We start from the raw sequence: 112,479 nt of genomic DNA, 5'->3' as shown, positions 1-112,479 counted from the left end.
CGAACCGCACGAGCGACATGTTCATCTCGATCAGCGTGTTGCGCGCGTACTGGTACTCGTGCGTGCCCTCTTCCAGCGTGTGCAGGCGCTGGAAGAACTGGCGGGACAGCTCCCGTGCGTCACGGGGAGCCACCGCACGCGGCTCGACGACGGTGGGCAGCGGGTCCTCACCAGTCGCGGTGCCGGTCGTGCTCGCGGCGACCGTCGGCCTGCTCATGGCGGTTTCCATTACTACCTCTCCCACGGAACTCAAACTTTCGGCTCTGGTCGGGCGTGTCCAGAGCGTCGTGTCAGCGCGAATACCCGGGATCCCGGATCGCATGTCCCCCCACGCGAGAATTTTTTTCTGGCGCCCCCCAGCAGCAGGCTACGCGCTCTCCGCAGCCCTGATCACGTGATCCAGCTCCTCCGGCATGACCGCGATGGGAATCTCCCCGTCGGCCGACACGCACGGCACGATCCGGGACCCCGGATCGACACCGACCGCCTCCCGCACCGAGGGCGCGCGAACCCCGGCCCGCCGCAACCCGCCCGGCAACGCGACCTCCCGCCTGCCGAACGCGGGCTTCCGGACAAGACCGGCCACGACGTCCGCCCTCCGCTGCCGCCTCCGACGCACCAGCCACCCGACGAGCACCGCGGCAAGGACACAACGCACGAGTTCGATCACCCGGGCATGCAAGCAGGCGGGCGGAGAACGGGGCGGTGGGCGCACGTCCTGCCGTACGAGCGAGTGCACACCTACCTTGGTGCACCCCGTCGGCGTGACGAACTCGAGCGCGAGTTGCCCGCGGTGCATGCGAGGTGGCCCGGGAGCTTCGTCGTCGATCTCGACGGAGCGATGATCGGCCGGATCCTGCTCGGGAGAGCACCGGAGCACCACCGCCCGGCTGCCCCGGGGAAGGTCGATCTCGGCTACCTGTTCCTGCCGCGGGCCCGGGGTTTCGGCTACGCCGCCGAATCGTGCGCGGCGGCACTCGGCTGGTCCGAGACCGTCCTTCCCGGTGAGCCGGTGGTGCTCGCCACCCAGACCGCCGACGTGGGCTCGATGCGCCTCCCGGCGAAGCCGGGTTCGCCGAGGCGGAGCGGTTTTGCACCCGGGACGCCGATCAGTGGCTCGGCCCGCGGCCTCCGGTACCGCCCGCCGACCGATCTCGCGTTCGGCAGCGCGAAGCAGCCGGCGCTGGAGCCGGTCGACTTCTCCCAGGGCGGAACGCCGTGGGCTTCCCCCGCCGCCGGTCATCCCTAGGCTGGGGGGATGCAGCCGATGAGCCCTCGTGCCGACCGTCAGGTCCGTGTCCTTCCTCTTCGTTCCGTTCCCTCTTCGGTGCCGGACGCCCCGGTGCGGGCGCCGGGTGGGCGGGAGCCGTTGTGGCGGGATCTTGTCGGGGGTGTGCTGCGGCGGGAGCGGCTTGCGCAGGAGCGGACGCTCAAGGACGTGGCGGAGGCGGCGCGGATCTCGATGCCGTATCTGTCCGAGCTGGAGCGCGGCCGCAAGGAGGCCTCCTCGGAGGTGCTCGCGGCCGCCGCGCGGGCCCTCGGGCTCGGGCTCGGTGACCTGCTCTCCCTGGCCCACAGCGAGCTGAACCGGTATCCCCGGTCCGCGGCGGCGCCGACCGCCTCCCACGGCGGTCTCTGCCTGGCCGCCTGAGCGGACGCACGGCAGTGCCCCCGCCCGGACGGCATCCGGCGGCGGGGGCGCTGTCGCGAGGGCCGTGTCAGACGGACACCAGCCTGCGGCTCAGCACCTCGTCGGCCAGCCCGTAGGCGACCGCCTCCTCCGCGGTGAAGATCTTGTCCCGGTCCATGTCCGCCCGCAGCGTCGCCACGTCGTGGTGGGTGTGCCGGGAGAGCACCTCCTCCACCTGGGAACGGATCCGCACCATCTCCTTGGCCCGCACGGCGAGGTCCGAGACCGTGCCCTGCGACCCGCCCGAGGCCGGCTGCCCCAGCAGCACCCGCGCGTGCTCCAGGACGAACCGCCGCCCCGGATCGCCGCCCGCGAGCAGCACCGCCGCCGTCGACGCCGCCTGTCCGACGCAGAACGTGGAGATCGGTGCCCGCACGAACGTCATCGTGTCGTAGATCGCCATGAGGGAGGTGAAGGAGCCGCCGGGGGAGTTGAGGTAGACCGAGATCTCCTGCTCCGGGTTGGCGGACTCCAGGTGCAGCAGCTGCGCGATCACCACATTGGCGACCCCGTCGTCGATCTCCGTGCCCAGGAAGACGATCCGCTCGCTGAGCAGCCGGCTGAAGACGTCGTACGACCGCTCGCCCTGCGCGGTCCGCTCGACGACGTACGGCACCGTGTACGAACCCATGGTCACAACCCCATCTTCCGTCGCGAGGCGGCCGGGCGGACGTCGGCGAGCGACTCCACCACCCGGTCCACGATTCCGTACTCCCTGGCCTGTTCGGCGGTGAACCAGCGGTCCCGGTCGCCGTCGCGGGAGATCGTCTCCTCGCTCTGCCCGGTGTGCTCGGCGGTGATCCGCTCGATGGCCTTCTTGGTGAACTCCAGGTTCTCCGCCTGGATCTCGATGTCCGCCGTGGTCCCGCCGATCCCGGCCGACGGCTGGTGCATCATGATCCGCGCGTTCGGCAGCGCCAGCCGCTTGCCGTGCGTGCCGACGGTGAGCAGGAACTGCCCCATGCTGGCCGCGAATCCCATCACCAGCGTCGAGACGTCGTTCGGGATCAGCCGCATGGTGTCGTAGATGGCGAGCCCGGCCGTGACCGAGCCCCCCGGGCTGTTGATGTAGAGGCCGATGTCGGTGCGCGGGTCCTCCGCGGACAGCAGGAGCAGCTGTGCGCAGATCCGGTTGGCGGAGACCTCGTCGACCTGGGTGCCCAGGAAGACGATCCGCTGGTTGAGCAGCTGCGCGGCGAGCTGGTCGTCGAAGCGGTTCGGCGGGGTGTCGCCCTCCCCGGCACGGGGCGCGAACGTGAGCGGTGGAGCCATGGTTCCTCCTCGGTGCGGCGTGCTCGTACTGCCTTCACTGTCGGCCGCGCGGGGCCCTCGCAGTCGCGTTCTCGGCCGTCGGCGAATTCGCCACGGGCAGAGCGGAGGCCGCCGGCCGCCAGACCCCGGCCCCCTCGTGCGGCGGGCCACCGATGAGTCGCGGCGGGGCACCGATGGCTTGCGGCGGGCCACCGATGAGTTTCCGGGCCAGGATCGGTCGTAGGGGGTGACGGTCCTCGTACACGGCGAGGACGGGACCAGAACCGAAGCGCGACGAAGCGCGACCCGAGGAGGAACCCATGGCCGGCGACGGATTCATCACATGTCTGTGGTTCGACGGCCGGGCGGAGGAGGCGGCCGACTTCTACGTGTCGGTGTTCAAGAACTCCCGGCTCGGCCGCACGGTCACCTGCACCGAGAACGGCCCCGGACCCACCGGCTCGGTCCTGACCGTGGAGTTCACGGCCAACGGCCAGGAGTTCGTGGCGCTCAACGGCGGACCGCAGTTCACCTTCAACGAGGCGGTCTCCTTCCAGGTCATGTGCGACGACCAGGAGGACGTCGACCACTACTGGAACCGGCTCACCGAGGGCGGCGGGGAGCACGGCCCCTGCGGCTGGCTCAAGGACCGGTTCGGCGTCTCCTGGCAGGTCGTCCCGCGCCGGCTCCTCGACATGGCCGCCGACCAGGACCGGGAGAGGGCGGACCGGGTCGTACAGGTGATGCTCTCGATGTCCAAGCTGGACATCGCGCCGCTGGAGAAGGCGTACGCGGGGGAGTAGCGGGCCCGGCCGCCGGGGTTCCGGCGGCCCACGGAGAGCGGTGCGGGCCGCTCGGGGGGCGGCCCGCACCCACCCTGACTAGCGTGAGGAATGAGCGACGGAACCGTCCGCAAGCGAACCGGGAAAGGTGATCGACATGGCCGCACCAGCCGAGGGAACGCCCGTCTGGGCGGACGCGATGTTCAGCGACGTGGAGGGAGCCAAGAGCTTCTACGGCGACGTGCTCGGCTGGACGTTCGGCGAGACGTCCAGCGAGTACGGCAACTACACGCAGGCGTACTCCGACGGCAAGGCGGTCGCCGCCGTCGTACCGCCGATGCCGGGGCAGGAGGGGCACTCCGCGTGGTGCCTGTACCTGGCCTCGTCCGACGCCGCCGCGACCGCCGGCCGGATCCGGGACAACGGCGGCGAGATACTGCTGGAGCCGATGCGGGTCGGCGACTTCGGCACCATGGCGCTCGCCCGCGACCCGAGCGGCGCCGTCTTCGGCGTCTGGCAGGGCGGCACCCACGAGGGCTTCGAGGCCACCGGTGTGCCCGGCGCGTACTGCTGGGCCGAGGTCTTCACCCGCGCACCGGAGAAGTCCGACCCGTTCTTCACCGCCGTCTTCCCCTACCGCGCGCAGCGGATGGCGGACGGCGCCGTCGACTTCCTGGTCTTCCGTCACGGCGAGGGCGGCGATCCGGTGCTCGGCCGGATGCGGATGACCGACGACTTCCCGCCGGAGGTTCCCTCGTACGTCAACGTCTACTTCGCGGTGGACGACTGCGACGAGGCGGTCCGGCGCGCCACGAGCCGCGGGGGCGTGCTGCGGTTCGGCCCGATGGACAGCCCGTTCGGGCGGTTCGCCGCGCTGAGCGATCCGCAGGGGGCGGCGTTCACCGTGATCGACATGACGAAGCGCGAGGGGGAGATGCCGGAGCTGTCGGACGTGTCGTAGCGCCGGGCGCCGTGCCGTAGCACCGCCCGCCGGGGGGAGTGGCCGGCCGTACGGGGCGGCCGGCCGGGCGTGGCATGATCGGGGGCATGCTGGAACGTGTGGTGGCCGCCTGTGACGGGGCGTCGAAGGGAAACCCCGGGCCCGCGGGCTGGGCCTGGGTCGTCGCGGACGACGCCGAGATCCCGGCCCGCTGGGAAGCCGGGCCGCTGGGGAAGGCGACCAACAACGTCGCCGAACTGACCGCGTTGGAGCGGCTGTTGTCGGCGGTGGACCCGGACGTGCCGCTGGAGATCCGGATGGACTCCCAGTACGCGATGAACGCGGTCACGAAGTGGCTGCCGGGGTGGAAGCGCAAGGGCTGGAAGACGGCGGCGGGCAAGCCGGTCGCCAACCAGGAACTGGTCGAGCGGATCGACGCGCTCCTCGACGGCCGCGAGGTCGAGTTCCGGTATGTGCCGGCCCACCAGGTGGACGGCGACCGGCTCAACGACTTCGCGGACCGGGCGGCGAGCCAGGCGGCGGTGGTGCAGGAGCCGGCGGGCAGCGAGCTGGGCTCCCCGGAGCCGGCGCCGTCGTCCGCGCCGGTGGCGGCGCGGGGCGCGGGTACGGCTCCCCGGAAGCGAACGGCTTCCCGGGGCACCGCCCGCACGATCAAGGCGAAGTTCCCCGGCCGGTGCGTGTGCGGCCGCTCCTACGGAGCGGGCGAGGACATCGCCAAGAACGACAAGGGCTGGGGCCACCCGGAGTGTCGCAACGCGACGTGATCCAGGGGCTCCGCCCCGGGGTGGAACGCTCGGACCGGTGACGCGGCCGCGGGTGCGTCGTGGCTTGTCGCGCCCGCGCGGCGGTAGCCGCAGATCGACACAGCCCCGCGCTCCTTCAGGGGCGCGGGGAACTGCGCGGCGCACCCCCACCCACCCGCACCGGACAACGCACCCTCGGGGTCCAAGGGGGCGGAGCCCCCTTGAAAGGACGGGAAGGGTAGGGGCGGCGGGGGCGGAAAAGGGTCTTGACGCGCACCCGTACTGCTACGCTCCGCAACCGATCGCACCCGTACCGCAACCCCAGAAGGACCCGCGTGAAGATCACGTGCATCGGCGGCGGCCCCGCGAACCTCTACTTCGCGATCCTGATGAAACTCCAGGACCCGTCCCACCACGTCACCGTCCACGAACGCGACCCCGCCGGCTCCACCTACGGCTGGGGCGTCACCTACTGGTCCCCCCTCCTCGACCGCCTCCGCACCCACGACCCCGTCTCCGCCGACACCCTCCGCACCCACTCCGTCCGCTGGAGCGACGGCACCGCCCACCTCCGCGGCCGCACCACCGTCCACCACGGCGACGAGGGCTTCGGCATCGGTCGCCACCGTCTCCTCGACCTCCTCGCCGCCCGTGCCACCGCCCTCGGCGTCACGATCGCGTACGAGGACGAGATCCCCGCCGACGGCCCGCTCCCCGACGCCGACCTCGTCGTCGCGGGCGACGGCGTCCACAGCGCCGTCCGCACCCGCCACCCGGACCACTACGGCAGCGACCTCACCCACGGCCGCAACCGCTACATCTGGCTCGGCACCACCAAGGCCTTCGACTCCTTCACCTTCGCCTTCGTCGAGACCGACCACGGCTGGATCTGGTGCTACGGCTACGCCTACGCCGCCGACCGCAGCACCGTCGTCGTCGAGTGCGCCCCCGAGACCTGGGCCGGACTCGGCCTGGACCGGGCGAGCGAGGCCGACGGCCGCGCCCTGCTGGAGAAGCTGTTCGCCGACGTGCTCGACGGCCACCCGCTCCTTGGCCGCCCCCGGCCCGACGGCGCCGCCCCGTGGCTCACCTTCCGCACCCTCACCAACCGCACCTGGCACCGCGGCAACACCGTCCTGCTCGGCGACGCCGCCCACACCACCCACTACTCCATCGGCGCCGGCACCACCCTCGCCCTGGAGGACGCCTGCGCCCTGGCCGAGTCGCTGCACGCGCACGGCGCCGGCGGCGACCGCACCGCGCTGCCCGCCGCGCTCGCCGCGTACGAGCGCCGGCGCCGGAGCGAGCTGCTGCACGTGCAGAGCGCCGCCCGGCACAGCGCCCAGTGGTACGAGAACCTCACGCGCTACATCGACCTGCCGCCCGAGCGGATGTTCGCACTGCTCGGCCAACGGCACTCCCCGCTGCTGCCCTACGTGCCGCCGCAGCTCTACTACCACCTGGACCGGGCGGCGGGACAGGTCGAGGCGCTGCGCCGGCTGAAGCGCTGGCTCGGCCCGCGGCTGGCCCGCACCGTGCACGCCGCCCGAACGCCGCGCTGAGCCGGGCCGGTTGCCGGGTGCCCGATTGGGGTGAATGGCGATTCACTCGGTAAGGTGAATGACCATTCACCCGCTTTCCGCGCGGCCCCGCCGCGCCGCACCGCAGCCTGGAGTGCCCGTGGCCCCGATACCCGTCCCGTCCACCGGCCCCGGCACACCCCCGGAGCCCGGCGGACGGGCGGGGCTGCGGGAGCGGATGACCATTCCGGCGCTGGCCTACGGCGGCATCCTCATGGCGGTGATGCAGACGGTCGTCGTGCCGCTGCTGCCCGACCTGCCCCGGCTCACCGGCTCCTCGCCGGGCGCCGTCTCCTGGACGGTCACCGCGACCCTGCTGTCCGGCGCCGTCCTCACCCCCGTGCTGGGCCGCGCCGGCGACATGTACGGCAAGCGGCGGGTACTGCTCGGCGCCCTCGCGCTGATGACGCTCGGCTCCGTCATGTGCGCCCTGACCTCGACGATCGGCGTCCTCATCGCGGCCCGGGCGTTGCAGGGCGCGGCCGCCGCCGTCGTCCCGCTGTCGATCAGCATCCTGCGGGACGAACTGCCGCCGGAGCGGACCGGCTCGGCGGTGGCGCTCATGAGCTCCACCGTGGGCATCGGCGCCGCGCTCGGGCTGCCGCTCACCGCGCTGATCGTGCAGTACGCCGACTGGCACGTGATGTTCTGGGTGACCAGCGCACTGGGCGCGAGCGGCATCGCGCTGGCCTGGTGGGCGGTGCGCGAGTCGCCGGTGCGCGAACCCGGACGCTTCGACGTCCTCGGCGCGCTCGGCCTGGCCGCGGGGCTCGCCGCGCTGCTCCTCGCGGTGTCGCAGGGCGGCACCTGGGGCTGGACCAGCCCGCGCATCCTCGGCCTGTTCGGCGTCGCCGTGCTGGTGATGACCCTGTGGTGGGTCCAACAGCGGCGTGCCGCAAGGCCGTTGGTCGATCTGCGCCTCGCCGTCCGGCCGCGCGTGGCGCTGCCGCACCTCACCGCGCTCCTGGTCGGTTTCGGCTTCTACGCCAACTCGCTCGTCACCGCCCAGCTCGTCCAGGCGCCGAAGGAAACCGGATACGGGCTCGGGCTGTCCATCGTGGCCAGCGGCCTGTGCCTGCTGCCCAGCGGGGTGATCATGCTGCTGTTCTCGCCGGTCTCGGCCCGTATCTCCACCGCGCGCGGCCCCCGGGTGACACTCGCCCTCGGCGCCGGCGTCATCGTCGTCGGCTATGTCATGCGGATCGCGGACAGCACCGACCTGTGGATGATCATCGTGGGGTCGGCGGTGGTGTCCCTCGGCACCACGCTCTCCTACTCGGCCCTGCCCACGCTGATCCTGCGCGCGGTGCCGGCCGGGCAGACGGCGTCCGCGAACGGCGTCAACGTCCTGATGCGCACGATCGGGCAGGCCACGTGCAGCGCGGCCGTCGCCGCCGTACTCGTCCACCACACCCGTGCCGTCGGCGGCGCCCCGGTGCCCACGCTGCACGGCTATCTGCTGTCGTTCGCGATGGCGGGTACGGTCGCCCTGGTGGCCTGCGCCGTCGCCCTCGCCATCCCCGGCTCGCCCGCCGGCCGCCGCGACGGGGGAGGGGGCAGGGCCGTACGGGAGCAGGCCCCCGAGGACGGGGCGCTGGAAGGAGCGTGACGCCGGTGACCACGCAGCGGACGCCCGCGCCGCCCGCCCGGCGGGACGCCCGGGCCACCCGGGCGGAGATCCTGCGGGCCGCCCGCTACCTGCTGGCCCGGCACGCGCACGCCGACATCACCCTCAAGGCGGTCGCCGACCGGGCCGGGGTCAGCCCGCCGCTGATCCTGAAGTACTTCGGCAACAAGGACACCCTCTTCTCGCAGGTGATGTCCTTCGAGGCCGACGTCGACGCGCTGCTGGACGCGCCGCTCGCCGGACTGGGCCGTCACATGGTCCGCCATCTGCTGGTCAGCCAGTCCGAGCGCGGCGCCGACCCGCTGCTGCGCCTCGTCTTCGCCCCGCTCCAGGGCGCACAGGGCGACATCCTGCGGGCCAACTTCCGCACCCAGGTCGCCGACCGGCTCGCCGCCCGGCTGACCGGCCCCGACGCCGGACTGCGCGCCGAACTGGCCGTCGGCATGCTGCTCGGGCTCGGCGTGGTCTACGGCATCGCGCGCGGGGTGCGGGTGCGTGGCGCCGACGTCGAGGAGATCGTCGACCGGTACGCCCCGGCGGTGCAGGCGCAGCTGGAGCCCCGCTGAGCCGGCGGGGGCGTGGCCTCAGCGCACGCCGCGGGTCCGGAACTGGACGCTGATCCGGGGCCCGGCCGCCCGGCCGGTCTTGGGGATCGCGTGCTCCCAGGTCCGCTGGCAGGAGCCGCCCATCACGATCAGGTCGCCGTGCCCGAGCGGACGGCGCAGGACGGGCCCGCCGCCGCGCGGCCGCAGTGCCAGATCGCGGGGCGCGCCCACCGAGAGGATGGCGATCATCGTGTCCTCGTGCGCGCTCCGCCCGATCCGGTCGCCGTGCCAGGCCACACTGTCCCGGCCGTCGCGGTAGTAGCAGAGCCCCGCCGTGACGAACGGCTCGCCCAGCTCGTCGGCGTAGTGCGCGGACAGCGCCTCGCGTGCCTCGGCGAGCAGCGGATGGGGGAGCGGGGCGCCGGCGCCGTAGAAGCGGAGCAGCCGGGGTACGTCGACGGTCTGGTCGTACATCCGGCGCCGTTCGGCCCGCCACGGCACGTCGACGGCGAGCCGTTCGAACAGGATGTCGGCCCCGGTGAGCCAGCCCGGCAGCAGATCGATCCAGGCCCCGCCGTCCAGCCGGGTACGGCGCAGCCCCTCCAGCGGGCCGAGCCGGAGGTCGTCGGTCTGGTCGAACAGGGAGCCCTGGAGGTGCGTGGACATACGACCAGCCTACCCGGCATTCGAACATATGTGCAGAAGCCGGTATGCGCACCGGCGCGGGTACGACGAGGGGCCCGCCGCACCCGCGCCGGGCCCCTCGTTCCCCGCGAACCGTCAGTGGTCCTGCTGCGGCTTCTGCTCGCTCGGCCGGACCACCACGAACCCCTCGCCGTCCAGCCGCAGTTGGACGGCCTCGCCGGAGCCGCCGCGCAGCATCGAGCCGACCGACTGCGAACGGTGCAGCGAGGTCGCCAGATGGGCGCTCCAGCCGACCACCGCGTCCGTGTCCACGAACACCGGCTGCTGCGAGGAGACCGGGATGACCAGCGGGTTGCCCTCGCACACCAGACCGAGCCTGCCGTGCCCGGAGAAGACGCTGTTGAACAGGCCGCCGCCCGCGATGCCGGAGCCCTTCACGGTCTTGATCTCGTACTGCAGCGTCGAGTCGAAGCAGAGCACATTGCGCCCGTTGACGGTGAACAGATCACCGGGCTCGACGTCCACGACGAAACAGTTCTGCGCCTCGTGCGCGAACCAGGCCTCGCCCTGCCCGCGCACGGTCATCAGCGGCAGCCCCTCCCCGGTGACCGCCCGCTTGAGCATGCCGCCGACACCCTGGCCCTTGCGCTCGAACTGCAGATTGCCGCGGTAGGCCACCATGGCGCCCTGCCGCGCGAGCATGTCGCCGTGCACCACATAGCGCAGGCACTTGGCGTTCTCCACGCTCATCCCGGGCGCGACGGCGGGCTGTACGACGTGGTCACTGGAAAAGAGGTCACCCTTCATGTGCGCATCGTGGCCCGGAACCCATGCTTCCGCCAACATCGCGCATGTCCGCGTACGGCAACAATCCCGCCCGCGCCCACCTGCCGCCTCGTCCCGCCCGGCCCCGGCTCACCCCGCGCCCCGCAGCGCCCGGGCCGCCCCCGCGACCACGGCCTCCGCGACCGCCGCGAGCGCGGGGGAGTCCAGCTTCCACTGCTGCCAGTACAGCGGGACGTCCAGCGGCCGGCCCGGCGCCAGTTCCGTCAGCACACCGGTCCGCAGCAGTTCCCCGGCCTGCGTCACCGGCACCATGCCCCACCCCAGGCCGGCGGCCACCGCGTCGAGGAACCCCTCCGACGTCGGCACGTAGTGCCGCCAGGCACCGGCGCCCCGGCCGCCCAGCCGCCGTACGAACATGTCCTGGAAGTCGTCCCGCCGGTCGAAGACGATCACCGGGGCGGCGGCGAAGGCCGCCGCCGCGGCCCGCCCCGTGCCGGTTTCCCGCGCGTCCCCGTCGCCGTGCCCCCGCCCGTCCGCGTCACCGAACCACCGCGCCGCGCACTCCGGCGCGGCCGCCGCCACGTAGCGCATCCGCCCCAGCGCCCGCACCGAGCACCCCGTCACCGCGTCCGGCGACGACGTCACCGCCGCCATCACCCGTCCCTCCCGCAGCAGCGCGGCGGTGTGGCTCTCGTCCTCCCGGCGCAGTTCGTAGCTCAGCCGCAGCTCCCCGGGTACCTGTTCGAGCGCCGGCAGGAACCAGGTGGCCAGCGAGTCGGCGTTCACCGCGACCGACACCCGGGTCGGCTCGGCGTCGGCGGTCATCCCGAGCTCGTCGCGCGCGTCCTTCTCCAGCCGGGCCAGCTGCCGGGCGAACCGCACCACCACCTCGCCGGACTCGGTGGGCCGCACCGGTTTGGTGCGCATCAGCAGTACCCGCCCGGTGCGCTGCTCCAGCGCCTTCACCCGCTGGCTGACCGCCGACGGCGTCACATGCAGGACGGCGGCGGCCGCGTCGAACGTGCCCTCGTCGACCACCGCGAGCAGCGTCCGCACCTGGTCCAGGGGCAGCTCCGCCAGCCCGCGCCCGCCCGTCTCTCCACCCCCGCTCGTCTTCATATCAGCTAAAGCTACCTAAGAATCATTAGCTGTACTGCTGATCCGATTCTTCTTACGGTCTGCCGTATGAACCACGCACAGGCCCTGACCGCCGCTGCCGCCGGATTCGGCACCGGCCTCTCCCTCATCGTCGCCATCGGCGCCCAGAACGCCTTCGTCCTGCGCCAGGGCATCCGCCGGGAGGCCGTGCTCACCATCGTCGGCATCTGCGCCCTCTCCGACGCGGTGCTCATCGCGCTCGGGGTGGGCGGCATGGGCGCGGTCGTGGTCGCCCGGCCCGGCGTGCTCACCGCGGTCGGCGTGGTCGGCGGACTCTTCCTGCTCGGCTACGGGGCCCTGGCCGCCCGCCGGGTACTGCGCCCCGGGGCGATGGAGGTGGAGGGCGCACCGGAGCGCTCACGGCGGCGCGCGGTCCTCACCTGCCTGGCGATGACCTGGCTCAACCCGCACGTCTACCTCGACACCGTCTTCCTGCTCGGCTCGGTCGCCGCCCACCGCGGCGACCTCCGCTGGAGCTTCGGGGCCGGCGCGGCCCTCGCCAGCCTGTGCTGGTTCGCCGCGCTCGGCTTCGGGGCGCGTCCACTCGGCCGGTTCCTGACCCGGCCGTCCGCCTGGCGGGTGCTCGACGGCCTGGTCGCGGCGACCATGCTCACCATGGGCACCCTGCTCCTCGCCGGCGCGTGACCTTGCTCGCGTTCGGTCACCGTCCGGCGGGGGAATCGCCCGGATGAGCGATAGTGAACCCTGACCAAAAAGATGTACCGAGCATCCAGGGATTCCGTGGACACCAGCGAGAGCAGTACGGCAGAACCGGAGAACGACAGCCCCACGGCGGCCCCCGACCCCGGGACCGCCGCACCGCCCGCCGCCGCACCGCCCGCCGCCGCACCGCCCGCCGCCGAACCGGGCGCGGACGGCACCCGCCGGGGCTGGCGCCGTTTCGCGATGGACACCCGGCCGTTGCGCCACCCCGCGTTCCGCCGGCTGTGGTCCTCCACCATCGTCACGGCGGTCGGCAGCCAGCTCACCGCGGTCGCCGTACCCAAACAGATCTACGACATCACCGGCTCCTCCGCCTGGGTCGGCTACGCCAGCCTCGCCGGACTGCTCCCGCTGATCGTCTTCGCGCTGTGGGGCGGCGCGATCGCCGACAGCATGGACCGCCGCAAGCTGCTGCTGCTCACCAACTCCGGCATCGCCGTCACCTCCGTGCTGTTCTGGGCGCAGGCGGTCACCGGGCTCGACTCGGTGGCCGTGCTGATGGTGCTGCTCGCCCTCCAGCAGGCCTTCTTCGGCCTCAACTCCCCGGCCCGCAACGCCTCCATCGCCCGGCTGGTGCCCGAGGACGAACTCCCCGCGGCCAACGCGCTGGGCTCCACCGTGATGCAGACCGGCCTCGTGGTCGGCCCGCTGCTGGCCGGCGTGCTCATCCCGGTCATCGGCCTCTCGGAGCTGTACCTCATCGACGCGCTCGCCCTGTGCGTCACCGTGTGGGCGGTCGTACGGCTCCCCGCGCTGCCCCCGCTGACGGCGACCGCGAAGGCCGCCGGACGCGCCGGGCTGGGCGCGATAGCGGAGGGCTTCCGCTACATCTCGCTCCACAAGGTCCTGCTGCTGTCGTTCCTCGCGGACATCATCGCCATGGTCTTCGGCATGCCCCGGGCCCTGTTCCCGCAGCTCGCCGCGGAGACCTACGGGGGCTACGGGGAGGGGCTCGCGCTGGGGCTGCTGTTCGCGGCCATCCCCATCGGCGCGGTGCTCGGAGGACTGATGTCCGGCACCTTCTCCCGCGCCCGTCGGCACGGCCTCATGGTGATCGTCGCCGTCGCGGCCTGGGGCGCGGCCGTGACCGGCTTCGGGCTCAGCGGCAATCTGTGGGTCGCGGTGGCCTGCCTCGCCGTGGCCGGCGTCGCCGACATGGTCTCCATGGTCTTCCGCGGCGCGATCCTGCTCTCCGCGGCCACGGACGAGATGCGCGGGCGCATGCAGGGCGTCTTCACGGTGGTCGTCGCGGGCGGCCCCCGCCTGGCCGACGTACTGCACGGCACGGGTGGCTCCCTCTTCGGGGCACGGGCGGCCGTCGCGGGCGGCGGCCTGCTGGTCGTCGCGGGAACGCTGCTGCTGGCGGCGGTGACACCGGCGCTGCGGAACTATCGGGTCTGACGGGTCCGACGGGTCCGACTGGCCGGGGAGGAGAGGGACTTCCTCCCTCGAATTCCGTTTTGTACCGGAGTACGGTCAATGTATGGGTACGGAAAACATCCTTCTGCTGGCCGCATCGAGCCACGCGTTCAATCTCGTCGGCGCCTTCGTCGGCGGTCTCGTCATCGCGGGGCTGCTGATCTGGGCCGTCACCTTCGGCATCACGGTACGCACCCGGGAACCGGGCCCGCCGCGGCCGGACGAACAACCACACCTCCCGGACGGCGGGGCCATCCGTGAGGAGAGCGAGATGAGGGAGGCGGACGAGGTCCACCAATGCGGCGAGGGCGAGGACCGCCTCCTCCCGCACGACATGCACCGCGCCTCGACGCGGCACGCGGAGGACCAGCACCGCCGCCGTTGGGACCCGGGGTCCAGCGGCTCCTTCGGCAGCGGAGGCCTCGGCCACGTGTGAGGGCGGCCTCCCCCGCGCCCCGCGAGGGGCACGGGGGACGCCCTCACGGCAGCCGCGCCGCCGACTCCTCCGGTGTCAGGTCCGGCCGCAGCCGGACCCACGCCGGCTGTCGCAGCATGCCCGCCCGTGTCCGCTCCCCGTACCGCACCTCCCCCACCATCCCCGGCACCACCCACCGCGCCCCCACCACCCGCGGCGCGGGATCGAACGGGCACACCCCCGACGCCCCCGCCGCCATCAACCCCGCCAGCTCCCGCCGCTCCGCCTCGCTCCACCCCGTCCCCACACTCCCCACGTACCGCAGCCGCCCCTCCTCGTCCCACTGCCCCACGAGGACCGCCCCCGGCAGCCCCGCGAGCCGCCCCCGTCCCGGAAGCCATCCGCCGACGATCACATCCACCACCCGCAGATTGCGGATCTTGACCCACGCCCGCGAGCGCACCCCCGGCTCGTACACCGAGTCGAGCCGCTTGCACACCAGGCCCTCCAGCCCGTTCTCCCGGGTCGCGGCCAGCGCCCGCTCCCCGTGGCCCACCAGCGCGGCCGGTGTCGACCAGTGCGTCCCGGACAGCCCGAGCCCCTCCAGCCGGGTCCGCCGCCGCGCGTACGACAGGCCGGTCAGTGACTCGCCGCCGAGGTGCATGACGTCGAACAGCACCAGGTGCGCGGGCGTGAGCGCCGCCCGCCGGGCCGCCTGTGCCGGCGCGTGCGCCAGCCCCATCCGTGACTGCAGCAGCTGGAAGTTCCCCCGCCCCTGCTCGTCCAGGACGACCACCTCTCCGTCGAGCACGGCGGGGGTGCCGCCGAGCGCCGCGCCCAGCGCGGCCAGTTCCGGATAGGCGCCGGTGATGACCTGTCCCGAGCGGGCCCGCAGTTCGATCCGTCCGTCGCCGGGCAGATAGAGCACGACACGCTGGCCGTCCTGCTTGGTCTCGTACGCCCACTGCGCGTCCTGCCGGGCGGGCGGTAGCGAGCCGGGGGTGGCGAGCATCGGGGCGATCAGCGGCAGCTCCACGGCACAGTTGTCGACACCCCCGCCCGCCGCCACGCCCCCGCACCGCCCGAACCCCCCGAACGGCGGACGCGCCTGCGCCCGCCGGGCCGGTACACGCCGGGCACCGGTCCGCCCGCGCTCACCGCCGGAAGAGGGTGATCGAGTGCCCGACCTCGTCCACCTCCCGGCTGCTGCGCAGCAGCAGCGCGAGGCGCCCCCGTGCCTTCGCGACCGACGAGTCGGACATCACCAGCAGCCCTCGCACCCGAGCCGGCCGTACCTTCCGCGGATCGGCGGCGTCGATGCCGTACCAGGACGGCACCCCGCTGCCCTTGTAGACCAGCCACACCCTCTCGCCGGGATACCGCTCCCGCAGCCGGTCGGCCAGCCGCCCCAGGTCCTGCCCCCAGTCGACGTTCGCGTCGTGCAGCCGCAGCCGCGTCTTCGCCGGACCCCCGAACGCCTCGTTGGAGTACGGCAGATAGAAGGGGTACGTCCGCAGCGAGCTGACCGCCACGAAGGCGACCAGCACCGCCACCGCCCCGTACGCCCACCGCCGCCGCGTCGCGAGCACGCACGCCCCCGCGACGGCCAGGAAGAGTGGCATGAACAGCGCGTACCGGGTGCCGAAGTCCCGCGCCCCGTCCATCGCCACCACCAGCAGCACGGCCGGGGGCAGCAGCACGTACGGCGCCGCAGCCCGCAGCCGGGGGACCACGAGCATCGCCGCAGCGCCCAGCAGCCACAGGGCGAGCATGCCGAGCGGGGTCTTCACCAGCAGCGCGGCCGGCAGGTAGTACCAGCGGTTGCCGGTGTAGACGTGCCCGAACAGAAACCCCTGCCAGGGCTTGTCCTCGAAGCCGAACTGGATCCGCATCCCGTCCCGGTACGGCTCCGGGAACGGCAGCGCCCGCACCAGCAGCCCGCGCAGGCCGTGCACCTCCGGCACCCCGTGGGCCGCCGGCCGCCGCAGCCCGGGGTCGACCGCGAGGTAGGCCGCCCAGACGACGGCCACCGCGAGCAGCCCCACCCCCACCGCCGCCCCGGCCGCCCGCAGCAGCGGCCGCAGCCGGGCCCGAGGGCCGGTGACCGGGGGCGCTTGAGCGGAGGGACGCCGGGCCGTGGCGTACGACCACGCGGCCAGGCCCAGCACCACCGGGAGCGCGGGCAGCGTGTTCATCTTCGTCGCCAGCGCCGCGCCCAACGCCGGCCCGGCGAGGGGCAGATACGGCAGCGGACGGTCCCGTGCCCGCCACACCGCCCACACCGACACCAGCACGAAGCCCACCGCCGGCACGTCCAGTGTGGCGAGCGAACCGTGGGCGATCAGGTCCGGCGAGAACGCGTACAGCGCCAGCGCCGCCAGCCCGCCGACGGAGCCGGTGAGATCGCGGGCGAAGGCGAACACGACCAGGCCGAACAGCAGCGTCAGCACGATCACCGGCAGCCGCGCCCAGAACATCACCCGCCACGGGTCGTTCCCCGACTCGTACAGGAGCCGCCGTCCGAGGGCGCCCTGGTCGCCGTCGAAGCCGGGCGTCAGGTGGGGCCGGGCGAACACCTCGCCGCTCGCGACGATCAGCTTGCCCAGGGGCGGGTGTTCGGGGTTGAAGCGCAGGCTGTGCTCGCGCACGTAGACCAGAGCGGTGCCGGCGTAGACGGGCTCGTCGATGGTGGGGGTCTGCTGCGTGGCGGCGGTGAGCATGCCGACGGCCATCTGGGCCAGCAGGGCGAGCACGGCGGCAGCCGTGAGCCACCGGCCGTGGCGGTGCCACGCGAGCGCCGTGCGGCCACGTGGCGCCGGGGGAGGGGCGGCCTCGCGCGGGCGGCGGACGGGCAGGAAGGTGGGCATGTCCTGGCTTACGGCTGTGGCGGGCCGGGCGCTCAACGGGGCGGGGCCCCGCGCCCCTTCACGGCCGCGCGTACTCCTGCCGTACCAGTGCCGCGAGCCGTGCCAGGGCGTCCCGTGCGGCCGGGCGGTCGGCCTCGTCGAGTACGGCGAGCGCGTCGGCGGCGGCCTCGCGGACCGGTTGCGGTACCTCGTCCAGCGCGGCCGTGCGGTAGGCGACGGTCCGGCGGGCCACCCGCTCCTGCGGGGTGACCCCGTCCGGGCCCGTCCACGGGAAGACGGCGGCCTCGTACGCCGTGATGTGCGCGAGGACGCCGTGGGCGATGCCCTCGGCGTACCCCTGGGCGCCTGCCCGGCGTTGGGCGGCGGCGAAGTGGGTGAGGGCACGGCGGCGGGCGAAGAGGGCGGTGGCGAGGCCGGTGGTGCCTGCGCAGGCGGCGGTGACGAGAGTGGTGGCCGGGCCGCCGAAGAGGGCGCCGATCAGGGCGCCGCTCGCTGTCGTCAGGCAGACGAGGCCGGTGACGAGCAGGAGGAGGGCGCGGGCGGGGGTGAGCGGGGCCATGGCGTGCAGTCTGCCAGCGCCGGGGGTGCGCCGGGGTTTTTTCGCCCCGCCGCCCCCACCCTTCCCGTCCCCGGGGGCAAGCCCCCGGACCCCAAAGGATCGCGCAGTTCCCCGCGCCCCTATACAGCCCTCCCGCACGTGATGTGTGACACGTGTGAAGGGCGTGTCGTGGCCGCTCGGGGACCGATCGTGGCTGCGCACGGCTTGATCGGTGATCAAGTGGGGCAAACGGGCAGGCCGTGACGGGTTCCGTGCATTTGACACTCTGTTCCGCGCGCGGATAGGAAGCATCGCGGAAGTGGAGAGGTGAAACGTGCGCGAGCCCAATGTGATCGGGGACTGGCAGGAGTACGACCAGGACCGGAGCGGTCTGCGCGTGCGCGTCCACGGTCTGGAGAAGGCGGAACCCCCACGGGGCCGTGAGGACGCCGCCGAGGGGCTCACCTACTTCCGGTTCCGGGTGACCGTCGAGAACCGTGGCGGCGCCCCGGTCGGCGTCCACCTCGAGGACGGGCAACTCGACGTGCGTACCGGTGCCGACGGCGAGAGCGCCTTCCTGGACTGGCGGAACTCGCAGTTCATCGAGGGGTACGACGTCTATCCGCTGCGGCGGGCCACGGCCGTGCTCTACGCGGCCGCCGCGGACGCCTCCCTGAACCGGGTCGACATCCAGGTGCATGTGCGGATGGACGAGGAATGGACCGACCGGCACCTGTGGTCGGCCGACCTGACCCTCCCCGCGGGCCCGGCCGACTCCGCCGCCGCCCGCGCCGACGCCGGCGCGGCCGACCTCGCCGGACAGGTCAGCAACTATCTGCGCCAGGAGGCGGAGCGGGGTCAGGGCTGAGCCCGGAGGCCTTCGCGGGTCACGCCGGTCCGCTCACCAGCGGCCCGGTTCCGTGCCCGTGAGCGGCGTCGACGGGCGGCCGTCGACGCCGACCGGTACCTCGCCCGCCAGCATCACCCGGTGCATCACGCGCGGATGCCCGAGGTGGGCGGTGTCGCCGGGGGCGAGGTGAATGGTGGCCCGGTTGTCCCAGAACGCCACGCTGCCCGGCTCCCAGCGGAACCGGACGGTGTACTCGGGCCGTACCGCCTGCTCGAGGAGCATGTCCAGGAGCGCCGCGCTCTCCGCCCGCGAGACGTCGCTGATCTGCTCGACGTAGTAGCCGTTGACGTACAGCAGCCGCTCCCCGCTCTCGGGGTGCACCCGGACCAGTGGGTGCTCGGTGGCGACCTGGTGGTCCAGCAGATGGCGCAGGTAGGCGTCGTCGCCGGGGCGCGGCTGGTAGCCGACGCCGAGCCGGTGCTCGGCCCGCAGGCCGTCGACGAACTCGCGTACCGGCCGGGAGAGTCCGGCGTACGCGGCGGCCAGGTTGGACCAGGTGGTGTCGCCGCCGTACGGCGGTACGGTCTCGGCGCGCAGGATGGTCGCCGCGGGCGGGTCGATCCGGGCGCCGTGGTCGCAGTGCCAGCCGCGCAGCAGCGAGTGCCGGCGCCGGCGCAGCCACTCCTCGTGCTCCATGCCGAAGCGCCCGCCCAGCTCCAGCCGGTCGGCGGTCGTCTCCACCTCGGGCACGTCCTTCGGCGAGGCGCCGCCGCGGCGGCCCAGCCGTACGGGCGTGCCGAAGCGGCGGGCGAGGGCCACGTGGCCGGCGTGGTCCAGGCGCTGGTCGCGGAAGAAGAGGACCTTCCACCGCAGCAGCGCCGCGCGGATCGCCGCGACCACCGTGTCGTCGAGCGGCGCGGCCAGGTCCACGCCGTGGATCTCGGCCCCGGTGTGCCCCGCGACCGGCCGTATCTCGAAGTCCCGGATGCCGTGCTCCGTCCGGTCCGTCTGCGTCGTCATGTGTTTCGGCCTCCCGGTGATCGTCCGACGTCCGGGCTCAGCATGGCCGTTCGGCGCCGGACGGGACAGACCGCCCGGGGCCGCGCGGGCCTCGGCCTCGCGGAGCCCGGGGGCGAGTGCGTCGGGGACGCGGGAGAAGCGGCGACCACCGGAGGGTCGTCGCCGGCGGCGGCGGTGTGCCGCCTCGCGGCCGACGCGGCACACCGCCGTCGCCGTCGATCAGACCTTCGGCCGGGCCGACTTCGTGCGGCCCACCGCCACCTGGACGGCCGGCCCGGTCACGGACGGGGCCGGCCGGACGCGCGTCAGCGCACGCGGCGGAAGACGTCGTCCTCCGCCTCCTCCCAGCCGGTCGCCGCCTCCAGGGCGGGGGCCGGGTCGCGGGGGCGCGGCGGGGCCTCGTACGAGGACTGGTACATCGCCTCGATCTCCGTGGCGTACCGGCGGGTGATCTCGTCCCTGCGCAGCTTCATGGACGGGGTGAGCAGGCCGTTGGCCTGGTCGAAGGGTTCGGACAGGACGCGGAAGACGCGGATGGACTCCGAGCGCGAGACCGCGCTGTTGGCCGCGGCGACCGCCCGGGTCACCTCCTGCCGCAGCGCGTTCTCCTCCCGCGCCTCGCGGGACTGTCCCTCGCCCTGGCCGGCCAGCACCGTGCGCCAGTGGGGCAGGTACTCCGGGTCGAGGGTGATCAGCGCGCCCACGCACGGGCGGTTGTCGCCGACCACCACGGCCTGGTGGATCAGCGGGTGCATCCGCAGCCGCTCCTCCAGGGGCGCCGGGGCCACGCTCTTGCCGCCGCTGGTGACGATGATGTCCTTCTTGCGGCCGGTGAGCGTCAGATAGCCCTCGGAGTCGAGCCGGCCGAGGTCGCCGGTGGCGAGCCAGCCCTCCTGGAGCACCTCCTGGGTGCCGGCCTCGTCGTTGATGTACCCCTGGAACAGGGACGGGCCGCGGACCAGGATCTCGCCGTCCTGGGCGACGTGGACGTCGATGCCGGGCAGCGGTCTGCCCACCGTGCCGAACTTCTCCCGGCCCAGCGGCTGCATGGTGACCCCGCCGCTGGTCTCGGTCAGCCCGTAGCCGTCGTGCACGAGGATGCCGATGCCGGCGAAGAACAGGGCGAGTTCGCGGTTGAGGGAGGAGCCACCGGACACGGCCCCGCACAGCCGGCCGCCGAGGGACTCGCGCAGCTTGCGGTAGACGCTCTTCTCGTACAGGGCGTGCTGGAGCCGCAGATCGAGTCCGGGCCCGGAGCCGGTGCCCAGCCGCTGCCGCTCCATGGCTTCGGCGTGGTCCCGCGCCGTCCGCGCCGCACGCTCGAACAGCGCGCCCCGGCCGGCCCGCTCGGCGGAGGCCAGGAAGCTCTTGTAGACCCGCTCGAAGACCGAGGGCACGCCGTGCAGATAGGTGGGGCGGAAGGAGAGCAGGGCGGCGGCCAGGGGCTCCGGGCGCAGATCGGGTTCGTGCGCCATGAGGAAGCCGCCGCGCAGGCACAGCCCCTGGATCATCAGCCCGTAGACGTGGGAGAACGGCAGGAAGACCAGGACGGCCGGCTGCTCCCCGGGCGGGGCCGCGGTGTGACGCCAGCCCTCGAGGAGGGTGTCGCAGGGGCCGGCCAGGCTGCGGTGGGAGAGCGCGCAGCCGCGGGGCCGGCCGCTGGTGCCGGAGGTGTAGGCGACGACGGCGGTGGAGTCGGGCAGCACGATCCGGCGCAGTGAGTCGACCGTCGCCGTCGGCACCGGGCGGCCGCGTTCGACCAGTTGCTCCAGGCCGCCCGCGTCCAGCTGCCACACGTGCCGCAGCCGGGGGAGCCGGGCGCAGACCGAGCCGACGGTCATGATGCCCTGCTCGTCCTCGACCACGACGCCCACGCAGTCGGCGTCCCGCAGGATCCACTCGACCTGTTCGTGCGAGGACGTCGGGTAGAGGGGGACGACCTCGGCGCCCAGCGTCCACAGGGCGCAGCTGAGGACCGTCCACTCGTACCGGGTGCGGGCCATGATGGCGATCCGGTTGCCGGGCGAGATCCCGGAGGCGACCAGCCCCCGGGCCACGTCGACGACCTCGTCGCGCAGCTCGGCCGCGCTGACGTGGATCCACCCGCCGGGGGCGTCCGGCGCACGGCGGGCGAGCTGGGGCCGACCGGGATCCCGGGCGGCCAGCTCGAAGACACTTTCGGCGAGACCGCCGGTCATGACGGGGGCGTCCCATGGAGCGAGCCCGGAGTTGTGCATGCGCCGCCCCCCGACGTGCTTGCTTGTTGCCGGCGCCGATCAAGAGGGGACCGGCGGGGCTCGAATCTAGCCGACGCGGACCACCGTTGGCCATGAATCCGGCCGCAATTCCCTTTCGTTGAGCGACATCGGCGACACGGTGGGTGCACCCGTGGGGGTACCGCCCGATTCGGGCACACGAAGGGAGGAAGGAGCTCTCATACTCTTCGGGGCGGAGGGTAGTCGGAAGAAGTATCGATCGGGACAGAAAGTAACAAATCCTACCGCGTAAGGCTTATCATCCCATGGTCATTCCGCTGAGGCAGCAGCTGTCGGAGGGAACCGGCCCGGGCGCGCGAGCGGCACGGCTGCGACACGTCACCTGGGAAGCCGGCTCGGTGACCGCCGCCCAGGCCCGCGAGGCCGCCCTCGCCTTCCTGACCGAGGTCGGCGACGGACGTACCCCCCTGCCGGACCGTACCCGCGACGACGTCCAGCTCGTCGTGAGCGAGCTGGTCACCAACGCCCTCCGGCACGCCCCGGGCGCCTGCGGGCTGCGGGTGGAGATGCCGCCGGACGGCCACGCCGTGCGCGTCGCCGTGTGGGACACCTCGGCCGACGTGCCGGTGGCCCAGCCGCGCAACGGCGGCCGGGTCGGCGGGCACGGGCTGGAGATCGTCGAGGCGGTCAGCAGGGCGCTGACCGTGGAGTCGCTCACGGCGGGCCGCGGCAAGGAGGTCACCGCCGAGATCGAGATTCCCCGCGCCGCCCGCCCCGCACCCGCCTCCTGAACACCGCACACGGCCCCCGTCACCGCCCGGCCGGGGTGTGCGCGCGGCGAAACGGGATATGAGCAGGACAGCCCGCAAAGGAGCCCTGCCGTGACGACGCCCAGCCCCACGCGCCTGCGTGAACTGCTCACCCGCTACGCGACCGTGCGCATCGCACTCGCCGAACGGGACACCCAGGAACTACGAAGAACCCTGCGGGAGGTCAGCCGCCAGCTGTGCGCGGCGACCGGCACCCAGGGGATACGCGAGGCGATCGAGGCCGCCGACGCCGCACTGGCGAGGGCCTGCTGCGCCCGGCGGACCGCCCGCCTCGCCCGCGAGACCCGCCTGGCGGCCTGACCCGCCCGACCGCACGGCCTCGCGGAACGACACAGCACCACACAGCACGCGGACATGAAGGGGGAAGCGCCATGACCATCGACAGACCATGGGCGTACGCACCGGACAGCGGCCACACGGAGGGACAGGTGCTCACGGGGTTCTCCGTCGCCGCGGCCGACGGGACCATCGGGCACGTGGACCGGCAGGTCGAGCGGGACGGCATGCGGCATCTGATCGTGGACACCGGGGTGTGGGTGTTCGGCAAGAGCATGCTGATACCGGCCGGTCTGGTCACCGCCATCGACGGCGAGGCCCGTCGGGTGACCCTGGCCTGCACCAAGGACGAGGTGAAGTCCGCGCCCGTGTTCCGCACGGACAGCGAGACCCTCGACCCCGAGTATCTCGACCGCGTCGACGCGTACTACCGGAGTCTGCCGGCCCGGTCCGCGGAGTAGCCGGGGGCGGACAGCGGCCGCCGCCACCGAGGGAACGGTGGCGGCGGCCGTCGCGGTACGCGGGACCGGTCACCAGGGCAGGAAGACGTGCACGTCCTTGCCGTCCGGCTGGGACACCACGCTCACCTGGTGGCACAGGGTGTGCACCAGATGCCAGCCGATGCCGCCCCCGCCCGTACTGGGATGGAACGGCCGCGGGGCCGGCGGCGTGGGATTGGTGTCGTGCAGCGTCACATGGACGCCGTCGAAGGTCGGGCGCATCCGCAGCTCGAACGGGCCCGGCGCGTACTGGACGGCGTTGGCGGCCAGCTCGTTGACCACCAGCAGGATGTCGTTCCAGCACTCCGGACTCTGGGGCGGGGAAACGTCCGCCAGAGCACGCAGGAAGTCCTCCGCGGCGAACCGTGCGTCCGTCACGTTGTGCAGCTCGCCCTCGAAAGAGGCGGTGAGGTTATCGACCATGTCTATAGAAAGCCTGTCGTCCCAACGTGGCCCGGTTGCCATCTCACCCCGTCCTCGCCTGCGGTGTCACCGCTTCCGGTTTCCCTTCCTGCCCGGCCTCTCACCTCCTGAGCGACGGCTGCCCGTCGGCGCGTGTGCCTACGCATCCGGTCCGGCCCCGTCCGTCGTCGCACATCCGGACGAGCCGCCGCGCGCCACGACGGGGCCGGGCGCCGCCGCGTCCCCCGTGCGGCACAGCAGCAGACACACGTCGTCGTCGCGCTCGGAGTCGTGCAGCATCGGCGTGAGGATCCGGTCGGCGGCGCCCGTCAGATCCCCCTCCGCCCCGTCCAGCGCGGTCTCCGGCAGCGCCGCCAGCGCCTCGGTCAGCCGCCCGATCCCCGGGTCTATGCCGAGCGCCCGCCGCTCCACCAGACCGTCGGTGTACAACGCGAGCGTCGACCCCGGCGGCAGCTCCACCGTGTGATCGGCGATGTCCTGGCGCAGCGGGATGCCCAGCATCGCGCCCGGCCTGGCGTCCAGCGTGCGCACCGCGCCGTCCGGGGTGCGCAGCACCGGCGGGGGATGCCCGGCGGCGGCCCAGGTCAGCACCGGCTCGTCCGGACGGAACCGGGCGATCACGGCGGTGGCGTACAGATCCGGCTGGAGGTGGTGCAGGAACACGTGCAGCCGGGTCAGCAGCTGCCCGGGGCTGCCACCGTCCACCGCGTACGCGCGCAGCGCGGTGCGCAGCTGACTCATCATCACCGCCGCGTGCAGCCCGTGGCCCGTCACGTCGCCGACCACCGTGATCAGAGAGCCGTCGGGCTGCCGGAAGGCGTCGTACCAGTCGCCGCCGATGTTCAGCCCGTGCGTGGCCGGCAGATAGCGGGCGGCCAGCCGCAGCCCGGGCGTCGTGGGCAACTCGGTCAGCAGCGCCCGTTGCAGCGTCTCCGCGATGTCCCGGTTGTGCTCGAAGCGCTGCGCGTTGTCGATGGCCGTGCCCGCCCGGCGGGCCAGCTCGATCAGCATCACCGCGTCGTCCGGGTCCCAGCGCTCCCCGGGCGGTGTCAGGGTCAGCACTCCCAGCGTCGTGCGCCGGGAGACCAGCGGGACGCAGAGCAGCGGCCGGTCCGGGCACAGTGCGGACGGCGGCCGGTCCGGGCACAGTGCGGACGGCGGCCGGTCGTCGACCCCCGGCAGCCCGCCCGGATGGTCCGCCGCGTACTGCGGACGGCCGGTGCGGGCGGCGACCACCGCCGCCGCGGGCCGCACGGCCCGCCGCCGCTCCCGCTCCCCGTTGGTGAACAGCCACACGTCGGCGCTGCCCGCGTACGCCGGGACGAGCAGCCCGGTCAGCAGCCGCAGGATCTCCTCGTGGTTGAGGGAGGAGGTCAGCGCCGCGTTCGCGTCCGCCAGGAACGTCAGCCGGCGGCGCGCCTCCTCCGCCTCCGTGCGGGCCGCCCGCTCGGCCGCGAACAGCTCGCGCTGGGCCTGCCCGGCGGCGTCCAGCTCCGCGTGCAGCGCCAGCACGCCCTGGTTGGTCTGGTGCAGCTCCTCGCGGTGGAAGGCGACCAGCGCCTCCTGCTCGGCCAGCCGCTCCAGGAGGTGGGAGGCGTCCTCGTCGGCGCCGAGCAGCGCCTCGGCGACCTCGCCGGGGCCGGGGCGCACCGACGAGGGGCCGACGCCCTCGGGGGCGCCCCCGAGGTCCGCGGGGCCGGGCAGGTCGACGGAGGTCTGCCAGGCCGGCGGCTCCCCGGTACCGGCGCCGTCGCCCGCGTCGGGCACGACGACGGCCCACAGCCGGGCCCGCCCCGCGCCGTCGGCGGGCGCCTCCGTCTTCAGGACCAGCCGGCACGTGGCGCCCTTGGTCAGGCACTGCCGCAGCTGCGCCGACAGCGCGCCGACCAGCCGGGCCCGCTCGACCACGGACACCCCGTGCGCGGCCGCGGCGCGGGCGGCGGCCGTCCGGGCCCGGGCGGCGTCGACGGCGTCGGTGATCTGCCAGGTGTCGGTCATGAAGGGCTCACGGTCCCTTGGGCGGCGGGCCGGTCAGCACCGCCACCGTGGTGTCGTCGCGCGCGGGCCGCGCGGAGCTGCTGGCGTCGCGCACGAGCACGGCCGCGGTCACCGCGGGGTCCTGCGCGGCGGAGACGGCGTCGGCGGCGGGCGCCCAGCGGCTGGGCAGACCGTCGCTGTGCAGCACCAGCACGCTGTCGGACGTCCACGGCAGCCGGTGGTGCGGCAGCCGGGCGGGGGAGTGCGCGCCGACTATCCCGGGGTGCGACAGCAGTGGCCGCCAGTCGTTCCCCGAGCGCAGTCGGGCGCCGATGTTGCCGAGCCCCGAGAAGCCCAGCTCCCCGGCGGCCAGGTCCACTTGGGCGACGGCGACGGCGGCACCGCGGGTGCGGCGCAGCGCGGTGTGCAGCTGCCCGAGCAGCTCCGGCGGCGGCAGATGCGCGCACTCGCGCACCCGCCGTACGGCCGCGTCCGAGGCCAGGGCGGCGCCGGCGCCGTGCCCGAGGCCGTCGGCCAGGAGCAGGGTGACCCGGTCGGCGGCGCGCACGCACGCCCACGCGTCCCCGGACTGCTCGGCCGCCGCGAAGGGGATGTTGATCCCGCCGGCCCGGACCGCCGCCGACGCCGGACGCGCGCCGGGCACCGGGGCCCGGCCCCGGGCGACCGCGCCGATCCGGGCGAGCGCCACCGTGCCCCGCCCGGGAGCGCTGTGCACGTCGAAGTCGTGGGCGACGCGCAGACAGGTGCCGAGCCCGGCGCCCAGCGAGTGCGTCGTCGACCAGCCGTCGCTGAGGGCGGCCGGCAGATCGGGGATGCCGGGGCCGTGGTCGAGCGCGACGATCTGCACCAGCCGGCCCTGATCCCCGGCGGGAAGCGGTCCCCGGACGCCGGGGGCCGCGCCGGGGCCGAGCGGTGCCGGCGCGGTGTCGGCGGCGTCCACCGTCTCGACCAGGATCTGGCCGCCGCCCGCGTGCTTGAGCAGATTGGTGGCCAGCTCGGTGGCGACCAGCGCCGCCACCGCCCGGCGGGCCTCGTCGAACCCGAGGTGGTCCGCCGCGCTCTCCGCGGCCACCCGGGCGTCCCGCACCCGGGTCGAGTCGTGCACCGGCACGTCCCAGACGCGGGTCACCGGACGCCCCCGCGCGGGTGCGGCGGGGCCGCCGCCCAGCAGATCACCGTCACCGAGGTGCCCTCGCCGGGCCGGCTGTCCAGGGAGAACTCGTGCACCAGCCGGCGCGCGCCGCCCAGGCCGAGGCCGAGCCCGCCGCCGGAGGTGTAGCCGTCGCTCAGCGCCAGCTCCACGTCGGGGATGCCCGGGCCCTCGTCGGAGAACGTCAGCTTCAGGCCCCGGGTGCGGCCGTCGTCGAGGGGGACGCAGTCGACGTGTCCGCCGCCGCCGTGGACCAGGGTGTTGCGGGCGAGTTCGCTGGCCGCGGTGACCAGTTTGGTCTGTTCCACCAGGCCGAAGCCGAGTTCGGCGGCGGCCTGTCGCACATGCTGCCGTACCCACGCCAGATCCATGTCCGAGCGGATCGGCAGCCGGGCGGCCACCCGGCCGGAGGTCTCGGTCACGCGCTCTCCCGGCGTTCGGCACCGCGCGGGAGGGCGGCGGACGCTTCCGTCAGCATGCGCAGGGCTTCCTGGGTGTCCAGCGCCGTGCGCAGCCCGGGCAGGGTGAGCCCCAGCTCGACCAGGGTGATCGCCACCGCAGGCCGCATCCCGGCCACGACGGTCTGCGCCGCCAGCAGCCGGGCGGTGGCGGCGATCTCCGCGAACACCCGGCCGAGGAACGAGTCGACGATCTCCACGCCCGAGACGTCGATGACGACACCGGTGACGGAACTGCGCGCGATCGCCTCCACGATGTCCTGCTGCAGCTTCTCGGCCGCGTGGTCGTGGAGATCGCCCTGCAACGTCACCAGCAGGACGTCGCCGAGCTTGAGGACGGGCACATGGCTGCCCAGCGGGTCCGGGCCACCGCTGATCACCGCGGGTCGCCTCCCGCGCTCGACTGGTCGACGATCATGGCGCCCTGGCGGTGCAGGGCGTACCCGAGGGCGTCCGCCAGGGTCGCCCGGGTCAGCACCGAACCGAGGTCGATCCCCAGGTGCACGATGGTCTGCGCGATCGCCGGCCGGATGCCCGAGACGATGCACTCCGCGCCCATCAGCCGGGCCGCCGCCACCGTCTTCATCAGATGCTGGGCGACCAGCGAGTCGACCGTCGGCACCCCGGTGATGTCCAGGATGGCGAACCGGGCCTGCTGCTGGACGACGGCCTCCAGCAGGCTCTCCATCACCACCTGGCTGCGGGCGCTGTCGAGCGTGCCGATCAGCGGGACGGCGACGATGCCGCTCCACAGCTTGATCACCGGCGTGGCCACCTCCAGGAGCTGCATCCGCTGCCGCTCCAGGAGCTCCTCGCCCGCGGTGAGGGCCGTCTCCATGACCAGCACGCGCAGGGTCCCGAGGAGCACGGTGAGCGTCACCATGCACTCCTCGCGGGCCGCGCCGTCCGCCTCCGCCAGGTCCGCCGTCAGCTGCTCGACGACGGAGGGGCGCAGTGCCGCCACCTCGGCGGCGATGCCCGCGGCCGTGGCCCCCGAGCGCGCCCGGGACGACGCCATCCGGCCGAGCTGCTCGCGCACCCCGGCGAAGCCGGCCGCGCTCACGCTCTCCACCTGGCCGGAGGCGGCCACCGAGGCGAGCGCCTCGACGACGCTCCTGGCCACCTCCACGGCCTCGTCCCGGGAGACCGTGAAGACCGTGCGGAACAGGGTCTCGTCCGCCCAGCGCTGGGCGATCTGTTCACGGCGGCGCAACAGGAAGTCGCCGACGGCTCGTGCCGACGCGCCCTTGTCCACGGCCACTGCCGGCTCCTGGTCCGTCACGTTTCCTGTCTCCTTCGAGGTCACGGGCTGCCGGTGGGCTGCCGGTGGGCTTCCGGCCGAAAGGGTACGACCGGGTCTTCCCGCACACGGCGAAAGGGGCCTCCTGCCGTCGGAGACCGAAGCCGTGCGCGGGCGGGGCGGTCGTCAGCCGCCCGTGGCGGCCGTGCCGCCGGGGGTCGTGCTGTTCAGGTCGGCGAGTGCGTCGTCCACGGTCTTGGCGGACGGGACCGTCAGGCTCACGCCGGTCAGGTCCAGGATGCGCTGGACGGCGGGGGCCGGATCCACCAGGCGCACGCTGCCGTCGACCTGCCGCGTCTCCTTGTACGCCTTGAGAATGATGTTGATGCCGGAGGAGTCCATGAACGGCACGGCGGACAGGTCGAGCAGCAGATGGTGCCGGCCGTGGTGCACCTGGTTGGCCAGGTGGTGATGCAGCTCGGTCGCCGTGTCGACGTCGAGGAATCCCTTCACGGTGACCAGCGCGACATCCTCCCGGGGCAGGGTCACGTCGATGGAAAGGGGGGCTTGTTCAGTCGACACATCGTCCTCCACGAAGCACTTCCTACGAGAGCCTGCCTACCCCGGGGCGGCGTCCGGATGCGCCGCGGACGCGCCCCTTGGCAGTGATCAACGTCTCGCCGCGGGGCGGGCGGGCCGTGGCGAGCAGGGCCCGTCTACCCGGGGAGAGGCGGGGCATGCCTGGAGGTGCGGCGGAACCCGAACGCGCCCGGGCCCGGCGCACGTGTCTCGTGTGCGGCGGGCCCGGGCGCGCTCGGCGTGCGGCCGAGGGGGTCAGCCCTTGGGCTGGGCGTCCTCGGGGCCGCGGAGTTCGCCGAGGAAGCGGTGGCACTGGGCGGCCCGCTCGGAGTCCTGCTCCATGACGGAGCGGAAGAAGTCGGCGATGTCCTTCTTGCCGGCGTTCTCCGCGTCGCGGACGTACTGGCCGTAGTCGTGGCCGGCCTTCAGGGAGTGGTACTGGACGGAGATGAGGTCGAAGACGACGTCGCTGAAGCCGGTCTCTCCGGTGGCCATGGGCCCCTCCTGTCTGTGCGTCTCGGTCCGCCCCTGGGCGGGGCGGGCGGTGACTGCCGGGTGCCACGGGGGGATCGCGTGAAACGCGGGGTGGGGTGGGGGCGGGAGGGTTTTTCGCCCCCACCGCCCCTGCTCTTCCCGTCCCCCGGGGGCTCGGCCCCGGACCCCCGTCAAAAGACCGCGCAGTTCCCCGCGCCCCTTCTTCCTGGGTTCAGGAGGTGCCCAGCAATCCCTGGCGCAGCGTGGTGACGATGCGGTTGAGGAGGCGGGAGACGTGCATTTGGGAGATGCCGAGCTGTTCGCCGATCTGGGCCTGGGTGAGTTCCTCGACGAAGCGCAGGTGCAGGATCGTGCGGTCGCGTTCGGGGAGGCCGGCGACCAGGGGGGCCAGGGAGTGCAGGTCCTCGACCAGTTCCAGGCCGCGCTCCTCCACGCCGATGAAGTCGGCGAGGGCGGTCTCGCCGTCCAGCGCGCCGTCCCCGCTCAGTGACGCGTCCAGCGACGAACTGCGGTACGCGTTCGACGCCTTGCGGGCCTCGATGACCTCCTCCTCCGGCAACGACATCAGCGCCGACAGCTCCCGCACCGTCGGCTGCCTGCCGGTGCGGCGGCTCAACTCCTCCGTGGCGCGGGCCAGTTCCACCCGCGCCTCCTGGAGCCGGCGCGGCACGTGCACGGCCCAGCTGGTGTCCCGGAAGAACCGCTTGATCTCACCCACGATGTACGGCACCGCGAACGAGGTGAACTCCACCTCCCGCGTCAGCTCGAACCGGTCGATCGCCTTGATCAGACCGATCGTGCCGACCTGGACGATGTCCTCCATCTCGTCCGCGCCCCGGCTGCGGAACCGCGAGGCCGCGTACCGGACGAGCGAGAGGTTCATCTCGATCAGGGTGTTGCGCACGTACTGGAAGTCGGGCGTGCCCTCCTCCAGGGTGGCCAGCCGGGCGAAGAAGTGCCGGGACAGCTCCCGCGCGTCCTTGGGGCTCACGCTCTGGGGATCGGCGACGGTGTCCGGAGCTGGCGTCACGTGCGTCGTACGGGCTGCGGCGTGGGCGGCCACGGCTGTCATCTCATTCACCCTCATTCACTGGGGTTGGCATGGGCCACGCTTCAGTACCCCCCTTGCCGATCTTCACACCGTCCTTTTCGCTCTCTCGTGCGAAGGCTTCCCCGTCGCCGGTCACAGCACGCGTATGCCGACGATGCAGGTGTCGTCGTCGGTGTCCGATCTGCTGTACGTCAGCAGCCGGTCCAGCTGCTGCGGCAGCGGTGAGGCGGGCGTGCCGGCCGTGCCGGCCGTGGTCAGCAGGTGCGCCAGCGACTCCTCCACCGGCAGGTCGCGGCGCTCGATCAGACCGTCGGTGTACATCAGCAGCGTGTCGTCCGGGGCGAGCCGCACCTCGGCCTCCTCGTACGTCGTCTCCGACACCGCGCCGAGCAGCAGACCCCGTACCAGCGGCAGCGCGGTGGCCTCCGCGTCCCGCACCAGTACCGGCGGGAGGTGGCCCGCCCTCGCCCAGCGCAGGGAGCGGGTGACGGGGTCGTACAGGCCGCACACGGCGGTGGCGGTGACGGCGCCGGTGAGGTGGTGCGCCACTATGTTCAGCCAGGACAGCAGCTGGGCCGGACCCGCGCCGGTGACCGCGAGGCCCCGCAGCGCGTTGCGCAGCACGACCATGCTGGTCGCCGCGTCGATGCCGTGACCCGCGACGTCGCCCACGCACAGCAGCACCTTCTTCGACGGCAGGACGACCGCGTCGTACCAGTCGCCGCCGACCAGCTGCTCGGTCTCGGCGGGCCGGTAGCGCACGGCGAGCTGCAACTGGGGGATCTCCAGCGGCGCCTGTGTGGGCGGCATGATCGCGTGCTGCAACTGCAGCGCCAGCCGGTTGCGTTCGGCGGACTGCTGCTCGGTGTGGGCGAGCTGGTCGCGGGTGGCGGCCAGCGCGACCTCCGTCCAGTGCTGGGCGGAGATGTCCTGGTACGCCCCGCGCACGGCGAGCAGCCCGTCGTCGGCGTCGAGCACCGGCTCGGCCACCACCCGCATGTGCCGGGTGACGCCGTCCGGGCGCTGGAGCCGGAAGGCGACGGAGGCGGGGCGCCGGTTGTGCAGCACGGTCCGCAGGAAGCGGCCGAGGGCCACGGCGTCGTCGGGGTGGGCGTGCGCGGGCAGATCCTGGAGCCGGACCGGGACGGCGTAGGAGGGGCGGCCGAAGAGGCCGTAGAGCTGGCTGTTCCAGGTGACGCCGTCGGTGAGGAGGTTCTCCTCGAAGCCGCCGATCCGGCCGAGCCGCTGGGCGTGTTGGAGCAGGCTGGCGAGCCGGGCCGCCTCGTCCTCGATCCGCCAGATGAACAGCAGACTGCTGCCGTGCCGGCTGACGTGCACGTCCGCCACGGCGGACAGCGCGACCTGCTCGACCAGCGCGGTGAGCGTCATCCGCTGGGCGCGGAACGGCTCGCCCGTGGCGTACACCCGTTCGATCTGCTGGAACAGCTCGCTCTCCCCGGCGGCCATCGGATAGGCCTCCAGGAGCAGCGCCCCGGTCACGGCACCGCGCGGCCGGCCGGCCGGGTCGAGGAAGCGGGAGTTGACGTAGTGGATGCGGAAGTCGACGAGGTGGCCGTCGTCGTCGAAGCAGGGGACGAGTACCAGTGCCGGGTCGTGCAGGCCTTCGGCGAGGTGGACGAGTTCGGAGACGCCGGGCTGGGCGGGCGGCTCGCCGGGGGTGACGGCGGGCGGGGTGTGGGTCTCCAGGGTGTGCGCGCACAGCTCGGCCAGCGCCTCGACCTGGCGGACGATCTGCGGGGGCTGCGGGGCGAGCGGCGAGGCCCAGCCGATCTCCAGGACGCCGTGGATGCGGCCGCCGGTGCCGGCGGGCACGGCGACCCGGCCGCCGTACGGGAACTCGGTGTGCCCGATGGTGGGGACACCGGCCTCGTCGAGCGAGGAGTACCACTGGGTGCCGCGCTCGGTGAGCGCGCACCGGGCGACGGTGGCGACGCCCGGCGGGACGTAGCACCAGCGCTCCGCCTCAGCGGCGGAGAAGCCGGCGCTGCCGGCCAGCGCCAGGGAGCCGTCGGAGCGGGCCGCCCACACGGCGACCGCGCAGGCGCCCAGCGGGGCGAGGGCGTGCTGGAGGAGGGAGTCGGCGACGGCCTGGGTGTCGGCGGCGGCCAGCGCGCCGCTCTCCGCCGTGCGCAGCCGGACCACCGCGGAGGAGGCCGTACGGGGGCCGGCCGGGGTGCCGGGCGCCTCGGTGGCTTCGGCGACGAACTCCGCGGCGACCTCGGAGAGGCGGTCGCGGGCCGCCTGGTTGATGACGTCGACGGCCAGTTCCAGGGGCTCCACGCCGGCCTGCTCGGCGAGGGCGGTGAGATGCCGGGCGGCCTCGACGGGGCCGAGGCCGAGCCGCTCGATGAGGATGCCGCGCGCCAGGTCGACCAGGGCCCGCCCGTCGGCGGCGGCCTGCGCGGCCCACACCTCCTGCCGCAACCGCCGCACGGTCGCCGCGAGCCGCCCCACGGCGGACCGCGTGCCGCCGTCGCCGGTACCGACGGCGATGCCGGCATCGCCGTCGACGCCGGACAGCACCGGGAGCCCATCACCGTCCGCATCCGCCTCCGGCACACCGCCGGTTTCGCCCGACAGCGGGCCGGGGCCCGCGCCGGAGCCGGCGGTGGTGCGTGCGGAGCCGGTACCACCGGCGGCCGGGGCGTCGGCGGGCCGGCCGGGGCCGCCGGGCGGTACCGCCACGTCCGTGCCGGAGCCGGCGGTGGGCGCCGGTGGCGCGGCGGCGTCCGCCGGGATGGGGCCGGTGGTCGCGGCCGCGGCGGTGGCGTCGGATGCGGCTTCGCCGCCCAGGGCGGACCCGGTGCGGCCGGCCCCGGTGGGGCCCGGACCGGATGCGGCCTCGTCGGCCGGAGGCGTGGCCGCACGGGCCCCAGTGCCGTCGGTCGGTCCGGGGCCCGTGCCGGGCGACGGCTTGGTGGACGGTCCGGCGCCCGTGCCGGGCGGTCGCGCGGCGGGAGGCCGGGCGCCGGGGTGGCCGGACGTGTCGTCCGGGGGCGCGGGCGCGTCCGGGACCGGGGGCTCGCGGCCTTCGTCCGGGGCCCCGTCGGGTCCGTGGGGTGTGGTCACTGCGGTCGTGCTCCTCGGCTGGCGGTCGGAGAGGTCCGTGCGGCGGGAGGGGGCGGTGCGGGCACCGCCCGGCCTCAGCCGGTCAGCCAGCGGCGGACGCAGGCGATCAGATCATTGGCGTCGACCGGTTTGGTCACGTAGTCGCTCGCGCCGGACAGCAGGCTCTTCTCCCGGTCCCCGGGCATCGCCTTCGCGGTGACCGCGATGATCGGCAGATCGGCGTAGCGCGGCAGGCCGCGGATCTCCGCGGTGGCCGCGTAGCCGTCCATCTCCGGCATCATCACGTCCATCAGGACCAGGCAGACCTCCGGGTGGGCGAGCAGCGCGTCCACCCCCTTGCGGCCGTTCTCCGCGTGCAGCACCCGGAAGCCGTGCAGCTCCAGGATGCCGCTGAGGGCGAACAGGTTGCGGGCGTCGTCGTCGACGACGAGGACCGTGCGGCCGGTGAAGGAGCCGTCCACCACCGGCGACTCCGGCTGCGGCTTCTCCGTGCGCACCAGCGGCAGTACGTCGCCGGGCTCCTCGGCCGACAGGTGCAGGGCGATGCGCTCGCGCAGCTCGTCCAGGCTGGAGAGGATTTCCAGGGCGCCGCTCTCGGTGCGTCCGCGCAGCACCGGGTCCCGGTCGACGTCGACGCGCCGGCCGTTGTGGACCAGTACCGGCACGGAGGCCGGCGCCGGGTCCCCGTCGAGCGCGTCCAGGAAGCGGGACGCCTCGTCGTCGCCCATGCCGAGGTCGAGCACCACGCAGTGGCACGGCTCGGCGGCCAGCGCCCCGGCCGCCTCCTGCGCGTCGACGGTGGTGATGATGTCGATGACCTCGCGCGGATCGGTTCCGCCGTGCCCCCGCGACAGATTGGCGACGGTGCTCTCGGCGACCAGCGTCAGCAGCCCGCGCGGCCGCTCCTCCAGGATGAGCAGCCGGCGCCGCCGCGCGGCCGGCGGCGTGGCCGCGACCGGGGCGGGCGGCGCCTCGGACGCCTCGCCGGACCCGGCCGGCAGCGCCGCCGGCTGCGGCGCCCGGTTCAGCTCCTCGAAGTCGGCCCGGGCGACCGGCAGATACAGGGTGAACGTGCTGCCCTGCCCCGGCGTGCTCTCCACCGTCACCGCGCCGCCCAGCAGATGGGCGATCTCCCGGGTGATGGACAGCCCGAGGCCCGTGCCGCCGTACTTGCGGCTGGTGGTGCCGTCCGCCTGCTGGAACGCGCCGAAGATGGTCTCCAGCTGGTGCGCGGCGATGCCGATGCCGGAGTCCTTGACGTGGAACGCCACCACGGCGCCCTCGCGGTGCACGGCGGCCGGCACGTCCTGGGCCTGCGCCGGTTCGATGCGCAGCTCCACGCTGCCCCGCTCGGTGAACTTCACCGCGTTGGACAGCAGGTTGCGCAGCACCTGCCGCAGCCGGGAGTCGTCGGTCAGCAGGTCCACCGGCACACCGGGCGCGGTGGAGACGGTGAACTCCAGGCTCTTCTGGCTCGTCATCGGGCGGAACGTGGCCTCGACGTAGTCGAGCAGCCGGCGCAGCGGCACCCGCTCGGGGCTGATGTCCATCTTGCCCGCCTCGACCTTGGACAGATCGAGGATGTCGTTGATCAGCTGGAGCAGGTCCGAACCGGCGGAGTGGATGATCCCGGCGTACTCCACCTGCTTCGGCGTGAGGTTGTGCGAGGGGTTCTGCGCCAGCAACTGGGCGAGGATGAGCAGGCTGTTGAGCGGGGTGCGCAGCTCGTGGCTCATGTTGGCCAGGAACTCCGACTTGTACTTCGAGGCGAGGGAGAGCTCCTGCGCGCGGGTCTCCAGCTCCTGCCGGGCCTGCTCGATCTCCAGGTTCTTCGTCTCGATGTCCCGGTTCTGCTCGGCCAGCAGCGTGGCCTTCTCCTCCAGCTCCGCGTTGGAGCGCTGCAGTTCGTCCTGCTGGACCTGCAACTCCTCGGAGCGTGCCTGCAGTTCGGTGGTGAGCCGCTGCGACTCCAGAAGCAGTTCGTCCGTACGGGCGTTGGCGACGATCGTGTTGACGTTGACGCCGACCGTCTCCATCAGCTGTTCGAGGAAGTCCTCGTGGATCTGCGTGAACCGGGTCACCGAGGCCAGCTCGATGACGCCGAGCACCTGCTCCTCCACCACGATCGGCAGCACCCGCAGCGCGGTCGGCTCGGTGCTCCCGAGCCCGGAGGAGATCGTCACGTACGCGGACGGCAGCGCGTCCACGGTGATCGCGCGCCGGTTGCGCGCGGCCTGCCCGACCAGGGACCGTCCGAGCGGGATCCGCGCGGGGCGGCCGTCGTCGGCCGGGTAGCCGTAGGAGCCGATCAGCCGCAGCTCGGTGCCGCTCGCCGTCTCCTCCGCGAGGTAGAACGCGCCGTACTGGGCGGAGACCAGCGGCGTCAGCTCGTCCATGATCAGCTCGGCGACGACGGCGAGGTCCCGGTGGCCCTGCATGAGCCCGGAGATCCGGGCCAGGTTGGTCTTGAGCCAGTCCTGCTCCTGGTTGGCCCGCGTGGTCTCGCGCAGCGAGCCGACCATGGAGTTGATGTTGTCCTTGAGGTCGGCGACCTCGCCGGAGGCGTCCACGGTGATCGACCGGGTCAGATCGCCCTCGGCGACCGCGCTGGTCACCTCGGCGATGGCCCGCACCTGACGGGTGAGGTTGCCCGCCAGTTCGTTGACGTTCTCGGTGAGCCGCTTCCAGGTGCCGGAGACACCCTCCACCTCGGCCTGCCCGCCGAGCCGGCCCTCGCTGCCGACCTCGCGGGCGACACGTGTGACCTCGGCGGCGAACGAGGAGAGCTGGTCGACCATCGTGTTGATGGTCGTCTTCAGCTCCAGGATCTCGCCCCGCGCGTCCACGTCGATCTTCTTCGACAGGTCGCCGTTGGCCACGGCGGTCGTCACCAGGGCGATGTTGCGGACCTGACCGGTCAGGTTGTTCGCCATGGAGTTGACGTTGTCGGTCAGGTCCTTCCAGGTGCCGGCCACGTTCGGGACGTGCGCCTGCCCGCCGAGCCGCCCCTCGGTGCCGACCTCGCGGGCGACCCGGGTGACCTCACCGGCGAACGCGGAGAGCGTGTCCACCATCGTGTTGATGGTGTCGGCGAGCGCCGCGACCTCGCCCTTGGCCTCGACCGTGATCTTCTGCGACAGATCGCCCTTGGCGACCGCGGTGGCCACCTGGGCGATCGAGCGGACCTGTCCGGTGAGGTTCGACGCCATCACGTTGACGTTGTCGGTGAGGTCCTTCCACGTCCCCGACACGCCCCGCACCTGCGCCTGGCCGCCCAGGTTGCCGGCCGTGCCGACCTCGCGGGCGACGCGGGTGACCTCGTCGGCGAAGGCGGAGAGCTGCTCGACCATCGTGTTGATGGTGTCCTTCAGGGCCAGGATCTCGCCCCGCGCGTCCACGGTGATCTTCTGCGACAGGTCGCCCTTGGCGACGGCGGTGGCGACCTGGGCGATCGAGCGCACCTGGTCGGTCAGGTTCCCGGCCATGGAGTTCACCGAGTCGGTGAGGTCCCGCCAGGTGCCCCGTACGTCCTTGACGTCCGCCTGGCCGCCGAGCCGCCCGTCGGTGCCGACCTCGCGGGCGACCCGGGTGACCTCGGCGGCGAACGAGGAGAGCTGGTCGACCATCGTGTTGATGGTGCTCTTGAGCTCCAGGATCTCGCCCCGCGCGTCCACGTCGATCTTCTTCGACAGATCGCCGCGTGCCACCGCCGTCGTCACCTGGGCGATCGAACGCACCTGCGAGGTGAGATTGCCGGCCATGTGGTTGACGGAGTCGGTCAGGTCCCGCCACACCCCGCCGACTCCCGGCACCTGCGCCTGGCCGCCGAGGCGGCCCTCGCTGCCGACCTCGCGGGCGACGCGGGTGACCTCGTCGGCGAAGGCGGAGAGCTGGTCGACCATCGTGTTGACGGTCTCCTTCAGCTCCAGGATCTCCCCGCGGGCCGGCACGTCGATCTTCTGCGACAGGTCGCCCCTGGCCACCGCCGTGGCGACCTGGGCGATGTCGCGGACCTGGGTGGTCAGATTGCCGGCCATCGCGTTCACGGAGTCGGTCAGGTCCGCCCACGTGCCCGAGACGCCGGGCACCTCCGCCTGGCCGCCGAGCGTGCCCTCGGTGCCCACCTCGCGGGCCACCCGGGTGACCTCGGAGGTGAACAGGGACAACTGGTCCACCATCCCGTTGAAGACGGTGGCGATCTCGCCGAGCAGCCCTCCGCCGTCGTCCGGCAGCCGGGTGCCGAAGTCGCCGTCCCGGACCGCCGTCAGGCCGGCGAGGAGCCGGCGCAGCTCCTGGTCGCCCGAGCCACGGCTCTTGGCCTCGTCCGTCGCCCTGCTCATGCCCACCCTCGTCCCGCTCTCCAGGAGCCACCGGTCACGGCGTACGAACGCAGCGGGGGCCGGGGTGGGGATCGCCCGTCCGGCTCCCGAGGGTTCCCCGCCGTACCGGCGATCCGCCTCATGAGAAATACGCGGCAGGCTAACCCACTTTCCCGCAGGGCAACAAAGCGTTCCGGGAGCAGGCGCTGATCCGGGCGCCGGTTTCCGCGGGCGGGCGGCGGGGCACTCGCGGGGCAACCCGTGGGGACGGCGCCGGCCGTCGCGCAACCCGGTGCAGGGAGGGAGAACAGCGACGTGCGTACCGTCGGCGTGGAGGAGGAGCTCCTCCTGGTGGATCCGGAGAGCGGGGAGCCGCGCGCCCTTGCGGCCGCGGTGCTGGCCCGCGCCGCGCACGGCGCCGGTGGCGGTGACGACGTCTTCGAGAAGGAACTCCAGTCCCAGATGCTGGAGTTCGCCACGCACCCGCAGTCCGACATGGAGGCGCTCGGCGCGGAGATCCTGCGCTGCCGCAAGGAGGCGGCCCGGCACGCCGGGGACGTGGGCGCGGTGGTCGCCGCACTGGCGACGTCACCGCTGCCGGTCACCCCGCAGCTCACCGTGGAGAGCCGCTACCAGTGGATGGCGGAGGAGTTCGGGCTGCTGCCCCGGGAACAGCTCGTGTGCGGCTGCCATGTGCATGTGTCCGTCGACTCCGACGGCGAGGCGGTCGCGGTCCTCGACCGCGTCCGGCCGTGGCTGCCCGTGCTGACCGCGCTGAGCGCCAACTCGCCCTTCTGGCAGGGCAAGGACAGCCGCTACGCCAGCTACCGCAGCCGGGTGTGGGCGCGCTGGCCCATGGCGGGGCCCACCGCGCTGTTCGGCTCCGCCGAGCGGTACCACCGGCTGGTCGGCGACATGGTCGCCACCGGGGTGCTGCGGGACGAGGGGATGGTCTACTTCGACGCCCGGCTCTCCCGGACGTATCCCACGGTGGAGATCCGGGTGTCGGACGTCTGCCTGGACGCGTCCACGACCGTGCTCGTCGCCACGCTGGCGCGCGGGCTGGTCGAGACGGCGGCGCGGGAGGCGGCCGCGGGGGTGGAGCCGGTGCCGCACGACGTGAGTCTGATGCGGCTGGCGGCATGGCGGGCCGCGCGGTCGGGCGCCGAGGGCGAACTGCTCGACCCGGTGACGATGCGGCCGCGGCCGGTGGCGGACGTGGTGGGTGCGCTGCTCGACCACGTGGGCGCGGCCCTGGAGGAGACGGGCGACGCGGAACGGGCCCGCCAGGCGGCGGCGGGGGTGCTGCGGGAGGGGAACGGCGCGGTGGTGCAGCGCAGGCTGCTGGAGGAGAAAGGCAGCCTGGGCGACGTGGTCGCGGAGTGCGTACGGCGCACGCAGGGCTGAGGGGACGCCCGCACGGCCGAGACATCCGCACGGACAGGAAACACGGCCAAGGAAGCCCGGGAAAAGGGGGAAGCCTCGGCTGGACGGGGGAGACCAGCCGAGGCCGTTCGTGGTGGCCGGGGCCACATGTTGGTGAACGGTAAACCATTGGCCAGGGTTCCGGTATCCGGGAAGGCTGCGGTGTGACCTGTGCCACGTTTTGTGTCCGGCTTCGCCGCCGGGACCGGTGCAGTAATCTGACCGGAGAAGGAACGTCCAGGGAGGTCATGGCGTGGGCGATGTCTCCCCGCAGGCGGCGGACGGCGGCTGGCCGAAGCTCGCCGACCGGCTCGCGGCGATGGCACGGGACCTGCTGGCGCAGGAGTCCGTGCAGGACACCGTCGACCGTATCTCCGACCACGCGGTGGCGCTGATCGACGGCTGCGACGCGGCCGGCATCCTCACCCTGCGGCGCAGGGCCGTACGGACGGTCTCCGCCACGGACGACGTGGTGCGCGCCTCCGACGCCGTGCAGGGCGAACTGCGCGAGGGGCCCTGCTTCGACGCCGTCACCCTCGAGGGCTCCGTGCAGCACATCCCCGATCTGCGGGAGGCGGGGGATTCGTGGCCCCGTTACGCGCCGCGCGCCGTCGAGCTGGGGCTGCGCAGTGCCATGGGGTTCCGGCTGTTCGACCGGCACAACACACTGGGCGCGCTGAACGTGTACTCGTATCGGCCGAACGCCTTCACCCACCAGGACGAGCACGTGGGCTGGCTGCTCGCCTCGCACGCCGCGGTCGCCTTCGCGCACGCCCGTACCGAGGACCAGTTGCAGACGGCGCTCCAGTCGCGGGACGAGATCGGCCAGGCGATCGGCATCGTCCGGGAGCGGTTCAACCTGGGGCAGGACCAGGCGTTCGCGGTGCTGAAGCGGACCTCCCAGGACCTCAACATCAAGCTGCGGGAGATCGCGGAGAAGATCATCCGGGGCGAGGACCTGCCGCGCTGAGCGCCCCGTCGGGCGGCGCACCGGGATGCGGCGGGCGGGGCCGCCCGTGGCGGGCCCCGCCCGGTTTCCTCACTCCTCCGGTGCCGGCACCCGGCCGGGTTCCTGTTCCTCCGCCGCGGGCAGGAACGGCGTGATCATGTACCGGTAGACGGCGGCACCCAGGACGCCACCGATCAGCGGCCCGACGATGGGCACCCAGAAATAGAGGTTGCCGTACTGATCCCGCCAGGCCGAGCCGTAGCCGGTGAGGTAGCTGGCCAGACGGGGGCCCAGGTCACGGGCGGGGTTGATGGCGTATCCGGCGTCGGTGCCCCAGGCCATGCCGATCGCCACGACCACGAGACCGATGATGAACGGGGCCATGTTGGCGCCCGGGGGCGTGTTCAGCAGGTCGGTGATGGCGAAGATCAGGAGCAACAGGATGGCGGTGCCGATGATCTGGTCCCGCAGCGCCCCCCACTCGCTCACCGGGAACGTGCCGTTGCCGGGCAGGGTCGAGAACACGATCTGCGTCTTGAGGGTGTGACCGGGGTCGGCCTTGCCGAGGATCTCCGTGAAGTTCCACCGCACGAGCAGCGCGGCGATGAACGCGCCCAGCGTCTGGGCGAGGGAGTAGGGGATGACCTTGCGCCAGGAGAAGCCCTTGAAGCAGGCCAGGGCCACTGTCACGGCCGGGTTGAGATGAGCACCGCTGAGTCTGGCGGCCACGTAGACGCCCAGCGTGACGCCGAGGCCCCACGCCCAGGCGATGCTGTCGTGATCGCCGAGTCCTCCGGCCACCACCTGCGCGACCACGCCGCAGCCGAAGAGGATGAGGATCAGGGTGCCCAGGAACTCCGCGGCCAGTTCACCCGCCAGTCCCCGCCCGGATGTTCGCTGTGCCATAGGGGCGCCGCCTTTCTCCGGAAACCATGGTCTTGTTCTGTGTCAGTGTCCGCTCAACTTCCCGGTGGTGCATCCGCGTATGCGGCGACCAATTTCGCCGCGACCGTTCCTTTACTCTCGGGTAACCACTCGCGTCCCGTAGGAGGAACCGTGTCCCACCGCTCGCCGCTGCTGCTCGCCGGACTGCTGGCCACCGCCGGAGCCGCCCACTTCGCCCGGCCCCGGAACTTCGACGCGATCGTCCCCCGCGCCCTGCCGGGACCGGCCCGGGCCTGGACGTACGCCAGCGGTGCGGCGGAGCTGGCGCTGGCGGCCGGGGTGGCGCTGCCGCGGACCCGGCGGCGTGCGGCGCTGGTGACGGCCGCGTTCTTCGTGGGGGTGTTTCCGGCCAACGTGAAGATGGCCGTCGACTGGCGCGACAGGCCGGGTCCGCTGCGGGCCGCGGCCCTCGGCCGGCTGCCGGTGCAGGTGCCGTTGGTGTGGTGGGCGCGGGGAGTCGCGAAGGGGGCCTGAGCGGGCGAGTCGTCGCGGGCGGACGGGGTCGTCGGTGGCCGCAACCTGTCAAACAAAATTGTTGACAATCTTGTTTGGATAGATTTACGTTCGACAGGCACTCATTCAGGGAGGGCACATGCCGAACGAGGCCCGGCCGGGCACCGGGGAGCAGGCCAAACAGCTCGCGCTGACGAAGCTGCGGCAGGCGATCCTGCGCGGCGAGATGGCTCCGGCACAGCGGCTGGTGGAGAACGAACTGGCCGAGGAGTTCGGGGTCACCCGGGCCAGCATCCGGGCGGCACTGATCGATCTGGCCTCGGAGGGCCTCGTCGAACGGATCCGCAACCGCGGGTCCCGGGTGCGGGTGGTGTCGGTCGAGGAGGCCGTCGCCATCACCGAGTGCCGGATGGTGCTGGAGGGGCTGTGCGCGGCCAAGGCGGCCGTCATGGCCACCGACGAACAGCTCGGCGAACTGGCCGAGCTGGGCGAGGCGATGACCAAGGCCGTCGCCGCCGGCGAGCCCCTGACCTACTCGGAGCTCAACGCCGAACTGCACAGCCGCATCCGGCAGATCTCCGGCCAGCAGGTGGCCGTCGAACTGCTGGACAGGCTCAACGCCCAGCTGGTGAGGCACCGCTTCCAGCTGGCGCTGCGCCCCGGGCGTCCGCAGCAGTCCCTGAACGAGCACCTGGCCATGGTCAAGGCGATCCGGGCCAGGGACCCGAAGGCGGCCGACGCGGCCGTCCGCGCCCACCTCAGCAGCGTGATCGAGGCCTACCGCCACGACTGACGCCGGGGGGCGGGCGCCCACCTGTCCACCAAGGAGACTGCAGCATGACCGACGGCAACGCGCCCGCCGCTCCCCGCTCCACCGCCCCCGCCGGGACGGTCCGCGCCCGTGGCACGGGGGAGGCGGCATGAGTGGAGTGATCGTCACCGGGCCGCCGAAGGCCGCGGCGAAGGACGTCGACGCGCTCGCCGGGTACGGCGTCGCCACCGTGCACGAGGCGATGGGCCGCACCGGTCTGCTCGGCACCCACCTGCGCCCCATCCAGCAGGACACCCGGGTCGCGGGCACCGCCGTGACGGTGCTCTCGTGGCCCGGCGACAACCTCATGATCCACGCGGCGGTCGAACAGTGCGGCGAGGGCGACCTGCTGGTCGTCACCACCACCTCGCCGTCCACCGACGGCATGTTCGGCGAGCTGTTCGCCACCGCGCTCCAGCGGCGCGGGGTGCGCGGCCTGGTCATCAACGCCGGCATCCGCGACACCGCCGAACTGCGCGCCATGGGCTTCCCCGCCTGGTCCGCCGCCGTCAGCCCGCAGGGCACCGTCAAGGCCACCGGCGGCTCCGTCAACGTCCTCGTCGCCATCGGCGGCCAGGTGGTACGCCCCGGCGACGTCGTCCTCGCCGACGACGACGGCGTGGTGTGCGTACCGCGCGAGCGCGCCCGGCAGACCGCCGAGGCGTCCGAGGCCCGTGAACGCAAGGAGGCCGCCTCCCGCGCCGCGTTCCAGGAGGGACAGCTCGGGCTCGACCGCTACGGGCTGCGCGAGACCCTCGCGCGGCTCGGGGTGCGCTACCAGTCCCACGAGGAGTACGAGGAGTACGTCCGTACGGGGGAGGGAGCATGACCGGTCACGACGAACTCCGCTGCATGCTCATGCGCGGCGGCACCTCCAAGGGCGCCTACTTCCTCGCCGGCGATCTCCCCGCCGACCCGGCCGCGCGGGACGACCTGCTACTGCGCGTCATGGGCAGCCCCGACCCCCGGCAGATCGACGGCATGGGCGGCGCACACCCGCTGACCAGCAAGGTCGCCGTCGTCTCCGCCTCCGAGCACCCCGAGGCGGACGTCGACTACCTGTTCCTCCAGGTCGGCGTGGACGCCCCCGAGGTGTCCGACCGGCAGAACTGCGGCAACCTGCTCGCCGGCGTCGGCCCCTTCGCCGTCGAACGCGGACTCGTGCCCGCCGGGGAGGCGGAGACCTCGGTCCGCATCCGCATGGTCAACAGCGACGACCTCGCCACCGCGACCTTCCCGACCCCCGGCGGCCGCGTCGACTACACCGGCGACGCCGAGATCTCCGGCGTCCCCGGCACCGCGGCGGCCGTGGTGATCGAGTTCCCGCCGGGCGGCAGCCCCCTGCTGCCCACCGGCAACGTCCGGGACACGATCGCCGGCACCGAGGTCACCTGCGTCGACAACGGCATGCCGACGGTCCTGCTCGCCGCCTCCGACCTGAAGATCACCGGCTACGAGGCCCCCAAGGACCTGGAGGAGGACCTCGCCCTCGCCGACCGGCTGCGGGAGATCCGCCTGACGGCGGGGCGGCTGATGGGGCTCGGCGACGTGGAGCACACCACCGTGCCCAAGATGACGCTGCTCGCCCCGCCCCGCGACGGCGGCGCCGTGACCACCCGGACCTTCATCCCGGTGCGCTGCCACACCTCCATCGGTGTGCTCGGCGCCGCCAGCGTCGGCGCCGGACTGCGCATCGAGGGCGCCGTCGGCCACGACCTGGCCCGGCTGCCCGACGGGGACCGGCTGCGCATCGAGCACCCCACCGGCTTCCTCGACATCGAGACCAGCGTCGCCGACGGCGCCGAGGGCGCCCGCCCGGTGGCCCGGCGCACCGCCGTCGTCCGCACCGCCCGCAAGATCTTCGACGGCACGGTGTTCCCCCGGTCCGCCGGCACCGCCCCCGTCCGCCACGCACAAGGAGAAAACGGATGACTCCGCCGCTGGGAGACATCGCCCACCTCGGGCACGTCGAACTGCTCACCCCCGACCTCGACGCCAGCCTCGCCTTCTTCACCGACTACCTCGGCCTGACCGTCAACGGGCAGGAGGGCGACAAGGTCTACCTCCGCACCTTCGACGACTACGAGCACCACAGCCTGGTCCTCGTCGCCCACGAGAAGGCCGGCATGCGCCGCACCGCGCTGCGCACCTCCAGCGAGGAGGCGCTGCGCCGCCGGGTGAAGGAGCTGGAGGCGGCCGGCCACCAGGGCCGCTGGACCGAGGACGAACCCGGCCTCGGCCGGATCTACGCCACCGCCGACCCCGACGGGCACGAGATCGCCCTCTACTGGGAGTCCGAGTACTACCGGGCCCCCGAGCACCTCACCCCCGGCCTCAAGAACCAGCCGCAGGCCAAACCGGGCCACGGGGTGGGCGTACGGCGCCTGGACCACGTCAACTTCCTCGGCGCCGACGTGGCCGCCAACGCCGACTTCCACCAGAACGTCCTGGGCGCCCGGCCCACCGAGCAGATCCGCCTCGACAACGGCCGGATCGCCGCGAAGTGGCTGACGTACACCAACAAGTCGTACGACGTCGTCTACACCGAGGACTGGACCGGCTCGCAGGGCAGGCTGCACCACATCGCCTTCGCCACCGACACCCGCGAGGACATCCTGCGCGCGGCCGACCTCGCCCTGGACACCGGGGTGTTCATCGAGACCGGCCCGCACAAGCACGCCATCCAGCAGACGTTCTTCCTCTACGTCTACGAGCCGGGCGGCAACCGGATCGAGCTGTGCAACCCGCTCACCCGCCTCGTGCTGGCCCCCGACTGGCCGCTGATCACCTGGACCGAGGCCGAGCGCAAGAAGGGCCAGGCCTGGGGCCTGAAGACCATCGAGTCCTTCCACACCCACGGCACGCCGGTCGTCGACTGAGCGGACCGGCGGGGGCCGCGGGGGACGGTCGAGGCCGCGGGAGACGGCCGAGGGGGTGGGGCGCGCCACGGGGGCGCCCCACCCCTTCTGCTGCGCGTCGTCCGGTGCGGGTCGAGGCATTCGCCATCCAGATCGTTGCTGTGATTGTTGACGAAAACGTTGACACTTTCTGACGGCCAACTTAGCGTCTAGCCACCAACGGGTCGGCCGCTGTTCAGCCGCAACGACCCGCGTCAGATCCCCTCCAGGGGCGCTCGCCCCCTGGACGAGAGGAAAACAACGATGTCCTCCTCACCCTCCGCCGTGTCGTCCCGCGGGAGCAGACTGGCCCTCCTCGTCGTCGGCCTGTGCTGGGTGGCCGTCCTCTTCGACGGCCTCGACATGTTCATCTACGGCTCGGTGCTGCCGCACATGCTCGACGAGCACGCCCTCGGCCTCACCTCCGGCCAGGCCGGTGACCTGGGCAGCTACGCCACGTTCGGCATGCTCGTCGGCGCCCTCGCGGCCGGTACGGTCTCCGACCGGGTCGGCCGCAAGAAGCTGATGATCGGCTGCGTCACGCTCTTCTCGCTCGCCTCAGGCCTGTGCGCGGTCTCCGGCAGCGTCGCCGTCTTCGGCCTCGGCCGCACCCTCGCCGGCATCGGACTCGGCGGGCTGCTGCCGACCGCGATCAGCATGGTCTCCGACTACGCCCCGCGCGGCCGGGGCGCCCTCACCATCGGCCTGCTGATGACCGCCCACCACGCCGGCGGCATCCTCTCCGCCTACGTGGCCCTGTGGATCGTCGAGCCGCTCGGCTGGCGTGCGGCGTTCTGGGTCTGCGTGGTGCCGCTGCTCTTCGTGCCGGTGCTCGCCAAGGTCATGCCGGAGTCGCTGAGCTTCCTCGTCGCCCAGGGCCGCACCGAGGAGGCCGGGGCGCTGGCCCGCCGCTTCGAGGTCGAGCTGCCCGCCGCCGCGTCCGGCCGCCCGGTCGGCGGCGAGCGCTGGGCCTCCTTCTTCAACCTCTTCCGCGGCGGCGAGTGGATCCAGACGCTGCTGTACTGGCTCGCCTCCTTCGGCGGGCTGCTGCTCGTCTACGGTGTCGCCACCTGGCTGCCCACGCTGATGCGGAGCGAGGGGTACGAGCTGGGGTCCGCGCTGACGTTCGTGGTGCTGTTCAACCTCGGCGGGATCGTCGGCATGCTGGTCGCGGGGCGGGCCTCCGACCGGTTCGGGGCGCCGCGCATCTCCGCGATCTGGTTCGCGCTGACCGCGGCGGGGGTGTTCCTGCTCAGCGTCCACATGCCGCTGGCGCTGACGTTCGTGGTGGTCTTCCTGACCGGGGTGTTCCTCAACAGCGCCCAGACGATGATCTACGCGACGGTGTCGATCCGGTCCAGTGCGGCGAACCGGGCGACCGCGGTGGGGTGGACGTCGGGGATGGGGCGGTTCGGGGCGGTGTTCGGGCCCTGGCTGGGCGGGCAGCTGCTCGCGGCGGACCGCGGCGACTGGGGCTTCACGGCGTTCGCCCTGGCGGGCGCGGCGTCGATGGTGTTCATCGGGGTGGCTGCGCTGCGCAGCGCCCGGCCGGCGCGCGACGACACGGCGAGGCCCGTGGCGACCACGGCCTGAGTTTCGGCGCCGAGTTTCTTCGCCCCCGCCGCCCCTGCCCGTCCCATCCTCAACCCGGGGGCTCCGCCCCCGGGCCCCCGGGCGCGGGAAAGCTCGGGTGGGTGGGTTCGTTGGCGGGTGCGGGTGGGTGGGGGCTTCTCGCGCAGTTCCCCGCGCCCCTGACGGGGGCGCGGGGAACTGCGCATCTTCTGGGGTTCCGGGGGCGAAAAAAGGGACCCGTCACCCCATCTGGTCGGCCGGGGAGAGGTGTTCCACCGTGCGGCCCGTCGCCGTGAACGTGCGCGTGACGTACCCGGACGAGTACACCCACAGGATCCGCAACGGCACGTCCCCGACGTTGCGGAACAGGTGCGGGATCGGCGACGGCACATACGTCGTGTCGTACTGCGACAGCCGCGTCACCTCACCGTCCACCACCACCTCCGCCTCCCCCTCCAGCACCGTCACGTGCTCGTCGCAGTTGTGGGAGTGCAACGGCGCCCCGGACCCGACCGGATACACACTCATCCCGCTCGTGATCCGGTTCTCCCCGCCGGCCGACGGCGTGGTGATCAGTGGCGTCGTCACGACGGCCCCACCGCGGTCCATCAGCGGTACGGACGCGGCCTTGATGATCGTGGTCATCGGGGTTCCTCTCCGGCCTCACCGGTCTGTCCGGTTCCTGCGTGTCGCGTCGACCGACGTTAGGCCCGCCCCGCCCCCACCGGTGCCCTCCGGCGTGCAGTTTTACCTTGCGCTCCGGGAGGGGTGTGTTCTCCCGGCCCGCCTGTACCGTCGGCTGGCATCGCACCGGAATCCGGCCGGCACCGCCCCGGAATCCGCATTCGCGCCGGAAGAGAAATGCGCGCCGGAAAGAAAAGGCAGGTATCAGCCGGATGAGGCTCCCCGTGCTCACCGAAGAGGAAATGAACCCGCGCCAGAAGGAATTGGCCGCGCGCATAGCCGGCCGTCGGGGCGCGGTCCGCGGACCGTTCCGCGTCTGGCTGCACAGCCCCGAGATGTGCGAACGCGCCGAATCCCTCGGCGCCTTCGCCCGCTTCGACTGCGGCCTCCCCAAGCACCTGCGCGAGCTGGCCCTGCTGATGGCCGCACGGAACTGGGACGCGCAGTACTCCTGGAACGCCCATGTGCACCAGGCGATCGAGGCCGGCGTTCCCGAGGCCGCCGTCAAGGCGATCGCGGAAAGGAGGGAGGCGGACGCGGACTTCGAGGACGATGCCGACCTGGCGTTCTACCGGTTCTGCCGGGAAATCCTCGACGACCACTTCGTCACCGACGCCACCTTCGCCGCCGCCCTGGCCCACTTCGGCCCCAAGGGCCTGGTCGACACGATCGGCGCGCTCGGCAACTTCACCATGCTCGGCATGTGCCTCAACACCTTCCAGGTGGACCTCCAGGCCGACAAGGAACCCCCGTTCCCCGACATCCGCGGCTACGCGCGCCTCGCGCCGGCCCCGGAGGAGACGCGGCCATGAGTGCCCCGTCCGGCACCGCGCCCCGGGCCCTGGTCCGGGTGCGGGCGGTCACCAAGAGCTTCGGCGGCGCGGCCGCGCTCAAGGGCGTCGACCTGGACCTGTACCCGGGCGAGGTGCACGCCCTGATGGGGATGAACGGCGCCGGCAAGTCCACGCTCGTACAGGTGCTCGGCGGGGTGCACCGGCCCGACGGCGGCACCGTCGAGGTGGCCGGGCACACCGCGCACGGGCTGACCGTGCGGGGGGCCCGCCGGCTCGGCATCTCCTGCGTCCCGCAGCGCCGGGAACTGGCCATGGGGCTGACCGTCGCCGAGAACGTCATGCTCGGCGACCTGCCCACCCGGGCCGGCCGCGTGCACTGGAAGTCGGTTCGCGCCGACGCCCGCGCCGCGCTCACCGGGCTCGGCATCGACATCGACGTGGACCGGCCGGCCGGCGCGCTCACCGTCGCCGAACAGACCATGGTCGAGGTGGCCCGCGAGGTCCGCCGCGGCGGCCGGGTGCTGATCCTGGACGAGCCCACCGCCTGCCTGAGCGCCGAGGCCGCCGGGCAGATCCGCGCCCTGGTGCGCCGGCTCGCCGAGGACGGCGTCGCCGTCGTCTACATCTCGCACTACATCGACGAGGTCATGGCCCTCGCCGACCGCGTCACCGTGATGCGGGACGGCGAGGTGGTCCGCTCCGCGCCGGCCGCCGACTTCGACGCGGCCGGGCTGGTACGCGGCATGGTCGGCCGGGACGTCGTCTCCGTCCGCCCCGAACGCCCCGCGCCCGGGGACGCCACCGGCCTCGCCGTGCGCGGTCTGCACCACGGCCGGGCGGTGCGGGACTTCTCCGTCGAGGTGCGCAAGGGCGAGATCGTCGCCGTCCTCGGACCGGCGGGCGACGCCCAGTCGCGGCTGTTCGACCTGCTCTCCGGCCGCCGCCGGCCCGACCGGGGCGAACTGCGCGTCGGCGGCCGCCGCGTGCCCTTCGGGCGGGTCTCCGCCGCCCTCGCCGGCGGACTGCGCTGCGTGACCGGCGACCGCCGCAGCCTGGGCCTGGTCGCCGGGATGTCGCTGGACGAGAACATGCTGCTGGCCGGCGACCGGTTCGCCCGGCGTCGACTGCACCGGCGCGGCGACCTCGCGCGCCGCGCCGCCCCGCTCCGTCGCGACTACGGCGTCAGGGCACTGGCCGGGAACCCGCCCGTCGGCGCCCTGTCCGGCGGCAACCAGCAGAAGGTGCTGCTGGCCAAGTGGCTGGAGACCGAGCCGGTCGCCTGCTTCCTGGAGGACCCCACCAACGGCGTGGACGTCGCCGCCATGGCCGACATCCACCGCCTCGTCGACGACCTCGCCGCCCGCGGTGTGGCCGTCCTGCTCGCCTCCTCCTCCGCCGAGGAGGTCATGCGCCTGGCCGACCGCGTGGTCGTCGTCAGCGCCGGCCGCACGGTCGCCGTCCATGACATCACCGACATCACCCGCGACGAACTCGTCGCGACCGCACTCGGAGGTCAGTCCCAGTGAGCCTCAAGACGCCCGCCGCCGCCCCGGACGTCGCGGCCGGTCCGCCCACGCCGCCCGCGTCCCGGCTCGCGCCCCGGAGACTGCTGCACGTCCCGCACGGCGGTCTGGTCCTCGTCCTCGTCCTGGTCGTGCTCTTCACCGCCGTCCAGGCCGACTCGTTCACCACCTCGCAGAACCTGCTCAACGTGCTGCGGCAGGTCAGCGTGAACGCCGTCATCGCGGCCGGACTCACCCTGCTGATGACCGCCGGCGGCATGGACTTCTCCATGGGCAGCAACGCCGCCGTCACCCTCTGCGTGGCCGCCCAGCTGCTGCACGACGGCTGGTCCACCCCCGCCACCGTTCTCGTCAGTCTGCTGCTCGCCACCCTCGTCGGCCTGGTCAACGGAGCGGTGGTGACCTTCACCAGGGTGGCGCCGTTCGTCGCCACGCTCGCCAGTGCGATGCTGCTCGACGGGGTCGCGCTGCTCGTCCTGGACGGGATGAGCGTCACCACCGGGGACCGGATGACCGCCCTCGGCAACGACGAACTGCTCGGCGTGCCGTATCTGACCGTGGTGGCCGTGCTCGTCCTGGCGGCGACCGGGCTGACCATGCGGTTCACCACCTTCGGCCGGGACGCCTTCGCCATGGGCGGCAACGAGCACGTCGCCCGGCTCAGCGGCATCAACGTCCCCGGGCGCAAGCTCGCCCTCTACGGGCTCGCCGGGGTGCTGGCCGGGCTCGCGGGGCTGATGCTGCTCTCCCGGCTGGGCGCCGCCGCCCCCAACACCGCCGGGCTGCAGACCCAGCTGACCGCCGTCGCCGCCGTGGTCATCGGCGGCACCTCACTGGCCGGCGGCCACGGCAGCGTCGTCGGCACGGTCCTCGGCGTGGTGCTGCTCGGCGTCGTCGGCAACGCGCTCAACCTCCTCCAGGTCGACAGCAACTACCAGCTCGTCGTCACCGGCGGAGTGCTCCTGGTGGCCGCGATCGTCAACGAGATCCAGCGCAAGTCGGCCGCGCCGGACAGCCGTTAGCGCGGCGAGCCGCCTTCTTGTTCCGCCCCCCTCTTTCCACCCCCCCTTTCCCTCAGTTTCCCTCAGTCCTTTTCCCTCGATGAAGCAGGAAAGGTCCCACCCATGAGATCCATCTCCCCTCGTCCCGGAGCCGCCGCGGTCTCGCTCCTCGGCGTCGCCGCCCTGGTGCTCACCGGCTGCGGCTCGGACAAGGACAGCGGCGGCGCCGCCGACGGCTCCGTCTCGCTCGGCTTCGTCAACGGCTCCAACACCGCCTTCCACACCTGTCTGCTGAAGTCCGTCGAGCAGACGGCGAAGAAGGAGGACGCCACCGTCTACTCGGCCAACTCCAAGCAGGACGCCGGGACGGAGCTGTCCAACATCGAGGACATGATCTCCCGCAACGTCGACGCGCTGATCGTGCAGACCGTCAACGTGGACGCGCTCGAGGGCGACATCGCCAAGGCCAAGAGCGCGGGCGTGCCGATCTACCTCACCTCCGTGGCCACCGACGACATGACGGACGTGCTCGGCGCCGCCGTCGTGGACCTGAAGAAGGTGGGCGCCTTGGACGCCGGCTGGGTCGCGAAGGACGCCGGGGACCGGGAGGTGAACGTCGGCATCGTCGCCGGCGCGCCCGGGGCCGCCTCCGACCTGCTGGTCAACGGCTTCGAGGACGCCCTGCCCACGACCGCGAAGGTCGTCTCCAACCAGCCCGGCATGTTCAACCCGGCCAAAGCGCAGGACGTCGCCGAGAACATGATCCAGGCCCACCCCGACCTGGACTACGCGTTCGTCGCCAACGAGGAGATGGCCTTCTCCGTCCGCAAGGCCTTCGACGCGGCGGGGGCGAAAGACGTCGAGATCGTCACCGTCAACGGTACGGACGAAGGGCTCGCCGCGGTCGAGAAGGGCGAGTTCGCGGCGACGGTCGCGAACTCGGCGCTCGTTCTCGGGCAGACCGCGGTCAAGGACTCGATCGCGCTGCTGGACAAAAATGAGAAGGACACCAAAAACGTTGACAAGATCGCAAACATTCCTCTTCTCTTGGTCACGAAGGACAACCTGAGCGAGGCACCCCAGTACTGCCCCCAGTAGGGCCCACGAGGAAAGACAGACATGGACCGCTTGCTCCTCATGCACAGCTTCGTCACCGTCGCGCAGGTCGGCAGCTTCAGCGGCGCCGCCAAGAAGCTGGGGTCGTCCGGCTCGCTGGTCTCCCGCCACGTCGCCGAACTCGAACGGCAGGTGGGCGTCCGGCTCGTCAATCGCACCGCCCGCTCGGTGAGCCTCACCGAGCCGGGGCTGCGCTACGCCGAGTTCGCCGCGCGCATCCTGGACGAGATCGAGGCCGAGGACGCGAGCCTCGCCGACTCCCACGACCGGGCGGAGGGTGCGCTCAGCATCATCTGCCCCAAGTGGATCGGCAGCCTCGACCTGGGCGACGCGATCGCCGCGTTCTCCGCCGCGCACCCCAAGATCCAGGTGCGCTTCGAGCTTGGGGGCATGTCGGACCGTACGTACGACTTCCTCGACAGCGGGTTCGACGTCGCCTTCCACACGCGTGACCTGCGGGACTCCAGCGTGCGGCTGAAGAAGATCGCGTCCTTGCCCTTCGTGCTGTGCGCGGCGAAGGAGTACCTGGAGCGGGAGGGGCCGCTCACCGAGCCCAACGGGCTGGCGGCGCACGACTGCCTCGTGCACCTCAACGATCCCGTGTGGCGGCTCGGCCACGGCCATGCCTCCACGTTGCACAAGATCCGCAACGTGGCGTTCTCGTCCAACTCGTACATCGCGTTGCAGAAGGCGGCGGTGCACGGCCGCGGCATCGCGCTGCTGCCGCAACGCCCCGCGTACGAGGACCTCCTCTCGGGCGCGCTCCAGGTACTGCTCCCCGACATCCCGGTCCCCGACCGCCCCCTGTACGCCATCTACGGCCCCGGCCAGGCGACCCCGCGCAAGATCTCGGTCTTCCTGGAGTTCCTCACGGGCTGGTTCTCGAGCAACCCGATGCCGGCGCTCGGTCACGACTGAAGGTGACGCGGAAGGCCCGAGGGGGCGGGGGTTCGTCGGCGTGTGCGGGTGCAGTGCGGCTGGTCGCGCGAAACAGGGCGAAGCCCTGTGCCGGGGTGACGGGGGAAACGACCCGGCGTGCAAGAAACGGTTGCGGTATCGGGGGCGCCCGGCCCATTGAGAAAGGTGAACCCGCGTTCATACGATCGCGGAGAACCGGTGCCGCCCGCCGACCCGCCAAGCGAGGAATCAGGGAATCCATGGGAATCCAGAGAATCGAATCGGTCACCTACGGCATCGACAATCTCGACGAATGCGTCCGGTTCTTCGAGGACTTCGGCCTTTTCCTCGTCGAGCGCACCGACGAACACGCCGTCCTCGAATCCCTCACCGCCCAGACCGTCCACCTCGACACCGCCCCCACCCCCGCACTGCCCCCGCCCGTGGAACCCGGAAACACCCTGCGCGAAATCGTCTGGGGCGTCGACACCAAGAACGAACTCACCCGCCTCGTCACCGGCCTCCGCCACGACCGCGAGGTCACCGAGGACGCCGCCGGCGTCTTCCACACCGCCGACGAGACCGGCTTCGGCGTCGGCCTCACCCTCGCCCGCCCCCGCCCCGCCGACGTCACTCCCCGCCCCGCCAACACCCTCGGCGCCGTCCACCGCCGGAACACCCCCCTGGAACCCCTCACCCGCGCCCACCCCCTGCGCATGTGCCACGTCGCCCTCAACATCCCCAAGGCCGGCAAGGAGGAGGCCGTCGCCTTCTACACCGACCGCCTCGGCTTCCGCGCCGTCGACATCGTCAAGCCCATGGGCGTCTTCATGCAGGCCTCCGGCGACGACGACCAGCACACCTTCCTCCTCTGCCACCGCCCCGACAAGGCCGGCGTCAACCACATCGCCTACGAGGTGCCCGGCTTCGACGACGTCATCGAAGGCGGCAACTTCATGATCGAGCGGGGCTGGCGGGAGGCCCGCAAGCTCGGCCGTCACACCGTCGGCTCCAACGTCTTCCGGTTCGTGCACGCCCCGTGCGGCGGACGCGTCGAGTACGCCGCCGACATGGACCGCGTCGACGACACCTACGAAACCCGGGTGCACGAGACCACCCCGCCGCACCACATCTGGGCGCTGCGCACCAACCGCGACGCCGACGCACCGGCCTGATCACCACCCACCCGCAGCCCGGAAAGGCACGCCCACCCATGACCACCGACCGCGGCTACCCCGCCGTCCGCATGTACCTCGCGGGCGAGTGGTGCCAGGGCGGCACCGGCGCCACCGCCCCCGTAGAGAACCCGGCCACCGGAGAGGTGATCGGCGAGGTCCCCCTCGCCACCCCCGACGACCTGGACCGCGCCCTCGCCGCCGCCGAACAGGGCGCCAGGGTGTGGCGCGCGACGTCCGTCGCCAGGCGCACCGCGATCCTGCACGCCGCCGCCGACCTCATCGCCGAGCGCGCCGCCGAGATCGGCCGCGTGATGACCCTTGAACAGGGCAAGCCGCTCGCCGAGTCCACCGGCGAGGCCCGCCGCACCGCCGACACCCTGCGCTGGCACGCCGAGGACGCCCGCCGCGCCTACGGCCGCATCGTCCCCTCCGCCCCCGGCACGCTGCTGACCGTGCGCCGCGAGCCGATCGGCCCCGTCGCCGCCTTCACTCCCTGGAACTTCCCCGTCGGCGGCCCCAACCGGAAGATCTCCTCCGCCCTGTCGGCCGGCTGCTCCCTCATCCTTAAGGCCTCAGAGGAGACCCCGGCCACCGCCGCCGCCCTCGTCGCCTGCTACGCCGACGCCGGACTGCCCGCCGGTGTCCTCAACCTCGTCTTCGGCGAACCCGCCGAGGTCTCCGCCCACCTGATCGCCTCCCCGGTGACCCGGCTGATCGCGTTCACCGGCTCCGTCCCCGTCGGCAAGCTGCTCGCCGCCGAGGCCGGCAAGGTCATGAAGCCCTCCCTGATGGAGCTCGGCGGCCACGCCCCCGTGCTCGTCTGCGCGGACGCCGACCCGGCGCAGGCCGCCCGCCGTGCCGCCCAGGCCAAGTTCTTCAACGCCGGCCAGGTGTGCACCTCGCCCAGCCGCTTCCTCGTCCACGAGAGCGTGATCGAGGAGTTCACCGCGGAATTCGTGAAGGCCGCCGAGTCGGTCACCGTCGGCGACGGTCTGGAGCCGGGCACCACGATGGGCCCGCTCGCCAATGAACGCAGGCTGCGGGCGATCGAACGGCTGGCCGCCGACGCCACCGGCCGCGGCGCCACGCTCCGCACTGGCGGCGAGCGCCTCGACCGCCCCGGGTACTACTTCGCGCCGACCGTCCTCACCGACGTCCCCGCCGACGCCGCGCTGCTCTCCGAGGAGCCCTTCGGCCCGCTCGCCCCGATCGTCCCCTTCACCGACCTCGACGACGCCCTGCGCACCGCCAACGCACTGCCGTACGGCCTGGCCGCCTACGGGTTCACCAAGTCCGCCGCCACCGCCGAGAAACTCTCCGACGGCCTGGAGGCGGGCATCCTCTCGATCAACCACTGCGGCGGCTCCGTCCACGAGGCGCCCTCCGGCGGCGTCAAGGACAGCGGCTACGGACGTGAGGGCGGCCCCGAGGCGCTGGACGCGTACCTGATCACCAAGCGGGTCTCGCACCTGCTGGCCGGCTGAGGCGACGGCCATGAGGTACACCCGTGTCTTTGTCGGCGGCCGGGCGGTCTGGGGCCGCGTGGGGGAGTCGGACATCGAGCTGCTGTCCGGCTCGCCCCTGGACGGCGGCGACCCGGCCGTCCTCGGCACGGTGCCGCGCGCCGGGGCCGAGTGGCTGCCGCCGGTCGTGCCCCCGGTCTTCTACGCCGTCGGCATGAACTACCCGCGCCACATCGCGCACGCCGCCGCGCTCGGCAACCCCGCCGCCGTCACGCCCGAGCGGCCCGAGGTCGGCTACCGCGCCAACAACGCGCTCACCGGCCACCGTTCGCCGATCATCCGGCCGGCCGAGGTCGAGGGCCGCTTCGAGGCCGAGCCCGAACTCGTCGCCGTCATCGGCCGGACGATCCGGCACGCCACCCGCGACGAGGCCCGCGCCGCCGTCTTCGGCTGGACCCTCGGCAACGACGTCAGCGCCCGCACCTGGCAGCACCAGGACCGCACCTTCTGGCGCAGCAAGAACGCCGACACGTTCAAACCGATGGGCCCCTGGATCGAGACCGACACCGACGCCCTCGCCGCCACCACCACGCTCCGCGTCAACGGCGAGGAGCGCGCCCGGTTCGCCACCGGCGACATGGTCTTCGACCCGTACGACTACATCGTCGAGATCACCCGGCACAACACCATGCACCCCGGTGACGTGCTGTGGATGGGCGCCGAGTCCACCTGCGGGCTGGAGCCCGGCGACACCGTGGAGGTCGAGATCGACGGCATCGGCGTCCTGTCCAACCCCGTACACCTCGAAGGGAACGAACGATCATGAGCGCGGAACCCCGCTACATCCACCACGTCAACTTCCCCACCACCGACCCCGACCGCACCGCCGCCTGGTACACCAAGGTCTTCGGGATGAAGCGCATCCAGCCCAAGTCCAACACCCGAGTGGTGCTGATGACACGCGGCAACTTCGACCTGCACTTCACGCCGGTCGAGGAGATGGAGCGCATGGCGCCCTACCACTTCGCCGTCGAGGTCGACGACTGGGACGACTTCCTCGCCCACCTGAAAGAGCTCGGCATCCGCCACACCCGGCCCATCCAGCGGCCCGAGAACCAGTCGAAGTTCTGCTACATCCACGACCCCGACCACACCATGATCGAGCTGGTCCACCACGCCAAGCGCCCCAACTGAAGCGCCGCGACCGGACCTTGAGGAGATCCCTGTCATGCCCTACGTCGACTCCGACGGAGCGTCGATCTACTACGAACGCCACGGCGAAGGCCCCGCGATCGTCTTCGTGCACGGCTCCGGGGGCCACCACGCGGCCTGGTGGCAGCAGGTCGCCGCGCTGCGCCGGGAGTTCACCGTCGTCACGCTCGACCTGCGCGGCTTCGGCAGGACCGAACTGTCCCGGCCGCAGGCCGAGTTCGACGGCCAGGCCTTCTACGGCGACGTCGTCGCCGTCCTCGACCGGGAGGACCTCACCGACGCCATGGTGGTCGGGCAGTCCATCGGCTCGATCGCCGCACTGCGCGCCGGACTGGTCCGGCCCGAGCGCGTCGGCGCCGTCGTCCTCGGCCACTCCCTCGGCGGGATCAGTCACCCGGAGCTGAAGGAACTCGCCGCCGCCGACCGGGCCGAGGCCGTCAAGCTGCCCGTCATCGACCGGCTGCTCACCCGGCGGTTCCAGGAGGAGCGGGCCGATCTGACCTTCCTGTTCCGGCAGATGGGCACCTTCAACACCGCCACCATGCAGGATCTGCGCAACCTCGACACCGACGGACCCACGCTGGAGGAGATCCGCGCCTCCGGCGTCAGGGTCGCCTTCCTCGCGGGCGAGAAGGACGCGGTGCTCGGCGTGAAGACCGTCACCCGCGCCCACGAACTCCTCGACGGCTCGCACCTGGAGATCGTCCCCGGTGCCCCGCACTCCATGTACTGGGAGACGCCCGCGCAGTACAACGCGGCCGTCACCCGGCTGCGCCGCACTCTCACCGCGAAGTGACGCAAGGACCAGGACAAGGAAGCAGCATGAGCACCCTCACTCTCGACGCGGCCGAGGAGATCATCGCCGCCGCGTCCCAGCGCGCCCGCGAGATCGGCAAGGCGGTGAGCGTGGCCGTCGTCGACGCCGGCGGCTTCCCCGTGGCCATCCGCCGCCCCGACGGCGCCCGCCCGCTCACCCCCGACATCGCCCGCGCCAAGGCCTATACCGCAGCGATCATGCAGCGCCCCGGCAAGATGCTGAAGAAGTGGCAGGAGAGCCAGCCCGTCTTCTTCTCCCAGCTCTCCCAGCTGCCCGGTGCCTCGATGCCGATTCTCGCCACCGAGGGCAGCGTCACCATCAAGAAGGACGGCGAGATCATCGGCGGCCTCGGCATCGCCGGCGGCACGGCCGAGGAGGACCAGCGGATCGCCGAGGACGTGCTCGCGGCACTCGGGTACGAACTGGAGTTCGCCGCGTGGGGAGTGGCCGGGAGGCCGGCTGCCGACGACGAGGCCGCCGGGGCCGCCGCGGCCCCCGAGACGTCCGGAAAGGACGCGTGAGTCATGGCCGACACGTTCAACTACCGCATCGACCACCACGGCAGCCTGGTGCGCCCCGCGGAGCTGGTCGCCGCGCGGGCCGCCGGTGACCCGGAGGCGCTGCGCGTGGCCGAGGAGAAGGCGGTCGAGGAGGCGGTGGTCCTCCAGCGCAAGCTGCGCTCGACCGTCGTCACCGACGGCGACTTCCCGCGCGAGGACTGGCGTTCGGCCGTCCTGGACGGGACGACCGGGTTCCGCCGCACGGACGAGGCGGACGCCGACGGGCAGGTCCGCTGGGTCGCCGAGTCCCTGCCGAAGGCGGACGGGCCGCTGGTCGGCGACTGGGCGGCACGGCTCGCGGAACTGACCGTCATCGCGCCGAAGGTGGCGCTGCCCTCGCCGGCGTACCTCGCTGCCACGACGTTCGACCCGGCGCGCGTCGGGAGCGGCGGGCCGGGGTCCGCGCGGGAGCTGGGGGAGGCGCTTGCGGAGATCGTCCGGGCGGAGATCGCGCGGCTGGTGTCCCAGGGGGTGCGGCTGATCCAGCTCAACAACCCGCTGCTGCTCGGACAGGTCGCGGCGGAGCCGGCGGGTGCTGCGGGTGCGTTGTCCTTCGAGGACGCGCTCGCCGTCGACGGGCTCGCCGTGCGGCTGGACGAGCGGCCCGAGGGCGTACGGATCGGGGTGGCGCCGGGGTATGCGGCGCCCGACGCGGTCGACCGGGCGCGGGTCGAGCGGCTCTACGACGGGGTGCGGGCGGACCGGTGGGTGCTGCCGTTCGACCGGGGGACGGAGGCGGAGCTGCAGCTGGTGCGGGTGCTGCCGGACGACCGGGACTTCTGCCTCGGGGTCGTCGATGCGACGACCGGGGGGTTGGAGGAGGTCGAGACGGTGATGGCGCGGTTGGACGCGGTGGGGGAGGTCAAGGACCTGGAGGACGGGGCGGTGGCTCCGTCGCGGGGGTTCGCGGATGTGGGGGGACGGCCGCTGCTGGACGCGGAGCAGCAGCGGCGCAAGCTGGTACTGGTGGAGACGGTGGCGCGATACGTGTGGGGCAACGAGTTCTAGGGTGCGGGTGGGGCCGGGAGGCGGCGGGGGCCAAAGAAATCCCCCGCGCCCCCTACACCACCTCCGCGAACGTCACCGTCCGCTCCGTCAGCAGCGGGCGGACCCGCTCGACGATCAGCTCCGCGAAGTACGGTGCCGCGCTGTGCGCATCGAAACCCGCACGGTCCACATACAGCTCGTACAGCACGAAACTCCCCGGCACCCCCGCCTCCGCATGCACCTCGTACGCGAGGTTCGCCGGCTCCCCCCGTGTACGCTCCCGCATCTCCCGCAACGCGACCCGCACCGCCGCATCGTCTTCCGGCGCACAGCGGTAGTGGGCGACGACCGCATAGGGCATGTCCGTGTCTCCTTCGGGGACGAACTCAGGTTGACGTCGCCGATTCCAGCACGGATTCCCCGCCCTCCGACCTGCGCACAGCGCAACCAATGACTGCCCCCGGGACGCTGGTGAGCCCACCCCCGCATGGTGTGTCGTCGCACTCGGCACCGACGAAGGAAGTGAGCCTCCATGCGAACCCAGGAAATCCTTTCCGGCGGGGAGTGGGTGACGACGGGCGAGTGGATCGACGTCCACGACCCGGCCGACGTCCGTACGCCGCTCGCGCGGATCCCGGCACTGGCCGCGAAGGACGTCACCCGCGCCTACGACCACGCCGAGCGCGCCTTCACCGCCTGGAAGCGCACCAGCCCCTTCGAGCGGGCCCGGGTCTTCACCCAGGCCGCCCGGCTGATCCGGCAGCGTGTGGACGAGATCGCCGCCGACGTCACCGCCGAGAACGGCAAGACCCTTGCCGAGGCCCGCGGCGAGACCCTCAAGGCCGCCGACTTCTTCGAGTACTACGCCGGCCTCGCCCGCCAGGGCTACGGCACCCTCCTGCACGACGCCCGCCCGGACACCCGAACTCACACCCAGCGCGAGCCCATCGGCGTGATCCTCGTGGTCAGCCCGTGGAACGACCCGCTGATCACCCCGGCCCGCAAGCTCGCCCCGCTGCTCGCCACCGGCAACGCGGCCGTGTTCAAGCCGGCCACCGAGACCCCGATCTCCGGGCTGCACCTGGCCCGCGCCCTGCACGACGCGGGGCTGCCCGCCGGGGTGCTGAACGTGGTCACCGGGCGCACCGCCGAGATCGAGGAGGCGCTGCTCGACGACCACCGGATCGCCGGGGTCACCTTCACCGGGTCCAACGCCGTCGGCAACCGCATCCGCCGCCGCCTCGCCGACCGCAACGTCCGCTTCCAGGGCGAGCTGGGCGGCAAGAACGCCTCCGCGGTCCTGAGGGACGCCGACCTCGCGTTCGCCGCGAAAAGCGTCGTCACCGCCTCCTTCGGGCAGGCCGGCCAGCGCTGCACCGCCACCAGCCGCGTCGTCGTGGAGCGGCCGGTGTACGACGAGTTCATACGGCTGCTCGTCGCCGAGGTCGGGACCCTCAAGGCCGGTCCGGGCGGCGACCCGGCCACCACGCTGTGCCCGCTGTCCAGCCCCCGGCAGCGCGACAGCGTCCTCGCCGATCTGAACAAGGCGGTCGAAGAGGGCGCCACCGTCCTCACCGGAGGAGGGGCCGACACCGAGGGCGACCGCGTGCACGGCTGCTACGTGCAGCCGACCGTGCTCGCCGATGTCACTCCCGACATGGCGATCTGGCGGGACGAGGTCTTCGGCCCGGTCCTCGCCGTCCGCAGGGTCGACGACTTCGCACAGGCCGTCGAGGCCGTCAACGACTCCGTCTACGGTCTCGCCGCCGCCGTCTTCACCCGCGACCTGGCCGCCGCCCACCGCTTCGCCGACGAGGCCGAGTGCGGGCAGGTCGCGGTCAATACCACCACGACCGGCTGGGACGTCCACCTGCCCTTCGGAGGGTTCCGGGACTCCGGGACGGCGTACAAGGAGCAGGGAGAGGAAGTCCTGCGCTTCTCCACCCGCGTCAAGACGGTCGCCGTCCACTTCGGTGCCTGAGAGGCGCGGCGGGAGCAGCACCAACAGAAAGGAGGATGCCGATGGCTGACGAGACGATCGGCATCGTCGGCGCCGGCATCGTGGGTCTGGCCACCGGACGCCACATCGCCCTGAGCCGCCCCGGCACCCGTGTGGTCGTCCTGGAGAAGGAGGAACGGGTCGCCGTCCACCAGACCGGCCACAACTCCGGTGTGGTGCACGCCGGCATCTACTACGCGCCCGGCAGTCTCAAGGCCGACCTGACCGTGCGGGGTGTGGCCCTGCTGCGCGAGTACTGCCAGGACCGCAAGCTGCCGTACGAGGAGATCGGCAAGCTCGTCATGGCGGTCCGTCAGGACGAGCTGGGCCGGATGGAGAACCTCTACGAGCGGGCCAGGAACAACCACGTGCCCGAGCTGCGCAAGGTCTCCAAGGAGGAGATCAAGGAGATCGAGCCGCACGCCGGCGGCATCGCGGCCCTGCACTCCCCGCGCACCGCCATCACCGACTACCCGGCGATCGCCCGGGAGTTCGCCAAGGACATCGAGGCCGCGGGCGGCGAGGTCAGACTCGGCTTCCCGGTCACCTCGATCACCAACATGCCCGGCGGCATCGACGTGGCGTCGGGGCAGGACAGGGTCCGCGTCGACCGGCTGGTCCTCTGCGCCGGTCTGCAGTCGGACTCCGTCGCCAGGCTCGCCCAGGACAAGAAGGAGCCGAAGATCATCCCGTTCCGGGGTGAGTACATGCTCCTCAAGCCCGAGCGGGCGAATCTCGTGAACGGTCTGATCTACCCGGTGCCGGACCCGCGCTACCCGTTCCTCGGGGTGCACTTCACCCCTCGGGTCGACGGCTCGGTCGAGGTCGGCCCGAACGCGGTCCTGGCGCTGGCCAGGGAGGGCTACAAGCTCTCCAGGATCTCCGTGAGGGACCTCGCCCGGCTGGCCGTCTACCCGGGCTCCTGGAAGATGGCGGCGCAGCACTGGCGGACCGGCATCAAGGAGTACCGGGGCTCGCTGTCCGTGGCGGCCTTCATGAAGGACGCGGGCCACTACGTGCCCGGGGTGGGCGTCGCCGACGTCGTCCGCGGCGGGGCCGGCGTACGGGCCCAGGCGCTGGACCCCGACGGCACCCTCGTCGACGACTTCCGCATCCATCAGGTCGGCCGGATCACCGCCGTGCGCAACGCGCCCTCACCGGCCGCCACGGCTTCCATGGCCATCGCCGAGCACATCGTCGGGGCCGTCTTCACCGACGCCTGAAGCAACCTGGAAATGCCCTCCGAACAGCGCCTTCGCGCGCAACAAGTGGTTGCGCGCCCGTGACTTAGCAAGGGCCCTCCACCCGCCTAGCGTTCACCGCGTACCACCTCGCACCACTCCGTTCGACAAGCCGAGAGAAAGAGCCCACGCCATGTTCGTCGTCGACACCCAGATCCACATCTGGAAGGAAGAGACCCCGGACCGCCCCTGGGTCCCCGGCGCGCGGGAGCGCATCCGCCTCAACGGCCACCGCGAGGAGCCCTTCTCGTACGAGGAGGCCCTCGAGCTCATGGACGAGGCCGGCGTCAACCGCGCGCTGATCCTGCCTCCGTCCTGGGAGGGCAACCGCATCGACTACGCCCTGGAGGCGTGTGAGGCGCACCCGGACCGCTTCGGCATCATGGCCCGTGTCCCGCAGGACAACGAGGTCGAGGGCACGGCCATGCTGAAGGACTTCGCCCAGAACCCGCACATCAAGGGCACCCGACTGACCTTCCACCGCCCGCAGGACCGCAACTGGATGATCGACGGCACCAACGACTGGTACTGGCCGGTCGCCGAGGAACTGCGCGTGCCCACCATGGTCCACGCGCCGATCTGGAAGAAGGAGCTCGGCGAGATCGCCGCCAAGCACCCCGAGCTGAAGATCATCATCGACCACATGGGCATCATGGCCCGCTGCGTCGACGACGCGATCGGCTACTGGGTCTCGGAGACCGCGGACCTCGCCCCGCACCCGAACATCTACGTGAAGGTCTCGGCGCTGCCGGGGTACTCCACGCAGCCGTTCCCGAACCTGAACATCCAGAAGTACGTGCGCGAGATGGTCGACAGGATGGGGCCGCAGCGCTGCTTCTACGGCACCGACATCACCCGCCTGCTCGGTCACGGCATCACCTACACCGACACGATCGAGCAGTTCACCAAGCACTACGACTTCACGCCCGAAGAACTTGAATGGATCATGGGCCGCGGTATCTCCGAGGTTCTGGACTGGCCGATCGAGGGCTGAGGACACACCAGAGATGACGGACACCAACAAGAAACCGGGCGCCGACGGCGGTGACGCCGTCGTCTCCGCCTTCAACGCCGTCGGCGCCGACTACATCTTCTGCTCATCGGGGTCCGAGTGGGCCCCGGTATGGGAGTCCCTGGCCCGGCGCCACCGCGACGGTGAGCCGGCGCCGAAGTACCTGGACCTCACCCACGAGACGGTGGCGGTCGGCATGGCCACGGGCTACGGCCTGGTCAAGCGACGCCCGCAGGGCGTGCTCCTGCACGCGGCCCCCGGGCTGCTGCAGGGCTCGATGGCGGTCCACGGCGCCCTCCTGGCCGGCGTGCCGATGGTGGTCACCTCCTCGGAGTCGAGCACCTACGGAGACGGGCCGGGGCAGGACCCGGGCGGCCAGTGGTACCGCAACCTCTCGATCGTGGGAGGACCGCACAACATCGCGCAGCCGTTCACCAAGTGGGCGAACGAGGCCGCCAGCGTGCACACGCTGCCGACCATGATCACCCGGGCGGCGGAGCTGTCGTGGCGGGCCCCACAGGGCCCCGCCTACCTGAACATCCCCCTGGAGATCCTTCTGGAGGAGTGGGACGGCCGCGAGGCGAAGGAGATCGTCAGGCCGGGCTCCCTGCACAGCTCGCCCGAAGAGGTCGACCCCGTCGCCCGGATGATCCGCGAGGCGAAGAACCCGGTGATCGTCACGGAGACGGCCGGCCGTGAGGACGGCGGTTTCGAAGCGCTCGTCGCCTTCGCCGAGGCGTGGAACATCCCGGTCGTCGAGCCCGACTCGGCGGTGTGCGGCAACTTCCCGCGCACCCACCCGCTGCACGCCGGCAGCGACATCGGACCGTGGATGGACGAGGCGGATCTGATCCTCCTGGTCAACTGCCGCGTCCCGTTCTACCCGCCGAGCCGCAAGCCGTCGAAGGCGAAGATCGTCGTCATCGACCAGGTCCCGCAGCGCCCGCACGTGGTCTACCAGGTGCTGTTCGCCGACGTGTACCTGGAGGGCAACGTCGCCAACACCCTCCGCCAGCTGGCCAAGCGGGCGAAGGATCTCGACGGGACCGCGGTCGCCGCGCGCCGGGCGGCGCAGGAGGAGCGGTTCGCCGCCGAACAGGCCGCGATCGCCGCCGCCGAGTCCAGGGCGGAGCAGTCGGCGCGGGCGGCGGGCGTGGACCCGGTGCTGGTCGCCGCGACGCTGCGCAGGCTGCTCGACGGCAAGGACGGCATCGTCGTCGACGAGACCATCACGCACAGCCGCACCGTCAAGCGGCATCTGAAGACCGCCGCGCCCGACTCGTACTTCTACGTGCAGGGCGGGCTCGGCCAGGGCATCGCGGTCGCGCTGGGCGCCAAGCTCGCCGCCGAGGACCGCCCGGTGGTCTTCACGGTCGGGGACGGCGCGTTCACCTACAACCCGGTGATCCCGTCGTACGACGCCGCGAAGGCCTACGACCTGCCGGTGCTGATCGTGGTCTTCAACAACCGCGTCTACAAGTCGATGAACCTCAACCACCGCAGGTTCTACCCCGAGGGCGCGGCGGCCGAGACCGGCGAGTGGCTCGGCACCGACCTGCACCGCCTGCCGCGACTGGCCCAGTTCGCCGAGCCGTTCGGCATGCACACCGAGACCGTCGACACCGCCGACGCCCTCGCGCCCGCCCTGGAGCGCGCGCTGAAGGCCGTCGCGGAGGGCACCACCGCCGTCGTCGACGTCCTCGTCACCCGCTGATCAGGAGAGTCTGCCCACCATGACCGACACCCCGACCCCTAAGCCGGGCAAGGTACGCGTCCCCGCCGAGGACCTGCGCACCTTCTCCGCGGCCCTCCTCGAGAAAGGGGGCCTGAGCGCGGAGCACGCCCGCACCACCGCCGACGTGTTCGTCTGGGCGGCGCTGCGTGGCGTCGACTCGCACGGCATCGCCCGCGTTCCCGCCTACCTGGAGTTGCTCGCCAAGGGCGTGGCCAACGCCGAGCCCGACCTCAGGACCGAGCCGGGCGCGCCCGCGGCCACCGTCCTGCACGCCGACCGGGCGCCCGGGCCGGTGGCCCTGACCGCCGCCGCCGACGAGGCGGTGCGCCGGGCGCGGACCAACGGCGTGGCCGCCGTCGGGGTGCGCGAGACCGTGCACACCGGCGCCCTCGGCTACTACGTGTCGCGGATCGCCGACCAGGGCCTGGTCGGCATCGGCTTCGTGGCCGGCATGCCGAACATGGGCTACACCGGCGTGAAGGGCGCCGCCGTGGCCACCAGCCCGCTGGCGGTCGCGGTCCCCGGCGCCTCGTCGTCGGACCGCCCCCCGCTGCTCCTCGACATGGCCACCGCCACCATCGCCCTGGGAAAGATCCGCCAGGCGAAGGCAGCCGGGACTCCGCTGCCGGAAGGTGCGGCGGCCACCGCGGACGGCACCCCGACCACCGACCCGCAACAGGCGGTCATGCCGCTGCCGCTGGGCGGTGCCAAGGGTTCGGGCATGTCGCTCACCTTCGAGCTGCTGACCAGCGTCCTGGTCGGCGCCCCGATCTTCGCGGCGTTCCACTCGGACGACCCGGCAGGACGCAAGCACCGCCAGAACGCGCTGCTGATCGCCCTGGACCCGGCCGCGTTCGGCGGCGGCACGCGGGACTTCACCACCGCCGTCGACGCCACGCTCGGCACACTGAAGGCACTGCCGGTCGCGGACGGCGCGGACGGCGTCCACTACCCCGGCGAGCGCAGCGCCGGGATCGCCGCCGAACGCGGCACGCAGGGCGTACCGGTGGCCCCGAAGGTCCGCGCCGACCTGACGTCCCACGCGGAACGCCTCGGCGTACGCCTGCCGGAGGCGCTCGCGGCCGGGAACTGACGGCGGGGAGCAGCCACTGAGGGCGGCGGGGACCGGTCCCCGCCGCCCTCAGTGGTACCGGCCGCTCTCAGCGGCGGAAGCGGATGCGTGTCACCTGGTCCGTGCCGTTCTCGCCGGCTCCGGACTTGTCCACCACGTACGCCGTGCCGTCGGCCATCTCGATGTGGTTCGGGTTGGCGCCGGTGGTGACCGTGCGCTTCACGGTTCCCTTGCGGGGGTCGACGACGGACACCGTGGCGTCCGTGCGGTTGACCACCAGGACGTCGCCCGTGCGGTCGTCCGTGGCGACGGACAGCGCCCCCGCGCCGGTCTGCACGGTCCTGGTGACCGTGCCCTTGCGCAGGTCGACGACGGACACGTCGCCGCCGGTCTGGTCGGCGGTGTACGCCGTGCGTCCGTTCTTCGACAGGGAGAGGGAGATCGGGCCGTCCCCGGTGGCGATGAACGTGGGCGTGTCCGAGCCCCGGTCGACCTGGATGATGCGGTCGCCCGTGAGGTCGGCCGCGTAGAGGGTGCCCGTGCGCTCGTCGACGGCCAGTCCGGCCGGGCCGGAGCCCTCGACCGTGATCCGCTTCTTCTCCTGATACGTGCGGCTGTCGTACGCGACCAGCGTGCCGGCGCTGTAGCCGCTCGCCCAGACGGTGTCGTGCGCGGCGTCCACGACGACCTCGCGGGCGTGGCCGACGTCGGGCAGGCTCGCCAGCCGCTCGCCCGTGCGCTGGCTGTAGACGGCCACCGTGTTGTCCCGTGTGTTGGTGGTCCACAAGGTGTTGTGTTCGTCGTCCACGGCGACGCCGTAGACCGACTCGGGGGAGCCGGTGTCGTCGGCCGGTACGGCGTAGGCGGCCTCGATCTCCAGGGTGCGCGGGTCGACCTTGAGCAGGGCCGAGGGGTCACCGGCCCGGCCGACGGCGGTGGTCACCCACAGGACGTGGTTCCGCTCGGAGTACGCCGACTGGTACTGGCCGGTGCCCAGGGACGCGAGGGTCACCTCCGGTGCGGCCGGGCGGGCGGCGGCGGGGCCCGCGAGGGCCAGCGCGGTACCGGCGGCGACCGCCACCGCGACGGCGGACCGGGCGGCCGCACGGGCGGTGCCGCGGGCGGAGGAGGAGAGGGTGGGCATGACGGACTCCCTGGGATCTGCGAAAGAGGGAAGGATCAAGAGCGCGAGAGGCGCTGGTAAGAAGTTAGCTTAGGCTTACCTAAGTTGATGACCAAGGGTGGCGTGACACGCGCCACTCGTCCGACGAAAGCCAGGCCCCCGCACCATGACCACCTCCGTGCCGCCGCACGACACCCCGCACCACCCGCCGCGGCTGCCCCGCCCCGGCACCCTGCCCCGGCTCGCCGCACCCACCGCCCACGCCCTGCCGGCCCCCGGCCGGACCGACGCGTTCTGGGCCGACGTACGCCGCCTGGGCACCCCGCTCGTCGGCCCCGACCCGCGGGGCCGCGCCGACCACCGTGCGGTCACCTTCCTCTGGCGCGGCACCCCCGCCACCCGTGCCGTCCAGGTCGTGCCCAACAAACTCGGCGACCCCCGGCACCCCGAGGGCAACCTGATGGAGCACCTGCCCGGCACCGACGTCTGGCACTTCACCCTCCGGCTCCGCCACGACTGGCGCGGCACCTACGAACTCCACGTCGACGAGGGCGACGGCCCCGGCCCCGACAGCCCCGGCCACTGGCCGTGGCTGCGCACCCGGCGCCGTACCGATCCGTACAACACCCGCGCGCTGCCCCGGCGTTGGGGTGGTCCTGCCGTGTCGTACGCCGAACTCCCGGCGGCCCCGCGCGCGGTGGACTGGGAACCGAGGGACGGCGTCCCGCGCGGGACGCTCGGCGAGCACCGACTGCCGAGTGCCCGGCGCGTGTGGCTGTACGAGCCCCCGGTTCCTTCAGCGGAGGCACGGGAGCTGCCCGTTCTCGTCCTGCTCGACGGCGAGCACTGGGGGCCCCGACTCGGCCTCGCGCACCTCCTCGACAACCTGATCGCCGACGGCCGCGTCCCGCCGCTCGCCGCCCTGCTGCCCGACTCGGTCGATGCCGCCACCCGGTGGGCGGAGCTGAGCTGCCGGCCCGAGTACGTCGGCTTCCTCACCGGCGAACTGCTGCCCTGGGCCGCCGGGCGGCTGCCGCTCACCGCCGACCCGGCGCGCACCGTCGTCGCCGGGCAGAGCCTCGGCGGACTCACCGCCGCCTACGCCGCCGTGTCCGCCCCGCACCGCTTCGGCAACGCGCTCGTGCAGTCCGGCTCCTTCTGGTGGCCCGCAGGGCCCGAGTCCGAGTGGCTCACCGGCCGGATCGCGGCGACGCCCCGGCTGCCGGTGCGCTTCCGGCTCTCCTTCGGCGAGCAGGAGTGGGTGGCCCTGCCCGCCGCCCGGCGGCTGCGCGACACCCTCGCCGCCGCCGGGTACGACGATGCCATCTACCGGGAGTTCAACGGCGGCCACGACTATCTGTGCTGGCGCACGGAACTGGCCGACGGGATCGTGGAGTTGCTGTCCCGTGACCGGCCGGCCGGTGTCACCCGTCCAGCTCCTTGAGCCGGGCCGCGACCACCGCCGCGATGTCGTCCAGATACCGGTCCCGCATCAACTCCGGGTGCGTGCACGGCAGATCGTGGTTGACGACCGTCCCGCTCACATGCGGCCGCCACGCCTCGCGGGTGAGCCAGTCCTCGGCGCGGGGCGCGGCCGCGGTGAAGAACAGCACGTCGCCCTCGTACCGCTCGTGCCGGTGCTCGCGCATCAGCCGGGCGTGGTTCGGCACGATGTCGACGATGCGGGACAGGGCGTGCGCGCTCAGCCCGGCCAGTGGGCTGCCCGCCCGGCGCAGCGTGGCGAGCACGTCCTCGCGGGTGCGTTCGCCGGTGCGGGCGAAGCCCGCCATGCGCAGCACGGCGGTCAGCGCGTCGCCCTCCTCGGGCGCGGGCCGCTCGCGCCACTGCTCGGCCGGGAACGAGTCGAGCAGCACCAGCAGGTCGACCTCCTCGCCGGCCCGCTGGAGCAGGACGGCGGCGGTGTGCGCGAGGGTGCCGCCCACCGACCAGCCGAGCAGCCGGTACGGCCCGTGCGGGCGCACCGCGCGGATCCGCTCGACGTAGTCGGCGGCCTCCTCGAGGAGGGTGCGGGGGAGCGGTTCACCGTCGACGAGGCCGCGCGCCTGGACGCCGTACACCGGCTGCCCGGGGCCGAGCCGGGCGGACAGTCCCGCGTAGCACCAGGAGATGCCGCCCGCCGGGTGGAACGCGAACAGCGGCGGCCGTCCGTCCCCGGTGCGCAGCGGCAGGACGACGTCCAGCGCGTCCCCGGCGGCCGGACCCGTGCCCTCCGCCAGGCGCAGCGCCAGCGCGGCCGGGGTGGACGCCTCGAACAGCGAGCCGATGGTCAGCTCGGCGCCCAGCTCCTCGCGGACGCGCGCCACCAGCCGTACGGCGAGCAGCGAGGTGCCGCCGAGGTCGAAGAACGCGTCCTCCGGACCGGCGTGTCCCACTCCCAGCACCTCCGCGAACAGCCGGGTCAGGGCCTCCTCGCGCGGGGTGGCCGCCGGGCGCTTGTCCGGGCCGCCGGTGAAGACGGGGTCCGGCAGGGCCCGCCGGTCCAGCTTGCCGTTGGGTGTGAGCGGGAACGCCGCCAGCGCGACCACCGCCGACGGCACCATGTGCTCCGGCAGCGTGCGCGCCAGCGCGGACCGCAGCGCCGCCGGGTCGACGGCGCTGCCGGTGACGTAGCCGACGAGCCGGTCCTCCCGCACCAGCGCGCAGGCACCCTCCACGCCCTCCTGGGCGGCCAGCGCCGCCTCGATCTCGCCGAGCTCGACGCGCTGTCCGCGCAGTTTCACCTGGTGGTCGGTGCGGCCGAGGTACTCCACCTCGCCCCGCTCCGTCCAGCGGGCCAGATCGCCCGTGCGGTACATGCGCGCGCCCGGCGCGCCGAACGGGTCGGCGAGGAACCGGGACGCGGTCAGCTCCGGGCGGCCCAGATAACCGTCGGCCAACTGCCGCCCCGCCAGGAACAGTTCGCCCGGCACCCCGTGCGGGCAGGGCTGGAGGGCGGCGTCCAGGACGTACAGCCGGGTGTTCCACACCGGCCGCCCGATCGGCACCGGCCCCTCGTCACCCGGCGCGCAGGCGTGATACGTCACGTCGACGGCGGCCTCCGTCGGCCCGTACAGATTGTGCAGCTCCACCCCGGGCAGGACGCGCGCGAAGGTGTGGGCGGTCTCGCGCGGCAGGGCCTCGCCGCTGCAGAACACCCGCCGCAGTCCGCCGCCCCCGTCCGCGCCGTCGCCCCCGTCCGCCCCGCCGCACCCGGCGGCGCTCGGCTCCGCCAGGAACACCTGGAGCATCGACGGCACGAAATGGCAGGTGGTGACCGCCTGTTCGCGGATCAGCCGGGCCAGATGGGCGGGGTCCTTGTGGCCGCCGGGCTCGGCGACGACCAGCGTCGCGCCCTCGCGCAGCGGCCAGAAGAACTCCCACACCGACACGTCGAACGACGACGGTGTCTTCTGGAGCACCCGGTCCTCGCCGGTCAGCCCGTAGGCGTCCTGCATCCAGCGCAGCCGGTTGTCGATCGCCGCGTGCGAGACCACCACTCCCTTGGGGCGGCCGGTGGAGCCGGAGGTGTACAGCACGTAGGCCGGGTGCGCCGGGGTGAGCGCGCGGCCGGGCGGGACGGCGGGGTACGCGGAGACGTCCAGGTCCGCCAGGACCACCACCGGCGTTCCCGCGTCCCCCGGCAGCCGGTCCGCCCGGTCGGCGAGCGCGCACACCGGGGCCGCGTCGGTGAGCATGTACGCCAACCGCTCGGCCGGGTAGTCCGGGTCCAGCGGCAGATACGCGGCCCCCGACTTCAGCACCGCGAGCAGCGCCACCACCAGCTCCGCCGAGCGCGGCACCGACACCGCCACCACCGCCCCGGGCCCCGCGCCCAGGGTGCGCAGATGCCGGGCCAGCCGGTTGGCGCGGGCGTCGAGCGCGGCATACGTCAGCGTCGTGTCGCCGTACACCAGCGCGGTCGCGTCGGGGGTGCGGGCGGCCCGCGCCTCGACGGGACCGATGAGGGTGGTCGGCGGCACGGCGTGGTCGGTGCGGTTGAACTCGTCCAGCACCAGCTCCCGTTCGGCGGGCGCGGTGATCGGATGCGTGGCGAGGGGGAGGCGCGGGTCCGCCTCGGTGAGCCGCCGCACCAGGTGCGTGAACCGCTCGGCGTGGGCGGCGAGTTCGCGCTGCCCGTACAGGGCCGGGTTGCCGTCCAGGTCCAGGCGCAGTCCGGTGCCGTCGGCGCGGTCGTGGAGGTGGACGGTGAGGTCGTCCACGGGGCCCGCCGCCAGGTTGCGCGCGCGGGCCGGGGCGCCGGCGAAGTCCACGCCGTAGTCGAACGGCATCACGTTGACCAGGGGACCGACCAGGCCCCGGCCCTCGCCGAGCAGTCCGAGGTCGCGCCGGATGTCCTCGTAGCGGTAGCGCTGGTGGCGCCGGGCGGTGCGGACGCCGAGCACGACCTGGCGCACCAGTTCCGCGAAGGTCACCTCGGGCGTGACCGTCAGCCGCAGCGGCAGCACGTTCATCACCATGCCCGGCACCCGCAGCGCGACCGAACCCATGCGGCCCATCAGCGGCAGGCCGAGGACCACGTCGGTACGTGCGGTGACCCGCGCGGTGTACAGCGCCTGCGCGGCGATCAGCACGTCCGGCCAGGTGGCGCGCAGCCGCGCGGCCAGCTCCCGCACCCCTTCGGTGACCTCCGGCGCCAGCCGGGCGGAGGCGCGGCGGAAGGTGCGCGAGGGCAGTGCGGAACGGCCCGCCGGGCGGGGTGCCTCGGGCCGGTCGGCGAACGCCTCCGTCCAGTGCGCGCGGTCGGCGGCGAAGGCGTCCGAGGCCCGGTAGGCGGCGTCCTCGGCGACCAGGTCGGCCAGGGTGCCGAAGGTGCGCGCCGGTGGTTCGGTGCCGTGCGCGAGCGCCGAGTAGAGCGCGGCGGTGCGGCGGACGAGGAGCGAGTGGCCGTAGCCGTCCATGACGAGGTGGTGCACGCGCTGGTACCACAGCCAGCGCCGCTCGCCGACCCGGAACAGGGCGTACCGGAACGGCGGCCCGGCCGCCAGGTCGCACGGCTCGGCGAGGTCGGCGCGCATCCACGCCTCGGCCCGCGCGTCGGCGTCTTCCGCGCCGCGCAGGTCCCGCACGGTCAGCGGCAACTCGACGTCGGGATACAGCCGTTGGCGCGGCCCGTCCGGGCTGTCGGCGACCCGCACGCGCAGCGCGTCGGTCTCGGCGACCACCTGCCGCAGGGCCGCCGCGAACAGCTCCGCGTCGAGCGGCCCGTCGATCTCCAGGCACTCGGCGGTGTTCTGCGCCGGGTTGAGGGGGTCCAGGGCCTGTGCGTACCACATGCCCGACTGGGCGGCGGTGAGCGGGAGTTCGGTGGCCGGGCCCGCGCTTCGGGGCACCGGGGTGTCGGCCGTGGTCGTCACGACGCCCCCAGCAGCGCCGCCCAGCTCTCCACGGCCGGGTGCTCGGCGAGGTCCTCGAAGTCCGCCCGCACCCCGTACTCGCGGCGCCAGCGCTCCAGCAGCGTCATCACGCGGACCGAATCCAGGCCCCAGTCCACGAGGTTGTCGTCCAGGGGTATCTCCGCCGGGTCCTCGCCGAGCGACTCGGCGACGTCACGGCGTATCCGCTCCACGGTGAGGGACACACGGCTCACGGGCGTACGGCTCACGGACATACGGCTCACAGCTCCTCGGCCAGTGCGTCGCGGGTGGTCACGAGCGCGTCGGTGGTGGTGACGACCGCGCAGCGGCCGGCGGCCCAGCGCAGGGCCATGTCGTGGTCGGCGCGGGAGAAGTCCGCCACGGCGTCGGCCACGACGAACGCCTGGATGTCCCGCATCCATGCGTCGCAGGCGCTGATGAGTACCCCGATGTGCGCGTACACACCGACGATCACCAACTGGTCGCGGCCCCAGCCGCGCATCAGCGCCGCCAGATCGGTGCGGACGAACGCGCTGTACTTCCATTTCGTCAGCACCGTCTCGCCCGGCTCCGGCGCCACCCGCGCGGGGGGCGCGAGCGCCTCGGGGTCGTCGGCGACGCCCGGGCCCCAGAAGTCGAGCTGGAGCCCGCGCTCCTCGGGGCTCTGGCCGCCGCGCTGGGCGGAGTGCACGACGGGTACGCCGAGCCGGCGGAACTCCTTCAGCACGCGTGCGGTGTTGTCGAGCATTCCGGCGAGGGGCTGCGCACCGGGCGGGAACGCGCGCAGGAAGTGGTGCTGCAGATCGTGCACGAGCAGCACGGCCCGCGCCGGGTCCACGGTCCAGGGGACCCGGTTGACCGGCAGTTCGTCACCGGCCGGGAGCGGATAGGGGGCGATGGCGGGAAGTGCCATGGGTCAGGGGGCCTTTCAGTGCTGCTCGGGGACGGGCGTGGACGTGGGCGCGGCGGCGCGCAGGTGTTTCTTGCTGACCTTGCCGACCCCGGTCCGCGGGAACGCGTCGACGAACTCGACGAGGTCCGGCACCTTGTACGCGGCGATCCCCCGCTCCCGCACGAACCGTTTGACCGCCGCCGGCTTCAGCGGCCCGGCACCGGCGCGCAGGATCACGTAGGCCAGGGAGCGCTCACCGAGGTAGGGGTCGGGCACGGCGACGACGGAGGCGTCGTGCACGGCGGGGTGGGCGAGCAGGACGTTCTCGACCTCCTCCGGGGCGATCTTCTCGCCGCCCCGGTTGATCTGGTCCTTGGCCCGCCCCTCGACGACCAGATGCCCGCCGGGCAGTCGGCGCACCACGTCGCCGGTGCGGTAGAAGCCGTCCTCGGTGAAGGCCCGCGCGTTGTGCTCGGGGGCCCGCCAGTAGCCGCGGATGGTGTACGGGCCCCGGGTCAGCAGCTGGCCCGGCTCGCCCTCGGGGACGTCCGCGCCGGTGTCGTCGACGACGCGGATCTCGTCGTCGGGGGAGATCGGCCGGCCCTGCGTGGTGACGACGGTCTCCGTGTCGTCGTCGAGCCGTGTGTAGTTGACCAGTCCCTCGGCCATGCCGAAGACCTGCATCAGCTGGCAGCCCAGCGCGGGCTCGAGGCGCCGGGCCGCCTCCGCGCCGTACTTGGCGCCGCCGACGAGGACCAACTCCAGGGCGGACAGGTCGTGTTCGGCGGTGGGCGCGGCCTCGGTCCACACCAGGGCGAGCGGCGGCACCAGACCCGTCATGGTGATCCGCTCCCGCTCGATGAGCGCGAACGCGGTGGCCGGGTCGGGGCGCGGGCACAGCACCACCGTGCCGCCCGCGCACAGCGTGCCCAGCCAGCCGGGCGAGCTCATGGGGAAGTTGTGCGCGGCGGGCAGTACGACGAGGAAGCGGGTGTCCGCGTCGACCCCGCAGATCTCGTTGGAGCCCCGCAGCGAGTACAGGTAGTCGTCGTGGGTGCGCGGGATCAGCTTGGAGACGCCGGTGGTGCCGCCGGAGAGCTGGAGGAAGGCCAGCTCGTGCGCCGCGGGACCCGCCGGCAGCCCGGCCGCGGGCACGTCGCACGGCACGTCCGCCAGGGCGGTGTGCTCACCCGGCTCACCGGCCACGAAGACGTGCCGCAGACCCGGCGTGCGCTCCCGCACCCGGGAGGCGAGCGCGCGGTGGTCGTAACCGGCGTGCCGGTCCGGGACCACGTACGCGACGGCCTCGGCGAAGGCGCAGAAGTGGGCGATCTCGGTGTCCCGGTGCGCGGGCAGCGCGAACACCGGCAGCGCGCCGAGGCGGAACAGGGCGAAGACCACCTCCACGAACTCGCCCATGTTGGGCAGTTGGACGACGACCCGGTCGCCGCGTCCGATCCCGCGTGCGGCGAACCCGGCGGCCAGCCGGTCGGCCCGCCCGTCCAGCTCCCGGTAGCTCCAGGTGCGCCGCGCGGGCGCCGGATCCACCAGCGCCGTCCGGTCGGGGTGGGCGGCGGCCCGGGCGCGCAGCATGTCGCCGAACGTCTCGCCCCGCCAGTACCCGGCGGCGCGGTACCGCGCGGCGCACTCGGGCGGCCAGGTGGGGGCGTCGAGGCCGGGGGTGAGGGCGTCCGTCGCACGCGGGTCGGTGCCGGTCACAGGGCCGCTCCCACCGCGCTGAGGAAGGTGCGGAACTTGGCGGCCGTCTCCGCGGTCTCCGCCTCCGGCGTCGAGGCGGCCACCACACCGGCGCCCGCGAACAGCCGCAGCGCCCGGCCCTCGGCCTCCGCGCAGCGGATCGTCACCACCCACTCGCCGTCGCCGTCCGCGTCCTGCCAGCCGACCATCCCGGTGTACGGGCCCCGGTCGAACGGCTCGGACTCCGCGATGACCGCGCGGGCCGTCCGGGTCGGCGTGCCGCACACGGCCGGGGTCGGGTGCAGCGCGCGGGCGAGGTCGAGGGCGGTGGCGGACCCGGGGTCGGCGAGCTCGCCGGTGACGGTCGTCGACAGATGCCACAGGGCGGCGGTACGGACGAGCGTGGGCCGCTCGGGGACCTCCAGACGGGTGCAGAACGGGGCCAGCGCCTCGCGCACGGCGGCCACGACCACCGCGTGTTCGTGCAGGTCCTTGGGCGACTCCAGGAGCGCCGCGGCCCGCCGTACGTCCTCGGCGAGGTCGGCGCTGCGCGGGGCGGACCCGGCCAGCGGGTTGGCGGTGAGCGTGTCGCCCCGGCGGGCGACGAGCAGTTCGGGGCTGGCGCCGATCAGGGTGCGGCCCGGGGCCGTGGGCACGGCGAAGGTGTAGCCGGCCGGGTCGCGGCGGGCGAGCCGGCGCAGCATGGCCGGCAGATCGGGGGTGCGCGGGGCGGTCAGCTCCAGGGTGCGGGCGAGGACGACCTTGTCGAACTCCCCGGCCCGCATCCGCGCCACCGCCGCGGCCACCGCCTCCCCGTACCGCCCGGCCGCCGGGACCTCCCGGACCCGCCAGTCGGCGCGCGTGTCGGTGTCCGGCACCGGCAGCGCGATCAGCGGGTCCTCGCGCAGCGGCGGCGCCCAGCGCACCCGCTCGGGCACGGCGAGTGCGGGCGGGGCGTCCGGGGCGAACGGCAGCGAGCCGACGACGACCGGCGACGGGCCGCCCGCACGCCGCCGGCCGCGCAGGACCGTTCGTACCCGCTCGGTCAACGGGCGTTCGTCGTGCGGGACTTCGGCGGCGGTGCCCCGGCAGAGCAGGGTGTGCCCGGGCGCGGCGAGGAACCGGTCGGTGTCCGGCCGGTAGGCCTCGAGCAGGGCGGTCGCGGCACCGGGGGAGACCGGCGGACCGGCGGTGGCGGCTTCGCGCAGGGAGGTGGTCAGGGAGGCGGTCATGGATGTCTCCAAGGGATGTCTCCGGCGGGGGAGAGGGGCGGCGGCGCTCAGGCGCGCAGGGTGGCGCCGCCGTCGACGTACAGGTCGTGCAGGGTGATGTGCCGGGCGCGGTCGGAGGCCAGGAAGACGACGGCCTCGGCGATGTCGGCCGGGTCGGCGATCCGGCCCAGCGGGATGCCGGTGCGGTGCGCGGCGAGATCGCCCTCGATCACGTGCCGGGCGCCGGTCTCGGCGGTGGTGCCGGACGCGGTCCACATCGCGCGCTGCATGTCGGTGAGGGTCGAGCCGGGGCACACGGTGTTGCAGCGCACCCCGCTCGCGGCCAGTTCCAGACCGAGGCACTTGGTGAACATCACCGCCGCCGCCTTCGAGGCCGCGTACGCCGACATGTGGGCGCGGGGGATGCCGGCCGCGTTGGAGGCGACGGTGACGAGGGCGCCGTGCCCCCGGTCGGCCATGCGGCGGGCGGCGGCCCGGCCGACGTGGAAGACGCCGGTGGTGTTGACGGCGAAGGTGGCCGCCCAGTCCTCGTCGGTGAGGTCCACCGTCGCCGCACTCCGCAGGATCCCGGCCACGTTGACGGCGACGTCCAGCGGGCCGAGGGTGTCCTCGGCCTCGGCGACCAGGGCCTCCACGGCGCCGGAGTCGGTGACGTCGAGCGGGCGGGCGGTGACCGTCCCCTCGCACGTGGCCGCGAGGCGCCGTACCCCGTCGCCGTCCACGTCGGTGGCCAGTACATGGGCGCCGCGCGCCGCGAACGCCCGGACCACGGCGGCGCCGATGCCCCGGGCCGCCCCGGTGACGAGGACGAGCCGGCCGCCGAACTCCTCGTCCGGCGCGGGCATGGGGGCGCCCGTCATGAGGCGAGCGCCTTCGTGAGGTCGTCCAGGACGATCCGCGCCGCCAGTGGCCCGCCCGCGCTGTTCCACGCCGAGCCCTGCACCACCACGACGTGCCCCTCCTTCTCCGCCTTCAGCCGGGCGAAGTTGGTCGCCTTGCGCGCTCCGGCGTACGCCGTCTCACCGGCCGCCTCGTCGCCGAGGACTCCGAAGAACAGCCAGTCGCCGTCGATGGTGGACAGCTTCTCCAGGCTGATCGGCTCGCTGTGCCCGACGCCGGAGCCCTGCTGATTGGCGGGGCGCCGAACGCCGAGGGCGGTGAGGGTGGAGCCCACGTGGTTCTTGCCCACGCCGACGACGGAGGGCGCGTTGTTCTGCCACCGGACGACGCTGACCACGGCGTCGGCGTTGTCGCCGAGCTTCTTCCTGGTGGTGGCCACGTCGGCGTCGAAGTCGTCGAGTATCTTCTCCGCCCGGCTCTTCTCGTTGAGGGCCTCGGCGGTGGCGGTGAAGGCCTCCTTCCAGTCCTCGTTGAGCTTGGCGGTGAGCACGGTGGGGGCGATCTCCCGGAGCTTGCTCACCTGGCTCTTGGCGGCGGTCGTCTCGTCGAGCAGGATCAGATCGGGTCGGAGGGCGGCGACCTTCTCCAGGTCGGCCTCGGCGACGGTGGCGACGACCTCGGAGTTCTTCGCCTTGCCGGCGAGGTAGGTGGAGACGCCCTTCTGGCCGCGGCCGGCCGTGGTGCCGACCGGCTCGATGCCGAGCGCGAGGGCGGCGTCCAGCGTCGGCTCGCTCAGCGCGACGACCTTCTTCGGTGCGGCCGGCACCTCCACCGTGCGGCCCTGGGCGTCGGTGACCTCGCGGGTGGTGGCGGCTCCCTCGCTTCTCGCGCTCCCGCTGTCGCCGTCGTCGCTGCCGCAGCCGGTGAGGAGCAGCGCTCCGGTGGCGAGGGCCGCGGTGGAGGCCAGGAACGCTCTGCGGGGGGCTCGGGTGGGGTACATGACGGAGTGACTCCTCGTTGGTTGCCCGGTGGTTGTCGCCAATATCGTCAACAGGTCGACTTAGGTTAGCCTAAGCTAAGCACATCATGATCGGACGGCCGTCCGCAGGGCCTGTCGGGCCATGCCCTCGGCCCCGGAAGAGACCGGAGACAAGACGTCATGCGTCCGCAGACCGCGACCCCCGCCGCCGCGCTGCCCAAGGGCGACGGCGGGAGAGGCGGTGGCGGGGACGGCGGCGGTCTCGGGGACGGCGGCGGGCGCCGCACGTGGGCCGCCGTCGCCCGCCCGGCGGGGCTGCTGCTCGGCCTGGCGCTGCTGCTCGCCGCCGCGGTCCTGTCGCTGACCGTGGGCACCGAGCACATCCCGCTCGGCCAGGTCCGCTCGGCCCTGTTCGACCCCGGCGGCACCGCCGACGACGCGATCGTGCGGGAGCTGCGGCTGCCCCGCACCCTGCTCGGCATCGCCGTCGGCGCCGCCCTCGGGCTGGCCGGCGCGGTGATGCAGACCCTCACCCGCAACCCGCTCGCCGACCCCGGGCTGCTCGGCGTCAACGCCGGTGCCTCCGCCGCCGTCGTCACCGCGATCGGCGTCCTCGGCGTCACCTCGTTCACCGGCTATCTGTGGTTCGCCCTGGCCGGCGCCGCCCTCGCCGCGACCGCGGTCAACGCCCTGGGCGGCGGCCGCCTCGCCACCCCGGTGCGGCTCGCGCTCGCGGGGACGGCCGTCAACGCCGCGCTGTTCGGCTACGTCAACGGGCTCCAACTGTGGGACCTGGGCAACCTCGACTCCATGCGGTACTGGTCGGTGGGCACCCTCGCCGGGCGCGACCCGCACCTGCTGCTCGCCGTGGCGCCCCTGCTGGCGGCGGGGGCCGTGCTCGCCCTCGCCCTGGCCCGCCCGCTGGGCGCGCTCGCCCTCGGCGAGGACACCGCCAGGGCGCTCGGCACCCGGGTCCGCCGCACCCGCGTGCTCGCGGTCGTCTCGATCACCCTGCTGGCCGGCGCGGCCACCGCGGTCTGCGGCCCGATCGGCTTCATCGGGCTGATGGTCCCGCACGCGGCCCGCGCCGTCTGCGGCCCCGACCCCCGCTGGACCCTGCCGTACTGCGCGCTCTACGCGCCCGTCCTGCTGCTCGTCTCGGACGTGCTCGGCCGCGTCCTGGTACCGCCCTCCGAGATCGAGGTGGGCACGGTCACCGCGTTCCTCGGCGGACTGCTCTTCATCCACCTGGTACGACGACGCAAGGCGGCGCGGCTGTGAGCACCGGAACCACCCAGGACGCGCGGACGCGTGCCGCCGCCGTACGCCTCTTCCCGCGACGGGGGCTGCTGCGGGCCGGGCGCTGGTCGCTGCGGTACGACCCGCGCGCGGTGCTGGTCTGCGCCGCGCTCGCCGCGCTGACCGTCTGCGCGACGGTCCTGGCCCTCGGCACCGGCAGCTACGAACTGTCGCCCCCGGAGGTGATCCGCACCCTCACCGGGGGCGGGCCGCCCGGCGCCGGCTTCGTCGTCCGCGATCTGCGGCTGCCGCGCGCCCTGGTGGCGGTTCTGGCCGGCTTCGGGCTGGGCACGGCGGGCGCGGTCTTCCAGTCGCTGACCCGCAACCCGCTGGGCAGCCCCGACATCATCGGCTTCGGCAACGGGGCCTCGGCGGGCGCGCTCGTCGCCCTCATCGTCCTGGACGCCGGCGCGCCGCAGACGGCACTCGGTGCGGTCTGCGGCGGCCTCGTCACGGCCGCCGCGGTCTACCTGCTCGCCTGGAGACAGGGCGTGCACGGCTACCGACTCGTCCTCGTCGGCATCGGCGCCTCGGCGGTACTCGGCGCCGTGACCAGCTTCCTGTACGTCCGCGCCGACATCGGCAAGGCCGCGCAGGCGGCGAGCTGGCTGATCGGCTCCCTCAACGCCCGCGGCTGGAGCGACGTCCGCGTGGCCGCGCTGGGCCTGGTGGTGCTCGTCCCGGTGGTGACGGTGTACGGGCGGCGGCTGACGATGCTGGAGATGGGCGACGACACGGCCGGGGCACTGGGGGTGCCGGCGGAGCGCAGCCGGCTGGTGCTGCTGGCGGCGGGTACGGGGCTCACGGCGATGGCGGTCGCCGCGGCCGGTCCCGTCCCCTTCGTGGCGATGGCCGCGCCCCAGCTGGCCCGCCGCCTCACGCGCACACCGGGTCCGAACTGCCTCCCCGCCGCGTGGATGGGCGCGCTCCTGGTCGCCCTGGCCGACCTCACCACCCAACGCCTCACCCACTCGTCCCTGCTCCCGGTGGGCGTCACGACGGGGATCACGGGAGGTGTGTACCTGGCGTGGCTACTGCTGAGGGACAGGCGGCGCATGGGGCTTCCCTAGGCGTGCGGGGCCGCGAACCCGGCCCCACTTACGGAGGGATGCGTGATGCGTCACCCCTCCACCTTCTCCTGCGTCCACGTCCACGCGTACTGCAACCAGTCCGCCAACGTCATGGCCCCGAACCCCGCGCACACCAGCCGTGCGGCGCGCGGTGCGACCGCGTAGGTGGCCACCAGGCCGCCCGCCGTCCACGCCCCCGCGCAGAACGGGCAGGACAGCAGGTCCCCCACGGCCAGCCGTATCCCGTTGCCGCGGGGCTCGTCCATCACCTCGCCCGCGGTGGTGTCCTCCTCGCGGCGGGTGAACGGGGCGCGCAGAAAGCTGGTGATCTTGTCCTTGGTGAGCAGGCGGGACGTCTTGTACGTCGCCGCGCCCAGGAGCAGCAGGTCCCACGGCGGTACGCGCTCCGGCAGGGTCACGCCGCGTCGGTGGACGACGACGGCGAACGCCGCGAGGGAGGCACCGAAGGCGCCGGCGACGGTGGCGTAGCCGGCGAGGGGGACCCTCTCCTGGGCGTCGTAGTCGTGTGCGGCGATCTCGGTCATGGCGCCTCCGTCCGGGCACGGGTGTGTGCGAGCGGCTTCCGGGTGCCCCGGTCACCCACGGTCACACCAGGGCGGTGCGCACGGCGGGGCCCACGCTGTTCTCGCCCCCGCCGCCCCTGCCCTTCCCGTCCCTCCAAGGGGCGTTTTCAGGGGCGCGGGGAACTGCGCGACCAGCCACAACCCACCCGCACCCGCCCACGCACAACAACCCCCACCCCCTCACGCGCACAGGGGTCGCAAGGGGGAACCCCCCTCCGCACGCCCCCGGGCGCGCTTCGCGCGACCGGACCCCCGTGCCGGTCGCGCCCGTCGCATCCCGAGGGCGGCGTTCCTGCAAACTAAGCCGCCCCCCACCCGTTCGGCCATCGCACGGATGCCCGCCCCCGTCCGTCACGGACTCAGCCGTGCACAGCCCCATCCGGGATGCCCCGTTTCGCCCGGCCCGGCGGTGGCCGCCCCGGGGTCACCCCAGGGCCGGTTCCTCCAGTTCCCGCACCGCGAGATGGGCGAGGACGACCTCGTACAGGTCGCTGCCCCCGGCCAGCAGCCGGCGCTCCAGCGCCCTCTCGCCCGCGCGCACATGCTCGCGGACCGTCTGCACGTGCACCCCGAGATCCTGCGCCGCCCGCTCCGCGTTCGCGCCCGCGGCGATCCACGCGCGTAGCGTGCCGCGCAGATCCCGGGAGTCCTCCGCGAGCCGGTCCAGGAGTTCCTGCGCCCAGGAGCGCAGATGAGGGGCGCGCAGCAGCTCCGCCAAGCCCGGCGCAGCCGCGCCGCCGGAGGTGGGGCCGGTGAGCCCCGGCCCGTCCGCCAGCGCGGACAGCGCGAGGTGGACCACGGCCCGGGTCCGCAGGTCGCCGAGGTCGGCGCCCAGCAACTGCCCGGTGCGGTCCATCCGGGCCCGTACCGTGTTCCGGCTGACCCCGAGCACCTTCGCCGCCTTCACCGCCGTGAACTCCAGACCCAGCCGGGTGGTCGCCTGCAGTTCCGCGTGCGTGGCCAGCGGGAGCCTGCCGAGCGGCAGGAGCAGCCGGTCGGCCCAGCCGTGCAGGGCGCCCGGCGGTATCAGCCGCTGGGGATGCGTGCGCTCGGCGTACATCGCCGCCGCCTCCGGACGGAACCGGGCGACGACCAGGGCGCTGACGGCCTGCCCGTACGCCAGCGCCGTCTCGCCGAGCTCCTGGCGGACGCTGCCCCCGAGGAACACCCCGGAGATGCCGTCGGCCAGCGTGCGCAGCTCTTCCTGCAGCTCCTCGGCGGCCTCGGTGCCCCACGCGTGCGGCGCGACCATGATGAGGTGCCGGTCCTCGGCGGGGCAGCGCACCACCAGCGCCCGCCCGTCGGTGACCTCGGCGCAGCGCCGGGCCAGTTCCTCGCGGTCACCCGCCGGGCCCTCCAGGACGTACACGCACAGCCCGTCCGCGTCCAGCAGCCCGGGCCACATGCCGGCGGCGACCCGGCGGGCCGCGACCGTGTCCCCGACCATGAGCAGTTGCAGCACCGCCAGCCCGAGGTCGGCCGTGGCCCGGGCCAGCCGACGGCGCTCCGCGCCGCGCTCGCGCTCCTCCAGCAGGACGTCGAGGACCCAGGCCGTGGCCGCCACGATCTCCGCCGCGCGCTGGTCGAACGGCCGGTCGCGCCAGACCGTCAGCACATGTGCCGCCGGGGGGCGGCCGACCGCGACCAGCCGCGTGTGCTGTCCCTCGTCGTCCACGGCCGCCGACGCGATGCGGCCCGCGGCGAGGTCCGCCACCAGCCGCTCGTCGGGCAGCGCCCGCCGCCCGGCCAGCAGCCGGCCGTCGCGGTCGCCCAGCGCGGCCGTGCCGTCGACCGCCTCGCCGAGCCACGCCACCACCCGGGCCGGGTCGCGCGCCGCGGGCCGCAGGTGTTCGAGCAGGTCACGCATCCACGGCACACCGCCACCACCACGGCCGGCCCTCGCACCGGCCGGCCGTTCCGCCTCGCCCGGAACGCCCGGAAACCCGCCCGGAGGACCACCGGGGAACTCGCCCGAGGTACCGGGAAACTCGCCCGGAGGACCGGGGGACACATCTGCCATGTCCACCACTTTCCCCCAGACTTCCGGCCCGCGACACCGTCCCGGCCACACCTCGGGGATCATTCGGGGGATTCCTCGGGGATCTCTCAGGGAACCCCCTCGGGGGCAGGTCCGCCCGCCTTCGTGGGACGCACGGCGAACAGGAGTGATCGATGCAGTACGCGAAGCTCGGCACGACAGGTCTCGAGGTGTCCCGGATATGCCTGGGCTGCATGAGTTTCGGCGTGCCCGCGCGCGGCAACCACGAGTGGACCCTCGACGAGGACGCCGCCCGGCCGCTGATCCGCCAGGCCCTGGAGGCCGGGATCAACTTCCTCGACACCGCCAACGTCTACTCCGACGGCACCAGCGAGGAGATCGTCGGCCGCGCCCTGAAGGACTACGCCCGGCGTGACGAGATCGTCCTCGCCACCAAGGTGCACGGCCGGATGCACGAGGGTCCCAACGGCGGCGGACTCTCCCGCAAGGCGATCATGACGGAGATCGACCAGAGCCTGCGCCGCCTCGGCACGGACTACGTCGACCTCTACCAGATCCACCGCTTCGACCCGCAGGTCCCCGTCGAGGAGACCATGGAGGCCCTGCACGACGTGGTGAAGGCGGGCAAGGCCCGCTACATCGGGGCCAGTTCGATGTACGCCTGGCAGTTCTCCAAGGCCCAGTACACGGCCCGGCTGAACGGCTGGACCCGGTTCGTGTCCATGCAGAACCACTACAACCTCCTCTACCGCGAGGAGGAGCGCGAGATGCTGCCGCTCTGCGCCGACCAGGGCGTCGGCGTCCTGCCGTGGAGCCCGCTGGCGCGCGGCCGGCTCACCCGCGACTGGGACGAGGACACCGCCCGCAGCCGCACGGACAACTTCGGCCGCACCCTGTACCCCGAGGGCGACCGCCGCATCGCCGAGGCCGTCGCCGCGATCGCCGCCGAACGCGAGCTGCCCCGGGCCCGGATCGCGCTGGCCTGGCTGCTGCACCGGCCCACGGTGACCGCCCCCGTCGTCGGCGCCACCAGGCCCGTGCACGTCGAGGACGCCGTCGCCGCGCTCGACGTCGAGCTGTCCGAGAAGGACCTCGAGCGCCTGGAGCAGCCGTACGAGCCCCACGCGATCAGCGGTCACTGACCGCCGCACCCGCACGCCCCCAGGACCCGGGCCCGTGACCGGATCGTTCCGGCACGGGCCCGGATCGGGTCTGCGCAACGGGCGTACCCGCAGCTCGGACCGGACGCATGAAGCGAGCACTCGTCATCGACGTCCAGGAATCGTTCCGCGCCCGCCCGCTGTGGGACGTCGTCAAGCGTGGGGGAGCTGTGGGTCTGCGACCGGTTCGCCCGCATCGCCACCGTCGCCGACTACGCGTCCGACGTGGCAGCATCCACGGCATGAGCCGCGTCGTCCTCGACCTTGGAACGCGCCGAGCACCTCCTCGGCCCGGCGCGACGGCCGAGTCGGCGGCACGCGAGGTCGGCTTAGAGGACGCCCGCATGCTCCGCCGGCTGCGCACCCGGACCGCCCGGTAGCGGGCGCCCTACGACGCGTCGGCGCCCGCGGAGGACGCGATCACCCGGTCCACCAGCGCGATCAGCACGTCCCGGCAGGAGCCCCGCTCCCGCGCGTCGCACAGCAGCACCGGCACGCCCTCCGGCAGCGCCAGCGACTCCCGCACCTCCTCGGCCCCGTACGGATGTTCGCCGTAGAAGCCGTTGACGCCGACGACGAAAGGTATCTGCCGCCGCTCGAAGAAGTCGATCGCCGCGAAACTCGTCTCCGGCCGGCGCACATCGACGAGCACCACGGCCCCGAGCGCCCCTATGGCCAGGTCGTTCCACATGAACCAGAACCGCTGCTGTCCCGGCGTACCGAACAGATACAGCACCAGCTCGGAGCTGATGGTGATGCGCCCGAAGTCCAGCGCCACGGTGGTGACACGTTTCTCCTCGATCCCCGCGAGGTCGTCGACCCCGAGGCCGGCGGAGGTCAGCAGTTCCTCGGTGCGCAACGGCACGATCTCGCTCACCGAGCCGACCATCGTGGTCTTCCCGACGCCGAAACCGCCGGCGACGAGGATCTTGACCGTGTCGGGCGGAGCGACCACGGGAGCGGTGCGGTCAGAGCCGGCCAAGGCCGTCCCTCACTTTCTGCAGCAGGTCCAGATCCGGTTTACGGGTGACGGTGCGCGGCGGGTGCACGGTGATCCGGCCCGCTTCCAGCAGATCGCAGAGCATGATCGCGACCACGCTGACCGGCAGGTCCAGCAGGGTGGCGAGCTCCGCCACCACGACCGGCCGCGCGCACAGCCGCAGGATGCGGGAGTGCTCCGGCTGCGGCCGCGGCGCCCCGGCGGGCTGCGGATCCACCGCCGTCACCGAGGTGATCAGGGTGAAGTCGGCACGGCTGGGCCGGGTCCGGCCGCCGGTCAGCGTGAACGGCCGTACCAGACGGCCCGCCGCGTCGCCTTCGCTCACCTCACTCGCCGCGGTCGGCCGCGGGGCCGGCGGTGGCGCGCGGAGCCGCGCTGAGGTGCTCGCCGATCTTCTTCACCAGCATGTTCATCTGGTACGCGACGACGCCCACGTCGGCGCCCTTGTGCGTGAGCACCGCGAGGTGCGCGCCGGGCCCGGCGGCGGTGATGATCAGATAGCTGTGCGCCATCTCGATCAGCGCCTGGCGCACCGGACCGCCGCGGAAGTCCATGCTGGCGCCCCGGCTCAGGCTCATCAGACCGGACGCGGTGGCCGCGAGCCGCTCGGCGTCGTCGCGGACGAACGCGGTGGACTTGCTGACCACCAGTCCGTCCTCGGAGAGCACGACGGCGTGGTTCACCTCGGCGACGCGCTCCACCATTCCGGTGAGCAGCTGATCGAGCTGGCTGTGTGTGGCGGGGGCGGGGCGTGACATCTGTTCAGTCCTTCATGAGCGATCGGGCAGCGGAGTCGGGACGGGGGCGGCGGAAGGGGCCGCGCCGTCGGGGAGGGGGCTACGTTTCTGCGGAGGCGGTCTCCCCCTCGCGGTCGCCGTCGACGCGGCCGGCGGCAGCGTCGTCGAAGGGCGTGTCGTCGAGGGCCGCGCGGGTGCCGCGCTGGAACCCGGCGAGGGAGGAGGCGGCCTCCTCGGGGGTGAACTCCTCCCCGGCGTCCGCACCGGACCCCGGCGGGGGATCCGCCAGCAGTTCGGCCGCCAGACTGCTCTGCGGTACCCGGCGCGGCAGCGGGGCGGGCCGTCCGCCGCCGGACGCGCTCCCGCCGGACGAGCTCCCTGCGGACGAGCTCCCGCCGGACGGGCCCGTACCGGAAGCGGTCCCACCGGATGCGCCCGTCCCGGACGCCCGCGCGCCGGACGGCTCGCCCGCCGCGGACGGCTCGCCCGCCGCGGACCGGCCGCCCCGGCCGGAACCGGCCGCGCCCCCGGCATCCACCGCCGCACCGCCCGCCGCGCCCGGCCCGGCGGGCGCGGAACCGTCGCCCGACGGGCTCCCGGAGCCTTCGGCCACCTCGGCGGCCTCGCCGCCCGCGCCGTCGGCGGGCACCGCCGAACCGTCCCGGCCCGCGGACCGCGGGCCGGGCACCCCGCCGGGGGAGGAGCCCCCGACGACGCCGTCCGCGGCGCGCCCGGCCGCGCCCCCGCCCGCGTGCGCGGCGGGGTCGCGCACCACGATGTCGTCCGGGATCAGCACGATCGCCGTCGTCCCGCCGTACGGCGAGGACCGCAGCGTGACGGCGATCCCGTGCCGGACGGCCAGCCGGGCCACGACGAACATGCCGAGCCGCAGGTCGTCGGCGAGCGCGACGACGTCGAACTGCGGGGCCTCGGCGAGCTGCGCGTTGAACGCCGCGTACTCCTCCTCGGACATGCCGAGCCCGCGGTCCTCGATCTCGATCGCCAGCCCCTTGGCCACCGTCGCGGCCCGCACTCCGACCGGGCTGGGCGCGGGTGAGTACACCGTCGCGTTGTCGATCAGCTCGGCCAGCAGGTGGATCGCGTCGGCCACCGCGGGCGGCGCCAGGTACAGCTCCTCGTCGGTGTGCACCTCCACCCGCTGGTACTGGGCGATCTCGCCGACGGCGCTGCGCAGGATGTCGATCAGGGCGACCGGCTCGGTCCAGCTCCGGCGGGGCTGCTCGCCGCTGATGATCACGAGGTTCTCCTCGTAGCGGCGCAGCTGGCTGGCGGTGGAGTCCAGCGCGTACAGCCCGGCGAGCACCTTGGGGTCCTCGTGCTCGCGCTCCAGCGCGTCGAGCTTGCTGAGCTGGAGGTTGACCAGGTTCTGGCTTTGCCGCGCGATGCCCAGGATGACCTTCTGGAAGCCGCGCCGGGTGTCGGCGAGCTCCACCGCGGTGTGCACGGCGGTGCGCTGCGCGGTGTTGAACGCCTGTGCCACCTGGCCCAGTTCGTCGCGCCCGTAGTCCAGCGGCGGGGCGGCCGCGTCGACGTCCACCTTCTCGCCCCGGTCGAGCCGGGCCACCACCTCGGGCAGCCGCTTGTGCGCCAGGCTCAGGGTGGCCTCGCGCAGCCCGCGCAGCCGCCGGGAGAGCGAGCGGGTGATGCGCCAGGACAGGACGACGCAGACCAGCAGCGCGAGCAGCCCGCCGGCGCTCAGCCAGGCCGCCTTCACCAGCAGCGCGTCGGCGTTGTCCGCGCTGCGGTCGAGCAGTTGGTCGGTCTGCTGCCGGATCAGCTGCGCGTACTGCGTGGAGAGCCGGTCGAGGGCGTGGTCCCACCGCTGGTGGCTGTCCGGCAGCCGGACGTCACGGTCCTTCGTCCGGCCGGTGACCCCGGCCTGGAACACCTCGTCCTCGACGTGCCGCAGCGTCGCCCAGTCCGTGCCCTGCATGATCTGCTCGGCACGGGCCTTGGCCGCCCCGCGCAGCGACGGCACGACCTGGTCCTGCACCACCCACCGCTGCGCGCCGACGAGTTGGGTGAACTGCGTCCACGAGGCGTCGTCCAGCTTCCCGGACGGCCAGACGAGGGTGAGCTGCGCGTCCTCCTGCGAGACCAGCTCCGCCGCGTGCTCCAGGGCCACCAGCGGCCCGGCCTGCGAGGTGAGGTCGCCGTCGTCGACCTGGGACAGCTCCTGGAAGGCGTGGATCTGGTCGTCGATGATCGAGGTGTACTGGTCCAGCACCTGGGACGCGGTGATGTCGGTGAGGTGGTCCACCTGGCCGCGGTAGTACTCCAGGCTCTTCGTCGAGGCGATCACGGAGTACATCCGCTCCGAGATCCGGGTGGGGGCGCTGCGGATCGCCTCCGAGCGCCCCACCAGCTTGGCGATGGCCTCGTCCGTCTCACGGCGCTGGGCGTCCAGGGCGGAGCGGGAGCCGTGCGGGGAGGCCAGCCACGCGGCGGACAGGCCGCGTTCGCGCTGCAGCGCCAGCGTGGCGTCGGTGCCCATCGCGCCGGTCGACCGGCTGAGCTCCGTCTGGTTCCGCAGCCGCAGCCCCTCGGCGAACATCTGCGTCGTCGTCACGCCCCAGATCGCGGCGAGCGTGATGCTGGGCACCAGGGCCAGCAGGATCAGCGAGAGACGTATGGAGCCGAGCCGGCGTCGGGCGGCTGTCCGTGGAGACATCGTCGTCCTAGGGGGAGCAGCGGGGGCAGGAGCGAAGGGCGGAAACGGAACGGAACGGGGACAGGGACGGGGACGGGAGTGCGGGCGGGGGGACGGGCGCGAGGGGGTGGTCGCGGGCGTCCCGCACGCGGGCGGGGTGCGCCGATGCTATCCGTACCGGTGCTCGTACGCACCGTGAGCCCCCGTCCGGACCGGCCGGGCGGCGGCCCGGCGGCTCAACGGGTGCCACCCGCCGCGTACTTGGCGACCTCGGCGGCGTTCTCCTTGGTCACGAAGGCGGGCCCGGTGAGCACCGGTGCCGTGCCGCCGCCGCTGAGGTTGCCGTTGGTGCGGTACAACCACAGCCCGTCCACGGCGAGATAGCCCTGAAGATACGGCTGCTGGTCCACGGCGAACCGCACGTCGCCGCTCCGCACGGCCTTCACCAGGTCCGCGTTGAGGTCGAACGTGGAGACGTCGGCGCGACTGCCCGCCGCCTTCACGGCCTTCACGGACGCCAGCGCGAACTGCGCGCCGTTGGCCACGACTTCGTCGACGGTCGGGTCCTGGCGCAGCCGGGAGGTGACGGCGGCGGTGAGCGCCGGGATGTCGGTGCCGTCCACGTAGAGGATGTCCGTGCGGCCGTCGAACGTCTTCTTCACCCCGGCGCAGCGCGCCTCCAGCGCCACGTTGCCCTGCTCGTGGATGACGCACAGCGTGTGCTTGGCCTTGAGACTGTCCAGCTTGTCGCCGACGGCACGGCCGGCGACGCTCTCGTCCTGGCCGTAGTACTCCAGCAGACCGTCCGACTTCCAGGCGTCGATGCCGGAGTTGAGGCCGACCACCGGGATCTTGGCGGACCGTGCCTCGGCGACCACCGCCCGCATGGCCTCCGGCTTGGCCAGCGTCACCGCGATGCCGTCCACCCGGTCGCGCACGGCGTCCCGCACCAGGTCGGCCTGGGCGGCGGCGTCCGGGTCGCTCGCGTAGGTCAGGTCGATGTGGTCCTTCGCGGCGGCGGCGTCGGCGCCCGCGCGCACCCGTTCCCAGAAGGCGTCGCCCTCGGCGCCGTGCGTGATCAGGGCGATCCGCATCCGCCCGTCGGCGGCCTTCCCCGCCGCGTCGGCGTCCGCCCCCGCGTCCGAGCCGGAGCAGGCCGCCGCGAGCAGGACGACGGCGACGGCTCCCGCGGCGAGGGCGGTGCGGCGCGCGGACGCCGGGGAGCGGCGGGACGGGGGAGTGGTCTTCATGGTGGTGCGGCACCTCGCTGTGCGGCCGAGCCGAAGGGAAGGCAGCGATGCCGGCGGCTGCACGGGGGAGTGCACCGGTGATCCGGGCTTGTCGCTCGCCCGGAGCCAATCGTGTGTGACAGGTGGTAGTCAAGCGGTCGTTGTGGACAGGTACCGGTTCGTTGCGGGTTGCTCGCGTCAGTTCCCCGCGTCCCTGGCCGGGGACACGGGGAACCGGGTGAACGCGGGGGTCAGGGCAGGAGCTTGTCCAGCGCGGCCGGACCCTCCGCCGCGAGCTTGCGCCTGGCCCAGTCCAGGTTGTGCTCGGTGATGTCCTTGCCCGAGGCGAGCACCACGTCCTCCGGGGAGACCTCGCCGTCGGAGCGGGCGTGCAGCAGGGCGTCCGGCGTGGCGCGCTCGCCGGTGGGCCCGGAGGGCTGGGACGGATCGGGTTGTGACGTCGTCATGGTGTCTCCTCTTGCTGCCCGTACGGACCCGGGGCCGGCCGAAGGGGCCGGGCCCGGCTGCCCTCCGGGTGCCCGTCCGGCCGCGGCTGTAACGAGGCGGCCCCGCCGCCGCGACGGGGCCGCCCGCAGGCCGCGGCCGGTTCAGAAACCGACGCCCTCGACGGGTTCCCGCACGGACATCGCCCCGTCCCGGCGCACACCGGGGCGCGTACGCAGCGGGGTGACGGCCGGCACGACCTGCTCGCCGGCGGCGGCCAGGTACTGCCGCGCGTAGTCCAGTGCCTGCTGCACGTCCCGGGTGCCGGTGGACACGCACAGCGTGTACGCGAGGTCCTGGACGCGCGCCCCGGACTTGGCGGCGCCGTCGGCGGCCTCCAGGGCGGCGAGCGCCTGGTACTCCTCGACGAGCTTGCGCAGCGTCGCGGGGTGAGGCATCAGCATGTGCACTCCTTGGTGGTCACAGGCGGAGAGTCCGTCGGCGGCCGAGCGGACCGGAGGGGGCGAGGAGGGTGGAGCGGACGAGGTGGGTGGAGACCCGGTGCGGTGCGGATGCGGGGCGCTCACCCGGCGTCCGTACGCCCGGGCTCGCGGCGGTCGGCACCGCGTCCGATGGCCTCTTCCCGCACTCGCGCACAACTGCGGCTGATCAGCCGCGAGACGTGCATCTGCGAGATGCCGAGGCGGTCCGCGATGCGGTTCTGGGTCATGTCCTGGAAGAACCGCATGTACAGGATGGCCCGCTCCCGCTCGGGCAGGCGCCGCAGCCCCTCCTTCGCGGCCTCGCGGTCGACGACGACGTCGTAGCTCGCCTCCGCGACCCCGAGGGTGTCGGCCAGGCTGTAGGCGTCGTCGTCGGCGGACATCGCCGCGTCCAGCGACAGGGTGCTGAAGCTCTCCAGCGCCTCCATCCCGGTGCCGACCTCCTCCTCCGTCAGCCCGGTGTGCCGGGCCACGTCGGCGGCGGACGGCTCGGGGGAGCCGGGGCTCTGCATCAGCTCGCGGCGGGCGACGCGCACCTTGTTGCGCAGTTCCTGCACCCGCCGGGGCACCCGCAGGGCCCACATGCGGTCACGGAAGTGCCGTTTGATCTCGCCGGTGATGGTCGGCACGGCGTAACTCTCGAACGCGCCGCGCTCGCAGTCGTACCGGTCGATGGCCTTGACCAGGCCGAGGGCCGCGACCTGGCGCAGGTCCTCGAGCGATTCACCGCGGTCGCGGAAGCGACCGGCGATGCGGTGGGCCATGGGCAGCCAGGCCGTCACCAGCTCGTCGCGCAGGGCCTCGCGCTCGGGGCCGTCCTCCAGGGCGGCGAGCCGGGCGAAGTCCGAAGCCGTGTCGGGCGCGTCGTCGTGCGCTCGCGGTCCACGGGGGGTGGGACGAGCGGGGGCGCCGGGACGGCTTGTGGGGGTGTCAGTGAGCATGCGGAACAGCTCCTCCACGATGCTGTCAGGGATGACCGTGGGAGGCGGATCGCTCGGCTCACCGGAAGTCCGGGAGAGCCGATGTACCGCTCCCGCTGGCGCGCCTCCGGTCCGAAGCACGAAATTCCGCTTGCCCTGCCACTCTGCGGCCAAACACCCCCTTTCCGCATCTCGGGAGAGACGCGGCACGGCTCACCTGGGGCTGTGCCTCCACCCACGGGACGCGGGACCGCCCTCCGGCGCGACGCGGAGCGCGGTCGGTGGGAGACTGACGGTGATCAGTGCGCCCCACTCCGTACGGCCCGCTCCCGGCGGCCCCCCTCCGCTTGCGCCCCGGGCGCGGGCCGTACGGAAGCGGGCGTACGGCACGCGCCCGGGGCGGTGAGACCGGCCACCGCCGGGCGGCCCGACGCCCCTGTTCAAAGCCGCCCGCGCCCCCGCATGTGCCAGGCCCCCGCCCGTGACCTGCGTGCGCGCGCGCCCCTGCCGCTGGAAAATGCCGGACGCACAGGCCGGATCGCGTCTGGCGCCCCGTCCCCGGGTGCAGGACCGTGGGTGTGCGGCCGGACGCGCTCCGCGCACCGGCCGCCCGAGGAACCGCCTCCCGTGGGCAGGGAGGCGACGGCCGCCGCCCGCCGTCGCGGGACCGCGGCGGCCGTCGGCGCCACCCGGCCGACCGTCACCCGGCCGCGCGGCCCGCGTTCCGCCACGCCCCGCGTGGACGGTCCCGCGGCACGCGGGCCGGTGGGGCCGCCGGTCCACCCGGCAACGGCCCCACCGGCCGCAGACGTACACCGGCGGCAGGCCCCGCCGCCCCGCGGCCCGCGCCGGCCGCGGACCCAGGCCGACGGCGCCTCCCCTCGGCCCCGCCCGCCGTTCACTCGAACCGGGACGGGTCCCCCGCGCCCCGGCGGACGATCTCCGCCTCGCCGCCCGAGAAGTCGACCACCGTCGTCGGCTCGGTGCCGCAGTCCCCGGAGTCGATCACCGCGTCGACGACGTGGTCGAGCCGCTCCTTGATCTCCCAGCCGACCGTCATCGGCTCCTCCTCGTCCGGCAGCAGCAGCGTGCTGGACAGCAGCGGCTCGCCCAGCTCGGCGAGGAGCGCCTGGGCGACCCGGTGGTCGGGGATGCGCACGCCGACCGTCCGCTTCTTCGGGTGCAGCAGCTTGCGCGGCACCTCGGGGGTGGCCGGCAGGATGAACGTGTAGCTGCCGGGCGTGGACGCCTTCACCGCGCGGAACACGTCGTTGTCGACCCGGACGAACTGGCCGAGCTGTGCGAAGTCCCGGCAGACCAGGGTGAAGTGGTGCCGGCTGTCGAGCTGCCGGATGGTCCGGATCCGCTCCATCCCGTCCCGGCTGCCCAGCCGGCACCCGAGAGCGAAACAGGAGTCCGTCGGATACACCACGAGCGCACCGTCACGAATGCTGTCGGCAACCTGCCCGATGGTGCGCGCCTGGGGGTTGTCCGGATGAACGTCGAAGTACTTCGCCATCCATCGACCCTAGTAGTGCTTCGTTAGGTTCTGGGTCTGATTCTGCGTGTGGTGAGTGGTCGACCGCAGGTGGTGCAGGTGCCGGTCCAGCACCTCAGCAGGTCCTGGAGGACATCGAGGACCTGGTAGAGGGTCAGGCCGGCATGTGGGCTTTTGGGTCGAGCCGCCGGAGGGTGAGGAAGGCCTGGGCGGCGGTGACGAGGGTGACGTGGTGGTGCCAGCCGCGCCAGGTGCGGCCTTCGAAGTGGTCCAGCCCGAGTCCGTGCTTGAGCTCGCGGTAGTCGTGCTCGATGCGCCAGCGCATCTTCGCCCACCGCACCAGGTCAGCGACCGGGGTGGTGGCGGGCAGGTTTGATATCCAGTAGCCGGTCGGAGCGTCCTGGCCGTCCGGCCATTCGACCAGCAGGGTCTGGGAGGGCAGGACTCCGTTCCAGTGGTTGCGGCCGCCGCCCGCCTCCTGGGCAGCGGCCAGGCATTGCTTGCCCGCGGGCCGCACTGTCAGCACCGCGAACCGTGAGGTCATCGCGCCTTTGCTGCCCTGCCTCCAGGTCACCTCGGTGAACCGGCTGGCACTGGCCCGCGCCGCAAGGGCGGAAACGGCTCGGGGTGGGGTGCGGTAGCGGGGCAGGGTCGGCGGTCCGAGCCCGCCGTAGACGGGCTGGTGCGGCTCGACCTCCTCCGGGTGGGCGACTTCCTTGCCGGTCAGCGCGAGGACGTAGGACAGTCCTCGCTTCTCGAGGCCGAGGCGGAAGGGGGTGCTGACGCCGTAGCCGGCGTCGGCGACCACGACCGGCGCCTTCAACCGCCAGTCGGTCAGGCTGTCGAGCAGGCCGAGCGCGAGACGCCACTTCTCCTGGTGGACGACGTCGTCGGGGACTCCGGCCCGGCGGCAGCGGTCCGGTTCGTCCGTCCACTCGCGCGGCAGATACAACTCCCAGTTCAGCGGGCAGGACGCGGTGTCGGTGGCGGCATGGACGCTGACCGCGACCTGGCAGTTCGCGCGTTTGCCGACCGCTCCGCAGTATTGGCGGGCCACCCCGGCCGACGCCTTGCCGCACTTGGGGAACGACACGTCGTCGATCACCCACACCTCAGGAGTGATCACCTCGGACAGCCGCTCAGCGATCCGCTGCCTGACTGGCAGCGGATCCCACGGCGACTGGTTCACGAACTGCTGCAGGGCCTGCATGTTCCCGTCCGGCAGCCGCTCGGCCATCGGCTGGACCGACTTGCGCCGGCCGTCGAGCATCAGGCCCCGCAGATAACACTCGCCCCACCGCCGCTGATCCCGGCGCGGCAACGACCCGAACACATCGGCAACGAACCCCGCCAACTCGCCCCGGAGCCGTTCCACCTCCCCCAGCCTCATCCTGGGAGGCTGCCCACCACCAGCCGAGATCACTCAACGTAACGAAGCACTACTAGGGCCTGTCGTTTGGATCAGCTCGCAGACGCGGGGTCTGGCACGCACATCAAACGACAGACCCTAAGCCTTCGCGCCCTCCGGACCCGGCGACTCGGGGGTCAGCACCAGCATCGTCACGTCGTCGTCGAGCCGCGCGGCGAACCGGCCGAGGTCCGCCCACACCCGCCGGACCGCCGTCGCGGGCGCGATCCCCGCGCCCGCGAGGCCCGCGAGCCGTTCCCCGAGCGGATAGAACCGCCCCGCCGCGTCCCGTGCCTCGGTCACCCCGTCGGTGACCACGAACAACCGGTCGCCGGGCCGCAGCGGCACCCGCACCCCCTCGGGCACCGGTGCCCCCTCGTCCAGTCCGAGACCGAGCGGCGGCGCCTCCGGCACGTCGAGCGCGACCGCCCGCCCGTCGCGCAGCAGCAGGGGCGGCGGCTGCCCGCAGCACATCACGCACACCTCCCGCGCCCCCGCGGAGAACTCCAGCAGCACCGCCGTCGCGAACAGCTCGGCGTGCTCGGTGCCCGCCGTGTCGGTCACCAGCCTGCGGTCCAGCCGGGCCACGACGTCCCGCAGGTCCGGCTGGTCGAGCACCGCCTCCCGGAACGCGCCCAGCAGCGAGACCACCGTCCCGACGGCCGAAAGACCGTGCCCCTGGACGTCGCCCACCACCGCCCGGATCCCGTACGGGCTGTCCCGGATGTCGAAGAAGTCGCCCCCGACCAGCGCCTCCCGCCCGGCCGCCCGGTACAGACCCGCGCACCGCACCGGGCCGACCCGCTCCGGCAGCGGCGGCAGCACGGCGAACTGCGCGGCCTCCGCGACCGTGCGCACGGTGACGAGGTGGGCGTCGCGGCGGCTGCGCACCAGCGCGGCGAAGACGCTGAGGACGGCGACGAAGCAGATGGTCAGCAGGTCGGTGTTGCCGGGATGGTCGACCCGCACCGCCGGGATGTACAGCAGCAGGACGGCCAGAGCGCCGAGGACCCCGGTCGCCAGCGGCCCGTACGACAGCACCGCCAGCGGCGGGACGGCGCCGACGAGGAAGCCGATGTCCAGCGAGTGCCCGCTGACCAGCCCCGCCAGCGAGATCCCCAGCAGCAGGGCGAACGGAAGCAGACGCACGGACCGGGGCGGCGGGGCGCCGCGCAGCCAGCCCCGCTCCTCCCGGCGGTCGCGGCGCAGCGCCACACGCCCGTCCATGGCGTTCCCCTCTGCCGGCCCGGTTCCTCTTCCCCGCCTACGCTCCTACGCGCACGCCCCCGGCGCACCCCGGGCGCGCGAGGACCGTACGGGTCGGGACCGTTCCTCGCGGAACCGTCGAACAGCGGCTGCGGACGCGGTACTGTCTGATGCTGCCGAGCGGCGCACGCGGTACGGATTCTGGGGGAACCAATGCAGCCTGGCAGGGAGTTGTCCAGGGAGATCGACGCGACGGTGCCCACGGCCGCGCGCATGTACGACTACTACCTCGGGGGCAAGGACAACTACGCGGCGGACCGGGCGGCGGTCGACGAACTCGACAAGGTCGTGCCCAGCACGCGCGTGCTGGCCGTGAACAACCGCCGCTTCCTCCAGCGCGTGGTCCGGGTGCTCGCCGAGGACTACGGCATCCGGCAGTTCCTCGACCACGGCTCCGGCCTGCCCACCCAGGACAACGTCCATCAGGTCGCCCAGCGCATCGACCCCGAGTCGCGGGTGGTGTACGTCGACAACGACCCGATGGTGCTGGTGCACGGCCGCGCCCTGCTCGACCAGAACGACCGCACGGCCGTCATCCAGGCGGACATGCGGGACACCGAGGGGATCTTCTCCCACCCGGACACCCGGCGGCTGATCGACTTCTCCGAGCCGGTGGGTGTGCTGTTCGTGTCGGTGATGCACTGCATCCCGGACAGCGACACCGACGGCCCGCTCGCCCTTGCCCGCCGGGTCCGGGAGCGGCTCGCGCCCGGCAGCCTCCTGGTCATGTGCCAGCTCGTGAGCGAGGACCCCGAGGTGCGGGACTTCGTCACCGACTTCATGGACACCACCACGCAGGGCAACTGGGGCCGGGTGCGCCGGGAGCAGGACGTGGCCGAGCTGTTCGAGGGGCTGGAGATCCTGGAGCCGGGGCTGGTGGAGGTGTCCACCTGGCGCCCGGACACCGAGGTGGCGCCCCGGCAGCAGACACAGGAATGGATCGAGTTCGGCGGCGTGGCGCGCGTGCCCTGAGCAGCGGCGTGGCACGCGGAGCCGTGAGGGTGGCGCGCGTGTCCTGAACCGGCGGCGGCCGGGACGTCGGAGGCCGGCCGCCCCGGTCCGGCGATCCGTCGGCGTCAGGACGCCGGGTACCTGCTCTCCACCGTCTCGCGCAGCAGTTCCAGGGACTGCCGGGGATCGAGCGCCTCGTCGGCCAGCCGGTCGAGCGCGAGCCGGTACTCCTCCGTCTCGTCGCGGTCCTCGAGGTAGTTGGCGCTCTTGATGTGCTCCAGGTAGACGACGTCCGGCAGATGCGAGCCGCCGAAGCGCAGGTACGTCACGGGGATGGCCGGGGCGGAGGCCCGGGTGACGTCCAGCGGGATGATCTGCACCGTCACATTCGGCAGCGCGGCCATCTCGATCAGATGCAGCAGCTGCTCCCGCATGATCTCCTTGCTGCCCAGCACCCGCAGCACCACCGACTCGTCCAGGACCGCCCAGAACTGCGGTGCCTCCGGGCGCTCCAGCAGCCGCTTCCGCCGGGTCCGCAGCTCCACACGGCGCTCCACCTCGCTCGCCGGCGCGGTCGGCAGTCCGCGCTCGACGATGGCGCGCGTGTAGGCCGGGGTCTGCAACAGCCCCGGCACGTACTGGATTTCGAACGTACGGATGGCGGCGGCCGCCTCCTGGAGGCCGACCAGCCGGTCGAACCACTCGGGCATCAGCCGCTTGTCGTACCGCTGCCACCAGCCGGGCTCGCCCGCGCGCCGCAGCAGCTTCAACAGCACCGAGGCCTCGTACTCGTTGGCCTTGTACAGGTCGAGCAGTGCGCGCACGTCCGCCTCGACGGGCGGGCGGCGGCCCTTGCCGGCCTCGATGCGGGAGAGCTTGGCGGGGCTGAACCCCAGGGCGCGCGCGGCCTGTTCCTGCGACAGGTGGGCGTCCTCCCGGAAGCCGGTGAGCTGCACGCCGACCAGCATCTTCAGCAGCGTCGGCGCGGGCTCGGTCCGGTCGAGATACGGTTCCAGACGGGAGGCGCGGTGCTGCGTGGAGGACATCTCGGCTCCCAGTCGACCGGCAGGGTACGGGACTGCATTATCGCACCCCGGGCGGCGCCGGCAGCGGAGGACGCCGGAAGTGGCAGGCCCCGGCTCCGCTTCGGCGGCTGCCGGAAGTGCGGGCGCACACCCGGGAGTTGCCGTAGCGGAGCTGTGCCGGGCCCGCACCGGGTCCGGGGCTCACACGAGGTGGTCGAACTCCCCCTCCTTCGCCCCGGCCAGGAACGCGGCGATCTCCGCGGGCGTGTAGACCAGGGCCGGACCGTGGGGATCACGGGAGTTGCGCATCGCGACGCCGCCGTCGGTCAGGGCGGCCACTTCGACGCAGTTGCCCTCCGCGTTGCTGTGCCGGCTCTTGATCCACCGGGCGTCCAACGAGCTTGCCTGCACTCCATTGGCTACGTGGGGCACCGCACTCTCCTTGCTGATGTTCCGTCGTTCCGTGGAACGCGCGCGGGCACTGGCCCGTGGGCGGTCGCCGACCGGGCGGTGGGGACCGCATCCGGCCAACTTCTATGAAATTTCCCGTGCAATTGCACGAACTCACTCTCGGCATGGATAATAGCAGCGGCGTCAACCCCCGCCCTGGCGCCGTCATCTGACGTGACATCAGGCATGTGCCGTGTCGCAGCGGAGCGGGACGCGCACCCTTCGCAGGTTCTCGACCTGCGCGTAACGCCGCGTACGACCCGCTTCGCCGCACAACCGACGTGACTGCCGTGGAAGGGCCCGACATCATGAGCGCCGCTACAACCGAGCAGACCTCAGTGGAGCGCCGGCCGGCGACGCCGGCCGCGGCGGACGTGACGGCACCGCTCAGAAACCTCGCCCGGGTGCCCTGGGGCCGGATCCGGGACTCCCGGGGCTCCGCGGCGGCCGTCCCGTCCCTGCTGAACCTCGTGGCCTGGGGCGACGGTCCCGTGGCCCGCACCGCCCTGGCCGAACTGCGTGAGCGGATCTGCCAGTACGGCTTCGTGGTCGAACAGGCCACCGCGCCCACGGTGCCCTTCCTCTGGGAGATCGCCCGCCTCCCGCACGTCACGTGCCGGGCCGGCGTCGTCGACCTGCTCAGGAACATCGCCGAGGCCCGCCAGTGGGAGCTGACGGCCGCCTCGTACCCGAAACTGCTCCACCAGGGCGAGGACTGGGTCGGCTGGGAGCGGCAGGCACGCCGGGCGGTCCGGGCCGACCGGCACCTCCTCGGCCCGCTGCTCACCGAGAACGACCCGGAGCTCACCACCGCGGCCACGGCGCTCGCCCGCACGCTCCGGGCGTGACCCGGGCGGCGCCGCACCGCTCCGGCCGGGCCCCGCGGGGGAGGGCCCCCGGAGCACCCCGGCGCCGGGTTCCCGTACGAAGCCCTCGGGGGAGGGAGCTTCCGGAAACCCGGCGCCGGACACACGGTGGGTTTGCGACGGCCTTCACGGCGCAGACGGATGAGGAACGCACATGCGACGGCATGTACATCTCATCCAGAGAGTGGAGGACTCCGTGGGCATCATCGCGTGGATCCTGATCGGACTCATCGCCGGCGCCATCGCCAAGCTGCTGCTGCCGGGCAAGGACCCGGGCGGCATCATCATCACCATGCTGATCGGCATCGCCGGCGGTCTGCTGGGCGGCTGGCTCGGCAAGGTCATCTTCGGTGTCGACTCGGTCGACGGCTTCTTCGAACTGTCGACATGGATCGCCGCCATCGTCGGCTCGCTGATCCTGCTCGTGCTCTACCGGCTCGTCACCGGTGACCGCCGCTCGCACCGGCACGCCTGATCCGTCGGTGCCGCGCCCGTCCGGCCCGGACGAACGGGCCGGACCGCGCACCGCCGGCCTCGTCCCCGAGGGCCCCCACGTCAACATGGCATGATGACACGCCAGTTGCCGTTGGGGCCCAGGAGGGGGATGGGGCGGGTGCAGCCGTTCGCGGAGCTGCGGGCGATCGACCCGGAGCAGGTCGGACCGTACCGGCTGGTGGCCAGGCTCGGGTCCGGCGGCATGGGCAGCGTGTACCTGGGGCGGTCGCCCAGTGGCCGGACCGTCGCCGTCAAGGTCGTCCGGCCCGATCTCGCCGAGGAGCCCGGGTTCCGGCGTCGGTTCGCCCGGGAAGTCGCCGCCGCCCGCCGTGTGAACGGCGCCTTCACCGCCGGGGTGGTCGACGCCGACCCGGCCGGAAGCCCGCCGTGGCTGGCCACGGAGTACGTACGGGGCATGGCACTCGGAGCGGCCGTCGAGGCATACGGGCCCTGGCCCGTGCACCACGTGCTGTGGCTGGGCGCGGGCCTGGCCGAGGTGCTGAACCGGATCCACGCCGTCGGCGTGGTGCACCGGGATCTGAAGCCGTCCAACATCCTCCTCGCGCAGGACGGGCCCCGGGTCATCGACTTCGGGATCTCCGCCGTGAGTGAGGCCACCGCGCTGACGCAGACGGGCACGATGGTCGGCACCCCCGGCTACATGTCCCCGGAACAGCTCACGGGCCCGCGGGCGGACCCCGCCGCCGACGTCTTCTCCCTGGGCGCCGTGCTGGTGTACGCGGCCACCGGTGCGGCACCGTTCGGCACCGGCGCGTCGCACGCCGTCGCCTACCGCACGGTGCACGAGCCGCCCGCCCTGGAACGCGTCCCCCCGGCACTGCGCGGCGTGGTGGAGGCATGCCTGGAGAAGGACCCCGGGCGGCGCCCCACCGCGGCCCGGCTCATGGCGGAACTGCTGTCCCGGGCCGAGGGCGGCCACGTCGCCGCGTTCCCCGTGGACGGCGGCTGGCTGCCGCAGGCGGTCGCCCGGATGGTGCCGCAGGCCGGCAGCACCCCACCGGCCTTCGATCCGGCGGAGCCGACGAGCGGCTTCGGGCCGTGGGAGCCCACGCCGGGCGCCGACGGTGCGGCCGTCCCCGGCCCCGGAACCACGGCGCGGGGCGAACCGGCCGCGGGGCGGGCGACCGGAACCACCCGGCGGCGCGCGCTGCTCGGACTGGCGGGTGCCGCCGCCGTGGCGGGAATCGGCGCCGGCGGCCGGCTGTCCGGCATCGGCCGCGGCGGCGCCGCCTCCGCCGCGTCGCGCTCGGCCGGCACCCTGCGGTGGAAGTCGTACGCCGTCGCCGACGCGGACGACGAGACGTCCGACAACGAGGCGGCGACTCTGACCGTCGTCCACGGCCTGCTCCACGTGGCCGGCAGCAGGGCCCTGCACGCGCTGTCCGTCGACAGCGGTGCCAAGAAGTGGACGTACACGCCGGGCCACAAGCGGAAGTCGATCAACCCCGCCGTCGTGGCGGCCGGCGACACGGTCTATCTCGGCGTCGACGGGACGGTGCACGCGCTGCGCGCCGCCACCGGCACCAAGCGGTGGGTCCAGTCCACGGCCGGCGACTACGCCTCCCCGACCGTGCGCGGCGAGGCGCTCTACACCGTCAGCACCGCCGAGAGCGACGAGTCCAAGGGCCGCGCCTGGCTGTACGCGGCCTCCGCGAAAACCGGCGCCGAGAAATGGAGCAGGGAAAGCGAGCAGGACCGGTCGTCCGTGACCGCGGCCGGTGACAGCCTGTACACCAGCACCGACGGTGTGCTCCTCGCGCTGCGCCCCGGCACCGGAGACACCCGCTGGCAGTGCGACACGGGTGCCGACTCGCTCGGCGCCGCGACGGTCGACGGCGGCACGGTCTACGTCAGCGGCGTCGCACCCAATCTGACCGACAGCATCCTGTACGCCGTGTCCGCGGCCACCGGGAGGAAGCTGTGGGACACGCGCGGGAGCGGCACGTTCTTCTCCCCTCCGACGGCGGCCGGCGACACCGTCCTGGTCAGCGAGATGTCGGGCACGGAGCGGAACCTCCTGCGGGCACTGGACGCCAAGTCCGGCAAGGTGATCTGGAAACGCGACCTCGCCACCGACTACCTCACGGGCTCCGTCGTGGCGGACGGCACCGTCTACGTGGTCGGCGACGGCGTGCTGCACGCGCTGCGCGCCGACACCGGCGGAACGGTCTGGCAGTACGCCACCAGGACGGCCGTCCACGCGACCCCCCTGATCGCCGGTGACACCGTCTACCTCTCCACCTCCACGGGCAAGGTCTACGCGATCTGGATCTGACCGCCCGCCGGGCCCAGACACGTGCCGGGGACCCGGCGCGGGTCCGAAACCGCTCCCTAGGGCGCATTCCGGACACCTCACCCCCGGACAGCCGAACGGATCTTCTTAAGCGCGGCTTAAACGCCGGTTAAGCCCTCCTCGCCGACCCGCCCGACTCCACAAAACCCCAGGTCAGAGCAATTCGCGTCGCTCGTGGGGGAGTTGGCGCGCGCAGTCGTCCTGCGTAGCATCGGGATCCCGCCGACGGCTTCCGGCCGCGTTGAGAGCGCTCTCACCCCATGGGTGTGCCCCACCGGACCGGAACCCGCGGCGCCCCGACTCCCCACAAGACAAGGTGTGTTCAGCCATGGCTGCTCATCGCGCACGCCGATGGTCGCTCGGAGGACTGCTCGTCCTGACCGCGGCCGCCCTCGTGACCACGCTCGTCATCATGACGACGACCTCCGGTGCCAACAGGGCCGACGCCGCCCCCGCCGCGGTCTCCTGGTCCGACGACTTCGACGGCGCGGCCGGCAAGGCTCCCGACTCCTCCAAGTGGACGCTCGAGACCGGCGGTTCGGGCAACGGCAACCACGAGCTGCAGTACTACACGAACAGCACGAGCAACGCGTCCCTGGACGGCGAGGGCCACCTGGTCATCACCGCCCGCAAGAACAGCGACTCCGGACTGCAGTGCTGGTACGGCACCTGTCAGTACACCTCGGCGCGGCTGAACACCGCCAAGACGTTCACCCAGGCGTACGGCCACTTCGAGGCCCGCATCAAGATCCCGCGCGGCCAGGGCATGTGGCCGGCCTTCTGGATGCTCGGCGACGACCTCGGCAGCGCCGGCTGGCCGAACAGCGGCGAGATCGACATCATGGAGAACATCGGCAAGGAGCCGGGCACCGTCCACGGCACCATCCACGGCCCCGGCTACTCCGGCAGCGGCGGCATCGGCGCCGGCTACACCCTCCCCGACGGCAAGGCCTTCGCCGACGACTTCCACACCTTCGCCGTCGACTGGAAGCCCGACAGCATCGCCTGGTCGGTGGACGGCAAGGTCTACGAGACCCGCACCCCGGCCGACGTCAACGGCAACAAGTGGGTCTACGACCACCCGTTCTTCATGATCCTCAACCTCGCCGTCGGCGGCGACTGGCCCGGCAGCCCGGACGGCAACACCTCGCTGCCGCAGACCATGGTGATCGACTACGTCCACGTCAGCGCCTCCGACAGCGGCAGCACCACGGGCGGCGGCAGCGGCGGCGGGACCGGCGGGAAGACCGGCGCCATCAAGGGAATCGGCGGCATGTGCGTCGACGTGGCCGGCGGCTCCAGCGCCGACAGCACCCCCATCCAGCTGCACAACTGCACCGGCGTCGACGCCCAGAAGTGGACCCTCGGCAGCGACGGCACCGTCCGCGCCCTGGGCAAGTGCCTGGACGTCCGCGGCGGCGGCACCGCCGACGGCACCCCCGTGCAGCTCTACACCTGCAACGGCACCAAGGCCCAGCAGTGGACGTACACCTCCGCCAAGGACCTCACCAACGTGGGCGCGAACAAGTGCCTGGACGCCACGGGCAACTCCTCCGCCGACGGCACCCGGTTGCAGATCTGGACCTGCGCCGGCACCGCCAACCAGAAGTGGACGGTCGCCTGACCCCACCGGTCGGCTGACCGGTCGAACCACCTGGGCACCCACCCCACCCGCTCACACCCCCACGCACATCCCCACCCCCACCCGCACCGAGGAGCACCGCACATGAGCCCCCGTCACCAGCGCAACCTCACCCGCCGCAAGATCCTGTTCGGTATCGGCGGCGCCGCCGTCGGCATCCCGGCGATCGCCGCCGTCGCCCCGTACGCCCTCGCCGGGCCGGCCGACGAGAAGGCGAAGACCACCGCGGCCGGCGCGCTGCCGCTGACGATCGTCAACAGCACCGGCGAGTACTCCAACGTCTCCGTGCACGTGTACATCGTCGGCAACCAGGACGGGAAGCAGGTCCGCGTCACCCCGGACGGCACGCTCGCCCCGATCGCGCTCTCCGACAACGGCGCCGACGGCTTCACCGACTACGCCATCACCCTGGCGAGCAGCGGCGAGACCAAGCTGTCCCTGCCGTACATGTCCGGCCGCATCTACGTCGCGCTCGGCGAGAAGCTGAAGTTCAAGGCCGTCGCCGACGGCAACGGCAACCCGGCCCTGCAGTACCCGGCCGGCTGGGTCACCTCCGACCCCAACTACAAGGTGCTGCACGACTGCGCGGAGTTCACGTACAACGCCTCCGGCATGTTCTGCAACACCACCATGGTCGACATGTTCAGCGTGCCGATGAGCATCCGGCTCACCGGCGCCAAGGACCAGACGACCGGCACCGTGCGCAGCGGCGGGCGGGCCGCCGCGTTCGCCGCCGTCAAGCAGGTCGCCGAGTTCTCCAAGCTGGTCGTGGACGACACCCGGATCATCGCCCCGGGCCACGGCCTGGACGCGGGGCTGTTCGCCAAGGACTACTTCGCGCCCTACATCGACCAGGCGTGGAGTCTGTACACCGGCAAGGACCTGAAGGTCACCACCAACGCCGGCACGTTCACCGGCCGGGTCCGCGGCGACCAGCTCACCTTCAGCGGGCCCGCCTCGGTCTCCTTCGCCAGGCCGTCCACGCGTGACGTGCTGTTCTGCGACGGTGCTCTGGCCGCCCCCAACGACGGCACCACCGGCCCCGTGGCCGCCGTCCTCGGCGCCGCGTTCAACCGCTCCACGCTGGTCAGCACCGCCGCCCAGCCGACGACGAGCGCCGCCGACTTCTACCAGGGCGACCTGACCAACCACTACTCCAAGGCGATCCACGCGGCCACGGAGGACGGCAAGGCGTACGGCTTCGCCTTCGACGACGTCGCCGACTTCGCCTCGTACATCCAGGACACGGCGCCCACCGGGATCCGGCTGACCCTGACCGGTCTGTAGGAGCCGCTTCCCGGGAGCACCGGCGCGTGAGGGGCCCGAGGTGCGTCGGGCCCCTCACGCGCGCGTGCGCACCAGCACCAGGGCCACGTCGTCGTCCGGTTCGGGGCGCAGCGCGCCGAGCAGCATGTCCCCGATCCGCTCCAGGGGCAGTCGGCAGCCGCGCAGCAGTCGGGTCAGGGCCGTCAGACCGGCGTCGATCGGCTCGCCCCGGTTCTCCACCAGACCGTCGGTGTAGAGGGCGAGCAGGGTCCCCGGCGCCAGTTCGACCTCCACGGTGCCGAAACCGACGCCGCCGACACCGAGCGGCACCCCGGGCGGCACGTCCACGAGTGCGGCCTCCCCGTCGGGGCGCAGCAGCACCGGCGGCAGATGGCCGGCGCTGGACAGCACGCACCGGCCCCGGCGCAGATCGCACACCGCGTACAGACAGGTGGCGATGGTGTCGCCGAGCGAGCCCGTGATGTCGTCGAGGTGGCCGAGCAGCTCGGCGGGCGGCAGATCGAGACGGGCCAGCGCCCGGGTGGCCGTGCTCAACTGCCCCATGATCGCCGCCGCCTGCACGCCCTTGCCCATCACGTCGCCGACGACGAGCGCGGTCCGCCCCGGCCCCAGCGGCAGTACGTCGTACCAGTCGCCGCCGACCTCGCTGAGCGCCGGCAGATAGCGGGCCGCGATGTCCAGCCCCTCGTGCCGGGCGGGCGCGGTCGGCAGCAGGCTGCGCTGGAGCGTGAGCGCGGCGGTCCGCTCCCGCCCGTACAGCCGCGCGTTGTCGATGCACATGGCGGCGCGGGCGGCGAGTTCGCAGGCGAGGACCTGGTCGCCGTCGTCGAAGGGCCGCTCGTTGCGCGTCCGCAGCAGGCTCAGCGTGCCCAGCACCTCGCCGCGGGCCCGCAGCGGCACCGCCAGATAGCTGTGCACCCCGGCCTCGCGCAGTGTCTGGGCGGCGTGCGCGTCCCGGGCGATGCGCCGCATCACCGCCGCGTCGACGTGCTCGATCCGGCACGGCTCCGCCTCGCGCACGCACTCGGTGATCAGCCGCGAGGGGCTGTAGACGGCGAGCTGCCCGACCGGGTCGGCGGCCCGGATGGCGTCGGTGGCGTACCCGGAGGCGACGGCCAGCGCCCGGAACTCGACATGCGTGTCCGCCATGACGGGCGCGACGGTGCCGTGTGCGACCACCGACTCCAGGACGTCCACGGCGGCCAGGTCCGCCAGGTGCGGCACCGTCACATCGGCCAGCTCCCGGGCCGTCTGCCACAGATCGAGCGTGCTGCCGATCCGTGCCCCCGCGTCCGCGATCACCGCGAGCTGCTCCCGCGCCCGCACCACCTCGGAGGCCGCCTGCTGACGCTCTGTGACGTCGATGATCGCCATGGCGATGCCCAGCACCCGGCCGCGCGCGTCCGCGATGCGGTGGTACGACTCGGAGTACGCCCGCTCCCCGGTACCGGCTGCCGTCGTCCCGATCGTCTGCTGGTCGAGCAGCGGCTCGCCCGTCTCCAGCACGCGCCGCATCCGGGCCTCGATGGTCCGCGCGTCGAGCCCCGGCAGCACGTCGGCGAGCCTGCGGCCCACCACCGCGGCCTCGGACAGGCCGTTGATCCGTTCGAGGGCCGGATTGCACCCCACCCACCGCAGCCGGGTGTCGAACACCGCGATGCCGACCGGGGTCTGGTTGACGAGGATGTGGGACAGCGCCAGGTCCCGCTCCACGCCCCGCACGGTACGGGCGTCGGTGGCCAGGCCCAGCATGTGGACCTCGCCCCGGCTGTCGTCCAGCCGCATGGTGCGGAACTCCACCGGATGCTCGGTGCCGTCCTTGTGGCACAGCGGGAACACCCCCGCCCAGCGGTCGCCGGAGCGGACCTGCGCGAACAGCTCACGGCCCCGGTCGCGTTGCGCGGCCGACACCAGGAAGTGGTCGGCGCGCTGCCCCAGGGCCTCCTCCGCCGTGTACCCGAGCAGGCGTTCGGCCTCCGGGCTCCACAGCACGATGTGCCCCTCGGCGTCCAGCACGACGGCCGCGACCTGCAACAGGTCGAGCAGCGCGCCCGGCGCCGCGGGCATCTCGTCGCCGGCCGAGTCCGGATACACACGCATCTCCGCCGCTCCTTCCGGCGCGGCAACGGCACCGCCAAGATCTCCCGTGCGGGTCATCCGATTACGTCACAGGACGGCCGCCGGGGCAACACCGGGGAGCGAAGCCCGGCGGGTCGGGAGGCAGGAACCGGCGTCCGGGCGGGTAGGGATATCAGTGCGCCCTGACCGAGGCGCCCGCCGTCCCCACGGCAGCAGCCCCCCACACACGAAGGAAAACCGCCCGTGGCACTCGCACATCCAGAGGTCCCCGCAGCCCGCCGTCCCGGACGGATCTGGACGGTCCGGGTCACCGGCCACAGCGACCGGTCCGCCTCCGTCGTCTGCAGCGCCGCCTGCCGGATGCCGCCCCGCTCCCGCGACGTCACCGCCCTGCGCCGCTTCGCCGAGGCCCACGCCGCCGCCCACGCCAAGGCGGCGACGGTACGCGGCGACGCGTCCTGCCAGTGCCGGGTCCAGCAGTGCTCCGCCCACCAGGGCACGAAGGTGCTGTGCGGCGGCACGGTCCTGCTGGTCCTGCGCCACAACCCCGCGGTCGGCCGCGTCTGGACGCTGGCCGAGGTCTGCGAACGCTGCGCCCCCCTGATGACCCACGCGAGGGTGGTCGGCCGCGCGGCCGAGAGGGGCGCCATGACGGGACCGACGCGCATGACGTGAGCGCAGCCCTCCCACAGCACCCCGGGTTACCCCGACCCGTACCCGGACACCCGGAGGGCCGACGACATCGGCCCTCCGGGAGACACCGTGCCAGACAGCCCCCTCACCGACCGCACCGTCGTGGTCACCGGCGCCGCCCGCGGCATCGGCGCCGAACTCGCCCGCGAGCTCGCCCACCGCGGCGCCCGCCTCGCCCTCCTCGGCCACGAGCGCGCCGCGCTGGAGCGGCTGGCCGCCGAACTCCCCACCCCCGCCCTCGCCCACGAGACGGACGTCACCGACACCGCGGCCCTGGACACCGCCGCCGAGGAGATCCGCCGCCGCCTCGGCCCGCCGTCCGCCGTCGTCGCCAACGCCGCCGTCGCCGAGGCCGGCGCCTTCCTCGACACCGACCCCGCCCACTGGCAGCGCATCATCGACGTCAACCTCACCGGCAGCGCCAACACCGCCCACGCCTTCCTCCCCGACCTGCTGCGCACCGCCGGCTACCACCTCCAGATCGGCTCGCTCGCCTCGATCGGCGCGGCCCCCATGATGAGCGCCTACTGTGCCTCGAAGGCCGGCGTCGAGGCCCTCGCCCACTCCCTGCGCGCCGAACTCGCCCACCACGGCGTGGCGGTGGGCATCGCCTACCTCGGCTGGACCGACACCGACATGATCCGCGACGGCGAGCGCCACGCCGCCCTGCACGAGCTGCGCACCCACATGCCCCCGCCGGCCCACCGGATCACCCCGGCCCGTACGGTCGCCGTCCGGCTGGCCGACGCCGTCGAGCGCCGGCGCACCGCCGTGTACGTACCGGGCTGGCTGCGCGCGGTTCAGCTGGTGCGCGCGGCGGTGCCCCCGGTCGTGCTCCGCGCCACGCGCCGGGAACTGCCCCGGACGGCCGCCCGCCAGGACGTCCGCCCGACGGGCCTGCTGGGCGGCGGCGGCCGCGCCGACCGCACCGCCGCCGAGTGAGGCCCGACCGCGCACGGTTCAACGACGGCCGCGCGGGAACCCGGCGTCCGACCACCGTGTGCCACCGGCACACCCGAGCCTCGCGGAGGTGTCCGTGGCCGTACGCCACCGGCTGATCAAGACCGCACCGGAGCACGTCTGGACCGTGCTGGCCGACGGCACCCGGTACGCCGAATGGGTGGTCGGGACGTCGTCCTCCACACCCGTGCGCGGCGACTGGCCCGAGCTGGACTCCGCGCTCCGGTACGAGGTCCGCCTCGGCCCGCTGACGTTCACCAACGAGACGGTCGTACGGCGGTGCGTCGAGGGCAGCGTCCTGGAACTGGAGGCGCACGCCGGACCGCTCGGCACCGCCCGCATCGCCATCGAACTGCGCTCCTGGGGCGAGTACACCCTGGTGATCGTCGACGAACACCCCCTGCAGGGCGCCGGCCGCGCCATGCACAACATGGCCGTCGAGACGGTGATCCAGCTGCGCCACCGCCCAATGCTGGCCCGGCTCGCGAAGGTCTGCGAGAAGACGGGCGACGAGATCGACGGGGCCCGCGCCGAGCGGACGACGGCCTCATGAGCCGCACGGGGAACAGCCGGGCGACGCGGCGGACGAGGAGGCGGTCATGCCGGACGCCGTGGTGATCGGCGCGGGACCCAACGGGCTGGTCGCCGCCAACCTGCTCGCCGACGCCGGCTGGAGCGTGGAGGTCCTGGAGGAACAGGACGAACCCGGCGGCGCCGTCCGGCACGACCGGAACGTGCACCCCGACTTCGTCAACGACCTGTTCAGCTCGTTCTACCCGCTGGCCGCCGCCTCGCCGGTCATCGCCGGCCTCGAACTGGAGCGCCACGGGCTGCGCTGGGCGCACGCGCCCCGGGTACTGGCCCATCCCCGCAGCGACGGCAGGTGCGCCGTGCTGGGCCGGAACATCGACGACACCGCCGCCTCCCTGGACACCTTCGCCGACGGCGACGGGGACGCCTGGCGCGAGCTGACGTCCGTGTGGGAACGCGTCCGCCCCGATCTGGTGGACGCCCTGTTCACCCCGTTCCCGCCGGTCCGCGCGGGCGCCAAGCTGGCACTGCGGCTGCGCGGGGCGGGCGGACTGCGGCTGGCCCGCTCCCTGGTGCTGCCGGTGCGCCGGCTGGGGGAGGAGGAGTTCCGCGGCGAGGGCGGCGGACTGCTGCTGGCGGGCAACGCCCTGCACGCCGACCTCGCCCCCGAGTCCGCGGGCAGCGGCGGCTTCGGCTGGCTGATGACCATGCTCGGCCAGACGTACGGCTTCCCCGTGCCCGCCGGTGGCTCGGGCGCCTTCACCGACGCGCTGGTGCGCAGACTGCGGCAGCACGGCGGCACCCTGCGGTGCGGACAGCGCGTGGAACGGGTTGTCGTCCGCGGCGGCCGGGCGGTCGCGGTGCGCACCGCCGGCGGCGAGACGGTGGCGGCCCACCGCGCCGTACTCGCCGACGTGGCGGCCCCCGCGCTCTACGGCGGCCTGGTCGAGCCCGAGCACCTTCCCGCGCAGCTCATGGACGACCTGCGGCGGTTCCAGTGGGACTTCGCCACCTTCAAGGTCGACTGGGCGCTGGACGGTCCCGTGCCGTGGGCGCAGGAGGCGGCGTCCCTGGCGGGCACCGTGCATCTCGCGGACGGCATCGACGAGTTGACCCGGTTCGCCGCCCAGATCGCCAGGAAACTGATCCCGGACCGGCCGTTCTGCGTCTTCGGCCAGATGACCACCAGCGACCCGCCGCGCTCCCCCCGGGGCACCGAGTCCGCCTGGGCCTACACCCATGTGCCGCACCTGGTCACGGGCGACGCCGGGGACGAGGGGCTGACGGGAGCATGGGACGCCAAGGAGCAGCAGCTCATGGCGGACCGCGTCGAACGGCAGGTGGAGCGGTTCGCCCCCGGGTTCCGTTCGCTGATCCGCGCCCGGCGGATCCTGGCGCCGCCGACCCTGCAGTCGATGGACGCCAACCTCCAGGACGGCGCCATCAACGGCGGTACCACCGCCATGCACCAGCAGCTCGTCTTCCGCCCCGTCCCCGGCACGGGGCGCGCGGAGACGCCGATCGGCCGGCTGTATCTGGCCTCCGCGAGCGCCCACCCGGGCGGCGGGGTGCACGGTGCCCCCGGCGCGAACGCCGCCCGCGCCGCGCTGCGCCAGTACGCGCCCACGCCGCTGACCCGGCTCGAACGCGTCCTGACCCGTCGCAACCGCAAGGGGAGGGTCGAGCGCGCGGACTGAGCCCCACGGGGCGCGCGAGGCGCACCCGGGGTGTGAAACGAGTGGCAGGAACGTTCCTGCGCACCTCTTGCCCCGGACCGGTACGGCAAGGTCACAATGATCCCGGCGAACGGGGCCGGCCCACCATCCGCATCGGGGCCGGCCCTGTCCGTCCTGTTCGGCGGGGCCGCGCCGTCACGGCAGGCAGCGCAGGACGACGGCGGCGACCAGGGCCAGGGCCGCGAACGAGACCGCCGCGGCGACGCACCGCACCCGCAGCTGCCGGTACCGCTCCTCGTACTCCTGCCGGATGGCGGTGATCCGCCGGGCGATGCGCTGCAGATCGCCCCGGGCCCGGGCCAGGCAGTCGCCGGTGTACCGGTTCTCGAGCTCGGCCCGCTGCGCCGTGGTCAGCCACTCCAGGGGCGCGGTGAAGGCACGGGCGCGGTCCTCGGCCTCGGCCACCCGCGCCTGCCACAGCAGATACCCCTCCACCTGGTTGACGAGGCCGGGCCCCTCGTCGTGCGCCGGGCCCGGCCTCGTCTCCCCCTCCGTGTTCCGTTCAGACACGGGGGCGGCCGGTCTCGGGCTCGATCTCCTGCACCGCGATGTCCCGGTGGTGCAGATCGAAGGCCGGGGACTCGGAACGGATCAGCGGCAGGCACTCGAAGTTGTGCCGCGGCGGCGGGCAGGAGGTCGTCCACTCCAGCGAACGGCCGTACCCCCACGGGTCGGGCACGCCCACAGGCTTGCCGTAGTGGGCCGTGCGCCAGACGTTGTAGAGGAACGGCAGCATCGACAGACCGAGCAGGAAGGAGCCGATGCTGGAGATGGTGTTGAGCCAGGTGAAGCCGTCCGCCGCGAGATAGTCGGCGTACCGGCGCGGCATGCCCTCCACGCCCAGCCAGTGCTGGATCAGGAATGTGGTGTGGAAGCCCACGAAGAGCATCCAGAACGTCATCTTGCCCAGCCGCTCGTCCAGCATCTTGCCGGTGAACTTGGGCCACCAGAAGTG

106 protein-coding genes and 1 pseudogene (2 of these 107 only partly in view) are annotated in these 112,479 nt (G+C 73.2%); 55 read left to right on the top strand and 52 right to left on the bottom strand.

All coding sequences use genetic code 11. The features are described 5' to 3' along the window. Positions 1 to 229 carry the 5' end (the start) of an RNA polymerase sigma factor SigF gene (locus OIE12_RS03450; RefSeq protein ID WP_329131563.1) on the bottom strand. Its footprint begins 659 nt before the window's first position, so only the first 229 of its 888 coding nucleotides appear in the window; the start codon lies at positions 227 to 229; the stop codon falls past the left edge of the window. Positions 230 to 367: 138 nt separating this feature from the next. Next, a complete protein-coding gene (locus OIE12_RS03445) occupies positions 368 to 670 on the bottom strand; it encodes a hypothetical protein (RefSeq protein WP_329131561.1) in 303 nt (100 codons plus the stop codon). 63 nt (positions 671 to 733) lie between these two features. Between OIE12_RS03445 and OIE12_RS03440 the strand changes: the two are divergent. Both OIE12_RS03440 and OIE12_RS03435 read left to right on the top strand, forming a co-directional pair. Continuing rightward, positions 734 to 1,146, top strand: a pseudogene (locus tag OIE12_RS03440) (GNAT family N-acetyltransferase); the annotation flags it as partial. A 121-nt stretch (positions 1,147 to 1,267) separates the two neighbouring features. Next, positions 1,268 to 1,651, top strand: a complete 384-nt coding sequence (locus OIE12_RS03435) for a helix-turn-helix domain-containing protein (RefSeq protein WP_329131559.1) — start codon at positions 1,268 to 1,270, stop codon at positions 1,649 to 1,651. 67 nt (positions 1,652 to 1,718) lie between these two features. On the opposite strand, the gene OIE12_RS03430 is transcribed toward OIE12_RS03435, so the two are convergent. Then, complete coding sequence (locus tag OIE12_RS03430; RefSeq protein WP_329131557.1) at positions 1,719 to 2,321, bottom strand: ClpP family protease; 603 nt, start codon at positions 2,319 to 2,321, stop codon at positions 1,719 to 1,721. A 2-nt stretch (positions 2,322 to 2,323) separates the two neighbouring features. Next, positions 2,324 to 2,962, bottom strand: coding sequence for an ATP-dependent Clp protease proteolytic subunit (locus OIE12_RS03425; protein ID WP_329131555.1), 639 nt, complete (start codon positions 2,960 to 2,962; stop codon positions 2,324 to 2,326). Positions 2,963 to 3,261: 299 nt separating this feature from the next. Here OIE12_RS03425 and OIE12_RS03420 point away from each other — a divergent pair, with 299 nt between their 5' ends. The 6 genes from OIE12_RS03420 (at position 3,262) to OIE12_RS03395 (ending at position 9,200) form a co-directional block, all read left to right on the top strand. Continuing rightward, the gene (locus OIE12_RS03420) at positions 3,262 to 3,744 is read left to right on the top strand and encodes a VOC family protein (RefSeq protein WP_329131553.1); all 483 of its coding nucleotides are present in this window, start codon (positions 3,262 to 3,264) and stop codon (positions 3,742 to 3,744) included. A gap of 136 nt (positions 3,745 to 3,880) precedes the next feature. Continuing rightward, positions 3,881 to 4,684 carry a VOC family protein gene (locus tag OIE12_RS03415; RefSeq protein WP_329131550.1) on the top strand — a complete coding sequence of 268 codons (804 nt, stop codon included), beginning with the start codon at positions 3,881 to 3,883 and terminating at the stop codon, positions 4,682 to 4,684. Between the two features lie 74 nt (positions 4,685 to 4,758). Further along, positions 4,759 to 5,448, top strand: a complete 690-nt coding sequence (locus OIE12_RS03410; protein ID WP_329131548.1) for a ribonuclease H family protein — start codon at positions 4,759 to 4,761, stop codon at positions 5,446 to 5,448. 314 nt (positions 5,449 to 5,762) lie between these two features. Beyond that, complete coding sequence (locus OIE12_RS03405) at positions 5,763 to 6,989, top strand: FAD-dependent monooxygenase (protein WP_329131545.1); 1,227 nt, start codon at positions 5,763 to 5,765, stop codon at positions 6,987 to 6,989. A 196-nt stretch (positions 6,990 to 7,185) separates the two neighbouring features. Continuing rightward, positions 7,186 to 8,616 carry an MFS transporter gene (locus tag OIE12_RS03400; RefSeq protein ID WP_329141716.1) on the top strand — a complete coding sequence of 477 codons (1,431 nt, stop codon included), beginning with the start codon at positions 7,186 to 7,188 and terminating at the stop codon, positions 8,614 to 8,616. 5 nt (positions 8,617 to 8,621) lie between these two features. Continuing rightward, entirely contained in the window at positions 8,622 to 9,200 is a 579-nt protein-coding gene (locus OIE12_RS03395) for a TetR/AcrR family transcriptional regulator (protein WP_329131543.1), read from the top strand. Between the two features lie 18 nt (positions 9,201 to 9,218). On the opposite strand, the gene OIE12_RS03390 is transcribed toward OIE12_RS03395, so the two are convergent. The 3 genes from OIE12_RS03390 to OIE12_RS03380 all read right to left on the bottom strand — a co-directional run bounded on the left by OIE12_RS03390 (position 9,219) and on the right by OIE12_RS03380 (position 11,729). Then, positions 9,219 to 9,845 carry an alpha-ketoglutarate-dependent dioxygenase AlkB gene (locus OIE12_RS03390; protein WP_329131541.1) on the bottom strand — a complete coding sequence of 209 codons (627 nt, stop codon included), beginning with the start codon at positions 9,843 to 9,845 and terminating at the stop codon, positions 9,219 to 9,221. A gap of 114 nt (positions 9,846 to 9,959) precedes the next feature. After that, positions 9,960 to 10,631 (bottom strand): AIM24 family protein, encoded by a 672-nt coding sequence (locus tag OIE12_RS03385; protein ID WP_329131539.1) that lies wholly within the window; start codon positions 10,629 to 10,631, stop codon positions 9,960 to 9,962. A 108-nt stretch (positions 10,632 to 10,739) separates the two neighbouring features. Beyond that, positions 10,740 to 11,729, bottom strand: coding sequence for a LysR family transcriptional regulator ArgP (locus tag OIE12_RS03380; protein ID WP_329131536.1), 990 nt, complete (start codon positions 11,727 to 11,729; stop codon positions 10,740 to 10,742). Between the two features lie 66 nt (positions 11,730 to 11,795). Here OIE12_RS03380 and OIE12_RS03375 point away from each other — a divergent pair, with 66 nt between their 5' ends. From OIE12_RS03375 to OIE12_RS03365, 3 genes are all read left to right on the top strand, one after another. After that, the gene (locus OIE12_RS03375; RefSeq protein WP_329131534.1) at positions 11,796 to 12,413 is read left to right on the top strand and encodes a LysE/ArgO family amino acid transporter; all 618 of its coding nucleotides are present in this window, start codon (positions 11,796 to 11,798) and stop codon (positions 12,411 to 12,413) included. A gap of 96 nt (positions 12,414 to 12,509) precedes the next feature. Beyond that, entirely contained in the window at positions 12,510 to 13,892 is a 1,383-nt protein-coding gene (locus OIE12_RS03370; protein WP_443053753.1) for an MFS transporter, read from the top strand. Between the two features lie 82 nt (positions 13,893 to 13,974). Then, positions 13,975 to 14,346, top strand: coding sequence for a DUF6479 family protein (locus tag OIE12_RS03365; protein WP_329131530.1), 372 nt, complete (start codon positions 13,975 to 13,977; stop codon positions 14,344 to 14,346). 43 nt (positions 14,347 to 14,389) lie between these two features. Here the strand turns inward: OIE12_RS03365 and OIE12_RS03360 are convergent, their stop codons facing one another. The 3 genes from OIE12_RS03360 to OIE12_RS03350 all read right to left on the bottom strand — a co-directional run bounded on the left by OIE12_RS03360 (position 14,390) and on the right by OIE12_RS03350 (position 17,751). Then, positions 14,390 to 15,361, bottom strand: coding sequence for an ATP-dependent DNA ligase (locus OIE12_RS03360; protein ID WP_329131528.1), 972 nt, complete (start codon positions 15,359 to 15,361; stop codon positions 14,390 to 14,392). A 118-nt stretch (positions 15,362 to 15,479) separates the two neighbouring features. Continuing rightward, a complete protein-coding gene (locus OIE12_RS03355) occupies positions 15,480 to 17,192 on the bottom strand; it encodes an ArnT family glycosyltransferase (protein WP_443053752.1) in 1,713 nt (570 codons plus the stop codon). Positions 17,193 to 17,250: 58 nt separating this feature from the next. Beyond that, positions 17,251 to 17,751: a hypothetical protein gene (locus tag OIE12_RS03350; RefSeq protein ID WP_329131526.1), complete on the bottom strand. Its 501-nt coding sequence runs from the start codon at positions 17,749 to 17,751 to the stop codon at positions 17,251 to 17,253. A gap of 313 nt (positions 17,752 to 18,064) precedes the next feature. On the opposite strand from OIE12_RS03350, the gene OIE12_RS03345 reads away from it, so the two are divergent. Continuing rightward, positions 18,065 to 18,598, top strand: coding sequence for a hypothetical protein (locus OIE12_RS03345; RefSeq protein WP_329131523.1), 534 nt, complete (start codon positions 18,065 to 18,067; stop codon positions 18,596 to 18,598). A 33-nt stretch (positions 18,599 to 18,631) separates the two neighbouring features. Here OIE12_RS03345 and OIE12_RS03340 read toward each other — a convergent pair whose 3' ends face one another. Beyond that, positions 18,632 to 19,600 (bottom strand): TauD/TfdA dioxygenase family protein, encoded by a 969-nt coding sequence (locus OIE12_RS03340; protein ID WP_329131521.1) that lies wholly within the window; start codon positions 19,598 to 19,600, stop codon positions 18,632 to 18,634. A 305-nt stretch (positions 19,601 to 19,905) separates the two neighbouring features. Further along, positions 19,906 to 21,837 (bottom strand): AMP-dependent synthetase/ligase, encoded by a 1,932-nt coding sequence (locus OIE12_RS03335; RefSeq protein ID WP_329131518.1) that lies wholly within the window; start codon positions 21,835 to 21,837, stop codon positions 19,906 to 19,908. 284 nt (positions 21,838 to 22,121) lie between these two features. Between OIE12_RS03335 and OIE12_RS03330 the strand changes: the two genes are divergently transcribed. The 3 genes from OIE12_RS03330 (at position 22,122) to OIE12_RS03320 (ending at position 23,383) form a co-directional block, all read left to right on the top strand. Further along, complete coding sequence (locus OIE12_RS03330) at positions 22,122 to 22,607, top strand: ATP-binding protein (RefSeq protein WP_329131516.1); 486 nt, start codon at positions 22,122 to 22,124, stop codon at positions 22,605 to 22,607. Between the two features lie 90 nt (positions 22,608 to 22,697). Beyond that, on the top strand, positions 22,698 to 22,946 hold the full coding sequence (locus OIE12_RS03325) for a DUF5133 domain-containing protein (RefSeq protein ID WP_329131514.1): 249 nt from the start codon (positions 22,698 to 22,700) through the stop codon (positions 22,944 to 22,946). A gap of 71 nt (positions 22,947 to 23,017) precedes the next feature. After that, entirely contained in the window at positions 23,018 to 23,383 is a 366-nt protein-coding gene (locus tag OIE12_RS03320) for a PRC-barrel domain containing protein (RefSeq protein WP_329131512.1), read from the top strand. A gap of 69 nt (positions 23,384 to 23,452) precedes the next feature. On the opposite strand, the gene OIE12_RS03315 is transcribed toward OIE12_RS03320, so the two are convergent. The 11 genes from OIE12_RS03315 to OIE12_RS03265 all read right to left on the bottom strand — a co-directional run bounded on the left by OIE12_RS03315 (position 23,453) and on the right by OIE12_RS03265 (position 38,246). Beyond that, positions 23,453 to 23,887: an ATP-binding protein gene (locus OIE12_RS03315; RefSeq protein ID WP_329131510.1), complete on the bottom strand. Its 435-nt coding sequence runs from the start codon at positions 23,885 to 23,887 to the stop codon at positions 23,453 to 23,455. Positions 23,888 to 23,983: 96 nt separating this feature from the next. After that, positions 23,984 to 25,843, bottom strand: a complete 1,860-nt coding sequence (locus tag OIE12_RS03310; protein WP_329131508.1) for a PP2C family protein-serine/threonine phosphatase — start codon at positions 25,841 to 25,843, stop codon at positions 23,984 to 23,986. A 7-nt stretch (positions 25,844 to 25,850) separates the two neighbouring features. After that, positions 25,851 to 26,972, bottom strand: coding sequence for an ATP-binding SpoIIE family protein phosphatase (locus OIE12_RS03305; protein WP_329131506.1), 1,122 nt, complete (start codon positions 26,970 to 26,972; stop codon positions 25,851 to 25,853). After that, positions 26,969 to 27,364 (bottom strand): anti-sigma regulatory factor, encoded by a 396-nt coding sequence (locus tag OIE12_RS03300; protein ID WP_051707646.1) that lies wholly within the window; start codon positions 27,362 to 27,364, stop codon positions 26,969 to 26,971. The genes OIE12_RS03305 and OIE12_RS03300 overlap by 4 nt, the downstream gene beginning before the upstream one ends. Before the next feature lie 47 nt (positions 27,365 to 27,411). Next, complete coding sequence (locus OIE12_RS03295) at positions 27,412 to 27,828, bottom strand: STAS domain-containing protein (protein WP_443054020.1); 417 nt, start codon at positions 27,826 to 27,828, stop codon at positions 27,412 to 27,414. Further along, positions 27,828 to 28,733, bottom strand: a complete 906-nt coding sequence (locus tag OIE12_RS03290) for an STAS domain-containing protein (RefSeq protein ID WP_329131502.1) — start codon at positions 28,731 to 28,733, stop codon at positions 27,828 to 27,830. Before OIE12_RS03290 ends, OIE12_RS03295 begins: the two co-directional genes overlap by 1 nt. Positions 28,734 to 28,877: 144 nt before the next feature. Continuing rightward, complete coding sequence (locus tag OIE12_RS03285) at positions 28,878 to 29,273, bottom strand: STAS domain-containing protein (protein WP_329131500.1); 396 nt, start codon at positions 29,271 to 29,273, stop codon at positions 28,878 to 28,880. Between the two features lie 252 nt (positions 29,274 to 29,525). Further along, positions 29,526 to 29,765 (bottom strand): acyl carrier protein, encoded by a 240-nt coding sequence (locus tag OIE12_RS03280; protein WP_329131498.1) that lies wholly within the window; start codon positions 29,763 to 29,765, stop codon positions 29,526 to 29,528. 211 nt (positions 29,766 to 29,976) lie between these two features. After that, on the bottom strand, positions 29,977 to 30,837 hold the full coding sequence (locus OIE12_RS03275; protein ID WP_329131496.1) for an RNA polymerase sigma factor SigF: 861 nt from the start codon (positions 30,835 to 30,837) through the stop codon (positions 29,977 to 29,979). A gap of 111 nt (positions 30,838 to 30,948) precedes the next feature. Next, positions 30,949 to 33,357 carry a SpoIIE family protein phosphatase gene (locus OIE12_RS03270; RefSeq protein ID WP_443054018.1) on the bottom strand — a complete coding sequence of 803 codons (2,409 nt, stop codon included), beginning with the start codon at positions 33,355 to 33,357 and terminating at the stop codon, positions 30,949 to 30,951. A gap of 623 nt (positions 33,358 to 33,980) precedes the next feature. Then, positions 33,981 to 38,246 carry a HAMP domain-containing protein gene (locus OIE12_RS03265; protein WP_329131494.1) on the bottom strand — a complete coding sequence of 1,422 codons (4,266 nt, stop codon included), beginning with the start codon at positions 38,244 to 38,246 and terminating at the stop codon, positions 33,981 to 33,983. A 294-nt stretch (positions 38,247 to 38,540) separates the two neighbouring features. On the opposite strand from OIE12_RS03265, the gene OIE12_RS03260 reads away from it, so the two are divergent. Both OIE12_RS03260 and OIE12_RS03255 read left to right on the top strand, forming a co-directional pair. Beyond that, entirely contained in the window at positions 38,541 to 39,632 is a 1,092-nt protein-coding gene (locus OIE12_RS03260; RefSeq protein WP_329131492.1) for a glutamate--cysteine ligase 2, read from the top strand. 337 nt (positions 39,633 to 39,969) lie between these two features. After that, a complete protein-coding gene (locus OIE12_RS03255; protein WP_443054017.1) occupies positions 39,970 to 40,620 on the top strand; it encodes a GAF and ANTAR domain-containing protein in 651 nt (216 codons plus the stop codon). Between the two features lie 69 nt (positions 40,621 to 40,689). Here OIE12_RS03255 and OIE12_RS03250 read toward each other — a convergent pair whose 3' ends face one another. Further along, entirely contained in the window at positions 40,690 to 41,505 is an 816-nt protein-coding gene (locus OIE12_RS03250; protein ID WP_329131488.1) for an MIP/aquaporin family protein, read from the bottom strand. A gap of 150 nt (positions 41,506 to 41,655) precedes the next feature. Between OIE12_RS03250 and OIE12_RS03245 the strand changes: the two genes are divergently transcribed. The 6 genes from OIE12_RS03245 (at position 41,656) to OIE12_RS03220 (ending at position 47,298) form a co-directional block, all read left to right on the top strand. Beyond that, positions 41,656 to 42,018 carry a DoxX family protein gene (locus OIE12_RS03245; protein WP_329131486.1) on the top strand — a complete coding sequence of 121 codons (363 nt, stop codon included), beginning with the start codon at positions 41,656 to 41,658 and terminating at the stop codon, positions 42,016 to 42,018. Between the two features lie 118 nt (positions 42,019 to 42,136). Then, complete coding sequence (locus OIE12_RS03240) at positions 42,137 to 42,790, top strand: GntR family transcriptional regulator (protein ID WP_329131484.1); 654 nt, start codon at positions 42,137 to 42,139, stop codon at positions 42,788 to 42,790. A gap of 127 nt (positions 42,791 to 42,917) precedes the next feature. Beyond that, on the top strand, positions 42,918 to 43,637 hold the full coding sequence (locus OIE12_RS03235) for a 4-carboxy-4-hydroxy-2-oxoadipate aldolase/oxaloacetate decarboxylase (protein ID WP_329131482.1): 720 nt from the start codon (positions 42,918 to 42,920) through the stop codon (positions 43,635 to 43,637). Then, complete coding sequence (locus tag OIE12_RS03230) at positions 43,634 to 44,740, top strand: 4-oxalomesaconate tautomerase (protein ID WP_329131480.1); 1,107 nt, start codon at positions 43,634 to 43,636, stop codon at positions 44,738 to 44,740. The genes OIE12_RS03235 and OIE12_RS03230 overlap by 4 nt, the downstream gene beginning before the upstream one ends. Then, entirely contained in the window at positions 44,737 to 45,687 is a 951-nt protein-coding gene (locus tag OIE12_RS03225) for a catechol 2,3-dioxygenase (protein WP_329131478.1), read from the top strand. The genes OIE12_RS03230 and OIE12_RS03225 overlap by 4 nt, the downstream gene beginning before the upstream one ends. Before the next feature lie 282 nt (positions 45,688 to 45,969). Beyond that, positions 45,970 to 47,298, top strand: coding sequence for an MFS transporter (locus OIE12_RS03220; RefSeq protein WP_329131476.1), 1,329 nt, complete (start codon positions 45,970 to 45,972; stop codon positions 47,296 to 47,298). Between the two features lie 219 nt (positions 47,299 to 47,517). Here OIE12_RS03220 and OIE12_RS03215 read toward each other — a convergent pair whose 3' ends face one another. Continuing rightward, positions 47,518 to 47,922, bottom strand: coding sequence for a cupin domain-containing protein (locus tag OIE12_RS03215; RefSeq protein ID WP_329131474.1), 405 nt, complete (start codon positions 47,920 to 47,922; stop codon positions 47,518 to 47,520). A 281-nt stretch (positions 47,923 to 48,203) separates the two neighbouring features. Here OIE12_RS03215 and OIE12_RS03210 point away from each other — a divergent pair, with 281 nt between their 5' ends. The 12 genes from OIE12_RS03210 (at position 48,204) to OIE12_RS03155 (ending at position 59,530) form a co-directional block, all read left to right on the top strand. Beyond that, a complete protein-coding gene (locus OIE12_RS03210) occupies positions 48,204 to 48,773 on the top strand; it encodes a carboxymuconolactone decarboxylase family protein (RefSeq protein WP_329141713.1) in 570 nt (189 codons plus the stop codon). After that, a complete protein-coding gene (locus tag OIE12_RS03205; RefSeq protein ID WP_329131472.1) occupies positions 48,770 to 50,281 on the top strand; it encodes a sugar ABC transporter ATP-binding protein in 1,512 nt (503 codons plus the stop codon). Before OIE12_RS03210 ends, OIE12_RS03205 begins: the two co-directional genes overlap by 4 nt. Next, the gene (locus OIE12_RS03200) at positions 50,278 to 51,300 is read left to right on the top strand and encodes an ABC transporter permease (protein ID WP_329131470.1); all 1,023 of its coding nucleotides are present in this window, start codon (positions 50,278 to 50,280) and stop codon (positions 51,298 to 51,300) included. The genes OIE12_RS03205 and OIE12_RS03200 overlap by 4 nt, the downstream gene beginning before the upstream one ends. Positions 51,301 to 51,402: 102 nt before the next feature. After that, positions 51,403 to 52,377 carry a sugar ABC transporter substrate-binding protein gene (locus OIE12_RS03195; protein ID WP_329131467.1) on the top strand — a complete coding sequence of 325 codons (975 nt, stop codon included), beginning with the start codon at positions 51,403 to 51,405 and terminating at the stop codon, positions 52,375 to 52,377. A gap of 21 nt (positions 52,378 to 52,398) precedes the next feature. Beyond that, positions 52,399 to 53,313, top strand: a complete 915-nt coding sequence (locus OIE12_RS03190) for a LysR family transcriptional regulator (protein ID WP_329131465.1) — start codon at positions 52,399 to 52,401, stop codon at positions 53,311 to 53,313. 239 nt (positions 53,314 to 53,552) lie between these two features. Beyond that, positions 53,553 to 54,467: a VOC family protein gene (locus OIE12_RS03185; protein WP_329131464.1), complete on the top strand. Its 915-nt coding sequence runs from the start codon at positions 53,553 to 53,555 to the stop codon at positions 54,465 to 54,467. Positions 54,468 to 54,505: 38 nt separating this feature from the next. Next, positions 54,506 to 55,954 carry an NAD-dependent succinate-semialdehyde dehydrogenase gene (locus OIE12_RS03180; RefSeq protein ID WP_329131462.1) on the top strand — a complete coding sequence of 483 codons (1,449 nt, stop codon included), beginning with the start codon at positions 54,506 to 54,508 and terminating at the stop codon, positions 55,952 to 55,954. 10 nt (positions 55,955 to 55,964) lie between these two features. Then, complete coding sequence (locus OIE12_RS03175; RefSeq protein WP_329131460.1) at positions 55,965 to 56,759, top strand: fumarylacetoacetate hydrolase family protein; 795 nt, start codon at positions 55,965 to 55,967, stop codon at positions 56,757 to 56,759. Continuing rightward, positions 56,756 to 57,127, top strand: a complete 372-nt coding sequence (locus tag OIE12_RS03170; protein WP_329131458.1) for a VOC family protein — start codon at positions 56,756 to 56,758, stop codon at positions 57,125 to 57,127. Before OIE12_RS03175 ends, OIE12_RS03170 begins: the two co-directional genes overlap by 4 nt. A gap of 34 nt (positions 57,128 to 57,161) precedes the next feature. After that, entirely contained in the window at positions 57,162 to 57,941 is a 780-nt protein-coding gene (locus OIE12_RS03165; protein WP_329131456.1) for an alpha/beta fold hydrolase, read from the top strand. A gap of 26 nt (positions 57,942 to 57,967) precedes the next feature. Beyond that, positions 57,968 to 58,483, top strand: coding sequence for a GlcG/HbpS family heme-binding protein (locus tag OIE12_RS03160; protein WP_329131454.1), 516 nt, complete (start codon positions 57,968 to 57,970; stop codon positions 58,481 to 58,483). Between the two features lie 3 nt (positions 58,484 to 58,486). Beyond that, positions 58,487 to 59,530, top strand: a complete 1,044-nt coding sequence (locus OIE12_RS03155; RefSeq protein WP_329131452.1) for a methionine synthase II (cobalamin-independent)-like protein — start codon at positions 58,487 to 58,489, stop codon at positions 59,528 to 59,530. A 52-nt stretch (positions 59,531 to 59,582) separates the two neighbouring features. On the opposite strand, the gene OIE12_RS03150 is transcribed toward OIE12_RS03155, so the two are convergent. Next, positions 59,583 to 59,870, bottom strand: coding sequence for a putative quinol monooxygenase (locus tag OIE12_RS03150; RefSeq protein ID WP_329131450.1), 288 nt, complete (start codon positions 59,868 to 59,870; stop codon positions 59,583 to 59,585). 171 nt (positions 59,871 to 60,041) lie between these two features. Here OIE12_RS03150 and OIE12_RS03145 point away from each other — a divergent pair, with 171 nt between their 5' ends. The 5 genes from OIE12_RS03145 (at position 60,042) to OIE12_RS03125 (ending at position 66,589) form a co-directional block, all read left to right on the top strand. Next, a complete protein-coding gene (locus OIE12_RS03145; RefSeq protein WP_329131448.1) occupies positions 60,042 to 61,490 on the top strand; it encodes an aldehyde dehydrogenase family protein in 1,449 nt (482 codons plus the stop codon). A gap of 41 nt (positions 61,491 to 61,531) precedes the next feature. After that, on the top strand, positions 61,532 to 62,731 hold the full coding sequence (lhgO, locus tag OIE12_RS03140) for an L-2-hydroxyglutarate oxidase (RefSeq protein WP_329131446.1): 1,200 nt from the start codon (positions 61,532 to 61,534) through the stop codon (positions 62,729 to 62,731). A gap of 151 nt (positions 62,732 to 62,882) precedes the next feature. Beyond that, a complete protein-coding gene (locus OIE12_RS03135) occupies positions 62,883 to 63,743 on the top strand; it encodes an amidohydrolase family protein (RefSeq protein ID WP_329131444.1) in 861 nt (286 codons plus the stop codon). Between the two features lie 13 nt (positions 63,744 to 63,756). Next, positions 63,757 to 65,475: a thiamine pyrophosphate-dependent enzyme gene (locus OIE12_RS03130; RefSeq protein ID WP_329131442.1), complete on the top strand. Its 1,719-nt coding sequence runs from the start codon at positions 63,757 to 63,759 to the stop codon at positions 65,473 to 65,475. A 19-nt stretch (positions 65,476 to 65,494) separates the two neighbouring features. Next, the gene (locus OIE12_RS03125; RefSeq protein ID WP_329131440.1) at positions 65,495 to 66,589 is read left to right on the top strand and encodes an Ldh family oxidoreductase; all 1,095 of its coding nucleotides are present in this window, start codon (positions 65,495 to 65,497) and stop codon (positions 66,587 to 66,589) included. A gap of 67 nt (positions 66,590 to 66,656) precedes the next feature. On the opposite strand, the gene OIE12_RS03120 is transcribed toward OIE12_RS03125, so the two are convergent. Continuing rightward, positions 66,657 to 67,712, bottom strand: coding sequence for a YncE family protein (locus OIE12_RS03120; protein WP_329131438.1), 1,056 nt, complete (start codon positions 67,710 to 67,712; stop codon positions 66,657 to 66,659). 145 nt (positions 67,713 to 67,857) lie between these two features. On the opposite strand from OIE12_RS03120, the gene fes reads away from it, so the two are divergent. Continuing rightward, positions 67,858 to 69,135, top strand: coding sequence for an enterochelin esterase (gene fes / locus OIE12_RS03115; protein ID WP_329131436.1), 1,278 nt, complete (start codon positions 67,858 to 67,860; stop codon positions 69,133 to 69,135). Here fes and OIE12_RS03110 read toward each other — a convergent pair. From OIE12_RS03110 to OIE12_RS03080, 7 genes are read right to left on the bottom strand one after another with little or no spacing between them, the layout of a single operon-like run. After that, complete coding sequence (locus OIE12_RS03110; protein WP_329131434.1) at positions 69,116 to 73,066, bottom strand: amino acid adenylation domain-containing protein; 3,951 nt, start codon at positions 73,064 to 73,066, stop codon at positions 69,116 to 69,118. The two genes, fes and OIE12_RS03110, sit on opposite strands and share 20 nt — an antisense overlap. Next, on the bottom strand, positions 73,063 to 73,290 hold the full coding sequence (locus OIE12_RS03105) for a phosphopantetheine-binding protein (RefSeq protein ID WP_329141712.1): 228 nt from the start codon (positions 73,288 to 73,290) through the stop codon (positions 73,063 to 73,065). Before OIE12_RS03105 ends, OIE12_RS03110 begins: the two co-directional genes overlap by 4 nt. A gap of 35 nt (positions 73,291 to 73,325) precedes the next feature. Then, a complete protein-coding gene (locus OIE12_RS03100) occupies positions 73,326 to 73,979 on the bottom strand; it encodes an isochorismatase family protein (RefSeq protein ID WP_329131432.1) in 654 nt (217 codons plus the stop codon). Between the two features lie 15 nt (positions 73,980 to 73,994). Continuing rightward, on the bottom strand, positions 73,995 to 75,677 hold the full coding sequence (locus tag OIE12_RS03095; RefSeq protein WP_329131430.1) for a (2,3-dihydroxybenzoyl)adenylate synthase: 1,683 nt from the start codon (positions 75,675 to 75,677) through the stop codon (positions 73,995 to 73,997). Continuing rightward, positions 75,674 to 76,888: an isochorismate synthase gene (locus tag OIE12_RS03090; RefSeq protein WP_329131428.1), complete on the bottom strand. Its 1,215-nt coding sequence runs from the start codon at positions 76,886 to 76,888 to the stop codon at positions 75,674 to 75,676. The genes OIE12_RS03095 and OIE12_RS03090 overlap by 4 nt, the downstream gene beginning before the upstream one ends. 47 nt (positions 76,889 to 76,935) lie before the next feature. After that, on the bottom strand, positions 76,936 to 77,748 hold the full coding sequence (locus OIE12_RS03085) for a 2,3-dihydro-2,3-dihydroxybenzoate dehydrogenase (protein ID WP_443053751.1): 813 nt from the start codon (positions 77,746 to 77,748) through the stop codon (positions 76,936 to 76,938). Beyond that, positions 77,745 to 78,728 carry an ABC transporter substrate-binding protein gene (locus OIE12_RS03080; RefSeq protein ID WP_329131426.1) on the bottom strand — a complete coding sequence of 328 codons (984 nt, stop codon included), beginning with the start codon at positions 78,726 to 78,728 and terminating at the stop codon, positions 77,745 to 77,747. Before OIE12_RS03080 ends, OIE12_RS03085 begins: the two co-directional genes overlap by 4 nt. A gap of 159 nt (positions 78,729 to 78,887) precedes the next feature. Here OIE12_RS03080 and OIE12_RS03075 point away from each other — a divergent pair, with 159 nt between their 5' ends. Both OIE12_RS03075 and OIE12_RS03070 read left to right on the top strand, forming a co-directional pair. After that, positions 78,888 to 79,988 carry a FecCD family ABC transporter permease gene (locus tag OIE12_RS03075; protein WP_329131424.1) on the top strand — a complete coding sequence of 367 codons (1,101 nt, stop codon included), beginning with the start codon at positions 78,888 to 78,890 and terminating at the stop codon, positions 79,986 to 79,988. After that, positions 79,985 to 81,076: a FecCD family ABC transporter permease gene (locus OIE12_RS03070; RefSeq protein ID WP_329131422.1), complete on the top strand. Its 1,092-nt coding sequence runs from the start codon at positions 79,985 to 79,987 to the stop codon at positions 81,074 to 81,076. Before OIE12_RS03075 ends, OIE12_RS03070 begins: the two co-directional genes overlap by 4 nt. Positions 81,077 to 81,126: 50 nt before the next feature. Here the strand turns inward: OIE12_RS03070 and OIE12_RS03065 are convergent, their stop codons facing one another. Next, complete coding sequence (locus OIE12_RS03065) at positions 81,127 to 81,621, bottom strand: DUF1360 domain-containing protein (protein ID WP_329131420.1); 495 nt, start codon at positions 81,619 to 81,621, stop codon at positions 81,127 to 81,129. Positions 81,622 to 82,084: 463 nt separating this feature from the next. Further along, positions 82,085 to 83,527, bottom strand: coding sequence for a helix-turn-helix domain-containing protein (locus tag OIE12_RS03060; protein ID WP_329131417.1), 1,443 nt, complete (start codon positions 83,525 to 83,527; stop codon positions 82,085 to 82,087). Positions 83,528 to 83,832: 305 nt separating this feature from the next. On the opposite strand from OIE12_RS03060, the gene OIE12_RS03055 reads away from it, so the two are divergent. Further along, on the top strand, positions 83,833 to 84,801 hold the full coding sequence (locus OIE12_RS03055; RefSeq protein WP_329131415.1) for an aldo/keto reductase: 969 nt from the start codon (positions 83,833 to 83,835) through the stop codon (positions 84,799 to 84,801). Between the two features lie 260 nt (positions 84,802 to 85,061). Then, entirely contained in the window at positions 85,062 to 85,199 is a 138-nt protein-coding gene (locus OIE12_RS03050) for a hypothetical protein (protein ID WP_329131414.1), read from the top strand. 8 nt (positions 85,200 to 85,207) lie between these two features. Here the strand turns inward: OIE12_RS03050 and OIE12_RS03045 are convergent, their stop codons facing one another. The 11 genes from OIE12_RS03045 to OIE12_RS02995 form a co-directional block, all read right to left on the bottom strand. Then, a complete protein-coding gene (locus OIE12_RS03045; RefSeq protein WP_329131412.1) occupies positions 85,208 to 85,801 on the bottom strand; it encodes a GTP-binding protein in 594 nt (197 codons plus the stop codon). Further along, positions 85,788 to 86,144, bottom strand: coding sequence for a DUF742 domain-containing protein (locus OIE12_RS03040; RefSeq protein WP_329131410.1), 357 nt, complete (start codon positions 86,142 to 86,144; stop codon positions 85,788 to 85,790). Before OIE12_RS03040 ends, OIE12_RS03045 begins: the two co-directional genes overlap by 14 nt. 1 nt (position 86,145) lies before the next feature. Then, positions 86,146 to 86,577 (bottom strand): roadblock/LC7 domain-containing protein, encoded by a 432-nt coding sequence (locus tag OIE12_RS03035; RefSeq protein ID WP_329131407.1) that lies wholly within the window; start codon positions 86,575 to 86,577, stop codon positions 86,146 to 86,148. Between the two features lie 79 nt (positions 86,578 to 86,656). Beyond that, positions 86,657 to 89,248 carry a sensor histidine kinase gene (locus OIE12_RS03030; RefSeq protein ID WP_329131406.1) on the bottom strand — a complete coding sequence of 864 codons (2,592 nt, stop codon included), beginning with the start codon at positions 89,246 to 89,248 and terminating at the stop codon, positions 86,657 to 86,659. Positions 89,249 to 89,463: 215 nt separating this feature from the next. Then, positions 89,464 to 90,477, bottom strand: coding sequence for a substrate-binding domain-containing protein (locus tag OIE12_RS03025; RefSeq protein ID WP_329131404.1), 1,014 nt, complete (start codon positions 90,475 to 90,477; stop codon positions 89,464 to 89,466). A gap of 230 nt (positions 90,478 to 90,707) precedes the next feature. After that, positions 90,708 to 90,923, bottom strand: a complete 216-nt coding sequence (locus OIE12_RS03020) for a hypothetical protein (protein WP_329131402.1) — start codon at positions 90,921 to 90,923, stop codon at positions 90,708 to 90,710. 141 nt (positions 90,924 to 91,064) lie between these two features. After that, positions 91,065 to 91,364 (bottom strand): DUF5133 domain-containing protein, encoded by a 300-nt coding sequence (locus OIE12_RS03015; protein WP_329131400.1) that lies wholly within the window; start codon positions 91,362 to 91,364, stop codon positions 91,065 to 91,067. A gap of 119 nt (positions 91,365 to 91,483) precedes the next feature. Next, on the bottom strand, positions 91,484 to 92,344 hold the full coding sequence (locus OIE12_RS03010; RefSeq protein ID WP_030378048.1) for a SigB/SigF/SigG family RNA polymerase sigma factor: 861 nt from the start codon (positions 92,342 to 92,344) through the stop codon (positions 91,484 to 91,486). A gap of 877 nt (positions 92,345 to 93,221) precedes the next feature. After that, positions 93,222 to 93,842 carry an L-threonylcarbamoyladenylate synthase gene (locus OIE12_RS03005; RefSeq protein WP_030378049.1) on the bottom strand — a complete coding sequence of 207 codons (621 nt, stop codon included), beginning with the start codon at positions 93,840 to 93,842 and terminating at the stop codon, positions 93,222 to 93,224. 133 nt (positions 93,843 to 93,975) lie between these two features. Beyond that, positions 93,976 to 95,211, bottom strand: coding sequence for an IS701 family transposase (locus OIE12_RS03000; RefSeq protein WP_329131397.1), 1,236 nt, complete (start codon positions 95,209 to 95,211; stop codon positions 93,976 to 93,978). A gap of 117 nt (positions 95,212 to 95,328) precedes the next feature. Next, positions 95,329 to 96,456: a PP2C family protein-serine/threonine phosphatase gene (locus OIE12_RS02995; protein WP_329131395.1), complete on the bottom strand. Its 1,128-nt coding sequence runs from the start codon at positions 96,454 to 96,456 to the stop codon at positions 95,329 to 95,331. A 192-nt stretch (positions 96,457 to 96,648) separates the two neighbouring features. Between OIE12_RS02995 and OIE12_RS02990 the strand changes: the two genes are divergently transcribed. Beyond that, complete coding sequence (locus tag OIE12_RS02990; protein WP_329131393.1) at positions 96,649 to 97,467, top strand: SAM-dependent methyltransferase; 819 nt, start codon at positions 96,649 to 96,651, stop codon at positions 97,465 to 97,467. Between the two features lie 104 nt (positions 97,468 to 97,571). Here OIE12_RS02990 and OIE12_RS02985 read toward each other — a convergent pair whose 3' ends face one another. Then, positions 97,572 to 98,492: a helix-turn-helix domain-containing protein gene (locus tag OIE12_RS02985; protein WP_329131391.1), complete on the bottom strand. Its 921-nt coding sequence runs from the start codon at positions 98,490 to 98,492 to the stop codon at positions 97,572 to 97,574. Positions 98,493 to 98,672: 180 nt separating this feature from the next. After that, positions 98,673 to 98,903 carry a DUF397 domain-containing protein gene (locus tag OIE12_RS02980; RefSeq protein WP_033225643.1) on the bottom strand — a complete coding sequence of 77 codons (231 nt, stop codon included), beginning with the start codon at positions 98,901 to 98,903 and terminating at the stop codon, positions 98,673 to 98,675. Positions 98,904 to 99,229: 326 nt separating this feature from the next. Between OIE12_RS02980 and OIE12_RS02975 the strand changes: the two genes are divergently transcribed. The 5 genes from OIE12_RS02975 (at position 99,230) to OIE12_RS02955 (ending at position 105,525) form a co-directional block, all read left to right on the top strand. Next, a complete protein-coding gene (locus OIE12_RS02975; RefSeq protein ID WP_329131388.1) occupies positions 99,230 to 99,769 on the top strand; it encodes a hypothetical protein in 540 nt (179 codons plus the stop codon). 214 nt (positions 99,770 to 99,983) lie between these two features. Further along, entirely contained in the window at positions 99,984 to 100,262 is a 279-nt protein-coding gene (locus tag OIE12_RS02970; RefSeq protein ID WP_329141710.1) for a GlsB/YeaQ/YmgE family stress response membrane protein, read from the top strand. A 129-nt stretch (positions 100,263 to 100,391) separates the two neighbouring features. Beyond that, positions 100,392 to 102,578, top strand: coding sequence for a serine/threonine-protein kinase (locus tag OIE12_RS02965; protein ID WP_329131386.1), 2,187 nt, complete (start codon positions 100,392 to 100,394; stop codon positions 102,576 to 102,578). 346 nt (positions 102,579 to 102,924) lie between these two features. Beyond that, entirely contained in the window at positions 102,925 to 104,220 is a 1,296-nt protein-coding gene (locus tag OIE12_RS02960; protein WP_329131383.1) for a family 16 glycosylhydrolase, read from the top strand. Between the two features lie 102 nt (positions 104,221 to 104,322). After that, the gene (locus tag OIE12_RS02955) at positions 104,323 to 105,525 is read left to right on the top strand and encodes a glycoside hydrolase family 64 protein (protein WP_329131381.1); all 1,203 of its coding nucleotides are present in this window, start codon (positions 104,323 to 104,325) and stop codon (positions 105,523 to 105,525) included. Positions 105,526 to 105,579: 54 nt separating this feature from the next. Here the strand turns inward: OIE12_RS02955 and OIE12_RS02950 are convergent, their stop codons facing one another. Beyond that, complete coding sequence (locus OIE12_RS02950; RefSeq protein ID WP_329131379.1) at positions 105,580 to 107,625, bottom strand: SpoIIE family protein phosphatase; 2,046 nt, start codon at positions 107,623 to 107,625, stop codon at positions 105,580 to 105,582. 222 nt (positions 107,626 to 107,847) lie between these two features. Between OIE12_RS02950 and OIE12_RS02945 the strand changes: the two genes are divergently transcribed. From OIE12_RS02945 to OIE12_RS02930, 4 genes are all read left to right on the top strand, one after another. Next, positions 107,848 to 108,279, top strand: coding sequence for a hypothetical protein (locus tag OIE12_RS02945; protein ID WP_329131377.1), 432 nt, complete (start codon positions 107,848 to 107,850; stop codon positions 108,277 to 108,279). 87 nt (positions 108,280 to 108,366) lie between these two features. After that, positions 108,367 to 109,239, top strand: a complete 873-nt coding sequence (locus OIE12_RS02940; protein ID WP_329131375.1) for an SDR family oxidoreductase — start codon at positions 108,367 to 108,369, stop codon at positions 109,237 to 109,239. Positions 109,240 to 109,333: 94 nt separating this feature from the next. After that, the gene (locus OIE12_RS02935; RefSeq protein WP_329131372.1) at positions 109,334 to 109,810 is read left to right on the top strand and encodes an SRPBCC family protein; all 477 of its coding nucleotides are present in this window, start codon (positions 109,334 to 109,336) and stop codon (positions 109,808 to 109,810) included. A 46-nt stretch (positions 109,811 to 109,856) separates the two neighbouring features. Beyond that, on the top strand, positions 109,857 to 111,485 hold the full coding sequence (locus tag OIE12_RS02930; RefSeq protein WP_329131370.1) for a phytoene desaturase family protein: 1,629 nt from the start codon (positions 109,857 to 109,859) through the stop codon (positions 111,483 to 111,485). Between the two features lie 174 nt (positions 111,486 to 111,659). Here the strand turns inward: OIE12_RS02930 and OIE12_RS02925 are convergent, their stop codons facing one another. Beyond that, positions 111,660 to 112,034, bottom strand: a complete 375-nt coding sequence (locus OIE12_RS02925) for a cytochrome C oxidase subunit I (protein ID WP_329131367.1) — start codon at positions 112,032 to 112,034, stop codon at positions 111,660 to 111,662. Further along, positions 112,027 to 112,479, bottom strand: the final stretch of a protein-coding gene (gene ctaD / locus OIE12_RS02920; protein ID WP_329131365.1) for an aa3-type cytochrome oxidase subunit I. 1,245 nt of this gene lie beyond the right edge of the window; 453 of the gene's 1,698 nt are visible here — the last part of the coding sequence; its start codon lies beyond the right edge, outside the window; it ends in the stop codon at positions 112,027 to 112,029. The genes OIE12_RS02925 and ctaD overlap by 8 nt, the downstream gene beginning before the upstream one ends.

The sequence above is a fragment of the Streptomyces sp. NBC_00670 genome (assembly GCF_036226765.1).
Lineage (GTDB): Bacteria > Actinomycetota > Actinomycetes > Streptomycetales > Streptomycetaceae > Streptomyces.
Note: the sequence above shows the minus strand (reverse complement) of the source record. Positions and strands in the feature narration are given on the sequence as shown.

What these genes read in the sequence shown, in the direction of transcription:
- OIE12_RS03435 (WP_329131559.1), top strand. Translation starts at nt 1,268, where the DNA reads ATGAGCCCTCGTGCCGACCGTCAGGTCCGTGTCCTTCCTCTTCGTTCC.
- OIE12_RS03430 (WP_329131557.1), bottom strand. Translation starts at nt 2,321, where the DNA reads ATGGGTTCGTACACGGTGCCGTACGTCGTCGAGCGGACCGCGCAGGGC.
- OIE12_RS03425 (WP_329131555.1), bottom strand. Translation starts at nt 2,962, where the DNA reads ATGGCTCCACCGCTCACGTTCGCGCCCCGTGCCGGGGAGGGCGACACC.
- OIE12_RS03420 (WP_329131553.1), top strand. Translation starts at nt 3,262, where the DNA reads ATGGCCGGCGACGGATTCATCACATGTCTGTGGTTCGACGGCCGGGCG.
- OIE12_RS03415 (WP_329131550.1), top strand. Translation starts at nt 3,881, where the DNA reads ATGGCCGCACCAGCCGAGGGAACGCCCGTCTGGGCGGACGCGATGTTC.
- OIE12_RS03410 (WP_329131548.1), top strand. Translation starts at nt 4,759, where the DNA reads ATGATCGGGGGCATGCTGGAACGTGTGGTGGCCGCCTGTGACGGGGCG.
- OIE12_RS03400 (WP_329141716.1), top strand. Translation starts at nt 7,186, where the DNA reads ATGACCATTCCGGCGCTGGCCTACGGCGGCATCCTCATGGCGGTGATG.
- OIE12_RS03390 (WP_329131541.1), bottom strand. Translation starts at nt 9,845, where the DNA reads ATGTCCACGCACCTCCAGGGCTCCCTGTTCGACCAGACCGACGACCTC.
- OIE12_RS03385 (WP_329131539.1), bottom strand. Translation starts at nt 10,631, where the DNA reads ATGAAGGGTGACCTCTTTTCCAGTGACCACGTCGTACAGCCCGCCGTC.
- OIE12_RS03380 (WP_329131536.1), bottom strand. Translation starts at nt 11,729, where the DNA reads ATGAAGACGAGCGGGGGTGGAGAGACGGGCGGGCGCGGGCTGGCGGAG.
- OIE12_RS03375 (WP_329131534.1), top strand. Translation starts at nt 11,796, where the DNA reads ATGAACCACGCACAGGCCCTGACCGCCGCTGCCGCCGGATTCGGCACC.
- OIE12_RS03365 (WP_329131530.1), top strand. Translation starts at nt 13,975, where the DNA reads ATGGGTACGGAAAACATCCTTCTGCTGGCCGCATCGAGCCACGCGTTC.
- OIE12_RS03355 (WP_443053752.1), bottom strand. Translation starts at nt 17,192, where the DNA reads ATGCCCACCTTCCTGCCCGTCCGCCGCCCGCGCGAGGCCGCCCCTCCC.
- OIE12_RS03350 (WP_329131526.1), bottom strand. Translation starts at nt 17,751, where the DNA reads ATGGCCCCGCTCACCCCCGCCCGCGCCCTCCTCCTGCTCGTCACCGGC.
- OIE12_RS03340 (WP_329131521.1), bottom strand. Translation starts at nt 19,600, where the DNA reads ATGACGACGCAGACGGACCGGACGGAGCACGGCATCCGGGACTTCGAG.
- OIE12_RS03335 (WP_329131518.1), bottom strand. Translation starts at nt 21,837, where the DNA reads ATGCACAACTCCGGGCTCGCTCCATGGGACGCCCCCGTCATGACCGGC.
- OIE12_RS03330 (WP_329131516.1), top strand. Translation starts at nt 22,122, where the DNA reads ATGGTCATTCCGCTGAGGCAGCAGCTGTCGGAGGGAACCGGCCCGGGC.
- OIE12_RS03320 (WP_329131512.1), top strand. Translation starts at nt 23,018, where the DNA reads ATGACCATCGACAGACCATGGGCGTACGCACCGGACAGCGGCCACACG.
- OIE12_RS03315 (WP_329131510.1), bottom strand. Translation starts at nt 23,887, where the DNA reads ATGGCAACCGGGCCACGTTGGGACGACAGGCTTTCTATAGACATGGTC.
- OIE12_RS03310 (WP_329131508.1), bottom strand. Translation starts at nt 25,843, where the DNA reads ATGACCGACACCTGGCAGATCACCGACGCCGTCGACGCCGCCCGGGCC.
- OIE12_RS03300 (WP_051707646.1), bottom strand. Translation starts at nt 27,364, where the DNA reads ATGGATCTGGCGTGGGTACGGCAGCATGTGCGACAGGCCGCCGCCGAA.
- OIE12_RS03280 (WP_329131498.1), bottom strand. Translation starts at nt 29,765, where the DNA reads ATGGCCACCGGAGAGACCGGCTTCAGCGACGTCGTCTTCGACCTCATC.
- OIE12_RS03275 (WP_329131496.1), bottom strand. Translation starts at nt 30,837, where the DNA reads ATGACAGCCGTGGCCGCCCACGCCGCAGCCCGTACGACGCACGTGACG.
- OIE12_RS03265 (WP_329131494.1), bottom strand. Translation starts at nt 38,246, where the DNA reads ATGAGCAGGGCGACGGACGAGGCCAAGAGCCGTGGCTCGGGCGACCAG.
- OIE12_RS03255 (WP_443054017.1), top strand. Translation starts at nt 39,970, where the DNA reads ATGGCACGGGACCTGCTGGCGCAGGAGTCCGTGCAGGACACCGTCGAC.
- OIE12_RS03250 (WP_329131488.1), bottom strand. Translation starts at nt 41,505, where the DNA reads ATGGCACAGCGAACATCCGGGCGGGGACTGGCGGGTGAACTGGCCGCG.
- OIE12_RS03240 (WP_329131484.1), top strand. Translation starts at nt 42,137, where the DNA reads ATGCCGAACGAGGCCCGGCCGGGCACCGGGGAGCAGGCCAAACAGCTC.
- OIE12_RS03235 (WP_329131482.1), top strand. Translation starts at nt 42,918, where the DNA reads ATGAGTGGAGTGATCGTCACCGGGCCGCCGAAGGCCGCGGCGAAGGAC.
- OIE12_RS03230 (WP_329131480.1), top strand. Translation starts at nt 43,634, where the DNA reads ATGACCGGTCACGACGAACTCCGCTGCATGCTCATGCGCGGCGGCACC.
- OIE12_RS03225 (WP_329131478.1), top strand. Translation starts at nt 44,737, where the DNA reads ATGACTCCGCCGCTGGGAGACATCGCCCACCTCGGGCACGTCGAACTG.
- OIE12_RS03220 (WP_329131476.1), top strand. Translation starts at nt 45,970, where the DNA reads ATGTCCTCCTCACCCTCCGCCGTGTCGTCCCGCGGGAGCAGACTGGCC.
- OIE12_RS03215 (WP_329131474.1), bottom strand. Translation starts at nt 47,922, where the DNA reads ATGACCACGATCATCAAGGCCGCGTCCGTACCGCTGATGGACCGCGGT.
- OIE12_RS03210 (WP_329141713.1), top strand. Translation starts at nt 48,204, where the DNA reads ATGAACCCGCGCCAGAAGGAATTGGCCGCGCGCATAGCCGGCCGTCGG.
- OIE12_RS03205 (WP_329131472.1), top strand. Translation starts at nt 48,770, where the DNA reads ATGAGTGCCCCGTCCGGCACCGCGCCCCGGGCCCTGGTCCGGGTGCGG.
- OIE12_RS03195 (WP_329131467.1), top strand. Translation starts at nt 51,403, where the DNA reads ATGAGATCCATCTCCCCTCGTCCCGGAGCCGCCGCGGTCTCGCTCCTC.
- OIE12_RS03190 (WP_329131465.1), top strand. Translation starts at nt 52,399, where the DNA reads ATGGACCGCTTGCTCCTCATGCACAGCTTCGTCACCGTCGCGCAGGTC.
- OIE12_RS03185 (WP_329131464.1), top strand. Translation starts at nt 53,553, where the DNA reads ATGGGAATCCAGAGAATCGAATCGGTCACCTACGGCATCGACAATCTC.
- OIE12_RS03180 (WP_329131462.1), top strand. Translation starts at nt 54,506, where the DNA reads ATGACCACCGACCGCGGCTACCCCGCCGTCCGCATGTACCTCGCGGGC.
- OIE12_RS03175 (WP_329131460.1), top strand. Translation starts at nt 55,965, where the DNA reads ATGAGGTACACCCGTGTCTTTGTCGGCGGCCGGGCGGTCTGGGGCCGC.
- OIE12_RS03170 (WP_329131458.1), top strand. Translation starts at nt 56,756, where the DNA reads ATGAGCGCGGAACCCCGCTACATCCACCACGTCAACTTCCCCACCACC.
- OIE12_RS03165 (WP_329131456.1), top strand. Translation starts at nt 57,162, where the DNA reads ATGCCCTACGTCGACTCCGACGGAGCGTCGATCTACTACGAACGCCAC.
- OIE12_RS03160 (WP_329131454.1), top strand. Translation starts at nt 57,968, where the DNA reads ATGAGCACCCTCACTCTCGACGCGGCCGAGGAGATCATCGCCGCCGCG.
- OIE12_RS03155 (WP_329131452.1), top strand. Translation starts at nt 58,487, where the DNA reads ATGGCCGACACGTTCAACTACCGCATCGACCACCACGGCAGCCTGGTG.
- OIE12_RS03150 (WP_329131450.1), bottom strand. Translation starts at nt 59,870, where the DNA reads ATGCCCTATGCGGTCGTCGCCCACTACCGCTGTGCGCCGGAAGACGAT.
- OIE12_RS03145 (WP_329131448.1), top strand. Translation starts at nt 60,042, where the DNA reads ATGCGAACCCAGGAAATCCTTTCCGGCGGGGAGTGGGTGACGACGGGC.
- lhgO (WP_329131446.1), top strand. Translation starts at nt 61,532, where the DNA reads ATGGCTGACGAGACGATCGGCATCGTCGGCGCCGGCATCGTGGGTCTG.
- OIE12_RS03135 (WP_329131444.1), top strand. Translation starts at nt 62,883, where the DNA reads ATGTTCGTCGTCGACACCCAGATCCACATCTGGAAGGAAGAGACCCCG.
- OIE12_RS03130 (WP_329131442.1), top strand. Translation starts at nt 63,757, where the DNA reads ATGACGGACACCAACAAGAAACCGGGCGCCGACGGCGGTGACGCCGTC.
- OIE12_RS03125 (WP_329131440.1), top strand. Translation starts at nt 65,495, where the DNA reads ATGACCGACACCCCGACCCCTAAGCCGGGCAAGGTACGCGTCCCCGCC.
- OIE12_RS03120 (WP_329131438.1), bottom strand. Translation starts at nt 67,712, where the DNA reads ATGCCCACCCTCTCCTCCTCCGCCCGCGGCACCGCCCGTGCGGCCGCC.
- fes (WP_329131436.1), top strand. Translation starts at nt 67,858, where the DNA reads ATGACCACCTCCGTGCCGCCGCACGACACCCCGCACCACCCGCCGCGG.
- OIE12_RS03100 (WP_329131432.1), bottom strand. Translation starts at nt 73,979, where the DNA reads ATGGCACTTCCCGCCATCGCCCCCTATCCGCTCCCGGCCGGTGACGAA.
- OIE12_RS03090 (WP_329131428.1), bottom strand. Translation starts at nt 76,888, where the DNA reads ATGACCGCCTCCCTGACCACCTCCCTGCGCGAAGCCGCCACCGCCGGT.
- OIE12_RS03085 (WP_443053751.1), bottom strand. Translation starts at nt 77,748, where the DNA reads ATGACGGGCGCCCCCATGCCCGCGCCGGACGAGGAGTTCGGCGGCCGG.
- OIE12_RS03080 (WP_329131426.1), bottom strand. Translation starts at nt 78,728, where the DNA reads ATGTACCCCACCCGAGCCCCCCGCAGAGCGTTCCTGGCCTCCACCGCG.
- OIE12_RS03075 (WP_329131424.1), top strand. Translation starts at nt 78,888, where the DNA reads ATGCGTCCGCAGACCGCGACCCCCGCCGCCGCGCTGCCCAAGGGCGAC.
- OIE12_RS03065 (WP_329131420.1), bottom strand. Translation starts at nt 81,621, where the DNA reads ATGACCGAGATCGCCGCACACGACTACGACGCCCAGGAGAGGGTCCCC.
- OIE12_RS03060 (WP_329131417.1), bottom strand. Translation starts at nt 83,527, where the DNA reads ATGCGTGACCTGCTCGAACACCTGCGGCCCGCGGCGCGCGACCCGGCC.
- OIE12_RS03055 (WP_329131415.1), top strand. Translation starts at nt 83,833, where the DNA reads ATGCAGTACGCGAAGCTCGGCACGACAGGTCTCGAGGTGTCCCGGATA.
- OIE12_RS03050 (WP_329131414.1), top strand. Translation starts at nt 85,062, where the DNA reads ATGAGCCGCGTCGTCCTCGACCTTGGAACGCGCCGAGCACCTCCTCGG.
- OIE12_RS03035 (WP_329131407.1), bottom strand. Translation starts at nt 86,577, where the DNA reads ATGTCACGCCCCGCCCCCGCCACACACAGCCAGCTCGATCAGCTGCTC.
- OIE12_RS03030 (WP_329131406.1), bottom strand. Translation starts at nt 89,248, where the DNA reads ATGTCTCCACGGACAGCCGCCCGACGCCGGCTCGGCTCCATACGTCTC.
- OIE12_RS03025 (WP_329131404.1), bottom strand. Translation starts at nt 90,477, where the DNA reads ATGAAGACCACTCCCCCGTCCCGCCGCTCCCCGGCGTCCGCGCGCCGC.
- OIE12_RS03020 (WP_329131402.1), bottom strand. Translation starts at nt 90,923, where the DNA reads ATGACGACGTCACAACCCGATCCGTCCCAGCCCTCCGGGCCCACCGGC.
- OIE12_RS03015 (WP_329131400.1), bottom strand. Translation starts at nt 91,364, where the DNA reads ATGCTGATGCCTCACCCCGCGACGCTGCGCAAGCTCGTCGAGGAGTAC.
- OIE12_RS03010 (WP_030378048.1), bottom strand. Translation starts at nt 92,344, where the DNA reads ATGCTCACTGACACCCCCACAAGCCGTCCCGGCGCCCCCGCTCGTCCC.
- OIE12_RS03005 (WP_030378049.1), bottom strand. Translation starts at nt 93,842, where the DNA reads ATGGCGAAGTACTTCGACGTTCATCCGGACAACCCCCAGGCGCGCACC.
- OIE12_RS03000 (WP_329131397.1), bottom strand. Translation starts at nt 95,211, where the DNA reads ATGAGGCTGGGGGAGGTGGAACGGCTCCGGGGCGAGTTGGCGGGGTTC.
- OIE12_RS02995 (WP_329131395.1), bottom strand. Translation starts at nt 96,456, where the DNA reads ATGGACGGGCGTGTGGCGCTGCGCCGCGACCGCCGGGAGGAGCGGGGC.
- OIE12_RS02990 (WP_329131393.1), top strand. Translation starts at nt 96,649, where the DNA reads ATGCAGCCTGGCAGGGAGTTGTCCAGGGAGATCGACGCGACGGTGCCC.
- OIE12_RS02985 (WP_329131391.1), bottom strand. Translation starts at nt 98,492, where the DNA reads ATGTCCTCCACGCAGCACCGCGCCTCCCGTCTGGAACCGTATCTCGAC.
- OIE12_RS02975 (WP_329131388.1), top strand. Translation starts at nt 99,230, where the DNA reads ATGAGCGCCGCTACAACCGAGCAGACCTCAGTGGAGCGCCGGCCGGCG.
- OIE12_RS02965 (WP_329131386.1), top strand. Translation starts at nt 100,392, where the DNA reads ATGGGGCGGGTGCAGCCGTTCGCGGAGCTGCGGGCGATCGACCCGGAG.
- OIE12_RS02960 (WP_329131383.1), top strand. Translation starts at nt 102,925, where the DNA reads ATGGCTGCTCATCGCGCACGCCGATGGTCGCTCGGAGGACTGCTCGTC.
- OIE12_RS02955 (WP_329131381.1), top strand. Translation starts at nt 104,323, where the DNA reads ATGAGCCCCCGTCACCAGCGCAACCTCACCCGCCGCAAGATCCTGTTC.
- OIE12_RS02950 (WP_329131379.1), bottom strand. Translation starts at nt 107,625, where the DNA reads ATGCGTGTGTATCCGGACTCGGCCGGCGACGAGATGCCCGCGGCGCCG.
- OIE12_RS02930 (WP_329131370.1), top strand. Translation starts at nt 109,857, where the DNA reads ATGCCGGACGCCGTGGTGATCGGCGCGGGACCCAACGGGCTGGTCGCC.